At 61.4% G+C, this 115,343-nt stretch carries 104 protein-coding genes (2 of these 104 cut by a window edge); 42 read left to right on the top strand and 62 right to left on the bottom strand.

Annotated elements, in window-relative coordinates; genetic code table 11:
• The 6 genes from denD to PQQ52_RS14480 all read right to left on the bottom strand — a co-directional run.
• A protein-coding gene (gene denD, locus PQQ52_RS14505; RefSeq protein ID WP_408212156.1) for a D-erythronate dehydrogenase crosses the window boundary here: on the bottom strand, nt 1–839 show its 5' portion. The gene continues 142 nt to the left of window position 1, outside the view; 839 of the gene's 981 nt are visible here — the first part of the coding sequence; it begins with the start codon at nt 837–839; the stop codon falls past the left edge of the window.
• 28 nt (nt 840–867) lie between these two features.
• Complete coding sequence (otnI, locus tag PQQ52_RS14500; protein ID WP_408212153.1) at nt 868–1,656, bottom strand: 2-oxo-tetronate isomerase; 789 nt, start codon at nt 1,654–1,656, stop codon at nt 868–870.
• A gap of 197 nt (nt 1,657–1,853) precedes the next feature.
• A complete protein-coding gene (otnC, locus tag PQQ52_RS14495; RefSeq protein ID WP_408212151.1) occupies nt 1,854–2,516 on the bottom strand; it encodes a 3-oxo-tetronate 4-phosphate decarboxylase in 663 nt (220 codons plus the stop codon).
• Nucleotides 2,513–3,823, bottom strand: a complete 1,311-nt coding sequence (gene otnK / locus PQQ52_RS14490) for a 3-oxo-tetronate kinase (RefSeq protein ID WP_408212148.1) — start codon at nt 3,821–3,823, stop codon at nt 2,513–2,515. Before otnK ends, otnC begins: the two co-directional genes overlap by 4 nt.
• A gap of 14 nt (nt 3,824–3,837) precedes the next feature.
• The gene (gene ltnD / locus PQQ52_RS14485) at nt 3,838–4,728 is read right to left on the bottom strand and encodes an L-threonate dehydrogenase (RefSeq protein WP_408212145.1); all 891 of its coding nucleotides are present in this window, start codon (nt 4,726–4,728) and stop codon (nt 3,838–3,840) included.
• Between the two features lie 76 nt (nt 4,729–4,804).
• Nucleotides 4,805–5,509 (bottom strand): FadR/GntR family transcriptional regulator, encoded by a 705-nt coding sequence (locus PQQ52_RS14480; protein WP_408212142.1) that lies wholly within the window; start codon nt 5,507–5,509, stop codon nt 4,805–4,807.
• A 254-nt stretch (nt 5,510–5,763) separates the two neighbouring features.
• Here PQQ52_RS14480 and PQQ52_RS14475 point away from each other — a divergent pair, with 254 nt between their 5' ends.
• Nucleotides 5,764–5,910, top strand: a complete 147-nt coding sequence (locus PQQ52_RS14475) for a hypothetical protein (RefSeq protein WP_408212139.1) — start codon at nt 5,764–5,766, stop codon at nt 5,908–5,910.
• A gap of 7 nt (nt 5,911–5,917) precedes the next feature.
• On the opposite strand, the gene PQQ52_RS14470 is transcribed toward PQQ52_RS14475, so the two are convergent.
• The 3 genes from PQQ52_RS14470 to PQQ52_RS14460 all read right to left on the bottom strand — a co-directional run bounded on the left by PQQ52_RS14470 (nt 5,918) and on the right by PQQ52_RS14460 (nt 9,892).
• Nucleotides 5,918–7,060, bottom strand: a complete 1,143-nt coding sequence (locus tag PQQ52_RS14470) for a porin (RefSeq protein WP_408212136.1) — start codon at nt 7,058–7,060, stop codon at nt 5,918–5,920.
• Nucleotides 7,061–7,189: 129 nt separating this feature from the next.
• On the bottom strand, nt 7,190–8,608 hold the full coding sequence (locus tag PQQ52_RS14465) for a purine-cytosine permease family protein (RefSeq protein ID WP_408212134.1): 1,419 nt from the start codon (nt 8,606–8,608) through the stop codon (nt 7,190–7,192).
• A gap of 102 nt (nt 8,609–8,710) precedes the next feature.
• Nucleotides 8,711–9,892, bottom strand: a complete 1,182-nt coding sequence (locus PQQ52_RS14460; protein WP_408212275.1) for an amidohydrolase — start codon at nt 9,890–9,892, stop codon at nt 8,711–8,713.
• A gap of 561 nt (nt 9,893–10,453) precedes the next feature.
• Here PQQ52_RS14460 and PQQ52_RS14455 point away from each other — a divergent pair.
• Entirely contained in the window at nt 10,454–11,380 is a 927-nt protein-coding gene (locus tag PQQ52_RS14455) for a LysR family transcriptional regulator (protein ID WP_408212131.1), read from the top strand.
• Nucleotides 11,381–11,440: 60 nt separating this feature from the next.
• Here PQQ52_RS14455 and betA read toward each other — a convergent pair whose 3' ends face one another.
• The 3 genes from betA to PQQ52_RS14440 form a co-directional block, all read right to left on the bottom strand.
• On the bottom strand, nt 11,441–13,132 hold the full coding sequence (gene betA, locus PQQ52_RS14450; protein WP_408212128.1) for a choline dehydrogenase: 1,692 nt from the start codon (nt 13,130–13,132) through the stop codon (nt 11,441–11,443).
• Nucleotides 13,133–13,175: 43 nt separating this feature from the next.
• Entirely contained in the window at nt 13,176–14,702 is a 1,527-nt protein-coding gene (locus PQQ52_RS14445) for a purine-cytosine permease family protein (protein ID WP_408212125.1), read from the bottom strand.
• Between the two features lie 131 nt (nt 14,703–14,833).
• Nucleotides 14,834–16,342 carry an aldehyde dehydrogenase family protein gene (locus PQQ52_RS14440; RefSeq protein ID WP_408212272.1) on the bottom strand — a complete coding sequence of 503 codons (1,509 nt, stop codon included), beginning with the start codon at nt 16,340–16,342 and terminating at the stop codon, nt 14,834–14,836.
• A 279-nt stretch (nt 16,343–16,621) separates the two neighbouring features.
• Here PQQ52_RS14440 and PQQ52_RS14435 point away from each other — a divergent pair, with 279 nt between their 5' ends.
• Nucleotides 16,622–17,554 (top strand): LysR family transcriptional regulator, encoded by a 933-nt coding sequence (locus PQQ52_RS14435; RefSeq protein WP_408212123.1) that lies wholly within the window; start codon nt 16,622–16,624, stop codon nt 17,552–17,554.
• Here PQQ52_RS14435 and PQQ52_RS14430 read toward each other — a convergent pair.
• A complete protein-coding gene (locus PQQ52_RS14430) occupies nt 17,551–18,693 on the bottom strand; it encodes a branched-chain amino acid ABC transporter substrate-binding protein (RefSeq protein ID WP_408212269.1) in 1,143 nt (380 codons plus the stop codon). The genes PQQ52_RS14435 and PQQ52_RS14430 overlap by 4 nt on opposite strands.
• A gap of 224 nt (nt 18,694–18,917) precedes the next feature.
• On the opposite strand from PQQ52_RS14430, the gene PQQ52_RS14425 reads away from it, so the two are divergent.
• A complete protein-coding gene (locus PQQ52_RS14425; protein ID WP_408212120.1) occupies nt 18,918–19,841 on the top strand; it encodes a LysR family transcriptional regulator in 924 nt (307 codons plus the stop codon).
• A 67-nt stretch (nt 19,842–19,908) separates the two neighbouring features.
• Here the strand turns inward: PQQ52_RS14425 and speB are convergent, their stop codons facing one another.
• Nucleotides 19,909–20,886: an agmatinase gene (speB, locus tag PQQ52_RS14420; protein ID WP_408212117.1), complete on the bottom strand. Its 978-nt coding sequence runs from the start codon at nt 20,884–20,886 to the stop codon at nt 19,909–19,911.
• A gap of 467 nt (nt 20,887–21,353) precedes the next feature.
• On the opposite strand from speB, the gene PQQ52_RS14415 reads away from it, so the two are divergent.
• Nucleotides 21,354–22,178, top strand: coding sequence for an IclR family transcriptional regulator (locus tag PQQ52_RS14415; protein ID WP_408212115.1), 825 nt, complete (start codon nt 21,354–21,356; stop codon nt 22,176–22,178).
• A gap of 4 nt (nt 22,179–22,182) precedes the next feature.
• Here the strand turns inward: PQQ52_RS14415 and PQQ52_RS14410 are convergent, their stop codons facing one another.
• Nucleotides 22,183–23,484 carry an MFS transporter gene (locus tag PQQ52_RS14410; protein ID WP_408212112.1) on the bottom strand — a complete coding sequence of 434 codons (1,302 nt, stop codon included), beginning with the start codon at nt 23,482–23,484 and terminating at the stop codon, nt 22,183–22,185.
• Between the two features lie 99 nt (nt 23,485–23,583).
• Nucleotides 23,584–24,774, bottom strand: a complete 1,191-nt coding sequence (locus tag PQQ52_RS14405) for a M20 aminoacylase family protein (protein ID WP_408212109.1) — start codon at nt 24,772–24,774, stop codon at nt 23,584–23,586.
• Nucleotides 24,775–24,903: 129 nt separating this feature from the next.
• On the opposite strand from PQQ52_RS14405, the gene PQQ52_RS14400 reads away from it, so the two are divergent.
• Nucleotides 24,904–25,812, top strand: a complete 909-nt coding sequence (locus tag PQQ52_RS14400) for a LysR family transcriptional regulator (protein ID WP_408212107.1) — start codon at nt 24,904–24,906, stop codon at nt 25,810–25,812.
• A gap of 6 nt (nt 25,813–25,818) precedes the next feature.
• Here PQQ52_RS14400 and phnN read toward each other — a convergent pair whose 3' ends face one another.
• Genes phnN through phnF form a run of 3 tightly spaced genes read right to left on the bottom strand, consistent with a single transcriptional unit; the run spans nt 25,819 to nt 27,853 of the window.
• Nucleotides 25,819–26,373 (bottom strand): phosphonate metabolism protein/1,5-bisphosphokinase (PRPP-forming) PhnN, encoded by a 555-nt coding sequence (gene phnN, locus PQQ52_RS14395; protein ID WP_408212106.1) that lies wholly within the window; start codon nt 26,371–26,373, stop codon nt 25,819–25,821.
• 2 nt (nt 26,374–26,375) lie between these two features.
• A complete protein-coding gene (locus tag PQQ52_RS14390; RefSeq protein WP_408212103.1) occupies nt 26,376–27,098 on the bottom strand; it encodes a DUF1045 domain-containing protein in 723 nt (240 codons plus the stop codon).
• Nucleotides 27,095–27,853, bottom strand: a complete 759-nt coding sequence (phnF, locus tag PQQ52_RS14385) for a phosphonate metabolism transcriptional regulator PhnF (protein ID WP_408212100.1) — start codon at nt 27,851–27,853, stop codon at nt 27,095–27,097. The genes PQQ52_RS14390 and phnF overlap by 4 nt, the downstream gene beginning before the upstream one ends.
• A gap of 181 nt (nt 27,854–28,034) precedes the next feature.
• On the opposite strand from phnF, the gene phnG reads away from it, so the two are divergent.
• The 7 genes from phnG to PQQ52_RS14350 all read left to right on the top strand — a co-directional run bounded on the left by phnG (nt 28,035) and on the right by PQQ52_RS14350 (nt 33,967).
• Nucleotides 28,035–28,520 carry a phosphonate C-P lyase system protein PhnG gene (phnG, locus tag PQQ52_RS14380; protein WP_408212097.1) on the top strand — a complete coding sequence of 162 codons (486 nt, stop codon included), beginning with the start codon at nt 28,035–28,037 and terminating at the stop codon, nt 28,518–28,520.
• Nucleotides 28,520–29,131 carry a phosphonate C-P lyase system protein PhnH gene (gene phnH / locus PQQ52_RS14375; protein ID WP_408212094.1) on the top strand — a complete coding sequence of 204 codons (612 nt, stop codon included), beginning with the start codon at nt 28,520–28,522 and terminating at the stop codon, nt 29,129–29,131. Before phnG ends, phnH begins: the two co-directional genes overlap by 1 nt.
• Nucleotides 29,131–30,276 (top strand): carbon-phosphorus lyase complex subunit, encoded by a 1,146-nt coding sequence (locus PQQ52_RS14370; RefSeq protein WP_408212091.1) that lies wholly within the window; start codon nt 29,131–29,133, stop codon nt 30,274–30,276. The genes phnH and PQQ52_RS14370 overlap by 1 nt, the downstream gene beginning before the upstream one ends.
• Complete coding sequence (locus PQQ52_RS14365) at nt 30,273–31,196, top strand: alpha-D-ribose 1-methylphosphonate 5-phosphate C-P-lyase PhnJ (RefSeq protein WP_408212088.1); 924 nt, start codon at nt 30,273–30,275, stop codon at nt 31,194–31,196. Before PQQ52_RS14370 ends, PQQ52_RS14365 begins: the two co-directional genes overlap by 4 nt.
• Nucleotides 31,193–31,963, top strand: a complete 771-nt coding sequence (phnK, locus tag PQQ52_RS14360) for a phosphonate C-P lyase system protein PhnK (RefSeq protein WP_325046740.1) — start codon at nt 31,193–31,195, stop codon at nt 31,961–31,963. The genes PQQ52_RS14365 and phnK overlap by 4 nt, the downstream gene beginning before the upstream one ends.
• Nucleotides 31,964–31,971: 8 nt before the next feature.
• Entirely contained in the window at nt 31,972–32,739 is a 768-nt protein-coding gene (gene phnL, locus PQQ52_RS14355) for a phosphonate C-P lyase system protein PhnL (RefSeq protein WP_408212085.1), read from the top strand.
• A 94-nt stretch (nt 32,740–32,833) separates the two neighbouring features.
• Nucleotides 32,834–33,967, top strand: coding sequence for an alpha-D-ribose 1-methylphosphonate 5-triphosphate diphosphatase (locus PQQ52_RS14350; protein ID WP_408212082.1), 1,134 nt, complete (start codon nt 32,834–32,836; stop codon nt 33,965–33,967).
• Nucleotides 33,968–33,981: 14 nt separating this feature from the next.
• Here PQQ52_RS14350 and PQQ52_RS14345 read toward each other — a convergent pair whose 3' ends face one another.
• Nucleotides 33,982–34,272 (bottom strand): hypothetical protein, encoded by a 291-nt coding sequence (locus PQQ52_RS14345; RefSeq protein ID WP_408212079.1) that lies wholly within the window; start codon nt 34,270–34,272, stop codon nt 33,982–33,984.
• 96 nt (nt 34,273–34,368) lie between these two features.
• Here PQQ52_RS14345 and PQQ52_RS14340 point away from each other — a divergent pair, with 96 nt between their 5' ends.
• On the top strand, nt 34,369–35,130 hold the full coding sequence (locus PQQ52_RS14340) for a glycosyltransferase family 2 protein (protein WP_408212076.1): 762 nt from the start codon (nt 34,369–34,371) through the stop codon (nt 35,128–35,130).
• 83 nt (nt 35,131–35,213) lie between these two features.
• Here PQQ52_RS14340 and PQQ52_RS14335 read toward each other — a convergent pair whose 3' ends face one another.
• The 6 genes from PQQ52_RS14335 to manD all read right to left on the bottom strand — a co-directional run bounded on the left by PQQ52_RS14335 (nt 35,214) and on the right by manD (nt 42,460).
• Nucleotides 35,214–36,221, bottom strand: a complete 1,008-nt coding sequence (locus PQQ52_RS14335) for a lysylphosphatidylglycerol synthase transmembrane domain-containing protein (protein ID WP_408212074.1) — start codon at nt 36,219–36,221, stop codon at nt 35,214–35,216.
• A gap of 180 nt (nt 36,222–36,401) precedes the next feature.
• Nucleotides 36,402–37,235, bottom strand: a complete 834-nt coding sequence (locus PQQ52_RS14330) for a GntR family transcriptional regulator (protein WP_408212071.1) — start codon at nt 37,233–37,235, stop codon at nt 36,402–36,404.
• Between the two features lie 85 nt (nt 37,236–37,320).
• Complete coding sequence (locus PQQ52_RS14325; protein ID WP_408212068.1) at nt 37,321–38,613, bottom strand: MFS transporter; 1,293 nt, start codon at nt 38,611–38,613, stop codon at nt 37,321–37,323.
• 111 nt (nt 38,614–38,724) lie between these two features.
• On the bottom strand, nt 38,725–39,771 hold the full coding sequence (locus PQQ52_RS14320) for an L-idonate 5-dehydrogenase (protein ID WP_408212066.1): 1,047 nt from the start codon (nt 39,769–39,771) through the stop codon (nt 38,725–38,727).
• 31 nt (nt 39,772–39,802) lie between these two features.
• Nucleotides 39,803–41,206, bottom strand: coding sequence for an MFS transporter (locus PQQ52_RS14315; RefSeq protein WP_408212063.1), 1,404 nt, complete (start codon nt 41,204–41,206; stop codon nt 39,803–39,805).
• 45 nt (nt 41,207–41,251) lie between these two features.
• The gene (gene manD / locus PQQ52_RS14310; protein WP_408212060.1) at nt 41,252–42,460 is read right to left on the bottom strand and encodes a D-mannonate dehydratase ManD; all 1,209 of its coding nucleotides are present in this window, start codon (nt 42,458–42,460) and stop codon (nt 41,252–41,254) included.
• A gap of 251 nt (nt 42,461–42,711) precedes the next feature.
• Here manD and PQQ52_RS14305 point away from each other — a divergent pair, with 251 nt between their 5' ends.
• Nucleotides 42,712–44,202 (top strand): mannitol dehydrogenase family protein, encoded by a 1,491-nt coding sequence (locus PQQ52_RS14305; RefSeq protein ID WP_408212057.1) that lies wholly within the window; start codon nt 42,712–42,714, stop codon nt 44,200–44,202.
• A 144-nt stretch (nt 44,203–44,346) separates the two neighbouring features.
• Here PQQ52_RS14305 and PQQ52_RS14300 read toward each other — a convergent pair whose 3' ends face one another.
• Both PQQ52_RS14300 and PQQ52_RS14295 read right to left on the bottom strand, forming a co-directional pair.
• Nucleotides 44,347–46,158, bottom strand: coding sequence for a diguanylate cyclase domain-containing protein (locus tag PQQ52_RS14300; RefSeq protein ID WP_408212054.1), 1,812 nt, complete (start codon nt 46,156–46,158; stop codon nt 44,347–44,349).
• Nucleotides 46,158–47,306 carry an ABC transporter substrate-binding protein gene (locus PQQ52_RS14295; protein ID WP_408212051.1) on the bottom strand — a complete coding sequence of 383 codons (1,149 nt, stop codon included), beginning with the start codon at nt 47,304–47,306 and terminating at the stop codon, nt 46,158–46,160. Before PQQ52_RS14295 ends, PQQ52_RS14300 begins: the two co-directional genes overlap by 1 nt.
• A 703-nt stretch (nt 47,307–48,009) precedes the next feature.
• Between PQQ52_RS14295 and PQQ52_RS14290 the strand changes: the two genes are divergently transcribed.
• Nucleotides 48,010–48,792, top strand: coding sequence for an ABC transporter substrate-binding protein (locus PQQ52_RS14290; protein ID WP_408212048.1), 783 nt, complete (start codon nt 48,010–48,012; stop codon nt 48,790–48,792).
• Between the two features lie 305 nt (nt 48,793–49,097).
• Nucleotides 49,098–50,213, top strand: coding sequence for a succinylglutamate desuccinylase/aspartoacylase family protein (locus PQQ52_RS14285; protein WP_408212045.1), 1,116 nt, complete (start codon nt 49,098–49,100; stop codon nt 50,211–50,213).
• Nucleotides 50,214–50,371: 158 nt separating this feature from the next.
• Here PQQ52_RS14285 and PQQ52_RS14280 read toward each other — a convergent pair whose 3' ends face one another.
• Complete coding sequence (locus tag PQQ52_RS14280) at nt 50,372–51,178, bottom strand: MetQ/NlpA family ABC transporter substrate-binding protein (protein ID WP_408212042.1); 807 nt, start codon at nt 51,176–51,178, stop codon at nt 50,372–50,374.
• Between the two features lie 297 nt (nt 51,179–51,475).
• Here PQQ52_RS14280 and PQQ52_RS14275 point away from each other — a divergent pair, with 297 nt between their 5' ends.
• The 4 genes from PQQ52_RS14275 to PQQ52_RS14260 all read left to right on the top strand — a co-directional run bounded on the left by PQQ52_RS14275 (nt 51,476) and on the right by PQQ52_RS14260 (nt 55,082).
• Nucleotides 51,476–52,639, top strand: a complete 1,164-nt coding sequence (locus PQQ52_RS14275; protein WP_408212039.1) for a porin — start codon at nt 51,476–51,478, stop codon at nt 52,637–52,639.
• A 206-nt stretch (nt 52,640–52,845) separates the two neighbouring features.
• Nucleotides 52,846–53,235, top strand: a complete 390-nt coding sequence (locus PQQ52_RS14270; RefSeq protein ID WP_408212036.1) for a DUF6232 family protein — start codon at nt 52,846–52,848, stop codon at nt 53,233–53,235.
• Nucleotides 53,236–53,444: 209 nt separating this feature from the next.
• Nucleotides 53,445–53,726, top strand: a complete 282-nt coding sequence (locus PQQ52_RS14265; protein ID WP_408212033.1) for a hypothetical protein — start codon at nt 53,445–53,447, stop codon at nt 53,724–53,726.
• Between the two features lie 264 nt (nt 53,727–53,990).
• On the top strand, nt 53,991–55,082 hold the full coding sequence (locus PQQ52_RS14260) for a hypothetical protein (protein ID WP_408212031.1): 1,092 nt from the start codon (nt 53,991–53,993) through the stop codon (nt 55,080–55,082).
• A gap of 138 nt (nt 55,083–55,220) precedes the next feature.
• Here PQQ52_RS14260 and PQQ52_RS14255 read toward each other — a convergent pair whose 3' ends face one another.
• On the bottom strand, nt 55,221–57,674 hold the full coding sequence (locus PQQ52_RS14255) for a glycogen/starch/alpha-glucan phosphorylase (RefSeq protein WP_408212028.1): 2,454 nt from the start codon (nt 57,672–57,674) through the stop codon (nt 55,221–55,223).
• 739 nt (nt 57,675–58,413) lie between these two features.
• Here PQQ52_RS14255 and PQQ52_RS14250 point away from each other — a divergent pair.
• On the top strand, nt 58,414–59,781 hold the full coding sequence (locus PQQ52_RS14250; protein ID WP_408212267.1) for an MFS transporter: 1,368 nt from the start codon (nt 58,414–58,416) through the stop codon (nt 59,779–59,781).
• 151 nt (nt 59,782–59,932) lie between these two features.
• On the opposite strand, the gene ltaE is transcribed toward PQQ52_RS14250, so the two are convergent.
• The 3 genes from ltaE to PQQ52_RS14235 form a co-directional block, all read right to left on the bottom strand.
• Complete coding sequence (gene ltaE, locus PQQ52_RS14245) at nt 59,933–60,961, bottom strand: low-specificity L-threonine aldolase (RefSeq protein ID WP_408212025.1); 1,029 nt, start codon at nt 60,959–60,961, stop codon at nt 59,933–59,935.
• 59 nt (nt 60,962–61,020) lie between these two features.
• Nucleotides 61,021–61,794, bottom strand: a complete 774-nt coding sequence (locus PQQ52_RS14240; protein ID WP_408212022.1) for a peptidoglycan DD-metalloendopeptidase family protein — start codon at nt 61,792–61,794, stop codon at nt 61,021–61,023.
• Nucleotides 61,795–61,939: 145 nt separating this feature from the next.
• Nucleotides 61,940–62,251 carry a cupin domain-containing protein gene (locus PQQ52_RS14235; RefSeq protein ID WP_408212019.1) on the bottom strand — a complete coding sequence of 104 codons (312 nt, stop codon included), beginning with the start codon at nt 62,249–62,251 and terminating at the stop codon, nt 61,940–61,942.
• A 249-nt stretch (nt 62,252–62,500) separates the two neighbouring features.
• Between PQQ52_RS14235 and PQQ52_RS14230 the strand changes: the two genes are divergently transcribed.
• Entirely contained in the window at nt 62,501–62,821 is a 321-nt protein-coding gene (locus PQQ52_RS14230; protein WP_408212016.1) for a hypothetical protein, read from the top strand.
• Nucleotides 62,822–62,989: 168 nt separating this feature from the next.
• Nucleotides 62,990–63,748 (top strand): DUF2968 domain-containing protein, encoded by a 759-nt coding sequence (locus PQQ52_RS14225; protein ID WP_408212013.1) that lies wholly within the window; start codon nt 62,990–62,992, stop codon nt 63,746–63,748.
• 140 nt (nt 63,749–63,888) lie between these two features.
• Here PQQ52_RS14225 and PQQ52_RS14220 read toward each other — a convergent pair whose 3' ends face one another.
• The 10 genes from PQQ52_RS14220 to PQQ52_RS14175 form a co-directional block, all read right to left on the bottom strand.
• Nucleotides 63,889–64,206: a DUF4148 domain-containing protein gene (locus PQQ52_RS14220; protein ID WP_408212010.1), complete on the bottom strand. Its 318-nt coding sequence runs from the start codon at nt 64,204–64,206 to the stop codon at nt 63,889–63,891.
• A gap of 265 nt (nt 64,207–64,471) precedes the next feature.
• Nucleotides 64,472–65,881, bottom strand: a complete 1,410-nt coding sequence (gene gnd / locus PQQ52_RS14215) for an NADP-dependent phosphogluconate dehydrogenase (protein WP_408212007.1) — start codon at nt 65,879–65,881, stop codon at nt 64,472–64,474.
• A gap of 163 nt (nt 65,882–66,044) precedes the next feature.
• Entirely contained in the window at nt 66,045–66,695 is a 651-nt protein-coding gene (locus PQQ52_RS14210; protein ID WP_408212004.1) for a DUF938 domain-containing protein, read from the bottom strand.
• A gap of 12 nt (nt 66,696–66,707) precedes the next feature.
• Entirely contained in the window at nt 66,708–67,313 is a 606-nt protein-coding gene (locus tag PQQ52_RS14205; RefSeq protein ID WP_408212002.1) for a pyridoxamine 5'-phosphate oxidase family protein, read from the bottom strand.
• 147 nt (nt 67,314–67,460) lie between these two features.
• The gene (locus PQQ52_RS14200; protein WP_408211999.1) at nt 67,461–68,330 is read right to left on the bottom strand and encodes an NAD-dependent protein deacetylase; all 870 of its coding nucleotides are present in this window, start codon (nt 68,328–68,330) and stop codon (nt 67,461–67,463) included.
• Nucleotides 68,331–68,380: 50 nt separating this feature from the next.
• Nucleotides 68,381–68,566 carry an oxidoreductase-like domain-containing protein gene (locus PQQ52_RS14195; protein ID WP_408211997.1) on the bottom strand — a complete coding sequence of 62 codons (186 nt, stop codon included), beginning with the start codon at nt 68,564–68,566 and terminating at the stop codon, nt 68,381–68,383.
• A gap of 157 nt (nt 68,567–68,723) precedes the next feature.
• Entirely contained in the window at nt 68,724–69,488 is a 765-nt protein-coding gene (locus tag PQQ52_RS14190; RefSeq protein ID WP_408211994.1) for an SDR family oxidoreductase, read from the bottom strand.
• Between the two features lie 83 nt (nt 69,489–69,571).
• Nucleotides 69,572–70,468, bottom strand: a complete 897-nt coding sequence (locus PQQ52_RS14185; protein WP_408211991.1) for a glutamate/aspartate ABC transporter substrate-binding protein — start codon at nt 70,466–70,468, stop codon at nt 69,572–69,574.
• A 107-nt stretch (nt 70,469–70,575) separates the two neighbouring features.
• Entirely contained in the window at nt 70,576–71,829 is a 1,254-nt protein-coding gene (locus PQQ52_RS14180) for a D-amino acid dehydrogenase (RefSeq protein WP_408212265.1), read from the bottom strand.
• 114 nt (nt 71,830–71,943) lie between these two features.
• Nucleotides 71,944–72,819: a LysR family transcriptional regulator gene (locus PQQ52_RS14175; protein WP_408212263.1), complete on the bottom strand. Its 876-nt coding sequence runs from the start codon at nt 72,817–72,819 to the stop codon at nt 71,944–71,946.
• A gap of 254 nt (nt 72,820–73,073) precedes the next feature.
• Here PQQ52_RS14175 and PQQ52_RS14170 point away from each other — a divergent pair, with 254 nt between their 5' ends.
• On the top strand, nt 73,074–73,931 hold the full coding sequence (locus PQQ52_RS14170; protein ID WP_408211988.1) for a polysaccharide deacetylase family protein: 858 nt from the start codon (nt 73,074–73,076) through the stop codon (nt 73,929–73,931).
• A gap of 60 nt (nt 73,932–73,991) precedes the next feature.
• Here PQQ52_RS14170 and PQQ52_RS14165 read toward each other — a convergent pair whose 3' ends face one another.
• Both PQQ52_RS14165 and PQQ52_RS14160 read right to left on the bottom strand, forming a co-directional pair.
• Nucleotides 73,992–75,404 (bottom strand): DUF2252 domain-containing protein, encoded by a 1,413-nt coding sequence (locus tag PQQ52_RS14165; RefSeq protein ID WP_408211985.1) that lies wholly within the window; start codon nt 75,402–75,404, stop codon nt 73,992–73,994.
• A 157-nt stretch (nt 75,405–75,561) separates the two neighbouring features.
• Entirely contained in the window at nt 75,562–76,575 is a 1,014-nt protein-coding gene (locus PQQ52_RS14160; protein ID WP_408211982.1) for a hypothetical protein, read from the bottom strand.
• A gap of 430 nt (nt 76,576–77,005) precedes the next feature.
• Here PQQ52_RS14160 and motA point away from each other — a divergent pair, with 430 nt between their 5' ends.
• Nucleotides 77,006–77,875, top strand: coding sequence for a flagellar motor stator protein MotA (motA, locus tag PQQ52_RS14155; RefSeq protein ID WP_408211980.1), 870 nt, complete (start codon nt 77,006–77,008; stop codon nt 77,873–77,875).
• Nucleotides 77,876–77,889: 14 nt separating this feature from the next.
• Entirely contained in the window at nt 77,890–78,879 is a 990-nt protein-coding gene (motB, locus tag PQQ52_RS14150) for a flagellar motor protein MotB (protein ID WP_408211977.1), read from the top strand.
• Between the two features lie 824 nt (nt 78,880–79,703).
• Here the strand turns inward: motB and mctP are convergent.
• On the bottom strand, nt 79,704–81,185 hold the full coding sequence (gene mctP, locus PQQ52_RS14145) for a monocarboxylate uptake permease MctP (protein WP_408211976.1): 1,482 nt from the start codon (nt 81,183–81,185) through the stop codon (nt 79,704–79,706).
• On the bottom strand, nt 81,182–81,379 hold the full coding sequence (locus tag PQQ52_RS14140) for a DUF3311 domain-containing protein (protein ID WP_093634922.1): 198 nt from the start codon (nt 81,377–81,379) through the stop codon (nt 81,182–81,184). The genes mctP and PQQ52_RS14140 overlap by 4 nt, the downstream gene beginning before the upstream one ends.
• A gap of 454 nt (nt 81,380–81,833) precedes the next feature.
• On the opposite strand from PQQ52_RS14140, the gene PQQ52_RS14135 reads away from it, so the two are divergent.
• The 7 genes from PQQ52_RS14135 to PQQ52_RS14105 all read left to right on the top strand — a co-directional run bounded on the left by PQQ52_RS14135 (nt 81,834) and on the right by PQQ52_RS14105 (nt 89,475).
• Nucleotides 81,834–83,243 (top strand): cache domain-containing protein, encoded by a 1,410-nt coding sequence (locus PQQ52_RS14135; protein WP_408211973.1) that lies wholly within the window; start codon nt 81,834–81,836, stop codon nt 83,241–83,243.
• A gap of 2 nt (nt 83,244–83,245) precedes the next feature.
• The gene (locus tag PQQ52_RS14130) at nt 83,246–83,893 is read left to right on the top strand and encodes a response regulator (protein ID WP_408211970.1); all 648 of its coding nucleotides are present in this window, start codon (nt 83,246–83,248) and stop codon (nt 83,891–83,893) included.
• Between the two features lie 95 nt (nt 83,894–83,988).
• On the top strand, nt 83,989–84,531 hold the full coding sequence (locus tag PQQ52_RS14125) for a hypothetical protein (RefSeq protein ID WP_408211967.1): 543 nt from the start codon (nt 83,989–83,991) through the stop codon (nt 84,529–84,531).
• A 160-nt stretch (nt 84,532–84,691) separates the two neighbouring features.
• On the top strand, nt 84,692–86,647 hold the full coding sequence (locus PQQ52_RS14120) for an arylsulfatase (protein ID WP_408211964.1): 1,956 nt from the start codon (nt 84,692–84,694) through the stop codon (nt 86,645–86,647).
• A 7-nt stretch (nt 86,648–86,654) separates the two neighbouring features.
• The gene (locus PQQ52_RS14115) at nt 86,655–87,737 is read left to right on the top strand and encodes a formylglycine-generating enzyme family protein (RefSeq protein ID WP_408211961.1); all 1,083 of its coding nucleotides are present in this window, start codon (nt 86,655–86,657) and stop codon (nt 87,735–87,737) included.
• Complete coding sequence (locus tag PQQ52_RS14110; protein ID WP_408211958.1) at nt 87,734–88,528, top strand: MetQ/NlpA family lipoprotein; 795 nt, start codon at nt 87,734–87,736, stop codon at nt 88,526–88,528. The genes PQQ52_RS14115 and PQQ52_RS14110 overlap by 4 nt, the downstream gene beginning before the upstream one ends.
• Before the next feature lie 56 nt (nt 88,529–88,584).
• Nucleotides 88,585–89,475, top strand: coding sequence for a hypothetical protein (locus PQQ52_RS14105; RefSeq protein WP_408211955.1), 891 nt, complete (start codon nt 88,585–88,587; stop codon nt 89,473–89,475).
• On the opposite strand, the gene PQQ52_RS14100 is transcribed toward PQQ52_RS14105, so the two are convergent.
• The 10 genes from PQQ52_RS14100 to PQQ52_RS14055 all read right to left on the bottom strand — a co-directional run bounded on the left by PQQ52_RS14100 (nt 89,472) and on the right by PQQ52_RS14055 (nt 100,188).
• Nucleotides 89,472–90,710 carry an HlyD family secretion protein gene (locus tag PQQ52_RS14100; RefSeq protein WP_408211952.1) on the bottom strand — a complete coding sequence of 413 codons (1,239 nt, stop codon included), beginning with the start codon at nt 90,708–90,710 and terminating at the stop codon, nt 89,472–89,474. The genes PQQ52_RS14105 and PQQ52_RS14100 overlap by 4 nt on opposite strands.
• Nucleotides 90,711–92,255: an efflux transporter outer membrane subunit gene (locus PQQ52_RS14095; protein WP_408211949.1), complete on the bottom strand. Its 1,545-nt coding sequence runs from the start codon at nt 92,253–92,255 to the stop codon at nt 90,711–90,713.
• Nucleotides 92,252–93,256 (bottom strand): glycosyltransferase family 2 protein, encoded by a 1,005-nt coding sequence (locus tag PQQ52_RS14090; RefSeq protein ID WP_408211946.1) that lies wholly within the window; start codon nt 93,254–93,256, stop codon nt 92,252–92,254. Before PQQ52_RS14090 ends, PQQ52_RS14095 begins: the two co-directional genes overlap by 4 nt.
• A 10-nt stretch (nt 93,257–93,266) precedes the next feature.
• Nucleotides 93,267–94,880 (bottom strand): DHA2 family efflux MFS transporter permease subunit, encoded by a 1,614-nt coding sequence (locus tag PQQ52_RS14085; protein ID WP_408211943.1) that lies wholly within the window; start codon nt 94,878–94,880, stop codon nt 93,267–93,269.
• A complete protein-coding gene (locus tag PQQ52_RS14080) occupies nt 94,877–96,220 on the bottom strand; it encodes a glycosyltransferase (RefSeq protein WP_408211941.1) in 1,344 nt (447 codons plus the stop codon). The genes PQQ52_RS14085 and PQQ52_RS14080 overlap by 4 nt, the downstream gene beginning before the upstream one ends.
• A 9-nt stretch (nt 96,221–96,229) precedes the next feature.
• Nucleotides 96,230–96,799: a methyltransferase family protein gene (locus tag PQQ52_RS14075; RefSeq protein WP_408211938.1), complete on the bottom strand. Its 570-nt coding sequence runs from the start codon at nt 96,797–96,799 to the stop codon at nt 96,230–96,232.
• A complete protein-coding gene (locus tag PQQ52_RS14070) occupies nt 96,796–97,767 on the bottom strand; it encodes an alpha/beta fold hydrolase (RefSeq protein ID WP_408211936.1) in 972 nt (323 codons plus the stop codon). Before PQQ52_RS14070 ends, PQQ52_RS14075 begins: the two co-directional genes overlap by 4 nt.
• Nucleotides 97,768–98,352: 585 nt before the next feature.
• Nucleotides 98,353–98,838: a hypothetical protein gene (locus PQQ52_RS14065; RefSeq protein ID WP_408211933.1), complete on the bottom strand. Its 486-nt coding sequence runs from the start codon at nt 98,836–98,838 to the stop codon at nt 98,353–98,355.
• A 22-nt stretch (nt 98,839–98,860) separates the two neighbouring features.
• Complete coding sequence (locus PQQ52_RS14060; RefSeq protein WP_408211931.1) at nt 98,861–99,670, bottom strand: H-NS family nucleoid-associated regulatory protein; 810 nt, start codon at nt 99,668–99,670, stop codon at nt 98,861–98,863.
• 179 nt (nt 99,671–99,849) lie between these two features.
• The gene (locus PQQ52_RS14055; protein ID WP_408211929.1) at nt 99,850–100,188 is read right to left on the bottom strand and encodes a hypothetical protein; all 339 of its coding nucleotides are present in this window, start codon (nt 100,186–100,188) and stop codon (nt 99,850–99,852) included.
• 360 nt (nt 100,189–100,548) lie between these two features.
• Here PQQ52_RS14055 and PQQ52_RS14050 point away from each other — a divergent pair, with 360 nt between their 5' ends.
• Nucleotides 100,549–100,785: a hypothetical protein gene (locus PQQ52_RS14050; protein WP_408211926.1), complete on the top strand. Its 237-nt coding sequence runs from the start codon at nt 100,549–100,551 to the stop codon at nt 100,783–100,785.
• Between the two features lie 10 nt (nt 100,786–100,795).
• Here PQQ52_RS14050 and PQQ52_RS14045 read toward each other — a convergent pair whose 3' ends face one another.
• Entirely contained in the window at nt 100,796–101,869 is a 1,074-nt protein-coding gene (locus tag PQQ52_RS14045) for a DUF6765 family protein (protein WP_408211924.1), read from the bottom strand.
• Nucleotides 101,870–102,131: 262 nt separating this feature from the next.
• Nucleotides 102,132–102,479, bottom strand: coding sequence for an FKBP-type peptidyl-prolyl cis-trans isomerase (locus PQQ52_RS14040; protein WP_408212261.1), 348 nt, complete (start codon nt 102,477–102,479; stop codon nt 102,132–102,134).
• A 273-nt stretch (nt 102,480–102,752) separates the two neighbouring features.
• On the opposite strand from PQQ52_RS14040, the gene PQQ52_RS14035 reads away from it, so the two are divergent.
• Nucleotides 102,753–104,042, top strand: a complete 1,290-nt coding sequence (locus PQQ52_RS14035) for an NRAMP family divalent metal transporter (RefSeq protein ID WP_408211921.1) — start codon at nt 102,753–102,755, stop codon at nt 104,040–104,042.
• Nucleotides 104,043–104,056: 14 nt separating this feature from the next.
• Here PQQ52_RS14035 and PQQ52_RS14030 read toward each other — a convergent pair whose 3' ends face one another.
• Nucleotides 104,057–104,626, bottom strand: coding sequence for a MarR family winged helix-turn-helix transcriptional regulator (locus PQQ52_RS14030; RefSeq protein WP_408211918.1), 570 nt, complete (start codon nt 104,624–104,626; stop codon nt 104,057–104,059).
• A 148-nt stretch (nt 104,627–104,774) separates the two neighbouring features.
• On the opposite strand from PQQ52_RS14030, the gene PQQ52_RS14025 reads away from it, so the two are divergent.
• Together PQQ52_RS14025 and PQQ52_RS14020 are read left to right on the top strand one after the other, a co-directional pair.
• Nucleotides 104,775–106,346 (top strand): sulfatase-like hydrolase/transferase, encoded by a 1,572-nt coding sequence (locus tag PQQ52_RS14025; RefSeq protein ID WP_408211915.1) that lies wholly within the window; start codon nt 104,775–104,777, stop codon nt 106,344–106,346.
• A 136-nt stretch (nt 106,347–106,482) separates the two neighbouring features.
• Nucleotides 106,483–107,817 (top strand): MFS transporter, encoded by a 1,335-nt coding sequence (locus PQQ52_RS14020; protein ID WP_408211912.1) that lies wholly within the window; start codon nt 106,483–106,485, stop codon nt 107,815–107,817.
• A gap of 365 nt (nt 107,818–108,182) precedes the next feature.
• Here the strand turns inward: PQQ52_RS14020 and PQQ52_RS14015 are convergent, their stop codons facing one another.
• Nucleotides 108,183–109,430 carry a hypothetical protein gene (locus tag PQQ52_RS14015; protein ID WP_408211910.1) on the bottom strand — a complete coding sequence of 416 codons (1,248 nt, stop codon included), beginning with the start codon at nt 109,428–109,430 and terminating at the stop codon, nt 108,183–108,185.
• Between the two features lie 1,158 nt (nt 109,431–110,588).
• On the opposite strand from PQQ52_RS14015, the gene PQQ52_RS14010 reads away from it, so the two are divergent.
• Complete coding sequence (locus PQQ52_RS14010; protein ID WP_408211907.1) at nt 110,589–111,350, top strand: 3-oxoacyl-ACP reductase; 762 nt, start codon at nt 110,589–110,591, stop codon at nt 111,348–111,350.
• A gap of 43 nt (nt 111,351–111,393) precedes the next feature.
• On the opposite strand, the gene PQQ52_RS14005 is transcribed toward PQQ52_RS14010, so the two are convergent.
• Entirely contained in the window at nt 111,394–111,780 is a 387-nt protein-coding gene (locus PQQ52_RS14005; RefSeq protein ID WP_408211904.1) for a hypothetical protein, read from the bottom strand.
• 200 nt (nt 111,781–111,980) lie between these two features.
• On the opposite strand from PQQ52_RS14005, the gene PQQ52_RS14000 reads away from it, so the two are divergent.
• The 3 genes from PQQ52_RS14000 to PQQ52_RS13990 form a co-directional block, all read left to right on the top strand.
• Nucleotides 111,981–113,369, top strand: a complete 1,389-nt coding sequence (locus PQQ52_RS14000; protein WP_408211901.1) for an FAD-binding oxidoreductase — start codon at nt 111,981–111,983, stop codon at nt 113,367–113,369.
• A gap of 234 nt (nt 113,370–113,603) precedes the next feature.
• On the top strand, nt 113,604–114,194 hold the full coding sequence (locus PQQ52_RS13995) for a BPSL1445 family SYLF domain-containing lipoprotein (protein ID WP_408211899.1): 591 nt from the start codon (nt 113,604–113,606) through the stop codon (nt 114,192–114,194).
• A gap of 381 nt (nt 114,195–114,575) precedes the next feature.
• Nucleotides 114,576–115,343: the 5' portion of a SulP family inorganic anion transporter gene (locus tag PQQ52_RS13990; protein ID WP_408211897.1), read on the top strand. The gene runs 756 nt beyond the window's last position; only the first 768 of its 1,524 coding nucleotides appear in the window; the start codon lies at nt 114,576–114,578; the stop codon falls past the right edge of the window.

Genomic DNA, 115,343 nt, shown 5'->3' with positions numbered 1-115,343 from the left:
TCCGGCTGCCACACGACCCGCTTCGCGGTCTCTTCGCCCGCCACCTCGCGCAGCGCCGCCACCATCTCGTCGACGCTGACCGAAATCCCCGGCAGATTCAGCACGCGCTGGTTGCCGAGCGCAGCGGCATCGAGTTCGAGTCCGGCGATCAGGCTTTCGATCGCCTTGCGCGGCGACAGCAGCCACACGCGCGTCGTGCCCGCTACCGGGCATACCGCCGTTTCGCCGTTCAACGGTTCGCGAATGATGCCGCTCGCAAACGACGACGCCGCCGCATTCGGTTTGCCCGGCCGCACGCTAATGGTAGGCAGCCGCAACACCCGGCCGTCGACGAAACCCCGCCGCGTGTAATCGTTGAGCAACAATTCCGCGATCGCCTTCTGCGCGCCATACGACGATTGCGGATTCAACGCGGTGTCGTTCTGCACAACCTCAGGCAGATCGCCGCCGTACACGGCCACAGAACTCGTGAATACCACACGCGGCTTGTGCCCGCGCTGCCGGCAGGTTTCCAGTAGCAGGCGCGAAGCGTCCAGATTGATGCGCATGCCGAGATCGAAATCCGCCTCGGCCTGCCCGCTCACGATCGCGGCAAGATGGAAGATTGCTGCGGTCCTGTCGTCGATCACGCTGTCGAGCACGCTTCGTTCGGCGATGTCGCCCACTTCCGTACGCACGTGGCTGTCGCCGAAATCGCTTCCGTGCACCATGTCGAGCAGCACCAGTTCGGTGATCGCTTGCGAGTTGCCGTGCTCATCCTTCACCGACCCGCGCGCCAATAGCTCACGCGCGAGACGCTGACCGAGAAAACCCGCGCCGCCGGTAATCAATACTTTCATGATGTGCTGTGTCCCTGCTTCGTCTGTATTAGCGAGCGGCGTTCAGATACGGCTTGAGCCAATCGAGCCCTGCCGCCGTGCCGGCTCGCGGCCGGTATTCGCAACCGATGTAGCCGTCATAGCCCAGCGTATCGATCAGATCGAACAGATACGGATAATTCAGTTCGCCGATATCGGGCTCATGGCGCTCCGGCACACCGGCAATCTGAATGTGGCCAATGCCTGCCATATCGCGTTTGAGCTTCACTGCAAGGTCGCCTTCGACGATCTGGCAGTGATAGCAATCGAACTGCACTTTGAGATTTGGCGCGCCCACTTCCGCACAAATTGCCTGGGCATCGTCCTGACGGTTCAGAAAGAACCCCGGTATATCGCGCGTATTGATCGGCTCGATCACCAGAGTAATACCTTCCGCTTGCGCGGCCTTGGCGGCATAGGCGAGATTCTTCAGATACACCTCGCGATGCTTCGCCCGCGACTGATCCGCGCCGATCAAGCCGGCCATCACATGCAGTTTGCGATTGCCGAGCACGCGTGTGTAGTCGAGCGCGGTTTCAACGCTGCGGCGAAATTCGTCCTCGCGGCCCGGCAGTGAAGCGATACCGCGTTCGCCCGCGGCCCAGTCGCCGGGTGGCGCATTGAAGAGCGCCTGCGTCAGGCCGTTCGCTTCGAGCCGCGCCTTGATTTCACCGGCACGGAAATCGTAGGGGAACAGAAACTCCACGGCCTTGAAGCCGTCTTTTGCCGCAGCGGCGAAACGGTCGAGGAACGCGTGCTCGTTGTACATCATGGTCAGGTTGGCGGCGAAGTGAGGCATGGCAACAACTCCTTGAAAACGATTTGATTCAGTGCGCGCAAGCCGCAATGAATGAATGCATGCTGCGCGGGCAAGATTTCGATCCCGCCATGGATGGGTCCGCCTCCTTGGGCCAAACCGCCATCGCGTCGATCGCCTGCATGTCAGTACCTGTCTGTCAGCATGGCAGCGCCACCTGGTCCTACTTTTCCCGGCGCCTACCAGCGCGCGCCAAACATCGTCCGGAGTTCTTCGAGCGCCGCATCGTCGAGCGGCGCGGGTCGCGGGTTCGTCATCAGCCACAGGCGCGCGGTCTCTTCGAGTTCTTCAAGCGCATACGACGCATGCGCCACTGAACGCTCCCACACCACCGGGCCGAGGCGCTCGAGCAAAACCGCGCGAACGGTGTCCGCGAGTGCCGCGATCTGGTCGGCCACGTGCGGGTCGCCGGGACGCCTGTAACGAATCAGGGGGACGTGGCCCACTTTCATCACGTAGTACGGCGTGATCGGCGGCAGAACATCGTCGTCGCGCCATACGCCGGCGAGCGTCAATGCGACCAGATGCGTCGAATGCGTATGGACGATGCCGCGCGCTTCGCCGTTGCGTGCATAGATGCCCCGATGCAGCGCCAACGTTTTCGACGGCTTGCCGCCGGACACCGCATTGCCGTCGACATCGACCTTGGCGATATCAGCCGGATCGAGCCGGCCGAGGCAGGCATCGGTCGGCGTGATCAGCCAGCCGTCGTCGAGGCGCGCGCTGATATTGCCCGCGCTGCCCACCGTGTAGCCGCGTTGATAGAGACTCGCACCGGTCACGCAGATTTCCTCGCGGACTCGTGCTTCGTTCGTCGTGTGAAGTGCAGGCGTGCCGGTCATTGCGCGGCTCCATCCAGGTGACGCAGTGCTTTTTCGAAAAAGTCGATCGCGCCGAAGTTGCCGGACTTCAATGCGAGCGCAAGCGGCTCGGCGTCCGTTGTCGCGGTAGCGGGCACGCCCGGATCAATCTGCGCGCCGATCCGCAACGTGCGCACGTCGAGCGCCTGCACCACGGCGCCCGAGGTTTCACCGCCCGCCACCACGAACTGGCGCACGCCACGCTCACGCAAAGCGCGTGCGATCGACGCCAGCGTGGATTCGACCAGATGTCCCGCTTCGTTGACACCGAGCGCGTGTTGCACCGCTTTGACTTCGTCGGGCGTGGCGGTGGCGTAGATCAGCACAGGCTCGCCCGTATCCAGGTACGGCTGTGCAAAGGCTAGCGCCTGCTCGACCACCGGCTCGCCGCGCGCCGCCGCCAGCGGATCGATGCGGAACGCGGGACGTGTTGCGCGCCAGGCCGCCACTTGCGCGTTGGTCGCTTTCGACGCGCTGCCGGCCAGCACCGCCGACAATCCTCCGGCGCGCGGTAACTGCGCGGCATTGTTGCCTTCCGCGAGCAAACCGGCGCGACGGAAATTGCCCGGCAGGCCCAGCGCGACACCGGAGCCGCCCGTGATCAGCGTGAGGTCGGCACATGCCTCGCCGAGTACATACAGATCCGCGTCCGATACCGCATCGGCAATCGCCATTCGCACGTCGTCGCCGCGCAATGCATCGAAGGCGTCGCGTACGGTCGACACGCCTTTCGCGACTGCGTCGTAACGCACGAGGCCGACTTTCGATCCGGTTTGCCGCTGAAGCACGCGCACGAGGTTCGCATCGCGCATCGGTGTCAGCGGATGGTTTTCCATGCCCGATTCGTTCAACAAGGTATCGCCCACGAAGAGATAGCCGCGATAGACCGTGCGGCCGTTCTCAGGAAACGCCGGGCAGGCGATCGTGAAAGCCCCTGCGCCAGCGTCGGCGGACAATGCGTCGAGCAAGGCGTCCGTGATCGGACCGATGTTACCGGCGTCGGTCGAATCGAACGTCGAACAGTATTTGAAAAAGAACTGGCGGCATCCTTGCGCACGCAACCAGTCGAGCGCGGCGAGCGATTGCGCGACCGCGTCGGCGGCGGGAATCGTGCGCGATTTCAGCGCGACAACCAATGCATCGGCTTCAACGACATCGTTCGACGCAGGCACGCCAATGGTCTGCACCGTACGCATACCGCCGCGCACCAGCATGTTGGCGAGATCGGTGGCACCGGTGAAATCGTCGGCGATGCAGCCGAGCAACGCACCTCTGGACGGAGTGGTCATGGCAGGCTCCGCGCTTACTTCGCCGCCGGCAAATCGATGCCGGGGAAAATCCTGATCACCGCGGAATCGTCTTCGCCGCCATACCCCGCCGTCGACGCCATCATGAACATCTGATGCGCCGCCGCGGACAAGGGCAACGGAAATTTCGAGCGACGCGCGGTATCAAGCACCAAGCCGAGATCCTTCACGAAAATATCGACCGCCGAGAGCGGCGTGTAATCGCCACTCAGAATATGCGGCACGCGGTTCTCGAACATCCACGAATTGCCCGCGCTATGCGTGATGACCTCGTACAGCGCATCAGGATCGACGCCTTCGCGCAAACCGAGCGCCATCGCCTCGGCGGCCACGGCGATATGCACGCCGGCCAGCAACTGATTGATGATCTTCACTTTCGAACCCGCGCCGAGCGCCGGGCCCAGCCGATAGACCTTGCCCGCCATCGCGGCCAGCACGTCCTCGCACGCGGCGTAAGCGGCGTCCGGGCCGGAGGTCATCATCGTCATTTCGCCGGTCGCGGCGCGCGCCGCGCCACCGGACACCGGCGCATCGAGCATCTGCAAGCCGGCCGCTTCGACGCGTTTGCCGAGTTCGATCGCGAAGTCCGGCGCCACGGTTGCGCTCGCAATCACCACGCTGCCCGGCTTCATCGCGGCGACCGCGCCCTGCGCGCCGAACAGCACGGCTTCGGTTTGAGCTGCGTTGACGACCAGCGTGACGACCACTTCGCATTGCGCGCCAAGCTCGGCGGGCGACGCACAGCCCACACCGCCGGCATCGACGAATGCTTGCAAAATCTCGCTGCGCAGGTCGCATGCGTGGACCTGAAAGCCCTCGCGCAGCAGCGAGCGCGCGACGCCCATGCCCATTGCCCCGAGACCGATGACACCGACATTTCTGGACATGCGTGACCTCTCCGTTAGTGAGCCGCAAGCGCCGGGGAGAACCCAACCCGGCGGGACCGGCTCTGTTCAGTTCAGTTCAGCAAATGCCCGCTTCCGCGAGCCGCCGTGCCGCGTTGTACATATGCGCGCTTGCCGCATTGCGCGCCGCCATTGGATCGCCTGCCCGGATCGCCGCGACGATCGCCGCATGCTCCTCACGCACCTGACGCGAAAAATCATCGCGCAGCGCTTCGTTACCCCGCGTGACCACGGTGCCGGCTTCGAGGTACTGATTCAGAAAGGTGAGCGTCTTGAGGAAATACGGATTGCCGGTGGCCGCCGCGATTGCGCGGTGGAAAGCGACGTCTTCGGCGACGCCGTTCTCGCCTTCGGCCACCGCTGCGTCGATTCTGGCGAGGGCGGCGTCGATCGACATCATGTCCGTATCGCTGCGGCGCATGGCCGCTTCCGAGGCAACTTCCGCCTCGATCGCCCGCCGCAGCGCGAGAATTTGCAGCACCGAGCCCGCTTCAACCGCTTCCGCGTAGTCGATGCGCAGCGGCCGGATCGCGCCGTGCGCCGCGATGAACACGCCGCTGCCCTGACGCGGCACGACCACGCCCTCATTCTTCAGCCGCGAAATCGCTTCACGGATCACCGTGCGGCTCACGCCGAACTCCTGCGCCAGCACCGCCTCGGTCGGCAGCTTGCCGCCGTGCGCGAAGGTGCCTTTGTCGATCTGCTTGAGCAACTGCTGCGCGACGGTATCGCTCAGCGCGCGGGCAGGAATCTTGTCGAACATGGATGTCCCGATGGATCATGTTGTCGGGTCATCATACAAATTTGAGGCTTGGGCTGCATCCATGCAAACCCTGAGATTTTGAGTGATGCTTCGCGCGACATGACCAACCAGTCACAAATCCGGTAGGCGTCTCGGGCATCGGCCTACCGCCGAGCCGTTACGCGAGTTGCCGTATGGCGAAGCGCTGCTCAGGCGTGTGCGCACCGTCGTTACTGAGATCGCGCGGGCCGAGCAGGAACAGCGAGGCCGGGGTGGTGAGCGTCTGGCCAGACTTTCAGCTAAACGAGGAAATCGAGCGCGGCACGCTGGAGCGCGTTGCACTCGATATCGCGCTACCTCGCCTCGCGCTCAGCCTGATCCATCGTAAGGATCGCGTGCTGGGGCGCGCGTCGAGCTACTAGATGGTCTTTAGAATCGATGCTTCACGCCCACGCCGAGCAATGCCTGCGAGTCGCCCGAGGCTGAGGAAAGACTATTGATCTGGGCATACGAAAACTGCGACCCGTCCCCGTGAACCCGTTGATAGACACCATCTGCATACAGACTTGTTCGTTTAGACAGGGCATATTCAGCAAGCAGGCCGAGCTGATTCCAGTGCGGCGATCTCCCGCTAACATTGGCAGTGGTGTAGGTATATGCACCTTTTAGATCCAGCAACGCCGTCGCATGGTAGACCGCATTGATTTCGTAGTTGTTGAAGCTCATTGAATTTGCCCCTGCGAACTGGGTGTTCTGCCATTCGCCGGTGGGTGAGGAAAGAACGGTTCGCGTGACGTTGGCGCTCAGATCGATGTGATCGAACGCATAGCTGGCCCCTACCCCGTAGATCCGTTGCCTTGCAGCGGTAAAGTTTGCATCAGCGACATCTACCGCGCCATACGAGCCAGGCACATCGTCGCCTGAATTATCGAGTTGCTCGTATACCACCGCGAGGCTCGTCGGCCCGGCCGAATACCTCACACCGGCTGCCCACAATCGGTTATCCGTAAATCCAGATCCTGAGCCTGAAGTCGAAGCCGGCTTATTGCTAAACGCGTACATGCCGCCGAACTCCAGACCTGCCAGACTGATACTCTGGTACTTGATGGCGTTGTTCGCCATATAGGTTCCCCAGAGGTTATCGTTATCCAGTGGGTGTGCGTAAAGGACGCCGCCCCAATTTCCTCCCGCCGCGAAATCTCCCAGATAGTCCCCAACGGAATCCAGCATGCGCCCCATCTTCAACGTGCCGGCTGTGTTGTTGCTGAGACCCACCCACGCGTAGTCCCCAAAAAGCCGGCCACTCGGCCACGTTGTCCCGTTGGCTGTCGAGAAGGCAGATCCCAGTTTGAAAATGACCTTGTTTCCACCACCGAGGTCCTCCGCGCCGCGTAAGCCCCATACGCTCGTTTCGGTAGGTGAGGCAACAAATTGAACCGCATGATTGCCGCCCTGATTCGTTGAATAGAAAATGCCGTTGTCAATCTGACCATAGAGCGTAATGCTCGATTGCGCATGTCCCGTGAGCGCAAATGCACCTATAAAGCCACCTAGCAATACATGGCGTTTCATTTCTTATTCCGGTTCAAAGAAGGAACTTCAAGGAAGACGATCGACGTGCTGACTCCGTCGGATTGCCTCATCGCATGAATGCGCATGAGGCAGCTTCCGACAGCGACGCACCTAAATGGAGACTTCGGCTTAGAGACTGTCCACGCGTATGGTTTGCCCGGCTTGGCCTACACGGTGGGTTCGAGTAACACAGTAGTAAATCGATCCGGGTATCACGATGCCGACAATCCACGAGATGTCGACGCCACCGAGCAGATTGAAGAGAGGGCCGGTGTAAAACTCAGTTGACAGGAATGGAATCTGCACCACCACACCGATTACGTAGATCGCAATGCCTTGAACATTCCACTTCCCGTAGCGACCATTCACATCGGACAATGCAGGAATGTCAACGTACTCTCTGGAAACACAGTAGTAATCGACGAGATTGATAGCGCTCCACGGCGTGAAAAACGCCAAAAGGAACAAAATAAATTCGGTGAATGTTCTAAGAAAACTGTGATTCGCCGCAAGCGCGAGGCCTGTATATATCGTGACGACCGCAAGTATCATAACGAGGCGCGACCCTCTTCCAATGACCTGCTTGCCGTTTAGTGCGGTTGTAATTGTGGCGACTGACATGACGCTTCCATACACGCAAAGCGTTGACGCAATGAGCTTCCCGAGCGTGATCGCCAGGTAAAGCACCGCAGCAATAGCACCGGCCGAACCGAGCCCCACCATGAAGGTAACTTCGTGACCAGCGAATTGCGCCCCAGCAATTGCTGCGGCGAATACGCCAAAAGTCATCGCGAACTGGGATCCCAGCACTGAGCCAATGCCAACCGCAAGGAAGGTTACCAATGGGGAGGTTGATTTTGGCAGGTAACGGGAGTAGTCCGCCACGTACGGACCGTACGAGATCTGCCATGAGGCCGATAACGACACGGCAAAGAGAAATGTTGGCCACGTGAAGTGCCGGGTGCTCAACAACATCGAAACATCGTGTCCGTGCAGGAGGCTAACGAACAGATAAACGAAGGTTAGGCCGCCCACCACGCTGTAGACGCGCCCTAATGCGTGAATGGTCTTATAGCCAAACAACGCTAGCATCGTTACAAGCGCTCCGAGAATCAGGATCGCGTGGGTGGTACTCACATGTAGCAATTGACCAACGGCCTGCCCCGTCAGAACCGTCCCGCCCGTCAGAAAGCCAATGTACATGATGCAGACCAGTACCAGCGGGATGATCGCGCCGTACACGCCGAACTGGACACGGCTCAATATCATCTGCGGAAGGCCAATCCGCGGGCCCTGGGCGCCGTGAAGCGCCATCACCACACCGCCTATCAACTGGCCAATGAACAGACCCACCAGCGACCAGAACACATCGCCGCCCAGCACGACAGTCAGTGCACCCGTGACCGCACACGTAACGGTCAGGTTAGCGCTTATCCAAAGGGTAAATTGGCTTAGCGGGTTACCGTGCCGTTCGTTGTCCGGGATATAGTCAATTGAGCGCCGCTCTATCAACACCCCTTTTCTGGAAGGGGAATCTGAAGTCGCCATGCTTGTCTCCATGTAATGCGTATTGTCGGAACTTATTTCGAAACGAAGCGGACGATCAGAAGACGAGACCCGAGCCCTTGTCAACCGCCCAGCTCCTACTCTTCAAAAACCGGTTGTTTCGCGCGCGCCTTCGTTGACCGATTCTGCTGTGACCTGATCCTCGATCTCTACACCGAGCCTTGAGCGAAGTACGGCCACGAACACGGCAACACCTATCGGCGCCACATCGTCGTTGAAGTCGTATTCCGGGTGGTGACACATGCGCCCACCTTGCCCGAGCAGGAAGTGGCATCCAGGTCGGGCCTCGAGGAAATTCGCTACATCGTCGCCCGCCATGAGCGGTGCAATGCTCTCGATGACATTATGTTTTCCGACCACTTCGTGGGCTGCTGAGATCACACATGCCACGGGGCCTTCGCTATTGATGATCGGCGGTGTTCTATTCGAGTATTCAATATCGATCTGCGTACGATTAGCTAACTCGAGCCCCTTGCAGATAGCGTGAATACGCTCAATGGCGAGTTCCCTCGATGCGGCAGACAACGCTCGGACCGTTCCATCCAGCACGGCCTCATGGGGGATCACGTTGGGAGCATCGCCTGCGTGAAAGCGCGCGATGGTAATCACTACGCTTTCCAACGGGTTGACGGACCGGCTGACGATTGTCTGCAGCGAAGAGACCAGGGCCGCGCCAATCGTAATAGGATCCACGCCGAGGTGCGGCATACCTGCATGCGTCCCTACGCCCTTGACGCGGATCGTGAAGAAGTCCGAGGAGGCCTGTTGCGCTCCCGCGCGCACACCGATCTTGTGCGGCGGCAACATCGGATCGTTGTGAAGGCTATATATTTCATCAAACGGGAATCGCTCCAGCAGACCATCGTCCAGCATCGCCTGACTACCGCGAACGATCTCTTCCGCCGGTTGGAATATCAACAGGACCTTTCCACGAAACGATGGATTCGCGGCGAGATAGCGGGCCGTTCCCAGGAGAATGGACACATGCCCGTCGTGACCACAGCCGTGAAACACGCCTTCAAAAACGGAGCGATAAGCAGGCCGCCCCTGCTCGTTCATTGGCAGCGCGTCCATGTCGGCACGGAGCGCGATAGTCGGCCCATCGCCGAGTCTGCCGCGGATAATGCCCACAACGCCGGTCTGTCCAATTCCCGTATGGACCTCGACACCAAAACCGCGTAAAAGCGCAGCAACAAACTCGGCTGTGCCGTGCTCCCGGAATGCGATCTCCGGCTTACTGTGAATCATGTGCCGCCATGCTCTCATGTCGGAAGCTAGTGTTTGAATTCGCGAGCTGATATGCATGCTTCGTTCTCTCTATCTGAGGAATGCCCGGCGCGGCAGGTCGTGGTGTTAGCCAGCGTCCGCGCGAACCGGGCGTGAATGTCGTCCTTTCTGGTGAAACATGCTATGTGGAGAAATTGGGCGTGGCCAATGCGAATATCCAGACAGCCTATGCACAGTGCGCATAGCCTTGCCCAACGGGCCTCAGCTCATCGCGCGGGGTACGTCGCCTTCCCGTAGGGAGTTACCCTTGGGGTGGCCGGCGTCGAACCAGCATTGCTCCTACGGGTGCAGTCCTCCGCTGGCGGGATTCCCCAGTAGTCAACCTACCTACACACGTGTTCGTGTGTTACGCGGATTCGTGGTTCGCCGGTATCGTGCTATACATGTCCACCGTGGTCCATCCTGGGATAGGGGTCTGCAAGACTGTGTGGCACGCGCCCATTTCCCACAGTCAGATCTACAGAAAAGTATGATGTCCCGGTCGCCAATTGCACGGAAGTGCCCCGGTTCACACCTTTCGTTATTTAGTCAAAGACACTCGTGGATATCCGGAAACTTCGTCATGTGTTGAGCCTGGCGCAACATCTGACATTCAGTCGCGCCAGCATCGACGTGAACCTGAGTCAGCCCGCGTTGTCTCGTAGCATTCAGTCGATTGAGGCCGAACTGGGCCTTACGCTTTTCGAGCGCAGCCCAAGCGGCGTGTCGTTGACGCCGTTCGGCAAGGTCTTTACGGAAAGAGCGCGCCGAATCGTTCTGGAAGCAAACGAACTGCAACGAGATCTTGCTCTCATGCAACTCGGCGAATATGGCGAGTTGTCGATCGGCCTGGGCGCAACGCCTGCGATCCTGCTGACGCAGCCGCTCATTGACTATTTCTTGATGCATGCACCCCAGTTGCAGGTGAGCATAAAGAGAGGTGGCCGGGATGCCTTGTTGCGCCTGCTTCTCGACGAGCAGGTTGACATATTTTTCGGAGACATAGCGCTGCTGGAGGACCGAAGCGATCTGCATCTCAGTCCGCTGCCTCGCTGGCCCAGTGGATTTTTCTGCGCCCCCGACCACCCGCTCGCAAAGCGATCGGTCGTGCCTCGTGACGAACTCCTGAGTCACCGAATAGGTTCCATCGAGTTGTCACCGTGGGCGATGGCTGACCTTTGCGAGTATTTCGAACGGTCCATCGCCTCTGTCATTTCATTCCGGAGCGATGATTTCCGCGATGTTGAAGCTGCGGCCACCGGCGCAAGAGTGGTCGTATTTGGCAACCGGTCTGTATTCCGAAGCGCGATTCAGCGCGGTGTATTGGTCGAAGTGCCGCTGGATCCGCCTCTCGAACGTGCTGCCCGGTTGGGTTCGGTCACCCTCGCAGCGCGAACGCTTTCGCCCGCTGTGTCGCGGGCGAAAGCGCTAGCTGAGTCTATCTTTGCGGATTATGCTGCGACGGAAGTCGATGCGAAGCCTGGTTAAAATCCCTGATCAGCGCTACTGCTGAGAAAGAAATCTCCGTTCCTGGCACCGGTCTCCACCCTACCCCACATGCAAATTTCGCGTCGGCGCATGCGTGCGTTGCCGCGTCTCCCACCCCTCGGCCAGGCCCACGTCCGCGTCGGACGCGGGCAGCATGGACACCGCCCGGACCAGGTCGGACGCACGTTCGGCGAGCATGATCGTCGGCGCATTCAGATTGCCATTGGGTTCGGTCGGGAATACCGACGAATCGATCACCCGTAAGCCCTCGATACCGTGAACCCGCAACTCGGAGTCGACCACAGCCATAGCGTCCTCTCCCATGCGACACGAACCGCACGGATGCATCGTGCTTTCCAGGTTCGCCCTGACGAAGGCGTCGATCTGCTCATCTGTTTGCACGTCCGGACCGGGAGCGAGTTCGGCATCGCGGAAGCGATCCATCGCCGGCTGACCGATGATTTCCCGGGTCAACCGGACGCAGCGTCGAAATCCTTCGCGGTCCTCTTCGCGATCCAGGTAATTGAAGCGGATCTCCGGGTGCGTATAGGGATCGGCTGACGTCGATCGCACATAGCCTCGGCTCTTCGGCTTGTTCGGCCCGGTCAGCACCATGAACCCGTGGCCCTTGAACGGCTTGTCGCCGTCATAGCGCATGGCTGCCGGCAAGAAATGGAATTGAATGTCCGGCCAGCGCAGCCCGGCTTCTGAGCGGATGAATCCACCCGCCTCGAAATGGTTGCTGGCGCCAAGGCCATCCTTGAACAAAAGCCAGCGTAGCCCGATCATGAATTTGCTGAACGGATCCATTTTCGAGTTCAGGGTGACAGGTTCCTTGCAGGCGTACTGGATATAAATTTCCGCGTGATCCTGCAGGTTCTCGCCCACGCCCGGCAGGTCGTGTTTAACCGCGATGCCCGCCTTGCGCAGTACCTCGGCAGGCCCGATGCCGGAGCGTTGCAGCAAGTGGGGCGAGCCGATCGGACCGGAGGCGATCAATACCTCCGCACGGCATCGCGCGGTACGCGTGACCCCGCCCTGATCGTACGCGACCCCGACAGCGCGCTTGCCCTCGAGAATCACGTGGCGTGTCATCGCATTAGTGACCACGGTCAGATTGGGCCGCTTCATCGCGGGACGTAGATAAGCGTTTGCTGTGGACCAGCGCACGCCATCCTTGACGGTCATATGCATCGCGCCGAAGCCTTCCTGCATATGGCCATTACAGTCCTCCGTCTTGATGTAGCCGGCCTCCGCGCCGGCCTCGATCCACGCACCGTACAGCGGATTCGCCATGTTATTGCCGTTATTGGTGGACAGCGGCCCCTCCGCGCCCCGGTACTCGTCGCCACCAAACTTGTAGCTCTCCGCGCGACGAAAATAGGGCAAGCAGTTGCGATAACCCCAGCCTCGCGCGCCAAGCTCCTCCCATTCGTCGAAGTCGCACGCGTGGCCGCGAATATAGACGAGGCCGTTGATCGACGATGACCCTCCCAGCACCTTGCCGCGCGGGCAGTGCAACTGGCGGCCATTCAGATGCGCTTCGGGGGCGGTCTGATAACGCCAGTTGTACTTGGACGTATTCATAGGCATCGAGAACGCGCTCGGCATCTGAATGATGACGCTGCGATCACTGCCGCCGTATTCCAGTACCAGAACACGGACCGCAGGGTCCTCGGTGAGCCGGTTGGCCAATACACATCCGGCCGATCCGGCGCCCACAATGATGTAATCGAATTGCTCGGTAACCATGATATTTGCCTGCTTTCAGGATCTTGACGAGTTCGTCTGTGGATCAGTAGCGACTCTTGTCGCCGGTGGTGTATTGCGGTGACGTCTTCTCGATCTGGGCGATGACCTTTGCTTCGTACTTCAGATCGAGCGAGCGCGACAAGACGTAGTAGGCAATGCCCGAGACGAACAGACCGACCAGCCAGGCCAGATCGACGCTGCCCATCGCACGGGCAAACGGGCCGACATACACTTCGTTCGAGCCGTCGAGGACGCAGAAGAACGGGATCATCGAGACAAAGCCGATCGCGTAGGCCAGCAAACCGCGCGCGCCCCATTTGCCGTACAGGTTGTTGTCAGGCATGAAGAAGTGCGGAATCGCATAGCGGCCCTTGCGGACGAAAAAGTAATCCGTCAGATTGACCGCGGTCCAGGGCACCAGGAAATACAGCATCACGACGAGGTAAATATTCAGGACGGAGAGTCCTTTACCCGAGGTATAGATGCTCAGCGCCACGCCGAGTTGAAGGATCACGACGAAGATAATCGCCAGAATGCGAGTCCTGGGAGTCGGCTGGATTTTTCGGAACGAATCAACTGCCGTGATAGCCGTCAATTTGGCGCTATAGATGTTCATCGCGATCACCGGCAGAAACGCCAGGATCGTGACGGCAACCACAATGCTTCCCATACCTGGTGCCAGGTCGTTACCCACCTGATCCAACGCCACCAGCACATCGGTTGCGTGAAGATGGTCCGCGAGCCAGCCCCCAATCGCGATCATCCACGCTCCCGACAGCGATGCGCCCAGGAACACCGCCGCGATCAGCTTACCGCTCGGCGTGTTTTTCGGCAGATAGCGCGAATAGTCGGATACATAGGGTGCGTAAGCGATGTTGTAGCTGGCGGCAGCTGCGAATTGCGCAATGAATGCAATCCAGTTGAAGCCCAGCGGTGGCGTCGGCGCCGCGCCCGGTGCGACGGAGGCGAGCGGCACGTCATGTACCCAGTGCATCAGCACGGCCACGGTGACCAGGCCGTAAAGGGGAAGCGACAGATACAACGCCCACTTGAAACTGCGGTGCATCCAGTCATGGCCGAGAATGGCCAGAATCGAAGCCGGCAGCGTGACTGCCAACGCCACCTTGACTGGGTCCCAGTTGAACAGTGCTTTGAGACCCTGCATCATCAACACCAGGTTGACGATGTTGAATCCCGCAAACACGAATAGCGTTGCCAGCAAGACAACAATGACCCCGCGATAGCCGAACTGCGCTCTCGACTGAATCATCTGCGGCAAACCAAGATGAGGACCTTGCGATCCGTGAAAGGCCATGAACAACGTGCCGAACATGATGCCCAGCGTGCCGGCTATCGTCGTCCACAGCGCGCTCAGTCCAATGCTGGGACCGACAAAACCGATAGTCATGGTGAAGAACGTGAAATTACCTAGAAACCAGAACGGTCCCTGTCTGGATAGTCTGTCGGTTCTTTCGCTACCCGGAATGAAGTCGATTGAATGACCCTCGATGGCCCTCGACTCGCCCCCAACTACGGCACGTTTAACTGTTTCGTCTGTTGCTTGCATCATGTACCCCTGGCTGCAATGAGAGGTTGATGGAATAGAGATAGGTCCGGCATGCGTGCTGGCCGCAACTTCCGCTCGTCACGTGGCGCTAGGCTCACGTTTATTCGAGGCGGCGTCGTCAGCGTATTTGCGCTTCAGTGCAGCGTGATCCAGACCGCCTTGCTCTCCATCAGATGATCCAGTTGTTCGGGGCCAAGGTCCTTGCCGAAGCCGGACTCTTTGAATCCGCCGAACGGCATTGACGGATCAATGGTGCTATGTGCATTGACATAGACCGTGCCCGCGCGCAATTGCGGAATCAGCTTGTGCACGCGGTTCAGGTCATTGGAGTAAATCGCGGCGGCAAGACCGTACGGCGAATCGTTTGCCAGCGACAACGCATCGCCCAGGTCGTCAAAGGGAGCGGTCACCAGCACCGGGCCGAAGATCTCTTCGCGGACTATCTTCATGTCGCTGCGGCAATGCGCAAAGATGGTCGGTTCGACGAAATAGCCTGGCCGGTCCAGTACATGGCCACCCTGCACAACTTCCGCGCCTTCGCGCCGCCCAGCTTCGATATAGGAAGCGACGCGATCCTTCTGAAGCGCGGAAACGAGCGGGCTGATGAAGCAATCCCGATCCAGACCGGGTGCGATCTTCAGCTTGCGGGTGTGTTCGATCAGCGCGCCAATGAACTTGTCGTGAATGCCCCGCTGGATGTAGACCCGTGTCCCCGCATCGCAGACCTGTCCGGAATTGAAGAAGATGCCGTTTGCGACAGCCTGGGCCGCCGCCTCGACGTCGGCGTCCTCCAGCACCAGCACCGGCGACTTGCCGCCCAGTTCGAGCGTGAGGCGTTTGATGCCTCCCACGGCCGCGTGTCCGACGGTACGGCCCACCTCGGTGGAACCGGTGAACGTGATTTTGTCGATGCCCGGATGGGCGGCCATAGCCGCGCCAATTTCGCGCCCAAGTCCCGTTATGACGTTCACGACGCCGTCAGGAATTCCGGCCTCCTGCACCAACTCCGCGAAGCGAAGGGTCGATAGAGAAGTCAGCTCGGCAGGCTTGATCACTGTGGTGCAACCGGCGGCAAGCGCTGCGGCCACCTTCCACGCCATGGTTTGAAGCGGGAAGTTCCACGGCACGATCACGCCGATCACACCAATGGGTTCCTTGCGCGTATAGGCAACGTATTCACCCGGCAGAGAGGGTTCAACCGTGCGGCCGTGGAGCTTTGACGCCCAGCCGGCAAAATAGCGGAACGTGTCGATCGTGCCTTGAACGTCGACGTCACGCGCATTGGCGACGGACTTGCCTACGTCGATCGATTCGATCTCGGCCAGTTCAGTTGCGTTCGCTTCAATCAGATCGGCGAGTCGATGAAGCAGCCGTTCTCGCTCAAGCGGCTTGAGTCTTCGCCATGGTCCGCCATCGAATTGTTTGCGGGCAGCTTCGACCGCGCGATCCAGATCCGCGGTGGTGCCCAAAGGAATGTGCGTGATCACGCCCGTGGTGGACGGCTCGATCACGGCGCAGGATTCACGGTCGCCTTGCGGCACCCACGCGCCGCCAATCAACATTTTCCGCGGCTTGATGAGAAAGCGTTGCGTCTCTTCAAGGACGCCAAACTTCTTCAGGTAATTTTGTACGACGGTATCCATCATTGTCTCCTGTCTTACGGATTGACTGCAATTCGACCTCTAATGGGCCAGTTTCATGCGCGTGAGTCCGCGTGTTCCTGCAACGCTTGACGAGGACCTCGCGGGATCGCCGGAAGGGTCAGCCGCTCACAAACGACCGGGGTCCATCGATATAAACGTGGCTTGTGGCAGCGCGGCGTTCTGAGAGACTATGGACGACATGCCCGAGGGTAAAAATCACGTGAATCAGATGTTCATATCGGGAATATCGAAGCAAGCGGTGCAATAGGAGCGACGACAGTGATCCAGTTGCAGGACGTGGACCTCAAACTACTGAGGGTTTTCATGACAGTGGTACGGTGCGGGGGGTTTTCCGCCGCGCAGGCGACCCTGAACGTCAGCCAGTCGACGATCAGCGAGCAGATGACGACGCTCGAAACGCGGTTGGGACTCAAGCTTTGCGAGCGCGGGCGGAGCGGATTTCGCCTCACCGAACACGGCGTGGCGACTTACGAGGCGGCGCAGCGGCTGCAGGTGGCGGTCGAAAGCTTCTGTGTGGATACCGATGCACTAAAAAAACACATCTCGGGAAAGCTGTACCTCGGCATCATCGACAACACCGTAACCGACTCGGCCTCGCCGCTGCCGCAGGCGCTGCAAACGTTCGTGTCGCGGGGACACGACGTGCATCTGGATGTCTACGTGGGCACGCCTGCCGAACTGGAGGAACGTGTGCTGGATGGCAGGCTGCATATTGCCGTCGGGCATTTTCCCCTTCATGTGCCGGGGCTGACCTACACGGATCTCTATTGCGAACCGGACGGCCTATATTGCGGACAGAGTCACTCGCTTGCCGGTCGCTCGCAGGCCGATATCGCACTCGAACAGGCCATTGCGTCGAGCCGCGTTGTTGCACGGGGTTATCTGCAACAACACGACCTCCAGATGCTCAAGGTAAGTAAAGCCGCGGCAACCGTCGACAATATCGAGGCGCAGGCGATGCTTATTCTATCGGGGGCATACATTGGATTTTTACCGATCCACTACGCTGCCCGATGGATCGCACGCGGCGAGATGCATCGGATATGCCCGGACCAGTTCGGCACCCAGTGGCCATTTTGCGCGATCATACGGCGGGCCGCCGTGCCCCCGACCATCCTGCAGGTATTCATGGTCGACTTGATGGAAAGCTACCGTACGGTCGGGCAGAAGGCGCACATGGGGCAGGCTTAGGGTTGTGCAGACGCGAGCGGCGTCGGCTCGCCGTTCCGATAGTTGTAGATGGTGATCGGAGAATCCGTCAGATCGCGATTCTTGTCGAACTGGTAGTGGCCGGAAACACCGCGAGAATCGATGTTCGCCAGCGCGGCACGGTATTGGGCCGGCTCGATCGAATTGGCCTTCGTCATCGCTTGCGCGACGATGTTCATGCCGTCGTACAAGGCAGCGCTGTAGGTTAGCGGATCGGTATGAAAGCGTTGCTTGTAGTCCGTCTTGAACCGGCGGCCTTCCGGTGTTTGATCGAGAACGCGGCCACCTTGCGGGCAATACACGCGCGTATCGACCGCGTCGCCGCCAAGTTTCGCCAGTTCGGCGTTGCACATTGCGTCGCCGCCCAGCAGGTAGCCATTCATCGCGAGGCGCTTCATCTGCTTGCGCAGCGCGCCAGCCTGAGCGTAGTAACCACCGTAGAAAATCCCTTCGGCGTTTGAGCCCTTGACGTGCGTAAGGATCGAGACAAAGTCGGTCGCCTTATCGGTTGTATATTCACGATCGACGATCTCGATGCCGTTCGCTTTGGCCGCGTTGATGAACTCGTCGGCGAGGCCCTGGCCGTACGCAGTGCGATCGTCGATCACAGCGATACGCTTGACCTTCAGTTCCTTTGCTGCGAACTCCCCCATCCGGCTGCCAAGTTGCGTATCGCTGGCGGAGATGCGAAACACGAACGGATAGTTGTGCTGCGTGATCGACGGATTCGACGCGACGGTCGCCATCACAATGCCCGACACGTTCACGAGGTTCGAGATCGGAATCGCGACGCCGGAATTGAAAGGCCCGAAAATGACCTTGACGTTGGCGTCCACCAGGCTTTGCGCGACCGTCATACCGGTACGCGGATCGCCCGCGTCATCTTGTGAGACCAACTCGAAGCGGGTTTTCTGACCACCGATCACGAGACCCTCGGAATTCAGACGCTCGATCGCCATTCTCACGCCGTTCTCGTCGTCCTTGCCGATGGCGGCTTGCGGGCCGGTCAATGGCCCCGTCAGACCGATCTTGACAACCTGCTCACCCGCTGTCGCGCTCAGGGAGATCATGCTCAAAGCGACTGCTGTCAACCAGCTTGCACCTGCGTATGGCTTCTTCATCATGCTCTCCTCACCTCGATTGTGTGCCAAACCGTGTCGCCGACGAGCGGCGAATCTCACCGGCATGGCACAGATAACAGCGCTTGACCCCGTCCGCCGCGACACCTCTTCCGATGGTCGGACAGTTCGGTTGATGGCAATTCTGTGTAGCCAAATTCCCCAATAAAATGCACCATTGATGAAATACATTTCGGAAACTCCCGAAGTAATCGAGGGGCGCCACCATGCAGGTTCAGGATACGGATCTCAAGCTATTGCGAATTTTTGAAACCATCGTGCGATGCGGTGGCTTCGCCGCTGCGCAGCCCATTCTCAACATCGGCGCATCGAGCATCAGCGAATATATGTCGCAACTGGAGACGCGACTCGGACTGCGACTATGTGAACGCGGACGCGCCGGTTTCCGCCTCACCGAGGAAGGCGCGGAACTGCACGCCGCCGCGCAACGCCTGCTCGGCGCGGTCGACACGTTTCAAATGGAAGCCGGCGCACTGCGCAATCAGCTTTCCGGCGTGTTGCGCTTCGGCATGATCGAAGCGACGTTGACCGACAAGTACTCGCCTCTACCCATCGCGATTCGCGAGTTCGGTCAAATGGCGCCGGAAGTCCGCCTGCATGTGCAGATCGAAACGCCGGGAAGCATGGAGCAGCACGTGCTGGATGGTCGTCTGCATCTCGCCGTGGGGCCGTTTCCCGTGCACATTCCTGGCCTCGATTACCTGCCGCTCTATCGTGAGGAACAGGGGCTCTACTGTGCGTCGACTCATCCATTGTACGAACGGGCGAACGGCAGGGTTCCTGTTTCGGTGCTCAGTAAGCAGCGACTGGCGGCCCGCGCGTATCTCGGCAACCAGGAGTTGAAGTTGCTGCACATGCAGGAAGCCGCGGCCTCCGTCGATAACGTTGAAGGCCGGGCCATGCTGATTCTGTCCGGCAACTACATCGGCTTTCTGCCGCCTCACTACGCGCTGCCTTGGGTGGACAACGGCTTATTGACCCGCATCGATCCCGAGCACTACGTGACGCATCTGGACTTTCAGATAATCACGCGCAAAGGCGGCGAATCGGCACGGGTCGTACAGGCCTTTTGCAACCAGTTGCGGGCTGCGGCCAAAGAAGTGAGCCGCGCCTCGCGAAGTGGCAAGTAGCACCGTGGTCGATAAATCGGCCATAGGTGGCCGGGTATCACGTTCAACGCGCCGAATAGCGCGCGAATTAACGAGAAAGGTTTCGTTTGACTTTGCGTTGATGCATGACACGGCCGATGGTGTTCAGCAGCAACTGGGCCGCAAGAATTGAAGTCGAGCCCGAATGGTCGTAATCAGGTGCAACTTCCACGAGATCGATGCCGATCACGTCGCCTTGCTCTGCGAGGCCCGCGAACAGTTCGAGTCCTTCGTAGTACAGCAGGCCGCCGTGGCTCGGTGTGCCAGTGCCAGGCGCGATCGAAGGATCGAAACCGTCGATGTCGATCGTCAGGTAATAACGCACGCCCTTCGGGATGCGGTCCAGCACACCCTGGATGCCGAGGCGCCGGAGATCGCGCACCGAGATAATGTCCGAGCCCATCTCACGCGCTTGTGCATAGCCCTCGCGCGCAGTCGACGACACGTTGCGAATGCCGATTTGCGTCATGCCCGAGACCACGCTTTTCTCTGCCGCGCGCCGCAGTGGATTGCCATGGCCGTACCGTACACCATGACGCTCGTCGACGAAATCGAGGTGTGCGTCGATATGAACGATATGAAACGGCTCCTGACCTTCGAACGCGTTGATGCACGGAATGTTGATCGAGTGATCGCCGCCCATCACCACCGGCAACGCGCCTGCCGCCAATATCTTGCGCACGCCGTATTCGATGTTTGAGTGGCTCTTTTCAGTGTTGGTGTGGACCATGTCCGCATCGCCGATATCGACGATACGAACTTCGTCGCTAGGCAGATAGACGACATCGTCTTCGAAGTCGTATGCGCCGCCGTGGCCGAACGAGAACAGCGTCGACGCATCGCGAATCGAACGTGGGCCGAAGCGCGCCCCGGCACGCCACTGGGTGCCGCAGTCGAAGGGCGCGCCCATTACCGCGACATCCGCATCGATCTTGTCCCAGTCGAGACACAATGGGGATTTCGCGAACGTGCAGATTCCCACAAACGGCAAATTGAGCCGGCCCGTTTCGTAGCTGTTTTCAGACATGATTGCCTCGGTCCTGTTTTATTCGTCCAGATATGGGTGACGCAGAGGCGCCGCCCTCTCCATTGCTGCAGCAACGCTCTTTGTCAGAAGCGAGTGGTGCATCTGAAACGGAGTCTAGGCAAACAAATTCAACGGAGAAATGCCTAAAACAAGAAATACACTTCGGAATAGTCCGAAGCAATGTTTAAACATAGTGGGACCATCGGCCTCATCAAGGGCACGGTGCGCAGGCATCCAGCCGCAACTTTGCTTGCAGCATGGACAACCGCGTATGGCACACAAGTCTATTTGAATCAATAACTTAGCCCGCCACCTCAGATCAGATTCCGTTTAGACGGACCTGGAGCAAAACGGTCAACGTTGGCGAAACAGAAGGCTTAAGCTATCGTCACGCCTTTGCGCAGCGTCGCGCCGGCTGAATCGCGCGATCGCTCCGCGCACTTCTTCAAACGCACTGTCCAAGGTCCATGAGCAAAGCCCTGCCGCCGTCTTCTGCCGTTCCTGTCAGCGCCGAACCGGCCCCCGATAAACCGGGCGACTCGTATGTGCAGTCGTTCGCGCGAGGCCTCTCGGTGATCCGCGCGTTCAATGCCGCCCGCCCCGAACAGACGCTCACCGACGTCGCTGCCGCCACCGGCCTGACGCGCGCCGGCGCACGCCGCATCCTGCTGACGCTGCAGACGCTCGGCTATGTGGAGGCTGAAGGCCGCCTGTTCCGCCTCACGCCAAAGATTCTCGACCTCGGTTTCGCGTATCTGACCTCGATGCCGTTCTGGAATCTCGCTGAACCGGTCATGGAAACGCTGTCGGCGCAGGTTCACGAGAGTTGCTCAGCGGCCGTGCTCGACCGCACCGAGATCGTCTACGTGCTGCGCGTGCCGACTCACAAGATCATGACCATCAACCTGTCGATCGGCAGCCGCCTGCCGGCGTATTGCACGTCGATGGGCCGAGTCCTGCTGTCCGCGCTCGACGACGAAGCGCTCGAGGCGACGCTAAGCTCGGCGCCGCTCTACGCTCACACGCCGCGCACGGTGACCGATAAGGAAGAGCTGAAAAAGCTGATCGCGCAAGTGCGCCACCAGGGATGGGCGATCGTCGACCAGGAGCTGGAGGGCGGCCTGATTTCACTGTCCGCGCCGATTCGCAACCGCCAGGGGCGCGTGATCGCGGCGATGAATATCAGCGGCAACGCTCAGCGCAATTCGGCCAGGCAGATGGTGAAGGCGTTCCTCGAGCCGCTGCAGCAGGCTGCACAGACGGTCTCGGAGATGGTGGCGCGGCGCGGTTGATCGATCAATCGATCGGCTTATCCGCCGTTTCCTTCAGCATCGACACCGCGATCAACGACACCACCACGCACGCCGCCACATAACCGGCCGGCGCCAGCTTGCTGCCGGTCAATTTGATCAGCCACGTAGCGACCAGTTGCGCGGTGCCGCCGAATACGCACACGCTCAACGCATACGCGATCGAAATGCCGGTGGCACGCACACGCCGCGGAAACGACTCGCACATCAACGCAAATTCCGACGCCGATCCCATCGAGTAGAACAGCAGCATCAGCGCGGTCGCCGACATGATGACGGGCAACTGCGGAAAGCGGTTGATCAGCATGAAGGCCGGAAACAGCAGCAGCACCAGCACGCCACGCCCGAACAGAATCGGCCGCTTACGGCTGCCGATACGATCCGACAGCATGCCGAACACCGGACACATGACGAGCATGACGAAACCCGACGCGACGCCGACCAGCATCGACAGCGACATCGGCAGGCCGAGCGTGTGAATCGCATAGGTCGGCATGTAGAAGGTCAGGATGTAGGTCGAGACCGTGCCGCCCATGACGGTGAGCGTAATCAGCACCAGCGGACGCAGATGCTCCGTAAAAAGTTCGTGCAGCACACCGCGCTCGATAGCGTGGCTGTGCGCCCCTGCCGGCTCGTCCGCGAGGCGGCGGCGCAGGTAGATGCCGACCGGCGCGATCAGCACGCCGATCAGAAACGGAATGCGCCAGCCCCAGCTTTCCAGCGACTCTTTCGGCAACGCGCCCGAGAGCGCCGCCGCAATACCCGAACCCATCAGCGCCGCGCCGCCTTGCGTCGCCAGTTGCCAACTGGCGCGAAAACCACGCCGCGTGCCGCCACCCTGTTCCAGCAACGTGGTGGTCGCCGCGCCGAACTCACCACCCTGTGAGAAGCCTTGCACGAGACGCGCCAGCACGATCAGCAGCGGCGCGGCGAGGCCGATCTGCGCATAGGTCGGCGCAATCGCGATCAGGCCGGTGCTCGCGGCCATCAGCATGATGGTCAGGTTGAGCGCCGACTTGCGGCCTTTGCGGTCCGCATACACGCCGAGCATCACGCTGCCGAGCGGCCGCGTGATGAAACCCGCGGCGAAGGTCGCCACGGATAAGAGCAACGAGGTCGTCGGATCCACCGACGGGAAAAATAGCTTACCGATGATCACGGCAAAAAAACCGTACACGGTGAAGTCGAAAAACTCGAGCCAGTTGCCGATCACCGCTGCCGCGACCGCGCCGCGGCTGGTGGTTCGGGTGGCGTCGACAGCGTGGCTCGCATCCGTTGTGACGTTCATCGCGGGTCTTCCTCGTCGTTATGATTGTGTGGCTGACGGTGCGAACTCAACGCCCGCTCATCGGCAGCTCATGTGCGCCTGAGTCACCTCATTGACCCCTCATTGACCAAGATACCGCTCCACCAGCCGCGTCCAGAATGCCGCGCCGACCGGCAGATTGCGGTCGTTGAAGTCGTAATGCGGGTTGTGCACCATGCAGCCGTCTTCGCCCGCGCCGTTACCGATCCGCAGAAACGTGCCAGGCCGTTTCTGCAGCATGAAGGCGAAATCCTCGCTACCCATCAGGATGTCGGTCTGTTCGACCACTTTGTCGTCGCCGACCAGTTCGCGTGCCACCTGCACCGCAAAATCCGTTTCGGCATCCGAATTGATCACCACCGGATAGCCTTCGATGTACTCCACCACCGCCTTGCCGCCATAGCTCGCGGCCTGGCTTTCGGCCAACTCCGTAATGCGCTTCTTCAGCAACGTGCGCACTTCAGGGCTGAACGAACGTACGCTCAACTCCAGTTTCGCGCTGCTCGAAATCACGTTGTTCGCGGTGCCCGCATGCATCGAGCCGACCGTCACCACCGCCGGCTGCGACGGATCGACGTTACGCGCCACGATCGTCTGCAACGCCATCACAATGCTCGCCGCCACCACCACCGGATCGACCGTCAGATGCGGACGCGCCGCATGACCGCCGACGCCTTCGATCGTGATGATCGCCTTGTCGCCCGCCGACATGAACGGCCCCTTGCGGAACAGCATCACGCCGGGCTCTTCGCCCGGATGATTGTGCAGACCGAACACGGCGTCGCATGGGAAACGCTCAAACAGGCCGTCGTTGATCATCTTCATCGCGCCGCTGTCGACGCCGCTTTCCTCGGCCGGCTGGAAATACAGATGCACGGTGCCCGAGAAATTGCGCGTGGCGGCGAGGTGCTGCGCGGCGCCGAGCAGCATCGTCGTGTGGCCGTCGTGGCCGCACGCGTGCATCTTGCCGTGGGTGCCGCTCGCATACGGCAGACCGGTTTGTTCGATGATCGGCAGCGCGTCCATGTCGGCGCGAATGCCGATGCTGCGCGTGCCGCTGCCCACCTTCAGCGTTCCGACCACGCCGGTTTGACCGACCCCTCGCGTGACCTGCCAGCCCCATTGCTCGAGCTTCTCAGCTACCAGGGCGCCGGTTTGCACTTCCTCGTAGGCGAGTTCTGGATGGTGATGGATGTGATGGCGGATCTCGCGCAGGCTCTCTGTTGCAGGCGCCAGGTCGGACACTTCGGTAAAACGCGCGGCTTCGCTCATCTATCGCTCCATGGGATTCACGCCGCATAGCGCGGCAAACAGGCGAGCACTATAGCCACGCCATTTTGTTCGAATAAGATGCTGTTTTTTTCACCCCGATTAACAAGCTTTATATCCGGGATTACCCTCATGAAGCTGCAACAACTGCAAGCGTTCGTCGCTGCCGCCCATCATCGCAGTCTGCGCGCTGCCGCGCGCGAGCTTGGCGTGACGCAACCGGCGGTCACGCATACGATCCGTGAGCTGGAAAACGCGTTGAATGCCGAGTTGATGGTGCGCAGCGTGCGCGGCATCGAGTTGACGGCGTGCGGGCTTGCGCTGTTGCCGCGCGCGGAACAGTTGCTGGGCGATATGCGCCGCACCGTCGAGGCGGTTGAACAGGTAAAAGGGGAATTGGCCGGCAAGGTAAGCGTGGGCACGATGCCGTCGATCGCGCTGACTGCCCTGCCGCATGCGGTTTCGAAGTTTCGCCGAGCGATGCCGCTGGTGAATCTGCATCTGGAAGAAGTCACGATTCCGGATGCCGTCGCGCGCTTGCGCAACGGCGCGCTCGATATCGCAGCCATCCATCATGTGCAGGCGCTCGACAGCGATCTGGCGCAAGCGCCGCTCTACTCGACGCAGTTCGTCGTCGCGATGCGAGTGGGGCATCCATTAGCGAACGTCACGAGTTTGCATGAATTGCTCGACGCGGAATGGATCGTGACCGTGGGCGCCGATCACTTTCCGCATAGCGTGATGATGGCAATGTTCAATGCGCACGGCTTGCCGGTGCCAAAACGGCAACTGCGGGCGCCGTCATCATTCGCGGTGACGCTCGGGCTGGTGTCACAAACCGATGTGATCGGCTGCTTTACCAGGCCGCTGGCGCAGATGGTCGCGCCGCTTGGCATACGCATTGCACAGATAGAAGAGGTGCTGCCAAGTTACGATCTCAGCATCATCTCACGGCGTGATCTGTTACCTACGCCGGCGGTATTGCAGTTTGTGTCGTGCTTGCAGGAAGCGACCAGAGAGCGGATGGCCGTGGCCGGGTAGCCAGGCTTATCGAACGTCGGCTTCTGCTTGCAAAAAAGCAATCAGCGCGTGCCCCGCGTCCTCCAGCGTCCCAGAGTTGTCGATCGTCGTGCACCGAATCCCTTCCGGCAGCGAAAACGGTGCCCGTCGTGCAAGCCGGGCCGCGACCTGTTCCGCCGACTCACGCGCCCGTGCGCCGAGCCGTGCCTCGAGAATATGCGGCGCCGCATCCACATGCACGACCTCCGTGTGCGGATAACGCGCCAACGTATGCTGCAAATGCTGGCGCGACCCGTTGACGACGACCGTGCAACCGCGTGCAAGCCATGCGTCGAGTTCGATCCCGATGCCATAACGCAGTGAGTGGCTCGACCATTCGAGCGCGAACAGACCGAGCACCGAACGCGCCGCGAATTCTTCGACGCTCAACGCGATATGCTCTTCACCCTGGCCGCTCGGCCGCGTGATGTAGCGATGCGCAAACAGAATCGGCGCGCCCATCAGGCGGTGGCGCGCAAAACCCAGCAATGCATCCTTGCCCGCACCGGACGGCCCCATGACATAAATCAGACGACCTGCCATGCTTATTTCACCTCGCCGGTATGAAACGGCACCCGTAGCCACAGGACGAACGGCTCGCCGGGCGCAGGTTCGACAAAGAGCGCCGCGTGATCGATAACGAGCGGCCCAAGCGCGGGTGTTTTCGACTGCCACCATGCAACCAGCGTCGCACGCTCATCGGCATCGGCGAGTGAACTGGATAGCGTCATGTGAAAACGGAATTCGTCGAAAACGTACGGATAACCCCATTCGATCAGCAGTGCACGCTGCTGTTCACTCAATGGCGCGGCGAGACGGCGCGCGAGGTCCGCGGCGGGCGGCCTGGCGCGCAATCCGTGGAGCGTTCGCAGCGCACTTGATGCAACGTCACGAATGTTCGCCTCGCCATCCGGTTCAGCAGGACGTAGTGCGACGAAATCGCCGAGCGTCGCGGCGTCGACAGATAGCGCGAATGGGTTTTGCGTAGCGGCCCATTCGCGCGTCGCCTCCAGCAGATCGTGCTGAGTAACGCCTTCAGCAAGACGGAACGGCGCAACCAGCGTGCCGTGCCAACCATAGCGACGGGGTGCCTCAGTCAGATCGGCCAGCGGACGCGTCAAGTTTTCCGGTTGCGGTGACACACATGGCTCGCCGCTTTCCGCATCGCGCCCCAACCACGCCGAACCCGCCTGCCACCACGCCGACTCCCGCGACGGCGCGTAATACACCGCAAAACGTGCCTCGGCACCCCATGCCGCGCCGCTCATACGTCGTGCTCCACCAGCAACTGCACACGGTCCGCCGCGAAATGCGTAAAGCCGTATTTGATCGGCGTGCCTTCCAGATCGACGTCGACGTTTTCAACCCACAACACCGGCTGCTGCCGGTTGATATTCAAACGCCGCGCTATTTCCGGCTCAGGCAGCACACTGCCGATCCGGCTCCACTTGCGCAAATAGTCGCTCACGCCCAGCTCAGCCATCGACCTGGTGATGCTGCTCGTGCGCTCCAACACCGCCGGCAAGTCCGGGAAGCGCGCGGCCGGATACCAGTTGCGCGCGAACGTGAGCGGCACGCCATCCGATTCGTGCAGCGACTCGATGCGGTAGACCGACGCGCCCGCCCGCAGGCTGAGCGCCTTGGCGACATTCGGCTCGGCCTTCACGCGCGCGGCCGACAGCATCGTGCCCGCCGCCGCATGATGCTGCTGGCGCAAGTTTTCTGTAAACCGCGTGCGCCGGCCGATCGTATAGTCGATCGCGCCGGGTTGCACGAACGTGCCACGTCCCTGCTCAACACTCACAAGCCCCAAGGCGGCCAGACCGAGCATGGCCCGGCGCACGGTATGGCGGTTCACGTCGAAGCGTTTGGCCAGTTCACCCTCGCTCGGCAAACGGCCTTCTTCGCCGAAGCCGCTCGCGGCGATTTCCGCCGCCAGAATCTGCTCGATCTGCCGCCAGACGGCAACGCCCGCGCCGCGTTCGAGCAGCGTGCCCGGCGTCGCGTTGTCGTTCAATGTCATGGTGCTGTCATTCCTCTGGGTTCAAATATTCGGTATGCCATGCATTGTAGTGCGCAAGCCGTGATGGAAATGTGAAACGGCAGGCAAGCACATCAACGCCCCGCAAGCATACCCCTAAACGTCTAGACGTTTAGATGAATAGATGGTCAAATGACCACTCGCTGGATCAACAGGAATTTCGATGAGTGCCACTTCTGCCTCGCCTTCCTCCGCCATGCGGCGCACATGGATGGCCGTGCTGGCCCGCACACCGCGCGCCGATCTCGAAGCCGCGCTGGAACGCGCGCTGCAAGGCGTCCCGCCCCCTGCTTACGACTGGCTGCGGCCACCCGAAATCGGCCTCGCCATGGTGCGCGGCCGCGTCGGCGGCAGCGGCGACCCGTTCAATCTCGGCGAGGCCACCGTCACACGCGCCACGTTGCGTTTGCGCGTCACGGGTGACGCAACGGCAACCGTCGGCGTGGCGTGCCATCTGGGCCGCGACCGTCGCCGCGCCGAACTGGCTGCTCTGGCAGATGCGCTACTGCAAATGCCCGAGCATCACGCGGCCTTGCATCGGCAATTGATCGAGCCGTTTGGCGCACAGCAGGTCGCTGAACGCGCGGAGCGCCGGCAGGATGCTGCGGCGACACGCGTCGAATTCTTTACGATGGTCAGAGGCGACTGATGGAAAACTCACAGATTGCATTGTCTACGTTGACACCCGGTTTCGCGGACCCGGTCCACGACACCCAGGCGGTGTTCCGTACGTTGCTCGATGCGCTGTCGCGCCCGGGTACCGTAGGTGTTGTCGAAAACGGTTTGCCGGAAGTACGGGCCACTCGCGCCGAGTTCGCCGCATTCGCCGCACTGCTGACCCTGTGTGACTACGCCACGCCCGTGTGGCTCGCACAAGCAGATACCGCACTGGACTCTGCACTGCGCTTTCATACCGGCGCGCCGCTCGTCGACGAACCTGGACTTGCCGCGTTCGCCTATATCCACGACGCAAGTGCAATGCCGGCACTGGAAAGCTTTGCTCTCGGCGAAGCGGAATCGCCCGAGCATTCGGTGACAGTGCTGATCCGCGTCGAAGCACTGACGGGCGGCACGCCGGTCGTATTAAGTGGCCCCGGCATTCAGCACACCACGACGATCGCGCCGATCGGCTTGCCCGAGCACTTCTGGCGCGAACGCGCGGCCCTCGCACCGCTCTTTCCGTGCGGCATCGATTGTTATCTCGTCTGCGGCAACACGTTGATCGGCCTGCCGCGCACAACTCAAGCGAAGGTGAACTGATGTACGTTGCCGTCAAGGGTGGAGAACGCGCGATCGAAGCGTCGTGGCGTCTGCTCGACAAGAAGCGCCGCGGCGATACGCGGCTGGCCGAACTCAGCGTCGCGCAGATTCGTGAACAATTGCGCCTCGCCGTCGCGCGAGTCATGACCGAGGGCTCGGTGTACGACGAAGAACTCGCCGCGCTCGCGATCAAACAGGCCGCGGGCGATCTGGTCGAGGCGATCTTTCTGCTGCGTGCGTATCGCACTACGTTGCCGCGTTTCGGCTATACGCAGGCGATCGATACCGAAACCATGCAAGTGGAGCGCCGCATTTCGGCGACCTTCAAGGACGTGCCCGGCGGGCAGTTGCTCGGCGCGACTTACGATTACACGCAGCGTCTGCTGGATTTCGCGTTGCTCGCCGAAGGCGATGCCGGGGCTGATGCGGCAACAACGCCCGCTCCCACTCAAGCCGCTCAGTCCGCAATCGAAGCCATGCCGCGCGTGGTCGCGCTGCTCGACAAGGAAGGCCTGATCGAGCAGGAACGCCCCATGCCGGAAGCGCCGGAACCTGGCGACCTCTCGCGTGAACCGCTTGCCTTTCCCGCGAGCCGCGCGACGCGTTTGCAGAACCTCGCGCGCGGCGACGAAGGCTTTCTGCTCGCCATGGGCTACGCCACCCAACGCGGCTATGCGCACACGCATCCGTTTGCCGGCGAAATCCGCTTTGGCACGATCGCCGTTGAAATGGAACTCGATGAACTGGGTGAAGCCGTTGAAATCGGCGATATCGATATCACCGAATGCCAGATGATCAACCAGTTCGCCGGCAGCGGTGAAGTGCCGCCTACTTTCACGCAGGGCTATGGCCTCGCGTTCGGACATTCGGAACGCAAAGCGATGGCGATGGCGCTGGTCGATCGTGCGTTGCGCGCTGAAGAACTCGGCGAAACGCTCGCTTCACCGACGCAGGACATCGAATTCATGCTCTCGCATAGCGATAACGTCGAGGCCTCCGGCTTCGTCCAACATCTGAAATTGCCTCACTACGTCGACTTCCAGTCCGAACTCGAACTCGTGCGCCGTCTGCGCGCGCAACACGGCGCCGCGGGTAAAGATCAGGGCAAGGATCAGGATCACGGTCAGCAGGAGCAAGCCGCATGAACACGCCGGCCACATCTCACGCCACCGCGTCGTACGACAGCGCCGCGGACGGCTACAACTTCGCCTACCTCGACGAACAGACCAAACGCATGCTGCGCCGTGCGTTGCTCAAGGCGGTCGCGGTGCCGGGCTATCAGGTGCCGTTCGGCTCGCGGGAAATGCCTTTGCCGTATGGCTGGGGCACCGGCGGCATTCAGGTGACCGCGGCGATCATCGGCAAGAACGATACGCTGAAGGTCATCGATCAGGGCTCCGACGAAACCACCAACGCGGTCAACATCCGCCGCTTCTTCGCGCGCACCACGGGCGTGGCGACCACGCGCCGCACGACCGAAGCGACGATCATCCAGACACGTCACCGGATTCCCGAAGCGCCGCTCACCGACAAGCAGATTCTGGTTTATCAGGTACCGATGCCCGAACCGTTATTTCGCCTGGAGCCACGCGTCGCCGAATGCAAGAAGCTGCACGCACTCGCCGATTACGGGTTAATCAGTGTGAAGCTGTACGAGGACATCGTTCATCACGGCAGTATCGCCACCACGTACGACTACCCGGTGATCGTCAACAACCGTTATCTGAGCTCGCCCTCGCCGATTCCGAAGTTCGACAACCCGAAGATGCACATGAACCCCGCGCTGCAATTGTTCGGTGCCGGCCGCGAACGGCGCATTCACGCGATACCGCCGCACACGCCGGTGCGCAGTCTCGACTTCGACGATCATCCCTTCGAAGTGCAGAAGTGGCAGCACGCGTGTGCGCTGTGCGGATCGACGGAAAGCTTCCTCGACGAAATGATCGTCGACGACGCCGGCAAGCGGATGTTCGTGTGCTCGGATAGCGACTACTGCCATGAACGTCGCGGCGACCAGGACCTCGAGCTGCCGTCTTACGAAGCGCGTAAAGGAGAAACCGCATGACGCCGCTGTTGAGCGCCCGTTCGCTCACCAAACAATATGGCGGCCGCAACGGCTGCAGGAACGTCAGCTTCGATCTGTATCCGGGCGAAGTGCTGTGCATCGTCGGCGAATCCGGCTCGGGCAAGACCACCTTATTGAATGCACTCGCGCTGAAAACGGAAACCGATAGCGGCTCGCTCCACTACACGGCCACGCATGGCGAGAAGCTCGACCTGCTCGCTTTATCTGAACCGCGCCGGCGTCTGTTGATGCGCACGGAGTGGGGCTTTGTGCAGCAGAATCCGCGCGACGGCCTGCGCAGCGGCGTCTCCGCCGGCGCGAATATCGGCGAGCCTTTGATGGCTGTCGGCGCCCGCCATTACGGCGACATCCGCCACACTGCAACGCAGTGGATGGAACGCGTCGAACTCGATGCCACCCGTATCGACGAATTTCCGGCGGCGTTTTCCGGCGGCATGCAGCAGCGTTTGCAGATCGCGCGTAACCTCGTCACCGGTCCGCGCCTCGTCTTCATGGACGAGCCGACCGCCGGTCTCGACGTCTCCGTGCAAGCACGCCTGCTCGATCTGCTGCGCACGTTGACGTCCACACTGCATCTGTCGGTGCTGATCGTCACGCACGATATCGGCGTGGCGCGGCTGCTAGCGCATCGCCTGATGGTCATGCAAGGCGGTGAAGTGGTCGAGGCCGGCCTGACGGACCAGGTGCTCGACGATCCGCAGCATCCGTACACGCAAACGCTGGTTTCCTCGGTTCTGCCAGTTTGAGGCTCACAATGCGATCCATTGAAACAAGCAAGGAATCACACGCCGCTGAACGCGCGTTCATCGAGAACCGCGCACTGATGCTGCGCGCGGTCGGCATCGGCAAGACCTTTACGCTGCACGGCCAGGGCGGCGTGCAGATCGAAGCGCTCGCGGGTGTGTCGCTCGATGTCGAACGCGGCGAGTGTGTCGTGCTGGTCGGGCCGTCAGGCGCCGGCAAGAGTACGCTGTTGCGCTGTTTATACGGCAACTACCTGGCCAGCGCGGGCGCGATTGCCATTCGCGACGCGGAGACGGATGACGGGCCGCCGGTGTCGATCACCGGCGCCGAGCCGCACGACGTGCTGCGGCTGCGCCGCGGCGTGGTCGGCTACGTCAGCCAGTTTCTGCGCGTGATTCCACGCGTGCCGACGCTTACGCTCGTGGCCGAACCGTTGCTGTCGCGCGGCGTGGCGGAAGACGAAGCCCGTGCGCGTGCTGCCGCCCTGCTGGCGAGGTTGAATGTGCCCGAGCGGCTGTGGTCGCTCGCGCCCGCCACCTTCTCCGGCGGCGAGCAGCAGCGCGTAAATATCGCCCGTGGTTTGATCGCCGGGCATCCGGTGCTGCTGCTCGACGAGCCCACGGCCTCGCTCGACGCGGAGAACCGCGACGTGGTCGCCGATCTGATCGTCGAAGCACGCGAGCGCGGCGCGGCGATTGTCGGTATCTTTCACGACGAAGATACCCGCAACAAGGTCGCCACGCGTCGCCTTGAACTCCAGCCGCCGCTACGTCACTAATTGACACGAAACGGCACTAAACTGAACCGCTGAGCTGAAACACTGAGTCGAAGCACGGCGGCGTCATACTCAAGACAGACTACGGAGCAAGTCGATGTTGATCAGGAACGCTCGCATTGTGACGCGAGACGATGTATTTACCGGCATGCTGCGCGTCGAAGACGGCGTGATTCGCGACGTCGAGCGCGGCACGACCGCGGCGCGCGAAGCGGAAGATTGGGACGGCGACTATCTGTTGCCGGGCCTGATCGAACTGCATACGGACAACCTCGAAAAGCATCTGGCGCCGCGTCCGGGCGTGCAATGGAATACCGACGCCGCCTTTGTGATCCACGACGCGCAAGTGGCGGCGGCCGGCATCACCACGGTGTTCGATTCCCTCGCGATCGGTTCGCGCTCGAACGTCGGCCTGCGCGGCCGCGATCTGCAAACGCAATGCGCCGAATCCCTCACGCGCTTTTCCGAGCGCAAGCTGTTGCGCGCCGAACACTTTCTGCATCTGCGCTGCGAAATTGCCACCGCCGATGTCGTGGAGGTGTTCGATTCGTTGTGCGCGCATCCGTTGCTGCGGCTTGCCTCGGTAATGGACCACACGCCCGGCCAGCGTCAATGGCACGATCGCGAACAATGGCGCCGCTTCCAGGAGCGCAACGGCAAGCTGACTGACGAACACGTGGCGACCGCGCTGGCCGAGCTGTCCCTGGAACAGGAACGTTACGCCGACGTCCACCGCCGCGAGATCGTCGCACGTTGCAAGCGGCTCGGCATTCCGGTGGCAAGCCATGACGACACGCTGATCGAGCACGTCGAACAGGCCAAGGCCGAAGGCATCGTGCTAGCCGAATTCCCGACCACCCGCATTGCCGCCGAAACGGCACGCGCGCACGGTATTTCGACCATCATGGGGGCGCCGAATATCGTGCGCGGCGGCTCGCACTCCGGCAACGTGTCGGCGCTCGAACTGGCTAAAGCTGATTTGCTCGATATCCTGTCGTCGGATTACGTGCCTTCCAGTTTATTGACTGCCGTGTTCGAACTGGTCAGCAAGGCCGGCTGGACGCTGCCGCGCGCAATGGCGACGGTTTCTGCCGAACCGGCCCGCACGGCGGGCTTGCATGATCGCGGGGCGATCGAAGCGGGTTTGCGCGCGGACTTCGTACGCGTCACGATGCTCGACACGCTGCCGGTGCCGCGCGCGACGTATCGCGCCGGGGCGCGGATCGTCTGACGAATCGATCGTGTTCAGGCCTCGCTGGGTGCGGACAGCAGCGGTTCCACCGCGGCCCAGCGCGTCCAGCGGGGTGTCCGGTCGGGCGCTTCGACGCGCAAGGTGCGCGAACCGTCGCCGAACACGAGGGATTCGACCGTGAATGCGCTCCCCTCTTCAATGCCCGCTTCGCGTACGTGCCCGGATTGAAAGGTGAAACTAAGATTGCCTTCGCGCAACAAATCGAAGTAGGCGTCGAAATCAGTAGTTGATGAACGTGCAGCCCAACGATTCAGGAGGGTGGCGGCGATTTCGGCGTCGTACATGCTGTACCTCTCTGGACATAAGCCGTATCCCGACTATAGCTGAAAAGTAAGCCTTGTGCTGCACCGCACCATTACCCGCTCGCTACGCCTCTTTCCATGACAGCTCGCCCGCCGCTCAGACATCCTCCACGAATCTCCTGCGTCATTTGCGCCTATAACGAGGCGCCTCGCATCGGTGCGGTGCTGGCTGTGGCCTGCATCCATCCTTTGCTTGACGAAATCATCGTGGTGGACGACGGTTCGACCGACGGCACCGCAGAAATAGTGGAAGGTTTCGCGTCCGCACAACTGATTCGATGTGCGGAAAACCAGGGCAAAAGCGCCGCAATGGCGGTTGGCATCGCCGCGGCGAAAGGTGAGTGGCTCATGCTGCTCGATGCCGACCTGAAGGGCCTGACCGCCACGGACATCGGCGCGCTCGCCCTGCCCGTTTTGCAAGGCAGCGCGCACGTGAGCCTGAGTCTGCGCCAGAACAGCCTGCTGGCGTTTCGCGCCATCGGTCTCGATTTCGTCTCCGGTGAACGCGTGGTCAAAAAAACGCTGTTGAGCGAAGTCCTGCAGGACGTTCACGGCTTGCCACGCTTCGGGATCGAGGTGTTCATGAACCACCGCATCATCGCGCGCCATCTGCCGATCGCAGTCACTCACTGGCCCCATGTCAAGCAGGCGCGCAAAACAGAGAAACTCGGTTACTGGAAGGGCATACGCGCGGAATGGCGCATGCTCGCGGACCTGTTGAAAGCTGTTTATCCGCTTGCGCTAATTTCACAGACCTTTCAAATGCTTCGCTTGCGTATTGACCACGGCTCGCGGGCGAGTTTTGCGGCACGCATCCGGAAAGTGCCCGATACCCGATAGTCCGCGCTAAAACGCCGACCGAGCCAGCGAGACCTGTGAGCCCGGCGAGCCACGCCGCCCCGTTCGCCCCCGGCCTCGAAGCGTCATTCGACAGCCGAAAGCGGATCGCGTCCTCTCGTTGCCAGCGCAACAAAACCTGCCGCACCCAGCATCAGCGGGCTGTAAAGCGTCGCGCAGCGCCACAGGACCAGCGCCGTCGCGATGCTTGCGCGAGGCACCCAGGTCGCGAATGCCGCAGCGAGAGCGATATCGCCGGTGCCGCCGCCCGCGGGCACACCGGTCCACAACGCGGCATGCAAGGCCACTGCCTGTACGGCCAGCACAAAACCTAAGGGCAGGCGGTAACCGAGTTCGCGCAGGATAAACCAAAGGGCGCCATAGCGAAGCAGCCACTGCAGCGTCGTCAGCAGGCACAACGCGGCAAGCCGCCACTTGGGTACGGCGACCAGTTCCAGCCATTGCCGGCGAACGCTGTGGCAAAACCTGCTCAACCTCGCGCGGCGCTGGTTGAGCCAATGAGCGCGCCGGCCGGCGGTGTCCAATGCCGCCGCCAGGCGCCGACGATTCATCCAGCAGACACCCATCACGCACACGGCGCCGGCCAGCGCGCCGAACAGGAGCGGCACGCTCGCGCGCGGAATCACTTGCGTCAGCGGCCCGAATGCAAACAGCAGGGAAACCGGCACGGCGGTCGTGAAGAACGCGAGATCGAGCGCCTGATCCGCGCTGACTACGGTCGTCGCAAGCGACCAGGATGCCCCGGCGCGTTGCAGCAGGCCGATGTTGACGCCGTAACCCGCGGCACCCAGCGGCGAAGCCAGGAACGCGAAATCGGTCGCCAGCGTGATGGCAAAAGTGCGCAGGAAACTCACCCGGAGTCCGAGCGCGGTCTGCATCAGATGCAGCTTGCCGGCCTTTGCCATCGCGCTGATTGCAGCACTCGCGGCAAGTGCGGCGAACACATAGAGGGAGACGTTACGCAGCCCGGCGAACGCCGCGTGCGAATTGAGAGCGAAAGGCGCGCCGACGGCGAGGCCGATACCGGCAAGCGCCACCAACACTGCCGCTTTACGCGTATGAGATCTGATCAACGAGGGCCTCAGCAAGTGCAAAAGGCCCTGCTTTCTTAGCACGATGCAGCATGCAGACGCTGCGTTGCGCGTGGAATCGGGGCCGTCCGAGGCCTCATGGTAACGACTCGACGCTGCGTTTTCGTGACGCCGTTTGACAAAGCGCGTTGTTGCAACGAGCGAGACCCTGCGCGTCTCGCGTCAGGTCGACAAGGGCACACGCTCCGGTTCGTCCGCATCGAACCACGCCGGATTGCGCTCGGCAATCGGACCGAGCGACATCAGAATCTCACGCAGATGGCTGCGCATCGCTTCTTCAGCGGCGCCTGGGTCATGCGCGCGAAGGCCCGCCAGAATTTTTGCGTGCTGCTTGATCAGCAGATCGAGCGGCGATACGTCAGGCAGGCTCAGATAGCGCACGCGATCCATTTGCGCCTTGATGTCCTGAATCGTTTCCCATGCGGCCGTGCAATCGATCGCCTGGGCAATTGCGTAATGAAACGCCTCGTCGAGCGCGAGGAAAGCAGCGGTGTCGTTCGATTTCGCCGCAAGCTTCTGGTCGCGAAGATTGTCGGCGAGTGCCTGCAACTGCGCGTCGGTAATCGATAAGGCTGCCTTGCGCACCACCGCCGTCTCGATCGCTTCGCGAATGAAGCGCCCCTCGCGCACCTGGCGCGGCGAAATGCGTTTCACGAAGGTGCCACGTTGCGGCAGTACCTGAAGGACGCCCGCTTCGACCAACTTGATGAACGCCTCTCGCACCGGCTGCCGCGACACCTGAAACATGTCGGACACTTCCTTCTCCGAGAGTGGCGTGCCTGGCACCATCTGACCGACAAAAATCGCCTCGCGCAGTGCGCGGAAAATCTGCTTGCCGATGGGCTCGTGCGAGTCGAACGAGACGCTAGCGGTCAGATCCGGCAACTCGACGCGTTCGCCGCCCTGCACGCTCGCACGACGGCGTGTGCGGGGCGCGGTGAGCGTCGCATCGGAGGAGAAAGAAGACGCGCTGGCGTGGAGGTTCTTGGTCGGCATCAGCAAAGCAACGAATGAATAGCGAGGGAGGCGGCACACACCATGAATACCTGCCTGGATATCCACTGAAGTGTGCCGCACCATACTACCATGCACGTTTCATGTTCAACACACTCGGTCGCGGCTCGCGAATCCACACCAGTGAGCACACTGCGCCGAGCACGGCAATCACCCCTGCCAGTACGAACGCGCTAGCGTAATTGCCGTGCGTCGCCTCGACGATAAAGCCGGTCACCGCCGGTCCGATCACGCCGGCCAGGTTCGCGAGCAGGTGCACAAAGCCGCCTACGCCGCCAACGTGTTCACGCGGCACGGTGTCCTGAATCACGGCCCAATACACCGCACCCGTTACATACAGGAAGAAGATCGACACCGACATCAGCGCGACCGCACTTTGAGTACTGGCGACGCGCCCAGCCAACGCAACGCACACCGCCGCCGCGCCCAGACAGCTACTCAGCACGATCTTGCGTGACAGCAGCGGTTTGCCGGTCAAGCGCAAGATAAAGTCCGAGATGAAACCGCCCGCCGCCAGCCCGATGCTGCCGAGCAGCCACGGAATCACCGTGGCGAAACTCATGTCGCGCAGGCTCAGGTGATGCGCTTCGGTCAGGTAAGTCGGGAACCACGACAGGAAGAAAAACAGCACGTAGTTGTATGAGAAGAACGCGAAGGCCGTCGCGAGAATAATCGGCTTCTTCAGGAAGTGCCGCAGGCCGAGCTTCTCGCCATCGGCCGAATGCGCGATCGCATGTTCGTCCGCCTGACCGGCGCGGATGAGTTCGATCTCGTCAGGCGTGACGCGCAAATTTTCATGCGGGTGCTCGGTCGTCGTTGCCGCCCAGAAAACGAGCCACAGGAGTCCCAGCAGCATGATCGCGACAAAGGCCCAGCGCCAGCCGAACTGCACCGCCATAAAGCCGACTACCGGCCCCGCCAGCGCGCCGCCGAGTGGTGTGCCCGAACTGATCACGCCGATTGCGCTCGCGACTTCCTTGCGCGGGAACCAGTTATTGACCATCTTGCTGTTCGACGAACTGAATGGACCTTCGCCCATACCAAACAGCACGCGCAGCACGATCAGCGAGCCGATGCCGCTTGCCAATGCGGTCGCACCGCAGAACACCGACCACACACCCATTGCGGTACCGAACACGCGTTTCGCGCCGACCTTGTCCGACAGCACCCCGCCGACAAAATTGAACAGCGCATAGCCGATGAAAAAACTGCTGAACACGATGCCCATTTGCGCATGCGAGAAGTTCAGGTCTTTCTGGATCAGCGGTGCGGCAATCGACAGCGCGGCTCGATCGAGGTAGTTGATGACGCCGGCCAGAAACAGTAGCGCGACGACAAACCAGCGTTGACTCTTGATCATCAGGTGTCTCCTTCGGGTCGCCTCTTGGTGGGCGTTTGCATAGCTCTAGTAGCTTGATTGGCTTCGCAAGGCGCTGCGGATCGGTGCAACGCCCATGCAACATGGGGATGCTCAGTCGAAGTTCAGATGCACCTTCATCGACTGCGAGCGGTCGAGCGCTACTTCGAACGCGCGGTTTGCTTCGCTCATCGCGAACGCGTGCGTCATCAGCGGCCGCAGATCGACCTTGCCTGAGGCGATTTCATCGGCGGCGATGGCGTATTCGCTGGTGAAACGGAACGAGCCTTGATAGCGGAGTTCTTTCGACATCACGAGGTTCGCCGCCACGGGCGATTGGCCAGCCGGCAGATTGCCCACCTGAATCACCGTGCCGCCCGCGCGCGCCGCACGCAGTGCCGTATCGAGGCCGGCGGGACTGCCCGATGCCTCGATGACCACGTCGAACGTGCCGCGTTGTGCGGACCATTGATCGATCACAGTGCTGTCTGCGGCGTTCACGGTCTGATCCGCGCCGAGTTGCTGCGCGACCTGCAACGCGCGATCCGAAAGATCCAACGCGACCACGCGATGCGCGCCGGCACGACGCGCCACACTCAGCAGAATGCAACCGATCGGCCCGCAACCGACCAGCAGCACGCTTGCACCCACGAGCGAGCCGGCCTGCTTCACCGCATGCAACGCAACGGCGAGCGGCTCGGCCATCGACGCCTGCGCGAAATCGACGCCATCCGGCACAGGCACGCATTGCCGCGCCGCGACGACGATGTACTGACGGAACATGCCTTGTGTGTGCGGGAAGGTCGACGCACTGCCCATGAAGCGCATGTTCAGACAATGATTCGGCATCCCGCCGACGCAAAAGCGGCACGTCCCGCAGGCCAGCCCAGGATTGACGGCAACGCGCTGCCCAGGCGTTAGCCGATGCTCCGCGCTCACGCCCTCGCCGAGCGAATCGATCTCGCCAGCCACTTCATGTCCGAGCACGAACGGCTCGCGCACCGCGAAATCGCCGCTTTTGCCTTTGAAGTAGTACGACAGATCGGAGCCGCAAATGCCGCCGGCGCGCACGCGCACGCGTACCTGGCCAGGACCGGGTTCGGGTGGATCGACTTCGTCGATGCGGATCAGTTTGGGTTCGTGAAGCACGGCTGCGAGCATGATGGACTCCGGTATGGCAAAGGTCGCGCGCTCAGGGCTGCGCGAGGGAAGACGAAGATGACGACGAAGATGCTTGCGCTGCCGTATGCGCCTCGACCGGCTCGCCGCCGCCCCAATCGTGGAGATCGCCACCGCGGCGCAGAGGCGCGGTTTCCGGCAATGCAAAGAGCGATACAGCAGACACGATGCCGAGCACCGCCACGTAAATAATCAACGCGAGCGAATTGCCATGCGTGAGCTGAATCAGTTTGACGGCCAGCAGTCCGAGTACGCCGCTGCCGAGCAAAGAACCGATTTGCCAGATCAGCGCGATACCGCTGCAACGCACGCGCGCCGGAAACAATTCGGGGAACAGCGCGGCTTGCGGTGCATAGCAGAGACTGTGGCCGACGCTGATGGCGAGAATCATCACGAGCTGGATCGCCGCGCGATTACCGCTGTCGATCGCCATGAAGAACGGCACCACCAGCGCAACATGCAATAACGCACCCGCGATGAAGGTCGGCCGCCGCCCGATGCGATCGGACAACGCACCGGCGAGCGGAATCGTCACGAGTTCGAGCGCGACCGCGACGATGACCGTTTCGAGCAGCATGCTTTGCGCGATGCCGTGTGCTTTGCCGTAGGCCAGCACGATCATGGTGTACATCGCAAAAGCGCAGGCCTCGATCAATTTGGCGCCGACACCTTTGACGATCGTCGGACCGAACTGGCGCACCACTTCCACCACCGGGCGCGAAGCCACAGATTTGGTGCGCTGGATCGTGGCAAAGATCGGTGACTCTTCAGTGCGCAAGCGGATATACAGCCCCACGGCGACCAGCAGCGCGCTGGCGAGAAACGGAATGCGCCAGCCCCAGTCGAGCAGTTGCGCCTGCGTCAACGTCGCGGTGAGCAGCGCGAACAGACCCGACGGAATCAGAAAACCGGCTGGCGCGCCCAGTTGCACGAGACTCGCGAAGAAGCCGCGCCGCGCAGGCGGTGCGTATTCCGCGGTGAGCAACACGGCACCCGCCTGCTCGCCGCCCACGCCAAAGCCTTGCAACACGCGAATCACGATTAGCGCGATCGGCGCCCAGATGCCGATCGACTGATAGTCTGGCAGCAGGCCGATCACGAACGTTCCCAGGCCAACGATCAGGATCGTCACGATCAAGGCTTTCTTGCGGCCGACGCGATCGCCGAAATGACCGAACACAATGCCGCCTAGTGGCCGTGCCAGAAAACCGACTGCATAGGTGGCGAAGGCGGCGAGCGTGCCGATCAGCGGGTCGGCGGAAGGAAAGAACTTCTGGCCGAACACCAGCACGGCGGCTGTGCCGTAAACGAAGAAGTCGTAGTACTCGGCCGCGGTGCCGATGGTCGAGGCGAAGGCCACGCGGCGCAGCATGGCGGTGCTGGCTGGCGCGGCGGCTTGCGGGCGTGCTGGATTCACGCGTGTCTCCATCATTATGTAATCAGGTTAGCCGGGCGAATCGACTCACCAGTTCCACAGCGTCCCGTCTTCGAGACGCGCGACCGGCAGATACGCCGGGTCGTAGGGATACCGCGCGGCGGCCGCTTCGTCGATGTCGACGCCGTGGCCCGGCGCTTCGCCGGGATGCATCATGCCGCGCTCGAAGCGCCATGCATGCGGAAATACGTCGAGCGCTTCTTGAGGGAAGCCCATGTATTCCTGCACGCCGAAATTCGGCACCCACAGATCGAAGTGCAGCGCCGCGCCCATGCACACCGGCGACAGATCCGACGGCCCGTGACAACCCGTTCTCACCTGATACAGCGAAGCAAAATCCGCAATGCGCCGCAAATGCGTAATGCCGCCCGCGTGCGTCAAGGTCGCGCGAATGTAGTCGATCAGTTGCTCCTCGATCAGCTGCTTGCAATCCCAGATGCTGTTGAAGACCTCGCCCACCGCGATTGGCGTAACGGTATGCTCGCGAATCAGCCGGAAGCCGGCCTGATTTTCCGCGGGCGTTGGGTCTTCCATCCAGAACAGGCGATACGGCTCGACCGATTTGCCGAGGCGCGCGGCTTCGATCGGCGTCAAACGGTGGTGCACGTCATGCAACAAATGGGTATCGAAGCCGAACTTGTCGCGCACCGCCTCAAAGAGTTCAGGCACGAAATCCAGATACTTCTCCGACGACCAGCTCTGTTCCTCGACTGCGCCCTTGGTGGCCGGCTCGTACTTGCCGCTGCCTTTCGACACGCCGTACACCGAGCGCATATTCGGCACACCGCATTGAATGCGAATGGCCTGATAGCCGGCTTCGATATGTTCCGCGTAACGATCGAGCGCTTCGGGAATGTCGCGGCCGGTGGCATGGCCGTACACCATCACGCCTTCTCGCGAGGCACCGCCGAGCAGCTTGTACAGCGGCATGCCGGTCACTTTGCCGAGAATGTCCCACAGCGCCATGTCCACCGCGGCAATCGCCGTCATCGTGACAGGGCCGCGGCGCCAATACGCGCCTTTGTAGAGGTATTGCCAGGTGTCTTCAATACGGCCAGGATCGCGGCCGATCAGCAACGGGCACACGTGGTCTTTCAGGTACGAAGCAACCGCCAGTTCGCGGCCGTTCAGCGTTGCATCGCCGATACCGTGCACGCCTTCGTCAGTGACGATTTTCAGCGTAACGAAATTGCGGCCGGGGCACGTGACGATCACGTCGGCGCGAACGATCTTCATGACATCTTCCTTGCAGTAGCGGGTCGCGAACCGCGTGAAGCGGCGGCAAACGATCTGCTGTTTTCATGTCGGTTTCGAACAGCGGCTGAGGTGGAAAATGAAATGGGAAGTGAAGCGGAAAATCACCTTCTTCAACCTGTCTCAAGCCGTTTTAACGATGCTACCATACAAGTATAGCGAGACGTCAAATCAGGGTTTTCCCGCTGAACGGCGTCGTTTCGAAGCCTTTTTCGTGATCTGGATTTTTTTACATGAGCTCTGCAGCCACCCTGCCTCGCCTCGTCCGCCACGCACTGCCGGCGTTGCAAACGCACCTGCTGTCGCCGCAATGGCGGGAGCCGCGCATCGGCATCGTTCATCTGGGGATCGGCAATTTCCATCGCGCGCATCAGGCGCTTTATACGGAAGAGGCCATGCTCGCCGCGGGTGGCGACTGGGGCATTTGCGGCGTCACGCTGCAAGGCGATGTCGGCAAGCGCGACGCGCTGATGGCGCAGCAAGGCTTGTATAGCGTGGTCGAACGCGGGCCGCACGGCGCGAAAGTGACGGTCGTGCGTGCATTGCGCGAAGTGCTGGCCATGCCGCACGATCGCACTGCCCTGTTCGCGCGCCTCGCGGATCCGCTGATACGGATCGTCTCGCTAACCGTCACTGAAAAAGGCTACTGCCGTGATCCGAAAACCGGCGAGGTCGCGCTCGACGATCCCGCCGTCGCGCACGATCTGGCCCATCCGCTCGAGCCGCGCACGGTGCCGGGCATTCTCGTCGCAGCATTGCGCGAGCGGCGCGACGGCGCGAACGGCGAACCGTTTACCGTGCTCTCGTGCGACAACCTCGCCCACAACGGCGCCGCGCTGCGCCAGGTGGTCTGTTCGTTCGCGCAGCAAGCCGATCCTGAGCTGGCCGACTGGATCGCCGCCCGGGTTGCGTTTCCATCGACGATGGTCGACCGTATCGTGCCGGCAACCACCGAGGCCGAGCGCACGACCGTGGCCGATACGACCGGTTACCAGGACGCCGCACCGGTACCGTGCGAGCCATTCCGGCAATGGGTCATTGAGGATCGCTTTCCCGGGGGACGTCCCGCGTGGGACGCCGTCGGCGCGCAACTTGTTGTGGACGTCACGCCGTTCGAACTGGCGAAGCTGCGCATGTTGAACGGCACGCATTCGACGCTGGCCTATCTGTCGATGCTCGGTGGGTTCGATACGATCGACGCAGCGGTCTCCCACCCCGCCATGCGCAATCTCATCCACGCGATGATGACGCAGGAAATCGCGCCGACGCTAACCATGCCCGCATCATTTGACGTGCTCGCCTATCGGGACGCGTTGCTCGAGCGTTACGCTAATCCGGCGCTGAAACATCGCTGCGCACAGATCGCGATGGACGGCAGCCAGAAGATTCCACCACGTCTGCTCGCCACGATTGCGGCGCGGATCGACGCGGGCCAAACGTTCACGCGTCTCGCGCTGGCGGTAGCGGCCTGGATGATGTTTTTGCAGGCCCATGCGGACGACGGCATGCGCTATGAAATCAGCGATCCGCTGGCGAGTAGATTGCAGGCGCTCGCGGCATCAGCGCATGGTGAGCCACAGGCGCTGATGGACGCATTACTGTCAGTGCGCGAAGTGTTTCCTGCAAATCTGACCGACCTTCCTGAATTCAGGAAAGCGCTTCAGCACGCATTGCAGTTGCTTCACGAAAAAGGTGCACGGGGAGCCATTGCCGCGTCGCTTTGAATTCGTACCTTTGGGAAGCGAGTGCGACCGGCACGGCGCCGCTTGAAGCGTTGAGTTGAGTTGAGTTGAGTTGAGTTGAGTTGAGGCGACACGTCGGCGTCTCTCATAGGTGTTTCTATAGGCGCTTTTTTAAAGGAAGGCGCGTCAGGCAGTCGGTTCCGCCTCACGACCTTCCGTTGCACCTTCGCTCGCCTGCAACTGCTCTTGCGCCTGTTGTTGCTTCCGTGCCTCGAGTACATCCTGGTAGCGCATATACCCACACCGCCCACCGGACTTGGCCGCATACATCGCCGCATCGGCGTTGAGCAGAAGTTCCTCCACCGTGGTGCTGTCGTCCGGAAACTGGCTGATGCCAATGCTCGCGCCCACTGCCATGCTTTGTCCGTCGATCAGCAGTTCTTCGTTCAACGCGCCCATGATCCGCGAGGCAATCGCCGGGGCCGCCTCCACGGAGCGCGGCCCTTCGATCAACACGATGAACTCATCGCCGCCAAGGCGCGCGGCAACGTCCGCCGTGCAGAGCACCTGCTTCAGCCGGCGCGCCACCGCGGTGAGCACCTTGTCGCCAATCGAATGGCCGAACTGGTCGTTGATCTGCTTGAAGCGGTCGAGGTCCACGAACAGCACGGCGAGCCCTTCCCCACGCCGCGTCGCTTCTTCGATCGCTGTCGCGAGCTTCTGCATGAACAACATACGGTTCGGCAGGCCGGTCAGCCCGTCGTGCGTGGCGAGATGGACGAGCTCACGTTGCTTGTTATGCAGCACATCCATTTGCGACCGGATTTCCCGGCGCAAACGATCGAAGCAGCGCGCCAGCACGCCGATCTCGTCGGTACGTTTGAGCGGCATCGTCTCCATCGCGTGCTCGGCGAACAGGTGCGTCGCCGCGTGCGCGAGGATGTGCAAAGGTTTGGTCAGCGCGCGGGCAAACAGAACCGCGAGGAACAGCGCCAGCACGCTGAAGATCAATACCATGCGAACGATTCTGTTGCCCAGCTGGGTCGCGCCGGACAACACATCTTCGAGCGGCTTGGCGAGGCCGAGCACGATAAAGCGATTACCCTCGGACGCGCCGAACGGCCTGCGTACGAACGCGAGCACCTGACCGGTCGCCTGTTTTGGCCGCACGAGACCGTTCAGCAACACTTCACTTTCTGACTGATCGAAGAGCGGCCTGGTGGCGGGAAAGCTGTCCTGCATCAGAACGCGACGCCCCCTGTCGAAGCCGAACGTTTTCGAGGCATCCGGATGGACCAGAAAATCGCCCCATTCATTGGCGAGATAGACCTGGTAGTCGCTCGGCAAATCGCTCTGCAAACGTTTGAGCAGACCGGCAAGATCGATGTCGATAATGACGACGCCCACCACCGCCCCACTCGCATCCGCCACGGGTGTGCCGAGCCGCAGCGTCGGTTTGCCCTCGGCGGCATGCGTACCGTACTCGTGATTCACCGAGATCGGCGAGGTGTAAATGCGTCCGGCGGAAAACGCGAGCGTGTCGAACACGTACGCGAACTGGCCTTTCTCCTGCAAGCTGTTCCCCGCGACCCGCACCAGGCCGTCCGCATCACGGTCGAAACGGATCAGTTCGAGTCCGTAGTGCTTGCGGGTAATCAGACGGATTTGCAGATACTCGGGGTGGTGAACCATGAAGCTGGCATACGCCTGCGCCAACTGTTCGCGCGGCGCATTCGCGCCAACGCCGTTGTCGGTCCGCACGACGTCCGCTGAGGACGGCAGGCTCGCGAGCACCAGCGCGTCGGCAGCGACATCGTCGATCGACACGGAAAAGCGCTGCCCCAGCAGTTCCGTTGAAGTCAGCAGGCTGCGTTCGGCCTCGTTCACCAGCATCGTCCGGTTCGCGCGATACGCGTAATAACCGGTCGCGCCGGACGCGAGCACGCCGATGCACGCAAGCAGAATCGATAATTTGAATGTCAGGCCGGGACGTATCATCAAAAACGCTCCGACCTGTCGCCGGACACGATTCTCTTCCACAGGTCTTCGCGCCGCTGGATATCTTCCACCGGACCGATCCAGACGATGTGCGCGTTGTCGCTGTTTTCCGCCGGCGCCGTCAACGTATTCGCAAGCCCCTGGCGTTGCGTCAACAACGCACTGACGTCCGGTTCGAGCATGTAATTGATCCATGCAAGCGCGAGCGGGTGATCCTTTGCGGCACGCGTCATCGACCAGCAGTCCAGCCACGCGAGCGCCCCTTCGTCGGGAATCACGTAGCCCACGTCCGCGCCGGCACGACGCAACGATTCAACCTGCTGGGTGCCATAGTTACCGAACATCAAGGCAACGTTGTGCTGGATGAAGAACGCGGTCGCTTCTTCCGGCAGCTTGTAATAGGTCAGCAGGTTGCGGCGCAGATCGACGAGCTTGTGGGCGATCACGCGCATCTGCACGGCATCGAGCTGGAACGGATGGGGATAGCCCAGCGCCAGCGCGGTGAACGAGAAATTATGTTGGGCGCTATTGAAGTCGAGAACCTTGCCGCGGTAGCGCGGGTTCCACAGTTCGCGCATCGAGCGCGGCGCAACGGCGATCTGCTTGCGGTCATAGATCAGCCCCATCGACGAATACGTGAATGGAATGGCGTACACATTGCCCGCTGAGGTCAGCCCTTCGATCGACGACAGCGCCTGAAACCGCGGCAACTGTTTTTTCGTATTCGGCAAACTGGCCAGATCGAGCGGCGCCAGCAGATTCGCGCGTGTATAGCGTTCGATTTCAGCCGTATTGGCAGCGAGCACATCGAACGGCGGCGTGGCCTGGACATGCATCTGCGCCCATAGCGCCTCGTCCGAATCGACCAGGGTCACTTCAACCTTCGCGTGATAGCGTATTTCGAAAGTCTTGACGACGTCGGCGTCCGCGTAACCCGGCCAGGCCAGCACACGCAAAACTTTGTCGGCGGCCACGACCGGCGCCGGCGACAAAAGGCTACAGCAGAAAGCGGCATTTATCAGCAGCGTCAAAAAGCCGGAAAGGCCGCCGCAGCGCCGTGAATGCGCGCATGCCGCCACAACTGCAATCCGGCGCCGTAACGATGGATTGAAACAGCGCATTTCATCTGCCATGGAAATCGTGTGCATATACAACACCGCTTAGCAGAAGGCCTTTACGACGAGCGCAGACAGGCGTGCGGCGTTTAACCGCGGGCGTAGTGCTCGATGACTTTGTTCAGACAGATACCGATACGCGCGCATGCTGCAATGGCGAGCGTGCGGAGCGTTGATAATAGCGCCAAGCAAACCATTTTGGTTCCACCCTCGCCTCAATAGAGAAAAACGAACTATCCGGCGTGATTTAACAAATGTGCTCATCTGCGTTTAACGGTAATTCTTGCGAAATCTTTAACTTATCGTCGGGCAATTGAAACAGGAACGCCTTAATAGACGGCAATATCCGGTAGTAAATAGTGTTACTTTAAATACTGGTTTTGCAGAACAACGCGTTGCGCGAAGTATCCGGGCAGCGCCCCCGCCATCCCGCCGTCCCGTCATTAGACAACTTCATTACGAGGTCTTTACAGGCCAATCCGCAGCGCACGAAATCAATGCAAGACGCATGGCGGCGCCGTTGAATCCCGACCAGATTCCGGCTTTAGAAGCTATTCCCTTTTGCCATCCGGTGTTTCACTAGCTACCCAATCTTTTTGAACTGATAAGCTTGGCGCGCGCTGCTGGCCGCCCCGGCCGGCAGCTTCAACCCAAGCCCGGTCGTAAGTCGCGCCGGGCGTCCCGCAGCGGCACAACCGCATACGGGAGTATTTGAACTACACCGAGGAGTTAAACAGTGAAAAAACTGCTAGCGGCTTTGACGGTTGCTCTGCTTGCTACCGTCTCGATTGGCGCACACGCTAAAGATTGGTCGACTATCCGTTTCGGCGTTGACGCCAGCTACCCTCCGTTTGAGTCGAAGGGCTCGGACGGCAAGCTCGCGGGCTTCGACATCGACCTCGGCAATGAAATCTGCACGCGCCTGAAGGCCAAGTGCGTGTGGATCGAAAACGACTTCGACGGCATGATTCCGGCCCTGAAGGCGAAGAAGTTCGACGGTGTGCTGTCGTCGATGTCCATGACGCCGCAACGCGCTGAACAGATCGCCTTCTCGGCGAAGCTGTTCAACACGCCGACGCGCCTCGTCACGAAGAAGGGTTCGGGCATCCTGCCGACCGCCGATTCGCTGAAGGGCAAAGCGGTTGGCGTCGAGCAAGGCACGATCCAGGAAACCTACGCGAAGACTTACTGGGAACCGAAGGGCGCGAAGGTTGTGCCGTATCAGAACCAGGACCAGGTCTACGCCGACTTGCTGTCGGGTCGTCTTGACGCATCGCTGCAGGACGCGGTTGAAGCTGAAATCGGCTTCCTGAAGACGCCGCGCGGCGCGGGCTATGAGTTCGCAGGCAAGGATATCGTCGACGAGAAGATCCTCGGCAACGGCGCAGGTATCGGCATGCGTAAGGAAGACACCGATCTGAAGGCGAAGGTCGACAAGGCGATCGCCGACATCATCAAGGACGGTACGTACAAGAAGCTCGAGAAGAAGTACTTCGACTTCGACGTGTACGGCAGCTAAGCCAGCCACGCGCGTCTGACGGCACGCTTGCCGGCTTGCCAGGGAACGGGCTCCGCATCACGCGGAGCCCGTTTCGTTTGCGCAACCGCTTTGCCGCGCCGCCCGGACTGCGATTGAACCGGCCATGCCTGCCCGCGTGCCATCCGGATGACGCCGCATAAAACCACGCGTCGCGTCATATCGGCTAAGATCGTGCGATAGAGGCGCCGCGAGCCAGCCCGCCAATGACCGACAGTGAAGCACCCTTTCCCTTGTAATCAACGACATAGCGCGGCATGCCCCACTTGCCCGCGGATTTGAAAACCATGCAAACCCAAACCCATCCGCTGATTGCCCCAACGCTCGGCACCGCCCGTAATCTGACGAGTTTTCACTATGGTCCCGGCGGCGGGCAGAAGATTTACATCCAGTCGTCGCTGCATGCCGACGAATTGCCTGGCATGCTGGTCTCGTGGGCATTGCGCCGCAAGCTTGCCGCGCTGGAATCCGCCGGCAAGGTGCTCGGCGAGGTCGTGATCGTGCCGGTGGCCAATCCGATCGGTCTGAATCAACACTTTCTCGGCCATCTGACGGGCCGCTTCGAGACCAACAGCGCGCAGAACTTCAACCGCAATTTCTACGAGCTGTCGGCGCTGATTCAGCCCGGTATCGAGGCGCGTCTGACCGACAACATCGACGCCAATCGTACGGCGATCCGCGCGGCGATGCATGAAGCGCTCGACGCGCAAAAGCCGGCAACCGAACTCGAATCCCAACGTCTGGCGCTGCAAAAGCTCTCGTATGACGCCGACGTCGTACTCGATCTGCACTGCGACTGGGAAGCCGCGATGCACCTGTACACGAATCCGGACCTGTGGCCGGAAGTCGAGCCGCTCGCCTGCTATCTGGACGCGAAGGCGTCGCTGCTGGCGCTGAATTCGGTGGGCAATCCGTTCGACGAAATTCACAGCTTCTGCTGGTCGGATCTGCGCGGCCGTTACGGCGACCGTTTTCCGATTCCGAATGGCTCGATCTCGGTCACGATCGAACTTCGCGGCCAACGCGAAGTGTCGTACGAGTACGCCGAGCGCGACGCCCAGGCGATCATCGAGTACCTGACCTCACGTGGCGTGATCGACGGCGCGCCGGCGCCGCTGCCGGCACTCGAATTCGCCGCGACTCCTTTGGCCGGCGCCGAGCCGATCGTCGCGCCGATGAGCGGCGTGCTGGTTTACCGCTGCGAAGTCGGCACCTGGGTCGATGTCGGCCATGAGATCGCCGACGTCGTCGATCCGTTAACCGATCGCGTCGTGACGCTGAAAAGCACCGTGGCCGGCGTGCTGTACGCGCGGCATTTGACGCGCTTTGCAACGGCCGGGCTGGAATTCGCGCGCATTGCCGGCGCGAAGGCGTTCAGAAGCGGGTCGTTGTTGAGCAATTAAGGCACCGCAGAGGCCGCGCTTGCCGGTATTTGCCTGCGGCGCAAGGCAATGCCTGCAAAGCAGATCGCCCGCTATTTCAGCGGGCGATCTACGTTTACGTGCCTGTTGCGAAAGAACGGAGTGTTCAAAGACGGCTGGAAAGCCGCTTATGAAGCCATTCAGAAAGCTGGAATGATCGCGCCTTTGAACTGCGTGTCGATGTACTTGCGCACTTCGTCTGACTCATAAGCCGCGACCAGCTTCCTGACCCACGGCTTGTCGCGATCCTGCGCACGCACGGCGATCAGATTCGCGTACGGACCTTTGAGGTCCTCGATCGCGATCGCGTCTTTCGTTGGCTGCAAACCGGCCTTCACCGCGTAGTCCGTATTGATCGACGCCGCATCGAGGTCGTCGAGCGAGCGCGGCAATTGCGCGGCGTCGAGTTCGATCAGCTTGATCTTCTTCGGATTCTCGGCGACGTCGAGCGGCGTTGCGTTGACACCGTTCGTGCCGACGCCCGGCTTCAGCTTGATCACGCCGTACTTCTGCAACAGCAGCAGCGCGCGATTGCCATTCGACGGATCGTTCTGGATGCCGACCTTCGCGCCTTCCGGCAAGTCCTTCAGCGACTTGAACTTCTTCGAATAGAAGCCCATCGGCGAAACGTAGGTCAGACCGACGTTGACGATCTTGTAGCCACGCTGCTTGATCTGGCTATCGAGAAACGGCTGGTGCTGGAAACCGTTGGCGTCGAGGTCGCCGGCGTCGAGTGCCGCGTTCGGCTGCACGTAATCGTTGAATTCGATGACCTTCACATTCAGCCCTTCTCGCGCCGCAACTTTGGTCACAACCGACCAGATCTGCGCATCCGGGCCGCTCATCGTGCCGATCTTGAGTTGTTTGTCGTCAGCATGCGCAAACGTTGCCGTGAGTGAAACGGCGGCGATAGCGAGCAGATTCTGGATGATTTTCCGGCGTTGCATGCGTGTCCCTCGAGCGGTTTTGATTGATAGGCGCGGATCGTCGCATGCGGCCGATGCCCCCGAAAACCAATCGTTTTTCACACGCTTATATGCACGAGCCAGAAAAAGCTTATGAGCCACGTGCCTTGCTTGATTTCAACTAGCGAAGCTAGATGAGTGTCGCGCCGACACGACAGATATCAAAAAAAGCCAAGCTGTCACATACCTTACTCTGCGTTCCCTTAAATTTCGGGCCATCGCACGACCTTACCGAAGAGCACGGCGTCGCGATCGCTTAATTTTTAATCGGAGAAAGTCTTGAACAAGAAAGTATTGACCGCCGCTACTCTCGCCGTCTTCGCCAGTGCCGCCCACGCGCAAAGCAGCGTCACGCTGTATGGCCTGATCGATGCCGGTATCAGCTATGTGAACAACTCGAAGACCGCCACCGGCCACGGCAACCTCTTCAAGTACGACGACGGCGTTGCTCAAGGCAGCCGTTGGGGCCTGCGCGGTACCGAAGACCTCGGTGGCGGCCTGAAGGCGCTGTTCGTGTTGGAAAACGGTTTTAACAGCGGCAACGGCACGCTCGGCCAGGGCGGCGCGATGTTCGGCCGTCAAGCGTATGTCGGTCTGTCGCAGAACGGCGTCGGTTCGCTGACGTTCGGTCGCCAGTACTCGTTTTCGACGGATTATCTGGGCGGCAACTACTCGACGGGTGGCCAAACCGTCGCGGGTAACTACGCTTACCACATCAACGACGTCGACCAGTTGACGTCGAGCCGTATCAACAACGCAGTCAAGTTCAGCAGCGCGAATTTCGCGGGCCTGACTTTCGGCGCGATGTACGGTTTCTCGAACCAGGCTGGCGCATTTGCCGGCTCGCCGGCTGGCGGCACGACCGCAGCACCGGTGGCAGGTTCGTCGCGTGCGTACAGCGTCGGCGTGAACTACGCGAACGGCCCGTTCGGCGTTGGCGCAGCGTACACGGACATCCGTTACCCGAGCCAGGCAACCCCGGCGTTCTCGACCAGCATCGCCAACGTCTCGACGGGTAACGTCCGCGATCTGCGCACGTTCGGTGTCGGCGGCCGTTACTCGATCGGCGCAGCCACGCTGTGGGCGTTGTACACGAACACGCGCTTCGAGCCGATCACAGGCGGTTCGACCACGTTCGCGGCATACGAAGCGGGCGCAAAGTACGCGTTCACGCCGGCACTGACGGCAGGCGCGGGCTACACGTACATGCACCTGAGCAATGCGAATCGCGGCCACTGGAACCAGGCCGACCTGAGCGTCGACTACGCGCTGAGCAAGCGTACGGACGTGTATGCACTGGGTATCTACCAGATCGCAGCGGGTCGCAACGGTACGCAGGATCTGCAAGCGCAGATCGGTTCGAGCACGAGCTACTTCAGCACGTCGGGCACGGGCGCGGACAACCAGTTGGCATTCCGCGTCGGTATCCGTCACAAGTTCTAAACGAGTCTTACTTTTGCCGGCGAGGAGCGTTAGCTCTTTGCCGGCAAAAGGTTATGGAAAACGCCCTGCGGGGCGTTTTTCTTTTGCGCGATCGGTTTTTCAGGCACCTGTGTTGATGTAAAGCGGTCTCGCGACGCCCAGCCACTTCCAGCGCCGCCGCGGCTTCTGGTACGCTGCGCCCTTTGCTACCGCTTGCATTGGACTCGATGGAAACCCCTTTCAACGATCGCGGCGTGTCAGTCACGCGCAACGCACTCTCGTCGGCCGGCCAGGTCTTTCCGCTGCGCGACATCGTGGACGTACAGGTCGTCACCGTGCAGAAGAATAAAGTCTTGCCACGCGCGATCTCGCTGCTTGGACTCGTCGGCGCTATTGTCGGCGGGATATTGCGCTCGCCGGTCGGCATGGTGTGCGGCACGATGCTGGTGGTGGTCGGCTGGCTTACCTGGGCGACTCAGGACGTCACGCATCGTCTGATGGTGCAGACCGCGAATGGCCTGCGTGAGGCGCTCATGAGCACCGATCGCGAATTCGTCGAGCGCGTTGCCGCGGCCGTGCACGAGGCGAAGGCAGCCGCTCCGGCGCCGAAGGCTTGAGCGTTCGCCATCCGTAAAACGCCGGGCGTGGCGCGTTAACACAAAATTGATTCGCCAACGGGCAGCTTTTGCGCGTCGTTGAGGCGCGCGCCGCTAGAGTGGTTGGGTGTCAATAACGCGCGCCGCCTCGTCGAATCGGCGCAACCATGATGCTCACGTCCGTCGCAACGTCTGAAGTCTCCGTCCCGCGCGCACCGCGCGAATCACGCATGCCCCGCCGCACCCATATCGTCGTTCCGCTTGTCATTATCGACGTCACCGTGCCCGGCACTTCGTCGGCAAATGGACGGCGCGCGTTGCATACCGCCCTCGGCGACGATCTGCGTCTCTACATCGTGACCATCGACAAACAACTCGAGCGCGTGACCTTTCGTGTCGAAGTAACCTCGCGCTCGCTCGAGGACGTGATCGGGCTGCTGACAACCGCCCTCGACCGCGCCACGCTCGGTCACGCGCAAACCACCGTGATCCGCCGTCCACGCAACTATTGACATAGATCAATGCTTGCACGGGCAACTGACTAGCCGCCCCCCAAACCTTTACACATCTTTGCAATTGCCCGCGGGTGGCCATGTAGAGTCGGCGCTCCTGTTATCGCGTGTTCCCTCCCGCAGGCCCCCGCAAGCGTCCCGGTTTCTCCGTCCACGCCGCGGCAATCCACTGAGATTGCCGCCAGTGCTGTCCAGGCTGCCCAACTCGCAGCCAACGATGCATCGCCTTCGCCAGGGATCCGCCTTTTTGCAAAGCGTGATCCTATGTTCCTGTCGTCTCTCGATGCCGCGCGCCGGCATTTTGCTCATCATCTTCGTCGTTCAGCTGTAGTGACCCTGATCGCAACAGGCGCGCTTGCCGCGCTGACCGGGTGCTCCACCACCTTCCCTACCCCCACGCCGCCCGCTGCAAACGCCGCGCTGATCAATGGCGGCAATGACGGCCTGCTGATCCCGCTGCACGTGGAACGAGCCGACGAAGATCATGCACGCCTCGGCCTGCCGGTCCAGCTCGACGGCAAGCCGGTGTACATGGTGCTCGACACGGGAACGCAAGGCGCGCGGGTGTTGAAGTCGGTGCTGCCGGCTTCGAACTATTCAAGCGCCGGCAGCGTGACCTCGCTGTCATTCGCGAACGGCGTGGAGATTCTCGGCTCAGGCGTCAAGGTGCCGTTCAGCCTGGCCGGTACTACGCCGACGCCGATCGCCGCGCAAGCGGTGGACGTCGTGCGCTGCCTGCCGAACGCACGGCACTGTGTCGGGATGGACGGCTACACCGGTGAATTCGGCTGGGCGTTTTCCGGCATTGTCGGCGTCGGCGCCGCACAGCCGGACGACAACAGCTACACACAACCGTTGCGCGCGCTGCCCGACAACATCGGCCAACGTTATCTGGTGCATTCGAACTTCGCGAAGCCGTACATGGTGTTGAGCCCCTCAAACACCATGACGAAGGACTACACGATGGTGCCGATGACGGTGTCGAAAGATGGCACGGCACAATGGCCGCGTGGATGCGTGAATGTGGCCGGCAAGATGACTTTTTGCGCGCCGCTGGTGTTCGCAACCGGCAGCACTGGCATGATCCGCATCGAAATGGACACAGCGCCCAACTGGACCGGTGACGGCGATGTCGGCAATGTGCTCGAGCAGGGCAACTATGAAACGGCAATCGGCACCGGCCCATGGGTACACCGTTACGAGAAAGCGCAAGTCACGATCGTCAAGGCGAAACCAAACGCGAATCGCATTGTGGTCGGTTTGATGGCCATGCAGAATATCGACGTATTATTCGATTTCCCGCGCGCGCAGTTCGGTCTGCATGCAACGAACGAGAGCGAACGATTCGCTCCGTGATATTCATCGATCGATAAAAAAGGCCGTGCGGATTTTTTCGCACGGCCTTTTTTTATTTGAGCAAGTGCCTTAGTAAACAGACACAAGCGCAGACTCAAGCGAGACACAAGCGCAAACACAATCACAAATGCGTTCGCATCACTCCATACTGAGTGGATTCACGTGCCAGATATTGCGCGCATATTCGCCAATCGTGCGGTCGGACGAAAACTGCCCCATGCCCGCGACATTTTCGATTGCACTCTCGGCCCACCCGCGTTTGTCGACGAAACGCGCATCCACCTCGTCTTGCGCTTTCGAAAACGCGGCGAAATCGGCGAGCACCATGTAGTGATCGCCCCAATCCACTAGCGTGTGGAAGATGTCCGAGAAGCGTCGTGGATCGTCCGGCGAGAAGTAGCCTGAGCGAATCTGGTCGAGCGCCATGCGCAGATCCGGATTCTCTTCGTAGACTTGCCGCGGCCGGTAGCCAGTGGCGCGCAGGCCGTCCACTTCGTCAGCGGTGTGGCCAAAGATGAAAATATTCTCACGCCCCACTGCGTCGCAGATCTCGATGTTGGCGCCGTCCATTGTGCCGATCGTCAACGCGCCGTTCAACGCGAGCTTCATGTTGCCGGTACCTGACGCTTCGGTGCCGGCCATTGAAATCTGCTCGGACAGATCGGCTGCGGGAATGATCAACTCGGCCACGCTTACACCGTAGTTCGGCACGAACACCACCTTGAGACGATCGCCGATCAATGGATCGTGATTAACCTTCTCGCTGACGTCGCCGATCAGCTTGATGATCGTCTTCGCCATGCGATACGCGGAGGCGGCCTTGCCGGCGAACATCACCACGCGCGGCACCCAATCGCGTTCCGGATTCGCGCGAATCTGGTTGTAGCGCACGATCACATGCAGCACGTTCAGCAACTGCCGCTTGTATTCGTGAATGCGCTTGACCTGAAGATCGAACAGCGCATCGGGATCGAAGTGCAGTTTGGTGTGATGCGCGAGCCGCTGCACGAGCCGCAGTTTGTTCTGCCGCTTCGCTTCACGGAAAGCATCGACGAAGGCGCTGTCGTTGCGCAGATTGCGCAGTTGTTCCAGCTCGAACAGATTGCTGCGCCAATGCTTGCCGATCTGCTGATCGATCAGCGACGACAGCGACGGACTCGCCTGCGCCAGCCAGCGCCGCGGCGTGATGCCGTTGGTGACATTGGTGAAACGATCGGGATAGATGCGCGCGAAGTCGGCGAAGATGTCGCGCGTCATGAGTTGCGAGTGCAGCTTCGATACGCCGTTCACCTTGTGACTCGCGACGATCGCCAGATACGCCATCCTCACACGCCGCTGGCCATATTCGTCGACCAGTGAAATGCGGCGGATCATCTCGCCGTCATGTCCCGATTGTTCGCTGACATGCTTGAGAAAGCCCGCGTTGATCTCGAAGATAATCTCCAGATGCCGCGGCAAAAGGCGCGCGAGCATCTCGACATCCCATGTTTCGAGCGCTTCGGGCATCAAGGTGTGATTCGTGTACGAGAAGATCTTCGTGACGTGCTGCCACGCCTTGTCCCACGGCTGATGATGAACATCCACCAGCAAACGCATCAGTTCCGGAATCGCCAGCACCGGGTGCGTATCGTTCAGATGCACCGCTACCTTTTCGGAGAAACGCCCGAACGTGCTGTGCGTGCGCTGATAGCGGCGAATCAGATCCTGCATCGTCGCTGAAACAAAGAAATACTCCTGACGCAGCCGCAATTCGCGGCCGGCCGGCGTCGAATCGTCCGGATAGAGCAGCCGCGACACGTTCTCAGACATGTTCTTGGTGTCGACCGCGTTGCGGTAGTCACCGCGGTTGAACGCGCCGAGGTCGAGTTCTTCGCTCGCGCGCGCGGACCACAGGCGCAACGTGTTCGTCGCACTGGTCGCGTAACCCGGAATCACCGTGTCGTAGGCCATGGCGTTCACATGCTCAGTGTCGATCCACTCAACATGCTCGCCACGCTGCACCGTGCGCCCACCAAAATGCACCATGTACTTGATCTCGGGCCGCGGAAACTCCCACGGATTTCCCGCGCGCAGCCAGTAGTCCGGCGCTTCGACCTGCTCGCCGTCGACGATCTCCTGACGGAACATGCCGTATTCGTAACGGATACCGTAGCCGAAGCCCGGAATGCCGAGCGTCGCCATCGAATCGAGAAAACAGGCCGCGAGGCGCCCGAGGCCGCCATTGCCGAGCGCCGCGTCCGGCTCGATATTGACCAGCATGTCCATATCGACGCCGAGACCCGCGAGCGCTTCCTTCATCTGATCGTGAATGCCGAGCGCGAGCAACGCGTTCGTAAACGTGCGGCCGATCAGGAATTCCATCGACAGGTAGTAGACGCGTTTAACGTCCTGTTCGTACTGCAGGCGCGTGGTCTTCATCCAGCGCGCGACCAGCCGGTCGCGCACGGCGAGCGCCGCGGCGTGCAGCCAGTCATGCGGGTGAGCGGTGACGGCGTCCTTGCCGACGCCGTACATCATGCGATTGGAAATTGAGCGCCGTAGCGCGTCGACGGTACTGTTGAGCTGGTCGAATTCCAGATCGACGGCTGTCATCGAAGCCTCCGGGAAAAAACGACGCGACATACGCGAACCGCATAGATGACGGACGGGAGGCGCGTGTCGGTCAGGCGGGTTAACGAACAGAGTACGACATTTTACGGCCCACGGACACCGGCGAGCACGAGCGGGGGCTCACGCACATGCCATGCCTGTCGACACGCCACACTTCACGGGTTCTGCGCACGTACGCGGTGCAAGCGGCCTGTACTCGGCACTGCGCACGTGCATCGGCCCGCAAAACAGGCAAACGATGGCGAGCCGCGACAGGCGCTTCCCTGAGAAGAAACAGCACGATTATTTTTTCGACGTGTGACTTGCCGATGAACGCGTTGACCGGTTCGATGCGTGGTCAAATCGGCGCACCTCGTCTGCTGGACTGTTATGCCGAAGTGCTATGCGACAACGCGGCACGATGCGGATTTGAAGACGCGGCGTGAACTTGACCGTTAGTTGCGTTATGAGCTGCTGGTAACACGCCCCCACTCCGCAGGCCTCCCAGCACGATTTCCACGACTCTGTAACAATTGCTCCATTCACCGCGTGAACCGCCCTGACTGCCGGACTCAGGCCACGCGCGCTTCACTCCACGCAACCCAGCCGCTGGCGCGCCGCGCTGTCCCTCCGACATGCATGGCGCCTCGGCATGCATAACCCGACGAGCCACGCCTTGTCCGACAAACCCAGCACCACCGGCGGTGCCACGCTCGACCAGACTTTTCCAGTGGACGGCCCGATGTCCGCGGCCAACCGCCGGGCGATGGCCGCGATCATGCTCGCGGTCGCGCTCGCCACGCTCGATACCGCAATCGCCAACACCGCCCTGCCCGCCATCGCCGCGGATCTGCGTGCGGCGCCTGCGGCGTCGGTGTGGATCATCAACGCCTACCAGCTCGCAATGGTCGCGACACTGCTGCCGCTTGCCGCGCTCGGCGACATCGTCGGGCATCGCAAGATTTATATCGGCGGCATTGCGCTTTTCACGCTGGCGTCGCTGGCCTGCTCGCTCGCTTCGACGCTGCCGATGCTGGCCGCCGCACGCGTGCTACAAGGCCTCGGCGCAAGCGCGATCATGAGCGTCAACACGGCGCTGATCCGCTATCTGTATCCGCCGCATCGGCTCGGACGAGGCCTGGGCACGAATGCGCTGATCGTCGGCGTGTCGTTCGCGGTCGGGCCGACGGTGGCGTCGCTGATTCTGTCCGTTGCCGCGTGGCCGTGGCTGTTCGCGGTCAACGTGCCGCTCGGTCTGCTGGCGCTAGGCTTTGCGTGGCCCGCGCTGCCGCACACCGAGCGCGGCACACACAACTTCGACCCGATTGCAGCGCTTCTCAACGTGGTCACTTTCGCCGCGCTGATCTTCGCGCTCGGCGAGGCGGCCCAGCGCGCGCCTACGCAACTGGTGCTGAGCGCGGCGGTGATCGCCGTGGTGTTCGGCGTGTTACTGATTCGCCGTGAAGCCGGTCACCCCGCACCGATGCTACCCGTCGATCTGTTCAAACGGCCGGTGTTTGCGTTGTCGGCGGTGACCGCGGTGTGCTCGTTCGCCGCGCAAGGGCTGGCGTTCGTGTCGCTGCCTTTCTACTTCGAGGATGTGCTGCATCGCAGCCAGGTCGAGACCGGCTTTCTGATGACGCCCTGGCCGGTGGTGGTCGCGTTGGCCGCGCCGCTGGCGGGCAGTCTGTCCGACCGCTATCCGCCGGGCCTGCTCGGTGCGATCGGCCTTGCAGTGATGTCGGCGGGAATGGCGTCGCTGGCGTTGCTGCCGGCACATCCACATGTGCTCGACATCGGCATCCGCATGGCGATTTGCGGCGCGGGCTTCGGCTTCTTCCAGTCACCCAACCTGAAGGCATTGATGGCGAGCGCGCCGCCCGAGCGCAGCGGCGGCGCCAGCGGCATCGTCGCGACTGCGCGGTTGCTCGGGCAGACCACCGGCGCTGCGCTGGTCGCGCTGAGCTTCGGTATCGCCGGCCGGCATGGCCCGACACTCGCGCTCAGTGCAGGCGCGTTCTTCGCCGGCGCGGCAAGCCTTGCGAGCGGACTGCGGCTGTTCGCGCCGTCGCATCGCGCGGGCGTGCACGCGAAAGCGTCGACGGAATAAACAAAACGGGCGCACTGCTGTGGCAGTGCGCCCGTTTTTCCTTCCCGGCATGTCGACCAGGGCGCTTCGATCTCAAGCTTTCGATTCCGCGCCCCATCAATTTCAGCCTTTCAATCCCGGCCTGCCAACTCGGCTGTTCAATCCGGGATTCTCAGCCTCGTTGCTCCGATCGATCAACGCGCGCGAAATACCCCTTCACTGCGGCGATAAACGTATCGATATCCGCACGCGACACATCTTTATGCGTAACGAATCGCGACGCGTACAACATCTGCGTAAGGATGCCGCGCTCCTTGAGCCACGCTTCGAGCGGCACACAATCCTGCTGCGGAAACTGTGCGAATACCATGTTGGTCGCGATTGACTGCACCTTGACCTGGTCGATCGATTCCAGACCGGCGGCCAGATGCGCGGCGTTCGCGTGATCGTCGGCGAGACGTTCGACGTTGTGATCCAGCGCGTACAGGCAAGCCGCCGCCAGCACGCCGGCCTGACGCATGCCGCCGCCCAGCACCTTGCGCCAGCGATGCGCCACCTCGACCAGCGCCTGGCTGCCGACCAATACCGAGCCGACCGGCGCGCCCAAACCCTTTGAAAAACAGATCGAGACCGAATCGAACGGTCCGCACAGCGCGGCAACCGGCTTGCCCGAGGCAACCGCCGCGTTGTAAACCCGTGCGCCATCGAGGTGAGCCGACAAGCCGCGCTGACGCGCCAACTGCACCGCCTCGTCGACGTAACCCGCCGGCAGCACCTTGCCGCCGATGGTATTTTCCAGCGCCAGCAGCCGCGTGCGGGCGAAGTGGTTGTCGATCGGCTTGATCGCGGCGGCGATCTTCTCGAGCGGGATCGAACCGTCGGCGGCGTTCTCGAGCGGCTGCGGCTGGATGCTGCCGAGTACCGCCGCGCCGCCGCCTTCGTACTTATAGGTGTGCGCCAACTGGCCGACGATGTATTCGTCGCCGCGCGCGCAATGCGCCATCAACGCCGCCAGATTGCTCTGCGTGCCGCTCGGGAAGAAGAGACCCGCTTCCTTGCCGGCGCGCTCCGCGACCGTTGCCTGCAGACGCAGCACGGTTGGGTCGTCGCCCCAGACGTCGTCGCCCACTTCGGCGGCCGACATTGCCGCGAGCATGGCCGGAGTCGGACGGGTTACGGTGTCGCTGCGCAAATCGATCATGATCAAAGCCTTATGTGTCTCTGTTTGTCTACGCTACGTATGGATTCGTGCCGCCCGGCTCAACCGCCAGACTTCGACAGCCACGCAAGCGGATCGACCGGCTGGCCGTTCTGGCGAACTTCGAACTGGATCGACGCCACGCCCCGGCTATCCACGCCGACTTCGCCGATCGTCTGCCCTTGTGCGACCGCGTCGCCTTCCTTGACCAGCAGCGTGCTGTTCTGCCCGTAGGCGGTAATCAGCGAGTCGTCGTGCTTGATGATGATGAGCGGACCGTACGCCTCGATACCCGTGCCCGCGTAAACCACCCGGCCGGTCGCGGCGGCCTTGACCGGATCGCCCGGGTGGCCGCCGATCACAATGCCGTTCGACTTGCCGGGCACAAAGGTTTTCAGCACGGGACCACGCAACGGCCATAGCAGCACGCCTTGTTGCGGAACACCAGCGGCACCGGGCGCGCCAGGCGTCGCGGCCGAACCATTCTGACCGGCAACATTGACCGGCGGTGTCACCACACTACCCGACGCCATGGGCGGCGCCACCCGTAGCACCTGCCCCGGATTGACCGCCGAATTCGACGCGAGGCCGTTCCATGCGGCAATCTCCTGCGGCCTGCGGCCGTACGCCGACGCGATGGCCGCCAGCGTGTCACCCGGATTGGCGCGATAGTAACCGGCTGGCACAGGGACCGTGCCAAGGGTGGTCGGGTGGGACGGCGCGCTGCTGTAGAACGGCGTGCTGTCCCACGGCATCGACGTACAGCCGCTGATCATCACGCCGAATGTGGCTGCGATCAGCAACCGGGTCGCCGTGAATTGCCATTGTCTTGTCATGTGATTTTCCTCGACATTTGATTCAATCGGATTCAACCAGCCCGAAGCATTTGCCGTGCCGCTCGGCGCGCTCGCCGCGACGCCTATCCATTATGCCGCCGTGTGCATCGGCAATGGTCTCGGCACGGCATCGGCCTGCGAATCGTCAAACACTGCCCTCAGCCTCTATCACCAGAATGCGCGCGACACCAATCGGATGCGCGACATGTTCGGTGCCCACCGACGCGTAGAACACATCGCCCGTTTCCAGAATGGCCGACTGTTCGACACCGCCTTCGCGATATCGCATCTCCACGCGGCCGTCGAGCACGGCGAACACTTCCTCGCCGTCGTTGACATGCCATTTGTACGGCTGATCGGTCCAATGCAGGCGCGTCGTGATGCCGCGCATGTTGGCGATATCGAGCGCGCCCCACGGACGCGTGGCGGTGAAACTCTTGCTGCGAATGATCTTCATGGTGAATAGCCGGTTGAGAAGCAGACGCTGCCGGCGCGTTATCCGTGCCGCATACCGAACCTCCCGGCCCGGCAGGATCCCACGTTTCGACTGGCCCCATTATAGGTGCTGCGGCAGGCACGACCGCTGGCACGAGATCGCTCGGGCACATTCGTGTGATTATTGAATCCTTTCAACCCTCGCCTATACTCAGTCATGCTGCCGGGACGCACCGTACGCAAAACGCCTGGATCCTGCGAGGAGTTGGGGATGAACAAAGCCACGTTTCTGGCCGTGCAACTCAACGTCGACGATATCGCGGCGTCGCCCGGTCTGGTCGAGTTGCTGAACACGCACCTGGTTTTCGCGGCAGACGTCGCCGAAGCCGCCGACGCCCTGGTCCAGCTGGCCAGTATCGCGGGATTGGCGAGTGGCGTCGAAGCCAGCGTCGAGATTCCCGCTCTGGCGATCGAACGGCTGCGCGAGGCGCTCGACAATCTCAGCGGTTACGACGAATCCTGGTTGCTTGCCCTGGAACCCAGCCGCGCGTTGTTCGATGAAATAAGCCGCCGGCACCGCACGCTGCATTAAAGCCGCGCTCGCGCAAACGCATCCGCACTGCTGCGCACCCCCGGCGTCCATCCACTGGCGCCGCCGGTCCGCCACTTTTCGCTCACCGCTCGAACCGCCAGATTGTCCGGCATGCTTGACCGTCGGCGCCGTCTGAAGGTTTCGGGCGAGTCAACCGGAGGAACCGCCGTGAAAAGTCTCCTGAACCGCCGCAGCGTGCTGGCAGGCCCATCGCATCTCGTGCAGGTTGCACGAGAGAACGCTGCCAATCCCGTCTCGCCCGACGACAGCGAGGACGCGGCGCTGGCCGCGGCGGCCGACGTCACGCCCGCTGCCACGGCTGCGCCCATCCCAGCCGCTGAGCCGGCGCGGCCGGTGACGACATTGCGGCCGGTGCCAGTGGTGCCCTCCCAGGTCAGCGCGCGCGGCGTGCAGATGGCCGACACCGCGGAAATCGAATGGCTCGCTGAAGAAGAAGCGCTGACGCCGTTCCGCGTGTTCCGCAGCTTCGCCTATTCGGTGAGCCTGCTTTTTCACGCGAAGGAACTGGCGTACTACGTCGCGCTGTATCAGGACGGCTCGCTGTGGCGCGCGCTCAAAGCCGCCGATCTCGAAGCCGCCGAAACGGCCTTCCATCACTTCGAGGAACAGGCGACACGGCTCTCGGACGGCGAAACGCGCCGCGCGCAACTTGAGGCGCAAAACGAACAGCTTGCGCGTATGATCGCGCGCTCCGAGGCGCAGGCCGAGCGGCTGCGCACGGATCTGCAACGGCGCGGCGCGCAGGAACAGACGGTGTCGAACCGTCAACATCAGTTGCACAAGGAGGTGTCGCAACTGGAAGCGCAACGCGTGGCCGCGCAGGCGCATCTGAACAAGGCGCATCGGCAGATTCATCAGCTAAACCTGACTAGCAACGAAGGGATTCCGCATTTGCCGAATCGTTGATTCGTTGAATCGCAGCCTGAAATCGAACTGACGGCTGATCTGCGCCTAAACGACAAAACGCCGCCCGGCAATCCGGTCGGCGTTTTTTTATTACCCGCTACCTGTCAGCCAGGCGGCGTTTGCATCAGCTTCAGCGTGAATTAGTTGCCGAAGTAAACCGAGTTACGGTCGTTACCGCTCACCGGACGGCCGGCTTGCGAGGTGCCGGCGATCGGCGAACCGTAGCCGCTGTTCACAGCTTGAGCGGTGCCGTTCTGTGCATCGACACGTGCTTGTGCGGCCTGAATGTTAGCCGGGTAGTTGATCTGGTCGCCGATCGGGTTGTAGCCGGCCTTTTCGAGTTGCACGAGTTGGGCGCGGACTTCAGCGCGCGTAACCGGCTGGTTCGATTGAGCAAACGAAGCAACAGGAGCGACCAGAGCGGCGGCGACGACAACTGCAGAGATAAGAGTCTTCATGATGTAAACCTCCAGAACTTGTTTTTAATTCGCTTTGGGCTTGTTATCCCGTAGCGCTTAAGTACAAGTTTAGGAGCGTCGACACCTAGGGGAAACCCCTAAGACGACGAAACTCTATTTCGATTTTCGCAACAGTAAGCGGCTTGGCGCCCCGCCATGCTATTTGCCTGATAGCTTTGAGCAATAATTACCCGTCTCGATTTCAATCGGATCTGCAGCCCGGTGCGCCTTATGCCAAGGGCGCGCTGGGCCGCAGTTCAAACGCCTAGTTCCAGTTCGCGTGGAAGCTACCCGGCTTGTCGATACGCTCGAACGTATGCGCGCCGAAGAAATCGCGCTGTGCCTGCACGAGATTCGCCGGCAGGCGTTCCGAACGATACGCGTCGAAATACGCCACGGCCGACGCGAATGCCGGCACCGGCACGCCCGCATTGATCGCGGCAATCACGACCTCGCGCAACGCCGACTGATAGTTCTTCGCAATGTCGCGGAAGTACGGATCGAGCAGCAGATTGGCGATCGCCTTGTCTTTCGTATAGGCGTCCGTGATCTTCTGCAGGAAGCGGGCGCGGATGATACAGCCGGCGCGGAAAATCTTCGCGATCGTGCCGTAGTCCAGATCCCACTTATATTCTTCCGACGCCGCCCGCAGTTGCGCGAAGCCTTGCGCGTACGAAATCACCTTGCTGAAGTACAGGGCGCGGCGCACCGACTCGATGAACGCGTCGCGCTCCGCGCCGAGCGGCTTGGCCGCCGGCCCTTCCAGCACCTTGCTTGCCGCCACGCGCTGCGTCTTCAGCGACGACAGCACGCGGGCGAACACGGCTTCCGTAATTAGCGGCAGCGGCGCGCCGAGGTCGAGCGCGTTCTGGCTGGTCCACTTGCCCGTGCCCTTCTGCGCCGCGCGATCCAGGATCACGTCGACCAGGTCCTTGCCGGTTTCCTCGTCTTTCTTGCCGAAAATCTTCGAGGTGATTTCGATCAGATAGCTGTCGAGTTCGCCCTGATTCCATTCGGTATAGACCTTGCCCAGCTCTTCGTTCGACAGACCGACGACCTGCTTGAGCACCGCGTAGCTCTCGGCGATCAGCTGCATATCGCCGTATTCGATGCCGTTGTGCACCATCTTCACGAAGTGGCCTGCGCCGTCCGGCCCCATGTACGCAACGCACGGTTCGCCATCTGGCGCCTTGGCGGCGATTTCGGTGAGGATCGGAGCGACCAGGTCATAGGCGTCGCGCTGACCGCCCGGCATGATCGACGGACCTTTCAGCGCGCCTTCTTCGCCGCCCGACACGCCCGTGCCGATGAAATGCAGGCCGGCTTTTGCCAGTTCCTGATTGCGGCGGATGGTATCGGTGAAATGCGTATTGCCGCCGTCGATCAGGATGTCGCCTTTGTCCAGCAGCGGCTTGAGCGACGCGATGGTCGCGTCGGTCGGCTCGCCTGCCTTGACCATCAGAAGAATGCGGCGCGGTTTTTCCAGCGACTCCACGAACTCTTCCAGCGTGAAGGCCGGCACCAGCTTCTTGTCCGGATATTCGGCGATGAGTTCGTCGGTTTTCTCGCGGCTACGATTGAATACCGACACCGCGTGGCCGCGGCTTTCGATGTTGAGCGCCAGATTGCGGCCCATGACCGCCAGCCCCACCACGCCGATTGCCTGTTTGCCCATGTGAATTCTCCAGAGTCCAAAAAATGTCGAGACGCCGCGCCGGAAGAAACGTCGGCGGGACGTCGAGGGTGAAAGGATAAAAGAAATGACGGCTTGGCGCTCGTTGGCGGGCAAGCAGCGGGACTTTCCGCCGCGCGCGGCGCCTCACGCAACCGAACCTCTGTCAGACCCGCGCCACGTCCAGGTGTTTCCTGAAAACCAGACTGAAATTATTCGCCGGCATCGCGATCGGTTCGTCGCACACGAGTCCGACCGATGCGCCTAACGCTACCACGGCCTCCATGTCGCGCACGCCCCACGCAGGGTCGCGGCTGCGCAATTGTTGATCGAACGCGTCGTTGCTCGGTGAAGTTTGCGCGCCGTCCCGTTTGTAAGGACCGTACAGATACAGTACACCGCCATCCACAAGACGGCGGCTCGCGCCGGCGAACAGCGCCTGCGTCGCGCTCCACGGCGAGATGTGAATCATGTTGATACAGACTACGGCGTCGAGCTTATCGAGCGTATCCAGCGTTTGCACGCCCCACTGCGCCTGATGCACGTCGATGGCGAGCGGTGCGCGCACGTTCGCGAGCCCTTCGTGCGCGATCCACCCGGCAATCGACGCACGCGCATTGGCATCGAGATCGCTCGGTTGCCAGTCGAGCCCAGGCATCGCGCCGGCAAAGCAGATGGCGTGCTGGCCCGTGCCGCTCGCGATTTCCAGCACGCGGCCGGTGGCCGGCAGCACCTCGCGCAATACAGCAAGGATCGGTTCGCGATTGCGTTCTGCGGACGGCGAGCGTTGCCGCAACGCCGGATGGGAATCAGTCATGTTCACTTTGTTTCAGTACAGGGCCGTGCGCACGCGTTCGGCAAGTTCACGGTCGTAGGTCGCGGCGTCGAAACTCGCGCCGTTGATGCGCCGATGAATCTCGCCCGCACTCGGCAGGCGCGAACGTTCGACATGATGCGCCGGATCCCACAGTTTCGAGCGCACCAGCGCCTTCGAGCAATGAAAGTACACCGCGTCGACGTCGATCAGCAGCACGGTGCGCGGTAGCTTACCTTCGACGGCGAAACTGTCCAGCAATTGCGGATCGTTGGAAATGCGGCCGCGGCCATTCACACGCAAACTTTCGCCGACGCCCGGAATGATGAACAGCAGCGCCAGATGCGGCTCGGCGATGATATTGCGCAGACTGTCGATGCGATTGTTGCCGATGCGGTCCGGCAGCGCGAGCGTGCGTTCGTCGATCACACGCACGAAGCCCGGTGCGTCGCCGCGCGGTGAACAGTCGAGACCTTCGGGACCGGCGGTGGCGAGCACGACGAAGGGCGCGACTTCGATGAAGGCCCGATAGTCTTCGTTGACGTAGGGAATTTCTTTGCGCACTGCGCGCTCGTGGGGCTGACCGTAGATTGCTTCGAGCTGTTCCGTCGTCGTCAACATCGGCTTACCTTTGTGTGGCGGCTGCTTTAAGTGAGAGCAGTGCCGCGTGGAGCGAGATTCGGACTGGCATTATCGGCGATTTGCACCGGCCGCGCGCGCCTTGGACGACTCGGGCGACCGGCTGGGCGACGGCTCACGCGGCCCTGCTCAGTCCAGCGCAAGTCGGCCCGCCAGCGCGGTCAGCGTGTCGGAACAGGGTGCGATGATTTTCAGCGACAGCAGCGCATCGGCGCGCGTGCGCCCCAGATTGATCGCGACGATCGGCTTACCGAGTTTCTGTGCCCACACGCAGAAGCGGTAGCCCGAATAGACCATCAGCGAGGAACCGACCACCAGCACTGCGTCGGCCGCGTCGAGCGCATGCGAAGCCGCTTCGACATGCTCGCGCGGCACGCTTTCGCCGAAGAACACCACTGCGGGCTTGAGCAAACCGCCACAGTTCGTGCACGCCGGGATGCGAAAAGATTCGAGATCGTGCCACTCCAGATGCGCGTCGCCGTCGGCAGCGGTTTCGGCGGTGGCGTTCAGCAACGCGGGATTGTCGGCTTCGAGCGTCTGCTGGATCGAGGCGCGCGAATGCTGCATTCCACAGTCCAGACACGTCACACCATCAATGCCGCCATGCAGTTCGATCACCTCGCGGCTGCCCGCCCGTTGATGCAAACCGTCGACGTTCTGCGTGACGAGCGTCGGCACATGACCCGCTGCCTCGAGCCGCGCCAGTGCGGTATGCGCGGCATTCGGCTGGGCATCGGCCACCACCGGCCAGCCGACCATGCTGCGGGCCCAATAGCGCTGGCGCATCGCCACCGTGCCGAGAAATTCCTGCAGCGTGATCGGCGGCGAACGCTTCCATTCACCGTTGTCGTCGCGATAGCCTGGAATGCCGGAGTCGGTGCTGATGCCCGCACCGGTCAGCACGAACAGACGCGGATAGCGCTGCACGAAGGTATGCAGGTCGTCCAGCGTGTGCGATTCGTTGAAAGGTTCGATGTGCGCGGGCGGAAGGTCGGTCATGACGGAGACGTGGTATGGCTGTGGCCTAGGCATAAAACCGGAAACGCCGTTCAGCGGCGCGTGCGTGGTTTGCTCTGCCGCGCATGCCACTCGGCGAGCGCTGACTGATAGCGCTCGAGCGCTTCATCGTAGAGATCGAAGACACACGGATTGCAGCCGCTATGACAACAATCGTCGAGGTCGGGCTGCACGGGCGGCACCGGCTGCGGGTCGTCCCTGCGTGTGGCTCGGGGCACGGCGAATGGCTTTTTCGAAGGCGGGAAAGCCTCAGTATAAGTTGATCTCCCGCGATACGCGCGGCGGCGGCGGCGCTCGACCTGAGCTCGCGCCTTCCACCCCCGCCTGGGCCCTTTGCTACAACCCGCTCACGCCCCGAACGCCGTGGCGCCGCGCTCAGCCCCTGCCGACGAACGGCATCTTGCTCGCCATGATGGTCATGAACTGCACATTCGCCGACAGCGGCAATTCCGCCATATGCAGCACCGCGTCGGCGACGTGCTGCACATCCATCAACGGCTCGACCGCGATCTCGCCGTTCGCCTGCGGCACGCCGCGCGCCATCCGCTCGGCCATTTCCGTCGCGGCATTGCCGATGTCGATCTGCCCGCAGACGATGTCGTATTTGCGGCCGTCGAGCGAAACCGCTTTCGTGATGCCGGTAATCGCGTGCTTGGTCGCCGTGTAAGCGATGCTGTTCGGCCGCGGCGCATGCGCGGAAATCGAGCCATTGTTGATGATGCGGCCGCCCCGCGGCGTCTGCGTTTTCATCAGACCGAAGGCGGCACGTGTGCAGAGAAATACGCCGGTGAGATTGGTGTCGACCACCGAGCGCCATTCGTCGATAGCGAGTTCGTCGATATCGACAGGCGAGCTGTTGCGGCCCGCGTTATTGAACAGCACGTCGAGCCGGCCTAGCCGCGCGCGGATCGTGTCGAACAGCGCGGCGACGCTGTCGGCATCTGTCACGTCGCAGGCCACGGCGAGCGCGTCGCCGCCGAGTTGCCGTGCTTCTTCGGCCACGGCATCGAGCGGTGCCTGCCGACGGCCCGCGAGTACGACGCTATAGCCATGTTCCAGCAGCTTGAGCGCACAGGCCCGGCCGATACCACTGCCCGCGCCCGTCACCAGCGCCACTTTCCTGGTTCCCGTTCCTGTCACAGTACGTCTCCTTGTTTCGCAGACTGGCTGCGCGCGACGCACCTGACAGGGCCACACGATCGATCAGATTCGATTGAATTCGATCAATCCAGCGCGCGGTCGTTCGGGTTCGCGAACAGCGACTTCATATCCGCCGAAAGCGGATAGTTCAGGTTGATGCCCTTCGGCGGAATCGGTTGCGTGAACCACTTCTGATACAGGGTGGCCGCCTCGCCCGAGGTTTGCAGCCGCGCGATCACGCCGTCGGCGAGTTTCTTGAAGCCCGGGTCTTCCTTGCGGAACATGCAACCATACACTTCGGACATCGGCGACGTGCCGGTGATCAGATAGTCGTTCGCATCCGCCTCTTTGGCTTTAGCACCATACAACAGCGGATCGTCCATCACAAATGCGACGGCGCGGCCGGTCTTCACGTTGAGGAACGATTCAGCGTGATCTTTCGCGCTGATCAGTCGCATGTTCATGCCCTTCTCATTGTTCATCTGCCGCAGCAGGCGTTCCTCGGACGTGCCCGCGGTCGTCACCACCGTCTTGCCGGCGAGATCGGAAAAGTCCTTCACGCCCGAGCTCTTCTTCACGATCATGCGCACGCCATACTGGAAGAAGCTGTTCGAAAACGCCGCCTGATTATCGCGATCTCTGGTGTGGGTGGTCGAACCGCATTCGATATCGATCGTGCCGTTCTGCACCAGCGGAATCCGGTTTTGCGACGTGATCGGCACTTCCTTCACTTTCAGATTCGGCAGGTTCAGCTCCTTTTTCACCTCGTCGACAATCTTCAAGGCGATCGCCTGCGAGTAGCCGATCACCTGCTGCTGTTCGTCATAGTAGGAGAACGGCACCGACGATTCACGCACGCCAAGCGAAATCACACCGGTTTCGCGGATCTTTTTAAGCGTCGCGCTGGGCTCTTCGGCATGTGCCGTGCCGGTCAGCGTCGAGGCAATAGCGATCGAAGTCAGTGCTGCTACGAGTTTCATGACGTCTCCTTGATTCAGATGTGCCGAAGCGGCGTGTGGTGGTTGAGTGCTTTTGCTTTCTAGTGCGGTGAGTGAATTGCGTTGTGCCTCGCCGTGCAGTGTCGCCTTCACGCCTCACGCTGCCATGCGTAAGCGCCGAGCTCGAGCGGCGGCGTACGGCCCGCGATCGCATCCGCGATCACGCGCGCACTGCCACAAGCCAGCGTAAAGCCCAGTGCGCCGTGCCCGGTGTTGAGCCAAAGGTTGCGATACGGCGTAGCGCCGAGCAGCGGTTTGCTGTCCGGCGTGGCCGGACGATGCCCGCACCATGTCTCGGCAACGGCATAGTCGCCGGCGTCCGGAAAGATTTCCTGCGCGTGGCGCTTGAGCAGGGCAATGCGTCTTTCGCGTTGCGCGACATGCATGCCGGCGATTTCGACCATGCCCGCAATCCGCAGGCGTTCGCCAAGCGGCGCGTACACAACCTTACGATGCAGATCGGTCACGCTGACACGCGGCGCGTGGCCGGGCGCGACCGGGATGGTCAGGCTGTAGCCGGTGAGCGGGTACATCGGCAACCGCACGCCAAGCGTACGCAGCAAAGGCGCGCTGCCGTTACCCAACGCCACCACGAAGGCATCCGCGCGGATTTCGCCTTGCGGCGTGCGTGCCGCCACGGCTTGCCCGCCTTCAATAACGATCGACTCGACCGGCGTCGCGTAGTGAATTGCCACGCCATAGCGCGCCTGCAGCAATCTGGCGAGCGCCACGCCGAAGGTGTAGCAATCGCCCGCTTCTTCAGACGGCGTATGGATGCCTCCGGCCAGCAGCGGCTGCGCGCGCTCGAGCGCGGGCTCCAGCGCGACGCACGCAGCGGCATCGAGCGCGCGCTGGCCGGAACCGGCCGCTGCGAGATACGCCATCTTGCGGCGCGCCGCGTCGAACGCCTGCGCATCGCGATACACAACGAGCTTACCGTTGCGCACGTAATTGAAGTCGATGGCTTCGCGTTGCACCAGATCGTGCAATGCGGTGCGGCTCAACGCACCCAACTGCAGCATTTCAATCGCCGTTTGTCGCGCGCGGCTGCCGCGACATGCGAGCAAAAACGACAGACACCAGCGCCATTGCTGCACATCGAGGCGTGGCACGAAGCGCAAGGCGGAATCGCTTTGCAGCAGCCACGCGGGCAATTGCGGCAAGACCGCAGGATCCGCAAGCGGCGCGACATAGCTGTAGCTCAACTGGCCGCCATTCGCGAAGCTCGTTTCGAGCGCCGCGCCGTCACGGCTTTCGAGAATCGTCACGTCATGGCCGTCGCGCGCCAATTGATAAGCGCTCGTCAATCCCACCACGCCTGCGCCGAGTACACACACCCGCATAGCAATCCACACCCCAGAAGAATCATTGCCCATGAGTGTGGCGCGACGAAATACGCACATCAAATGAGCAGATGCACGGCTCCATAACCCAAGGTTAAGACCTCGAACGGCGGCTTACGCGAACGGCCCGCGCAACACGTTGAGAAACGCGTTGCCAGCTTGCGAGTCCATCCCGCCGTCGCGCCAGAGCGCGAAGACGCCGACCGAGAGCGCGGGCGTCACCGGACGGATCGCAACCGGTTCCGCGCCGCTTTGTGCGGTCAGTTCGTCGAGCAGCACATAGCCGATGCCGCGCGCGGCCAGGGCGCGCGCCACGTACCAGGTCTGCGCTTCGACCGCGGCCACACTTTCGTCGAGCCCCTGTGCTTCCAGCGCATTGCCGATCAGTTCACCAAGCGGATCGCTATTGCCGATGCTGATCCAGTCGCGGGCGAGAAAGGCCGGCAGATCGATCGGCTGCTGTGCGTCGGGATCGTCCGGCGGACCGACGCAAACAATCGCCGTGCGGCCCAGCTCGACCGCGGTAATACCCGGGCGCGCCGGCGGATTCAGCGCGACCGCGAGATCGAGATCGCGCCTGAGCAAGGCGTCGAGCAGCTCTTCGGTATGACGCGTCTGGATTTTCAGCGACACACGCGGATAAGCACGGCGAAAGGCCTGCACCGCCGGCGGAATCAGACTCAAGCCAAGGCTCGGCAAGCAGCCGATGCGCAAATGGCCCTCCGGCTGCAACGCCAGGTTGCGCGCCAGATGGCGAATGCCGTCGAGATTCGCCTGCAGCTTCTGCGATTCCGAGAACAGCAGCTCCGCTTCGCGCGTCGCTTGCAGGCGGCCATGCACACGGTTGAACAGCGCAAAGCCAAGACTGCGCTCGGCTTGTGCGAGCGCCTTGCTGACGGCGGGTTGGGAGACGCAGAGCAGTTCCGCCGCTTTCGAGAGCGACCCCGTGCGCATGATGGCGTGAAAAATTTCGATGTGACGCAAACGCATGGATGCATGGCCGGCAAAACCGGCGAAATAAGCATAGATGGACAGGCGAGCGGCCCTCAGCGCCCGGCGCTCGACGCTCGGCCGGAAAGCAGGGCCATCGCGAAGCATAACGTCTTTCAGCGTGCTTTCATTACTTATGGTTACCTTCCGCAACAGCGTCGAACGATGCATCAATGGTATCGTTTGCTGTTGCGCGTCACGCGCGATTCGAGGCCTTCCCAGGACGGAGGCAGGAAGACAGGAAGCACGCTTTTATGAACGAACTCTCCACGCCGCCGCAGGGCGCCGAGTCCGCGCCGCAGCGCCGCTGGCCGCGCACCGGCTACCCCGCGATGCTCACAGCCACCGCCGCCTGGCACATCTTCGTGCTGGCCGGATGGCTGCTGACGCCCGCCGCGTGGCCGTGGTGGCTGGCCGCGATCTTCGCGAATCACGCTATTTTCACGGTGGCCGGCCTGTTGCCGCGCACCTCGCTGCTGGGGCCGAACTGGACCCGCCTGCCCGCCGGCACGCGCAACGCAGACGCGATCGCACTGACGATCGACGACGGTCCCGACCCGGTCGTCACGCCGCAAGTGCTCGATCTGCTCGACGCATTCAACGTGCGCGCCACCTTTTTCTGTATTGGCGCGAAAGCGCAGCGCTATCCGGATCTCACACGTGAAATCGTCGCGCGCGGCCATACGCTCGAAAACCATTCGCAGGTTCACGTGCACACGTTTTCGATCACGTTTCCAGGCGCACTCACACGCGAGATCGACGCCGCGCAGCGCACCTTCGAGTCATTGAGTGGTGAGCGGCCCATGTTCTTCCGCGCGCCAGCGGGGCTGCGCAACATCTTTCTCGAGCCCGTGCTGCGCAAACTCGATTTGCGACTCGCGGCATGGACGCGGCGCGGCTACGACACACGCGAGCGCGATCCGCAGATGGTGACGCATCGGCTGCTCAACGGCCTTGCGCCGCGCGACATTCTGCTGCTGCACGACGGCAATGCCGCGCTCACCGTCGAGGGCAAACCGTTGATACTCGCCGTGCTGCCACGCGTGATCGACGCGGCCCGCCAGCAGCATTTGCGCTTCGTCACACTGCGTGAAGCACGTATCGACGACTGAACCCGCCACACCTTTCGCGCGGCTCGCTGACATCTTCAGCAAGCCGCGCAAACACTGCCGTTACACGCGGAAATCCGCTGCCATGTCTTCGTCCGTGCGCGCCTCGAGCTCGCCGCTGCGGCAAGCCTTCAGGAATACGTCGTAGTCGCGTTCCACCTGGTTCGCGTAGGTGGCGGCGTAGCCGGCCAGCGATTCCGCGAACTGATCGCCACGGCCGATATACGCGCTGATCTCAATTGCCTGGCCACTCGCCTTGGCATGCGCGCGCGCCATGATCCAGCCGCAGAGTTTCGCGTAACCTTCCAGCAGGTCGGTGTCGAACAACTCGATGTTCGCCGACAGTTTCATATCGCGCAGTTGACGGAAGTAGAAATGGCGCCCTTGCGGGCCGGTAGCCCAGCCAAGGAAGATGTCGCTCGCGGCCTGCAACATACGCTGCCCCTGCACGACGCGTTCGCCTTCGTGCTTGATGGCCGGCGACTTGTAGTGCTGCGCGATCACCGACGGCCGCGCCTCCTTGATTTGCAGGAACAGCGGCTTATCCATGTGATCGACGCTCAACACCACCATGCAGCGCGTGCCCACGCTGCCGACGCCCACCACTTTGAACACAATGTCCTGCACGGTGAAATGGCTCAGCAGTTCACGCCGGTCGTGCGACAGGGTCTTCAGGTACTCGCCCCACATGCGCTCGAGCATCTTGCGCCAGTTGGCCGCCCTGAACGCGTCAGCTTCTTCCGGCGTGAATAGCGTATTCGCACCCAGCACATGGAAGAGTGCCGGCGGCGCATCGCGGATTGTCCAGTGGTCGCCGTCGCGTTCCGCCATTTTCTCCAGCAGATTTTCGTGCGTACGACTCGCAGCCTTTTCCATGCCGCGGCGCACGGTGCGACGACGCTCGGGGGTCAGGGCGGTTTCCGCCATCCGGTCAAAGGTAATACGGTCGTACCATAGTTCGAGTGCGCCGCATTGCGCATATTGCGCCATGCGATCACGGTATTCGCTAACGGCTGTCATCACCAGGTTTTCTGCCGCACCACTGCTCAACCGCATATGCCGCGCAGCGACTACAAGGCTTGCCGTCAAACGTTTCAGGTCCCATTCAAAAGGACCGATCGCGACTTCGTCGAAGTCGTTCAGATCAAATACGAGTTGACGCTCCGGCGTCGCGAATCCGCCGAAATTCATCAGATGGCCGTCGCCGCAAATCGGCATGATGAGGCCGGTGTCGGGAACCTGGCTTAGATCGTGGGCCTGAATGATCGCGGTGCCGCGAAAAAAAGTAAAAGGCGATACGGCCATGCGCCCATAGCGCAGCGGCACCAGATTCGTAATGCGTCCCTCGCTGCTTTGCTTGAGCAACTCGATGGGGTTGCGGTGCAATTCCCCTACCGTACGATGGCTCGAACGTTTCGAATGTTCGCGGGCGGCGCGGCCACGGGCTTCCCGCTCGGCGATGGTGCTGGCTTTCATGCTCTTCTCCGGTTTCTGTGCGAATCCTGACTATCGGTTCTAGAAGACTGCTTCTGCTGGCACGGTACAACGGGACGTCTTATGAAGCGGCTTGCCGGCATTCAGCATCGAATTGCCACGCCGCCACATACGTCGAACTACACAACTGCGTGAGCCTTTACCAACGGTAACCCACACCGCCGAAAATCACATCTGAATCGCGATCATAGCGTGTCACGACGCGATTCCATTCGAGCCGCGCGTCCCAGTGATCGGTCAGGCGATACGAGCCCGCGATCGTGACGAGACCGGAAAACTTCCCGGCGCCCGGGCCCGGCGTCAGGCTGTTTTCGTACTCGTTGATCGCATAGTAAGCGCCCACGCCGAGCCCCAGCGTGACTTTGTCGTTAAGGAACGCACGGGTTGCCCACAACTGGCTGGTGATACCGTCGCGACGCGACGCCTTGCTGCTGCCTTCGTGAAGATAGCCCAGCGTCACATCGAGGTATTTCGCAAGGCCGCGGCGGTATTCAATCGCGCCACCCAGCGCGCTCGGCGAGTGAGTCGAATTAACGACGGTCTGGCCAAGGTACACCGCCACTTCGTTATTGGTGACCTTGTGCGTGCTGCCGCGCGCCCAGTCGCGTGGACCGGGGCTGCCTGGGGCATCGAGCTGATAGCCGACGCCGAACATCACGCTTGTCGCATCCGGCCCGCGTTGCACGTGCACGCGATTCAACTGCAGTTGCGTGATCCACCGGCTCGACGCGTAGTAGGCCGCGCGCACGCTATACACGACACCCCAGCCGTGAGTGTCGGCATAACTTCCGCCTTGCACGGCGGTGGTGGTGTCGAAATAACGGTATGGGCCGACCCCTGCCTGCAGGACGAACTGTGGATTCCCCACGGGAATGCGGCCCCACAACTGGACCATCTGGCCGTCGCGATGATGATCGGGAATGTGTCCTTCATTGAGCCACGTGAAGCTCGCGGCGAAGTATGGCCCGAGCCCCTCCTGGTAGTTGAACGCCCACGTGTAAGTGTTCGTGCTGCCCGCGCGCGAGCCGCCGCCGAATAGCGAAAACTCCTGAGCGTGGATAACGTTGGATGTGAACAGAAGAGAGAAGCCGGCAATACAGGAAGCCGTCGTGACAACGAGCCTACGGCTAACAGCCGAATTCAGATTCCGCATGCAGTTCGCATCTCCGGATGGGCCGCTGTCGCTGCCGGGATTCATGAGGCGACAAGAATCCGGATGGCGGCTTTGAGCGCCGGGATCGGCCGTCGTTACAAATTGTTCGCCATGCTAGCAGAGCGTCCAATGACATGCATTTTGAATAGACCGGCCGCGCATCGACGCCCTCAATAAGCTAGCCCGGAAATATCCCTAACTGGTTGCAGCCGCAACGATCAGCCGCGACGCGGGCAAAATTACCGGAAGCCAATTCGAAGGATTAACCAGTTGGTGAATATTTTCATTTCTACGGGTTGCCGACACTTCAGACATCGCGAATCCAGCCGTTTACCAGTACATACGAAACTTTTGTGGCGCGCGCAAAAAAACTCCTGAAATGGGGCCTGTTCTATCGAACGTTCGTCGCGCTAGGGTAATCGGAGAAAGCATGTTTGTCGTAATTGGCTGGGTGTTGGTAATCGGGTCTGTCATCGGTAGTTTTCTCGGTGTGGGTGGGCATCTGCCCGCGCTCGTTCAGCCGTTTGAATTACTCTGTATTTTCGGCGCGGCGATCGGCGCGTTTGTCGTGAGCAATCCGACTGCCACGCTGAAGAAAACCATCAAGGCGATTCCTTCGTGCTTCAAAAGCGGTGGCTACACGAAAGAGAAATATCTCGAACTCATCGCCCTGCTCTACGAGTTGCTTCAGAAGGCGCGCAAGGAAGGCATGATGTCGCTCGAAACCGACGTCGCGGCACCACAAGAAAGCGTGCTGTTCCAGAAGTATTCGCACGTCCTGGAGGACCATCATCTGCTCGACTTTATCGTCGACTATCTGCGCATGATGTCCGGCGGCAACGTGAACGTGCTCGAAGTGCAGGACCTGATGGACGAAGAGCTGGCCACGCATCACGCGGAAGCATCGGTCGCGGCCAATGCGATTCAGAAAATGGCCGACGGCTTGCCTGCATTCGGCATTGTGGCCGCCGTGATGGGTGTGGTTCATACGATGGGCTCGGTCGGCGCGCCGCCCGCCGTGCTCGGTGAAATGATCGCCGGTGCGCTGGTCGGCACATTCCTCGGCATTCTTCTCGCCTACGGCTTTATTGGCCCTGTCGCCGATCTGCTCAATGCCAAAGGCCGCGCCGAAGCCAAACCTTATCAATGCGTGAAGGCCGTGCTGCTCGCCTCGCTGTCCGGCTATGCACCGCCGATTGCCGTCGAATTCGGCCGCAAGGTATTGTTCACCGCCGACCGTCCGAGTTTTCAGGAACTCGACGACGCCGTGCGCGCCACCAAGATGCCGAAATCGGCCTGAAGCGGAGCGGCATCATGAGTGAAAGAAAGTCGAGTTCGCCGCAGCAAGGCGAAATACCCGCGGCCGTGATCGTGCGCCGCTCGAGAAAGGGCGAGGATCATGGCGGTCATCACGGCGGTGCATGGAAGATCGCTTACGCCGATTTCGTCACCGCGATGATGGCGTTTTTCCTGCTGATGTGGCTGCTCGGTTCGACGTCGAAGTACGACAAGCAGGGCATCGAGGACTATTTCAACACCCCGCTGTCGAGCCTGCTCGGCGGCAGCGAAGGCACGGCTGCCGCGCGTCCGAGCGTCGTGCAGGGCGGCGGCCGCGACATCTCCGACTCCCGGCCCGGTGTCGGCAAGAAGAGCCAGACCGAGCCGACGCCGCCGTCCGTGGCCCCAACGGCCATCGCCCCCTCGGATGCGGCGCGGCTCCAGCAACTGAAAGAAAAGCTCACCGCGTTGATCGAACAGAGCCCGGCGTTAAAGGCCTTCAAGGACCAGATTCGTATTTCGATCACCAATGAAGGCTTGCGCATCGAGATCGTCGACTCGCAGAACCGGCCGATGTTTTCGTCCGGCAGTCCGAAGCTGCAGCCTTACGCCGTGACGATCCTGACGCAAATCGGCGCCGCGCTTAATGACGTGGAGAACCGCATTTCGATTGCCGGCCATACCGATGCGGTGCCCTACACGGCGGGACCGGAAGGCTACTCGAACTGGGAATTGTCGTCAGAGCGAGCTAATGCCGCGCGCCGCGCGTTAGTGGCCGGCGGCATGCACGGCGAGAAGTTGCTGCAGGTGCGCGGACTCGCCGACGTGTTGCCCCTGAACAGCAATGTCGCCGACGAACCGACCAATCGGCGCATCAGTATCCTCGTGCTGAATAAGGCAGCGGAACTCGCGTTCTTTCACGACGGTGGTCGTACCGCGATCGATGAAACTTCGCCTGCGAGTTCGGCTATTCCCGAGGTTATTGGGCGTTTGCAGCCGGTTAGTGTTTCGCGCAGCACGCCGTAGTGTTTTTTGTCTGTCTGGATTGGTTTTGGTGTCGGCTGTTTACCTGCGGTTTTGGCTTTTTCTTGATCTGGCTTTCCTGGTCTTTGGTCTTTGGTCTTTGGTCTTTGGCCTCTGGTCTTTGGCCTTTCCTTGAATTGTTATTGGTTTATTAGCGTCGCCCCTGTGCGGGGCAGGCACCTACTTTTCTTTGCCTGCTGCAAAGAAAAGTAGGCAAAAGAAAGCAGCTCAAACCGCTAATTCTTAAGCGGGTCCCCTGGCTCGGAAGGGGTAGTGGCACATCTGGAATCCGTGCTCTCGCAAATTCTGCCTCGGTGACAAAGCCGTCATGCTTCCAGCGACGCTGCGCGCGCCGAAGAGCACTTCTCAGAACCAATCGCGGCGTTTCACGTTCACGTTCCATTCTGCATTTCGCCGAGGCGAAGCCGATGGCCCCCACCCCGCCCAAACGAAGCTATCGGTTTGAATAATGAACCCTTCCGGCGAGCACGTAGTGCGAGGCGGGAAGCATGACTGCATTGTCACAAGCGTTGAATGTGCGGGGGCACAGATTCCAGATGCACCACTACCGTGGCTGCGCGGGGGATCCGCTTAAGAATTAGCGGTTTGAGCCGCTTTCTCTTGCTTACTTCTCTTTGCGGCAGGCAAAGAGAAGTAAGTGCCTGCCCCGCACAGGGGCGACGCTAATAAACCACTAAGAATTCAAGGAAAGGCCAACGCCATAGGCAATCCGACAAGAAGGCAAAGAAAGGCGGAGAAAGGCAAAGAAAAAGGCCAACACCGCAGGCACCCAATCCCCCACAGCGCCAGCCATTCAACCAAAGACCTCAAACAGCCGCGACACCCCTCTGCGGCGACAAAACCGACACAACAAAACTAACCAAAACATTGGCGGCCAACGCAATCAACCCAATATAAAGCGGATACGTGGCATCGCCAATATGCAGAGCAAACACCGGCTTAAGCCCCTGCGAAATAGCCAACCCGGTCCCCAACACAATCCCGACCAGCCATCCAAGAAACAACCCCGGCGTGTTCAACCGCCGCGTATACAAAGAAAACACAATAGCCGGGAAAATCTGCAAAATCCAAACCCCACCCAGCAACTGCAAATCAATCGCATACTGCGTCGGCAAAAACACAATGAACAACAGCGCGCCGAACTTCACAACCAGTGAAGCGATCTTCGCAGTCGTTGCCTCCGCCTCAGGCGTGATATTCGGCGAAACGAGCGGACGCCACAAATTCCGCGTGAACAGATTGGCCGCCCCAATCGACATGATCGCAGCAGGTACCAACGCGCTAATCGCAATTGCCGCAGCCGCAAAGCCGACGAACCACGACGGGAACAGCGTATTGAACAGCGCCGGCACCATGTCCGACGCCGACTTCACATGCACACCCGCTGCAATCGCCATATAGCCGAGCAACGCAATCAGCCCCAGCAACAGCGTATACGCCGGCAGAAAAATCGCATTCTTGCGCACCGTGTTCGCCGACGAGGACGACAAGACCGCGGTCATCGTATGCGGATACATGAAGGCCGCCAGCGCCGAACCCAAAGCAAGCGATGCATACGCGGTGAACTGCGTCGGCTTCAGGATGATCCCGGTTGCACCGCCCTTGGCCTTGAAATACGTGTCAGCCGCATCGAACACATGCGCATAGCCGCCGAGCTTCGCAGGAATCAACCACACAGCCGCGATCACGACGATGTAGATCATGATGTCCTTCACGAACGCAATCATCGCCGGCGCCCGCAAGCCGCTTGCATAGGTGTACAACGCAAGAATCACGAAGGCGACAATCAGCGGCATTTCGCCGGTCACGCCGAGCCCCTTGATCACCACCTGCATGCCAACCAGCTGCAGCGCGATATACGGCATCGTCGCGACAATACCGGTGATCGCAACCGCAGCAGGAAACCACTTGCCGCCGTATTCACCCTGCACGTAGTCCGCCGCCGTGATGTGGTTCTTCGCATGAGCGATCTTCCACAGCTTCGGCATCACCGCGAACACGAACGGATAGACAATGATCGTGTACGGCAACGCAAAGAAGCCATACGCGCCCACCGAATACACCAGCGCGGGCACAGCGATCACGGTATAGGCGGTATAGAAGTCGCCGCCCACGAGGAACCACGAAATCACCGTGCCGAACTGGCGGCCACCCAGGCCCCACTCGTGCAATTGCGTCAGGTCGCCCCGCTTCCAGCGCGCGGCAAAAAACCCGATCACGGTGACGAGAACAAAGAACGCGATAAAGACGGTCATCGCGACCGGGTTCACAGGATTGACGTCGCTCATTTGACACCTCGGTACACGACGTAAATCAGTAGCGAGGTCAACGGAACCCACAAGAACTGATACCAGTAAAAGAACGGGAAGCCAGCGAACGAGGGACGTGTGTCGTTATAAAACGGCAACCACAGCAACGCGATGTACGGGATCAGCAAGATAAGCCATAGCCATGAACGGCCGGCAGATTGGGAGGTCTCCACAAACTTCTCCTAAGTCTATTATTGAAACCGCGCGCCATGACTTGTGGTCGGGCATGCGGAAAACCGGTTACCTGATATTAGACGGCAAAACCGGAGTTTGCTTTTTGCACGGCGCGAGAGTGCGGCCACCCATACAACCCGGCGAATCGAACGTTCATACGAATGAGCAACGGTCTCGGCGCACGTCATGCACGGGTCGTGCAGATGCCCGCGCGTAGCGAAGACAAGCGCCCTCACCTTGCGACAGTACGCACGCTGGCATTGGAACCGGGTTCATATGTCTCCTGCCTGCTTATAAAAATGCCGGGGCGGCCCGGACACCGCGACGTCGCACGCCGGAGCGCGCGATACCTCGCGGGGATGTAGTATTCGCCTTCGTGAGCGTCCTCACAAGCGCGCAACTACGTAAGCCGGCTACGTACTACCACGTAGCCCATCGGTCGTCCTTTCAACGATGAAACTCAAAGCAAAGATTGTCCTGCTGGCGATCGTGCCCTTCCTGGTGGCCATCGCCAGCATTGAAATCGGCGTACGCCAGGAAGCCACGGCGCTCGCCGAAACGCAGCACGCGACCACTCAGGCCGCGTATATGGCCAGCAAGGAAATCGAGCTCAAACACTACGTCGAGCTTGCGACCACGGCGATCGCGCCGCTCTACAATGCCGGCCACGACAACGCACGCGACGATGCGATGCTGCGTACCCGCGCGCTCGATATCCTCGGAAAAATGGATTTCGGCAAGGACGGCTATTTCTTCGTCTACGACATGCACGGCCGTTCGCTGATGCATCCGCGTGAGCCCGACCTCGTGGGACGCGACCTATGGGCGCTGCGCGATCCGCAGGGCATCCTGACGATCCAGCAACTGCTCGCCGCAGCCTCGCGCGGCGGTGGTTACGTGCGTTACGTGTGGCATCGTCCGTCGACGGGCAAGCTCGCATCGAAACTCGGCTACGTAGTGCCGCTCGAACGCTGGGGCTGGATGATCGGCACCGGCATCTATCTCGACGATGTCGACGCGACGCTCGCGCACATCGATCAGGGCGCGGCGGCCAACATCGATCGGACGATGCAATGGATCGACGGCATCGCCGTGGCCGGACTCGCCGTGATCGCATTGTGCGCACTGGTTCTCAACGTCACCGAATATCGCAGCGCTGACGTAAAACTGAAGCGGCTCGCGCAGCAGGTAGTCGACTCTCAGGAAAGTGAGCGGGCTCGCCTGTCGCGTGAATTGCACGACGGTATCAGCCAGATGATGGTTTCCGTGAAGTTGCTGCTCGAATCAGCGTTGGCGCGTTTCGAACGCAGCGACGTGCGTGTACCCGCTGCGGAAGCCGCGCTAACAACCAGCGTCGCACGCATCGGCGATACCTTGCGTGAAGTACGCCGCATTTCTCACGCGCTGCGTCCGTCAATGCTCGATGACCTCGGGGTAGCCGCCGCACTGGAGCAACTCACGCGCGAGTTGAGCGACGAGTCGGGTATCCAGATCGGCTTCACGCAGATCGCACACACCAATGCGGTGTCTTTGCCGGAGGCGGTCAACACCGTGCTGTTCCGTATTGCTCAGGAGGCGCTGACGAATATCGTGCGGCACGCACACGCGTCCAGCGCGGCGCTATCGCTGGAGGTGTCGAACGACGCCGTCACGCTGACGATCTCTGACAACGGGCGCGGTTTCGACGTGGCGCACGCGCTCGTCAATCCACGCGCGGGCGTGGGCCTGCGCAATATGCGCGAGCGGCTGGAGGCACTGGGCGGCAAGCTGTCGCTTAGCTCGCAAGCCGGTCACACGATCGTGACGGCGCGCGTGCCCGTTGTTGCATCTGCGAATCAATCGTCGGCCTTGCAGGAAATCTGACCATGAACGACCTATCACTCGCCACCGCACGTTTGATTCTGATCGACGACCACCCGCTTGTACGCGACGGTTTGCGCGCCCGTCTCGAAGCCGTGCGCAACATCGAAATCGTCGGCGAAGCGGGCAATGCCCAGGAAGCACTCGCGCTCGCGGCCAGCCAGGAACCTCATCTCGTGCTGATGGACGTCGGCATGAACGGGATGAACGGCATCGCGCTGGCCGGCCTGTTTCATGAGCGCTTCCCCGCGATACGTGTGCTGATGCTGTCCATGCACGACAACCTCGAGTACGTGACCCAGGCGGTGCGCGCAGGCGCCAGCGGCTATGTGCTCAAGGACTCGCCCGCCACGGAAATCATTCAGGCAATCGGCGCGGTGCTGGAAGGCAAGACGTTTTTCAGCGCGGGGCTGGGCGCGCGATTGATCCAGGCATCGGCGACACAATCGCCCATTGAACGGCTCACACCGCGCGAGCGCGATATTCTCGAGGCGCTTGCGGAAGGCCTCTCGAGTAAGCAGATCGCGCAACGCAACGACCTGTCGGTGCGCACAGTCGAAACGCATCGGCTGAATCTGAAACGCAAGCTTGATATCGAAGGTCAGGCCGAGTTGATCAAGTTCGCCGTCGAGAACCGGCGTAAAGGCCAGTGAGGTCCTGCGCCACCGCTGCATAATCTCAACTGTGTAGTCGAGCGTCAAACCGTCGACCCGTCTATCCCATGCTCAAAATCCCGGAGCCCAAGACGATGAAACGCCTGATCCAACCGCCTCTGTTCAGTCTGCTGCTCTGCCTCGCCGCAACTCACGCCCACGCAGAGGCGCAACGCGTCAACCGTGGCCACGACCCGTTCTTTCAGATATCCAAAGCGATCCGCGAATGTCCGCTGCCCCTGGGTCCACTCGAGACCGAGCAGGAATGGCTCGATGATAGCCATTACCGGATCGAGCGCGGCAATAGTTGCTGGGTGGAAGGCCGTTGCCGTCTGTCGAACGCGTACCTCTACGACACGGAAATCGCCGAGGCCGTCCAACGCCGTCTCACCAACATCAATTACGCTACCCACTGGCGCGAACAGTCGACGCTGTGGCTCACACTGCAACGCCGCTTCATTTACGTGCAAGGCTGCGTTGCGCCGGGTTTCGACAAACAGACATTCCTCGCTGAACTCGCTAAAACCGCGGACGTCGATCGCGTGATTGACGACACCACAACCAATCCGCATGCTGCGTCGCTCCCCTATAAGACGCTCGCCGATCCGGACAAACCCGTGATCGATCCGGGTAACTAGCCGCGCACATAAAACGCACCAGATTGCGCCACGCGTTATATCCCCTATCACGCTCCAGCGCCTATATCGACAATCGAACATAGCAACGCAGAAATCGATCTTTGGCCGTCCTGACGTCATTGCTAACATCGGCGACCCGACATATCCGGTCAGCACAACAATGACAACACAACGATCGCAACGCCCCACCCTTCGTCTCGGCATCATCGGCGCGGCCGTCGCCGGCCTCGTCGTGCTAGCTTCCTGCGGCAACGATAATCTGCCCGGACCGGCGGCGGCTGCGCCCACGCCCGTGGTCGCGCAGAAGCGCCCCAACATTCTGTACATCATGGCCGACGATCTCGGCTATTCCGACATCCATGCCTTTGGCGGTGAAATCGACACGCCCAACCTCGACGCATTGGTCCAGTCGGGCCGCATCCTGACGAACCACCATACCGGCACCGTCTGCGCCATCACGCGCTCAATGCTGATCTCCGGCACCGATCACCATCTGGTCGGCGAAGGCACGATGGGGGTGCCCACCGACGAACGCAAAGGCCTGCCCGGCTATGAAGGGTATCTGAACGACCGCGCGCTGTCGGTCGCGCAATTGCTGAAAGACGGCGGTTATCACACGTACATGGCCGGCAAGTGGCACATTGGCTCGGGTATCGTCGGCAGCACGACGGGCGGCGGGCAAACGCCGGATCAATGGGGCTTCGAGCACAGCTACGCGCTGCTCGGCGGCGCCGCGACCAATCACTTTGCTCACGAACTGGCGAACTCGCAGAACTACACCGAAGACGGCCATTACGTGCAACCCGGCCAGCCTGGACAGCCGGGCGGCGCAGGCGGCAGCCCCGCCGTGTTCTACTCGACCGACTTCTACACGCAACGCCTGATCTCGTACATCGATTCGAACAAGGGCGACGGTAAGCCGTTCTTCGCCTACGCGGCCTACACGTCACCGCACTGGCCGCTGCAAGTCCCCGATCCGTATCTGCACAATTACGCCGGCAAATACAACGCCGGCTACGACGTGATCCGCAACGCGCGCATTGCGCGGCAAAAGGCGCTCGGCATCATTCCGAACGACTTCGTGCCGTACGGCGGCGCATCGGAAACGCTTGTAGCGACAGCGGCCACCGCAAACAACGGCACCACCAACGCGAAGTATGTCAGCGCCGTGCATAGCGCCGCGCAGGGCTATACCGACTACGGCCCAGGCACTGTGAACAAGACGTGGGCAAGCCTCTCGCCCGCCGAGAAGAAAGCCCAGGCGCGTTACATGGAAATCTACGCGGGCATGGTCGAAAATCTCGACCACAACATCGGCCTGCTGATCCAGCACCTGAAAGACATCGGCGAATACGACAACACCTTCATCATGTTTCAGTCGGACAATGGCGCCGAGGGCTGGCCAATCGACTCCGGCGCGGACCCAACCGCCACCGACACAGCCAACGCCGCGGACCCGGTCTATTCGACACTCGGCACCGACAATGGCAAGCAGAACGCTCAGCGCCTGCAATACGGTTTGCGCTGGGCCGAAGTGAGCGCCACGCCGTTCCGTTTGACGAAGGGCTATTCGGGTGAAGGTGGTGTATCCACGCCGTTGATCGTCCATCTGCCGGGTCAGACCGCCCAGAAGCCCACGCTGCGCGACTTCACACACGTAACCGATAACACCGCCACGTTCCTCGCTGTCGCGCAGATCCCGCCGCCCACACAAGCCGCGCCGGCGCTGATCAATACGCTCACCGGCGTCGATCAGAACAAGGGCAAGGTGGTCTACAACAATCGCTACGTTTATCCGATCACCGGGCAGTCTTTGTTGCCTTTGCTGAACGATCAGACCACCGATGCCGTACACACCGCGTCGTTCGGCGACGAAGCCTACGGCCGCGGCTATCTACGCAGCGCCGACGGCCGCTGGAAAGCCTTGTGGACCGAGCCGCCTTTGGGCCCGGTGGATGGTCACTGGCAACTGTTCGACATGAGCGCCGACCGCGGCGAAACGCAGGACGTGTCGACGCAGAATCCGTCGGTAATCGACGGCCTCGTGCAACAGTGGAACAACTATATGAGCAGCGTCGGCGGTGTCGAACCGTTGCGTCCGCGCGGTTACTACTGAGCACGCCATGTCCGTCCGATTCAAGCTGAAAAGCACCGCGGCGTTGTACGGCGCCTATGCCGCGGTCGCCACGGTCGCGTTCGCGGCCGCCTTTACCGCCGCAATGGCCGCCTCGGCGGCATTAAGCGGTGGCAAGCAAAGCGCGTTCGACGATCTGAACCGCTCACGCACATTAGTGGCGCTAGGCTCCGAACAGCAATGCGAGCGCTATGCCGGCCTGCCTTCGCGTTGGCGCGACGATCCGAAAGCCGGCATGGTGCATCTGCATGGCGGCAACTTCGTATTCGGCAGCACGCTCGGCTACGAAGACGAGCGCCCGGCGGGCGACGGCCAAACCCACGTCGTCGGTTTCTGGATCGATCAGACCGACGTGACGAATGCGCAGTTCGCGGCATTCGTGAAGGCCACGGGCTATATCAGCGATTCGGAGCGCCAGGGTGGCGCCGTGGTCTTTCACACGCCGACGCGCGAAGAAATGAACGCGCGCGATCTGGCGTGGTGGACGTGGGTCAAAGGCGCCGCGTGGAATCATCCAACAGGCCCCGGCAGCAATCTCGACGGACGCATGAGCCAACCGGTGACCATGGTCACGCAGGCCGACGCGCTCGCCTACGCGCATTGGCTCGGCCGCGATCTGCCCACCGAAGCCGAGTGGGAATACGCGGGCAAAGCCGGCCATGAGGGCGCGGATCTCGACACCGCGCCACGCGACGAACACGGCAAGCCGAGTGCGAATTACTGGCAGGGCGTGTTTCCCGTGCTGAACACCAATGAGGACGGTCACGTCGGCCTCGCCCCGGTCGGCTGTTATGCCGCGAATGATTTCAAGCTCTACGACATGATCGGCAATGCGTGGGAATGGACCAGAGACGTCTACAGCGGTCCGCATCAGTCGCACACCAATGGCGACACCGCAGCAGTCGCACCGCTCAGCCGCAAGCACGATACGCCGATGGTTATCAAGGGTGGCTCGTTTCTCTGTTCACGCGATTATTGCGTACGCTATCGCGCGGCGTCCCGCGAGCAGCAGGAAGCAGACTTGCCGGCCTCGCATATCGGCTTTCGCACGGTGTTGAGGGATGCATCATGAAGCCACGCGCGTTCATCGCGGCAGCGCTGCTGATTGCGGCTCCATGGGTCCAACCTGGGCAGGCCACCGCATCGCAGGTCGTGAAAATCGGCGTCACGGCCGGCGCCCACGCGCAGATCATGGACGAAGTGCGGCGTGTCGCCGCCACGCAAGGGCTCACGCTCGATGTGGTCGTTTTCGACAAGCCCGACGGTATCGATGCCGCGCTCGCCGCGAAACAGATCGACGCCGCGAGCTTCGAAGACGAGCCAGGTTTCGAGGCGCAGCGCAAACAGCATGGCTACGCCTTAAAGAGCGTCGCCACCACCGTCACGTTTCCGATCGCGCTGTACTCGCGCAAACTGACGAACCTCGGCCAATTGCAGCGCGGCGCAACGATAGAGATTCCCGACGACCGCGCCGGCACCGCGCGCGCCTTGATCCTCCTGCAAAACTTCACGTTGCTGACGTTCAGGGACAGCGCCGGCTTGCATGCCACGCTCGCCGACATCACGAGCAACCGGTTGAAGCTGAAGATCCGCCAGGTGCCGCGTGCTCGCCTGTTCGACAGCCTGAACAGCGTCGCCTTCGCCGTAATCGATAGCGACGACGCGGCACGCGCAGGCCTTTATCCTGCCCGTGACAGCCTCGGTCTCGAAGACGCACGCTCGCCCTACGCCAACGTGCTGACCGTGCGCGACGATGACCGCGCGCAGCCGTGGGTCGCTCAACTGGTTGGCGCCTATCACTCCGCCGACGTCGCGCATTTCATCCTGACGCACTATCAGGACTCGGTACGCCGGCCATGGTGAACGCGTTTTCATTCGCGTGCTCAGCGTGCGGAAAATGCTGTAATAGCCCGCCGGCGATGTCGTTGCCGGAGCTGTTCCGGCATCGCGATCTGTTCGTCGGCTGTATTGCGATTGGGCGCGTGCCTCGCAAGCGATTGCACGAAAAGCTTCGCGTCGGCAAACACGAAACCATACTGAACGACGCGGAGATTGCCGCCTTCGATACGATCGCGGATACGCTGCTGCATCGCGCCGGCGACACATTTAGCATCACGACACAGGGCTACGACTACCCTTCCCTCGCACGCTGCCCGGCGCTCGAAGATGATGGACGCTGCGCGATTCACTTCGCCGGCAAGCCCGTCACGTGCGAAGCGGTCCCGCTCGATCCGCTCGTGCCGGATGCGTTGCAACACCTGGTATTGGCCGGACGCAATCAGAGCGCCGCTTATCTCGACACCGATTGCATTCAGGAAGGCGAACACGCCGACGCTACGTTGATGCTCGCAGACGGCCGCATTGAAGACGCGAGCGCAAAAGACGCACTCGCACGCCGCCGTGCGTCACTCGCGGCCGAGCGTGAAGTATGGGGGGAAACCGTATTCGAATCGCTGCGCAGAGATCTGTTCGAGTCGCCCGCTGCGTTGGCACGCATTCCCGCAGGCGGCTTTCTGACGATTTCAATTGTGCCCGCGTTGTTAGCGGTAGCGGGTATTTCAGCGCGTTGCCGCGAATTGTCGCTCGCCTATATCGATAGCCAGCTCGCGCTGATCGAGCGTTGCATTGCGCAAGCGCTACTACGCCGACGACTTGATGACCGGCCGTTTACGCAGGAATTGCGGGGATTCGCCAGCGCTTATCAACGCGCAAAAGCCATTCTTGCCGTGCCTGTCTCCGCTGGCGACTTCAGTAATAAAACGTCTCGCGTACCCGACGTCGAAGCGTATCTCAGCGGCGCGCATCACTAATCCGCAGCACCGCCGCGATCACTGTTCTCCCGAATGATTTGTGCGATCAACGCGTCGGCGTCGCGCGAGACGTTATCGTGGACGCGGGTACTTTGCGCGGCCGCCGGCGTATCGTTGCCGATCAGGTGACCGCTGCGCACATGCGTATCCACCGACACCTGCATCGACAGGCCCAGACGCAACGGATGCGCCGCGAGTTCGGCTGGTTCGAGCGAAATCACAATCGGCACGCGCTGCACGACCTTGATCCAGTTGCCGGCCGCGTTCTGCGAGGGCAGCATCGAAAACGCACTGCCCGTGCCCGCCGAAAAACCTTCCACGCGGCCCCGATACACCACTTGCGAGCCGTACACATCCGACACGATGCGCACCGGCTGCCCCACGCGCATGCTGCGAATCTGGCCTTCCTTGAAATTCGCCTCGACCCACAGACGCTCAAGCGGGATGATCGACATGAGTGCGAGCCCCGGCCCGACCTGCTGGCCGATCTGCACCGAACGCTGCCCGACCGTGCCGTCGACGGGAGAGATAACGGTGGTGCGCTGCAGATTCCGATAGGCAAGCCGCAATTGCGCGGCAGCCTGCAGAACGGGCGGACTGGCTTCGACCGGAAATTTTCCGCCGAGCGCGCGCGCGGCGTCGAGCTGGACTTGCGCCGAGGCGAGGTTCGCTTGCGCAACGGCCACTGTTTCGCGGGCGCGCGCCAACTCTTCCGGCGACACGACTTCCACCGATGCATGATCGCGCGCCGCCAGCGCACGTTGCGCCAACGCGAGTTCGGCGCGGCGCGCGTCGATCGACTGGACGTACAGCTTGCGTGAGATCGTCGCATTCGCCACCTGGCGCACGGCGAGCGTCAATTGCGCTTTGGCTTGCGCGAACGCGGCGGCCGCTTCAGCATCGTCAAGCTTGACGAGCGGCTGACCCGCGCGTACCTGCCGCGTGTTGTCCACCAGAATATCGGTGACCGTACCGGGTATTTGCGCGGCGATCTGCACAATGTTGCCCGCTACGTAGGCATCGTCGGTCTCTTCGTAGAAGCGCGCGCCTAGAACCCAGCAGGTCAGCCACGCCGCACCGGCGAGCGCCACCACGCCGAAGAAAACGGCAAAACGGCGCCGGCGTACCGTCCGTTTCGGATCGTGGGCGTCGCTCGCTATGCCTGCCGTGTTTGCCGGGTTGTCCTGCCCCTGAGTCCAGCCGGCGGCATGCTGTGCCTGTTTATCGTTGTGCATTCAATCGAAGTGCGTATCCGTGATGCGTGCGTGGGAGGGAAAGGTCGGCTGATAGTGAGAGATCGGTGCGCCGGCCACCTTGTGTACGTCGAAGCCGCCACCGAGCGCGCCGACCAGCGCGACCTGCAGCAGTCTGCGGCGCCCCTGCAAATCCACTTGCTGCGCGCGTTCGTCGAGTAAAGACAGGTCGGCCAGCGTTACGTCCTTCTGCATGCCGATCCCGCGCCGATGCCGCTCCTCGGCAATCGCGACGATGCGTGACGCTGCGTCCACTGCGCGAGTCTGCTCGGTAGCAAGCGTGTCGACCGTACGCAAGGACGTCAGCTGGCGCGCGACCTCGCCGAGGGCCTCGTCGACGGTCTTGTTGTAGAGGCTTACAGCGGCGTCGACATTGGCGTAGTCGCCGCCTAGTTGCGCGCGCAACCGGGTCCGGTCGAAAATCGGCAAGGAGATCGCCGGTCCCACTGAGCCGGTCAACGCCGCGCGCGAGAAAAGCGCGGCGGGCGTCAGCGCTGTCAGCCCGGCAAAGGCCACCAGGTTCACATCGGGATAGAACTGCGCCCGGGTGGCGTCGATGTTGGCGAGTGCCGCTTCGGCCCGCAAACGCGCCGCCACGATGTCGGGCCGGCGCCCCAGCAGATCGACCGGTAGTTGCGCGGGCATCGGCGCGTCAACCGCCGCAGCCAGTTGCGGACGATGCAGCGACAAACCGCGCTCCGCGCCGCGCCCGCTCAGCACGCCGATCTGCAACTCGGTCAGCTTGATGCGCTCGTCGTTCAGCGCCTGTTGCGAGGCGAGACGGCTCCGCTTGAGTGTGGCGTCGGCTGCGTCGTACGCGTTATCGAGGCCACGCGCACCTCGCTCGCGCAACACCGCATCGACGCTATCCGCGGCCTGTTGCTTTTGTAGCAGAATGTCCTGCATCGCAAAGGCGCGGTCGAGCTCACAGTAAAGCGTCACGAGCGCGACCGTCAACGTGAGCCGCGCCTGCTCCGCATCGATTCGTGCCGCGTCACGCGCGGACAGCAGGCTGCCGGTCAGCGCGGCATTCTTGCCCCACAAGTCGAGCTGGTAGCTCAAGCCTGCGAACACAGCGGCCGGCGACACATTCGGATCGCTGAACAACTGCACCGGAATCTGCTGGCCGCCGACAGATACGTTGGCCACATCATTCGACTGCGGCAAACGGGTTTTACTCACCGTCGCGCCCGCGGTGCCGGTGAGGCCCGTGAGCGAAGCGAACTGTTCGAGTTGCGCCTGCGCGGCGCCCACCCTCGCCTTGGCAATCTGCAGGTCGGGGTTGTTCCGCAACGCTTCGGCGCTCAGTTCATCCAGTTGCGGATCGCGATAGCGCTTGACCCAATCGGGCGCGGGCCATGCGCCGTTCGCGCCCGGCCCAATGGTCTGCGCAAGTGCATCAGCGGATGGTTTGAGCGGCTTGACCTGTGTATGCAGACCCGAATCGCTCACGCAACCGGTCAGCGCCACAGCAATCAGCAGCAGCGGCCAGGCGCGTGGCATGGAAAATTGCATAGGCCGCCTCATGAGTGCCGGGTACGCTGCATGGCACGCTCTCCTGCCGCCGGCGTGTTCATCTCGCCAAGCCTCGCCGCGCGGGCCGGTTTAGCCGCCTTGGCGGCGAGTCGCGGGCGCGTCCGCTCAAGCGGCCCCATTCGCCCGAAGAGTCCATCGAAAAGGCCCAGTGCAATCGCGTTGAGCTTCGCCAGCTTGTCTTTCTCAAGTAGCACAATCTGCACGATTTGCCAGAGCGTCAGGACGTTCGGCACGATCGCCACCGGCAACCGTGGTCCGTATTGCAGCGCCAGTTGCATTGCGTTTCGCGCGCTGTAATAGCGGCGGAAACCCGGGTGATTCATTGTCGTCAATTCAAAATAACCCAGTTTGTGACGGCGCCGCGAACCGATCCGATGCAGCAGGACAAGTGACGGCACCACGTACACGGGCACATTGCTCAGTAGCGCACGCAAGCAGTACTCGGTATCGACATGGTCGATAAAAAGCGCTTCGTCGAAGCGGCCGAGCCGCGCGAACGCCTCGCGCGAAACGACACAGCCGGACGAAATCAGAAACGCGCAGCGCTGCAAGGCCGCGTCGGCGCGTATGGACAGCCTCTCCACCGCCAGGCCGCTTGTCGCGAGTTCGGGCAGGAAGCGTTGATCGTTTTCGTCGAAGATACGTGGGCCGGCTAGAAATGCCTGACCACTCATCGACGCGCACCGGTCGCGCATCACATCGAAGTAGGCGTCTGGCGCCTCGGAATCCTGGTCGAACAGCGCGACCGCCTCCGCGCCCGCCTCGAAGAGCGCACTCAGACCGCAATTGAAAGCGCCGGCAATGCCGTTGCGATTACCGTGATGCAGCAACGCAACGCCCGCCTCGCCCAGCATCGTCGCGGCGCGCGCATCCGGCAATGGCGAGTTGTCGACGACCAGCAAGCGCTCACACGCCGAACGCATCGCCACCGCGCGCGCGAGCTGCTCCTCACTCGGATGAAACAGAATGATCAATGCGCCCAGGATCGTCATCGGAAGTCCCTCAGTGACCTAAAGCCATCGCCGCACCGCGCTTCGGACGCGTGAGCCACATCATCGCGGCGAGCACGAGGCAGGTGATGCTTGCCATGTAGAACATGTCGCCGGTCGCCATCATGTAAGCCTGTTGCTGCACGACGTGATGCAAGGTGGTGAGTTCGCGCGCGCCGTCGATGCCCATGCCGCGCAGACTCTGAACAAAGCGCTGCGTGTTTCCCGACGATTTCGTCACGGACTGCGCGACGACGTCGTAGTGATACAGCGCGCGGTTATCCCATAGCGTGACGCTCATCGCCGTGCCGAATGCCGCCGAGAGCGTGCGCAGGAAATTCGACAGGCTGGAAGCTGCGGCAAGCTTGTCGTCGGAGACACGCGACAGCGTCGCCGCGGTCAACGGAATGAAGAAGCACGGCAAGCCGATGCCCTGAATCAGACCCGGCGTAATGATTTGCCTGAAGGTCATCGTCAGCGTGAAATGCGCATCCCACCACAGCACGGCGGCAAACACGAGAAAGCCGAACGTCGCAAGCAAACGTGCATCGAAACGCCCCGCGTAAATACCGACCAGAATCGAGAACACCAGCGCGAGCACACCGAGCGGCGCGGTGGCGAGGCCGGCCTGGTACGCGGTATAGCCCATCACGGCCTGCAGCCAGAGCGGGAAAATCACACCGACCACTGAGAAGGCCATCATGCCGAGCGAAATGATCAGCACACAAAACGAAAACGTGCGGTCGCGGAACAGGCTCAGATCGATCACCGGATGCCGTTCACCCGCCTCCCAGATCAGCAGCGACACGATCGCCAGCCCGGCGACGATCGCCAACGTCAGGATCAAAGGCGAATCGAACCAGCCACGGTCGTGACCGAGATCGAGCACCGTCTGCAGCGAGCCGACGCCTACGACCAGCAAAATGATGCCGGGCAGATCGATCGGCGCCGCTTTGGCGGCGGCTGCCTTTGCGTCCGGGCGCAGCAGCGTCATGCAGACCGCGAACGAGAAGATGCCGATCGGCAGATTGATCAGGAAGATCCACGGCCACGAAAAATTGTCGATGATCCAGCCGCCAACCACTGGACCGAAGATCGGCGCGAGCAGCACCGTCATTGCCCACAACGCCAGCGCCACGACGCGCTTGTCCGGCGGAAAGGTGCGCAGCAGGATAGTCTGGGAAAGCGGCACCATCGGCCCGGAAAAGAGTCCCTGCAACGCCCGGCATACCACCAGAAGGTGAAAGTCGCCGGCCACGCCGCAGAGCAGCGACGTCAACGTGAAAAGGATCACTGCGCCGAGGAACAGCCGCGTTTCGCCAAGCCGCCGCGAGAGCCAGCCCGTCAAGGGCACGGCGATCGCGGCGGCCACGGAGTACGAGCTGATCACCCACGTGCCCTGACTGTTGGACACGCCGAGGCTGCCGGAAATAGCCGGCACCGCGACGTTGGTTACCGTCGAATCCAGCACTTCGATGAACGTGGCCAGCGACAAGGCGAACGTCAGCAAGGCGAGCTGCGCGCCGCGCATGCGAGGCACGCTGCGCTCGCCGGCGGGTTCGTCGCCGACGTCATGCGTCTCGTGGGCCGATGCGCCGTGCTTCGACGATGGCGTGGCGGCGCTCATACGCTATGCCCGCTGTCTACCAATGCCGGCAAAGACACGTCACCGGCCATTTGCGTGCGCGCGCCGGTTGGCATGAAACCTTCGATATAGCCCGCGGCCGCCTCACAACCCTGCGGCGACGACGCGAGCCGGTCCTGCATGCGCCCGCACTGCGTCGCGACCGACGGGCTGCCCAGCACATGCTTCAGTGCACGCGCGAGAGCCTGCGGCTGCAGGGGATTGTCGAGCCGAACACCGCAACCGCTCGCGGCCACGCGCTGCGCGTTATCGAACTGATCGTGCGCGAATGGCGTCAAGACCTGCGGAATGCCGGCGGCGTACGCAAGCGCGGCCGTGCCGATGCCGCCGTGATGCACCATCGCCCGGCAGCGTGGCAACAGCTTTTGAAGCGGCACGTAACGCCGCTTGAGCAGTACGCGCTGGACGTCGGCCGGCACACCCGCCGTCTGAGCGGCGCTCCCGTCGGACTGAGGCGCATCCGGCGTCAAAAGAATGCCGCGCACTCCGCTTTCCATCAGCGCCGTACTCACCGCATTCGTATAGCGATCGTGATCGATCAAGGTCGAGCCCGCCGTGAAAACCACGGGCCGCTCACCTGCGGCGAGAAAGGCGTCGAGTTGCGGATCGGACGCCTCAACGCCCGTGTCGTTGAACAGCGGAAAACCGCTGAGGCGGTGCGGCGCCGGCCAATCCGGCTGAGGTTGCGCGAACCACTCCGGAAAGAGACACAGCACGCCATCGGTCGAATGCAGCCACTCGCCAAAAATGCGGCGCGCCGGTGCGAGCGCCAGTTCCGCACGCAACGCATTCAATGCGGGACCACAGACCTTATCGAGCGCATACCGCTCGATAAGCCGCATCAGCGCCGCTTTCACAGCCAGCGGCAAGCCTCGCGGAATCGTCAGCCGCGGGTGTGTCGGCGGAGCATGCGCCGAGAGCAGGGTCGACGGCGACACCTGCACCGATACGAACGGCACGCGATACACCTCCTGCATCAAGCGTGCGGAAAATGCCCACAACGTGCCGACCAGTACCGTGTTGTTATCGGTCAACGCAGCCAGCGTGTCGAAATGCGGTCGCAGCGTCGGTGCAATCACCGCCCACAGCGTACGGAACGAGGTACGCGGATGCCACAGCGCCGGATTCGCCATCGCCGCTTCATATTCGGCGGCGGTGCCGATCGGCACGAATGCGAAACCCTGACGCGTGGCGGCCTGGGCGAACGGCGGATGCGTGCAGAAGACGATCTCGTGACCGCGCGCAGCCAACGCCGCGCCGATGCCCAGCAAAGGGTGCACGTCGCCCGCCGAGCCGATCGCGGTGATGATGACTCTCGCCATGCCTGGGGCTCAGAAGAGACCAGGAATCAGCGCGGCGACGTCGCGACGATACTGGGAATACGCACGGCCGAAATGGCCGGTCAGCCAGCTCTCTTCGACCCGTACCTTGTAAGCCAGCGACGCGAAAACCAGTAATAGCCCCGCCACGCAACGCCATTGCGCGCCGATCAGCACGGCCCCAAGGAGCGCCAGCAGGCAGCCGGTATAGATCGGATGACGAACCAGTCCATACGGTCCGCTGCGCACCAGTTCATGCCCTTCCTTCAGCGTGACCGATACGCTCCAGTTGGTGCCGAGATGCAGCCGCGCCCATACGGAAAACGCGAGGCCAGCCAGCAGCACGGCAAAGCCGGCAAGCTGCAGCGGCCCGATCGCATGCGCATCGAGAGACAACGCCGCTGTGTTGAAGTCCGGCAGCACGATCAGCGCGCCGCCACCAATCAACGGAATTGACTGCAAGGTGCGCGATAGAGACGCCTCTTTGCGCGCGGTCTCCTTGACACGGTTCGACGTCGCGACCCAATACAGCAGCCACAGCCCCCACGGTACGACAATGGCGATGCTCTGAACGATATTCACGGTAGTTCGACCTGTTGGAACGAGTGATCGGCGGTGGCCTGCAACGCGACGTTCGCGATAGCGGGTTGCGGCACCGGCATGATGGGCGAGCGTGCAGCGAACGTGTCGAAGCAGTCAGGCCCACGGCCTGCCGCCTGCGCCGGCGCGGCGCCGAAGTAATCGAAAATCGCCGTCCGGACCTGGCGCAGCGCGGGCCGTCCTTCGAGATCGAGAAAATGCCCGGCCTGCTCGATCGTGAGAAACTCGGCGCGCTTCAGATGCGTGCTGAGCGAGCGGGCGTCTTCAGGTGTGGTGTACTCGTCGAGCTCGCCGTTGAGGAATTTCAATCCACACTCGATGTTGCGGAACTCGTGCAGATAGTCCTCAGGACGAATGGCCAGAATCTGGTCGACGTGAAACGCTACCTGATCCTGCTCGTCACGTGGCAGCGAAGAGAGGTAGCGGTAGTTGTAGAGCTTCATGATGCGCGGCAGATGCTGGCCAACGGTATCGTTGAGCAGTTGCGCGGCCTTCAGATTTTCGCTGGCGGCGATATGGTCGCGTGCCGCGGTCACGTACGCGGTCATCGCCTCGTTGAGCCGCGGCGAGAACGACGCAATCACCGCGCGCCTCACGCTGGTGCGTGCCCGCGAGAGCGCAAGCAGCGACGCCACGCCGCCCCAGGATACTGACAACAGAAAGCTCGGCTCGAATAAGCTTATTAGATGCAGCAGAATGCCGACTTCATCGTCTTTTGTAAGGACGAAGTCGCACACATTATGCGTTTTCGATTGACCCGCATAAGGTAAATCGAAACAAATTGGGTTATAGCGTTCGCCGAGGTATTTGATTGTCTGTCCGAACGACGCTGTGGTGGCCAGCGCGCCGTTGATCAGAATGACACTCTCGAAGGCCGGATCGAATACGTGACGTTCAACGTAGACTTTCAGGCCCGCCGGTAGCGGAACAAGGAGTTTTTCGATGGGCATGGCGTATTCGCATGCACTTGCGCAAAGCAAATGCGTACCGATACCGCGCCCGCGCTCGCGGACGCATTGCGGCCGTACTACCGCGGATCAGGCCCATGCGACTTGCCTTTGTGCCGGCAAATCCGATCCGCGACGACCACTGCTGCATCGAAAACATGCATCACCTGAGGTGATGTCTGCCTGCTCGCTGGGACACGCGCCTGAACACAGGGTGCGCTTCAATCGAGCGTTCGATGCCTCGTAATATATTTATATGTAATTTCGAAAACGGTGCCTCAATCTCTGCGGCACGCCATTCGTTGACGCCAGTCTGGCCTCACCGCATGAAGACTTGATGTCAATATACGATGAAGGAAGGCTTTTTAACATATTTCAAAAATAAAAGCTAAAAAAGTCATTGTGCATATGTTCGAAATGACCAAAAAAATCTAATTGAAAGGAAACGGCATTGTGTCGTACAGCCTTCAACGAGGCGTGCACGGATAGCCCGAAACGCTACGCGAGCAAGCGAGCGTTTGGGCAGCAGAAAAGAATTGGAAAGAAGCGGCTACACCCAACAGCACGAACCACCATCCACGAACCCCGCTAGCGGACCAGCGAGTATGCTTCCCGGCTGGCGATCTCACCCGCGCCATACACGCCGACCACCGTATAGTCCGACGCCACGCATTCGAACGTCGTGTCCTGAAACGTGATGACAAAATGGCGCTGCATTGGGCCGGGCGACGTGACGGCCGAAATCTCGGCGGCCAGCGACGAATTCATGACTTCGTGCACCGAGTACCCACTGAGCCCTTGCGAAGCAAGAGGATGGATCTCGAGATCCACATCGCCGGGTGGCCCCAGCCGATGAAACACGGCGTCTGGAAAGAGCACCGTGCAAAATGGATCGTCGTCGGAATCGAATGGTCCGAACCGTTCAAAGTCGGATTCGGCAATCGGATAAGCCAGGATCACCCGGCGACCACTGACGACGATGAATGGCTCGGCGGCGTCAGCGGCCGGATGAGGAACAGCGTCCAGCAGGACGACGTGGTCTTCCTGCTGGGATGTTGCGAGCGTACTAGTCATCTACTTCGCGACTCCGTTGTGCTCACGCAGCGGCTTGCACCGTCGAAGTTTGCGGCGCTGCCGCCGCGCTCGTTGCGCCAGCCTTGGCTTTACTACCCGCCTTGCGGCCTGGTGCTTTCTTTGCCGCAGCGGTTTTCTTCACAGCAGTCTTCTTTACCGCCGCTTTCTTCGCCGCGGGCCTCGCGCCCTTCTTTGCCGCAACTTTTTTAGTCGCAGCACGGCCCTTCTTCGCAGCCGCTTTGGACGCTACAGCCTTTTCCGCCGTGACGATTTTTTTGGCGGCAACGTTCTGGGTAGCCGCGGCGCCATCGATCAGAAATTTGGTGCGGTCTCTGACCGTTGCGAGCCATGCCGGTGCCGGACCGCGTCCACTCCAGGTGGCGCCGGTTTTCGGATTGAGGTACTTCGGCGGTTGTGCGCCTTTAGGCTGACCTTTGCTTCCGGCTTTGGCATGAGTAACCACTGCTTTGGCCGCTGACTTCAGTTCGCTTGCGCCTTCGATCAGGAATTGAGTCCGGTCTTTCACGGCGGCAATCCACGCAGGTGCACGCCCGTGACCCGTCCAGGTCGCGCCGGTTTTATGGTCGCGATACTTCGGAAGCGACTTGCCTGCGCCGGTGGCTTTTGTCTTGCCACTTGCGGCATGACCATTCAAGCCGCGCGCGGCGCGTCTCGCCTTTGCCTTTGCTTCGATATCCGCAGTGGTCAGGCCGTGCTTGAGCATCAGGTCGCGAATCTGGTTGACCGCGACTTGTGCTTTCCTGGCAATAAGGACGTCAGCTTGTGCCTGGAGCTTCTTAAGCTTTGCTTGAATTTGCTCTAACGTGGGCATTTGATTGCTCCTTATGTGGTAATCGATCGAACTATGCCATGAATGGCGCGAGAAAGGCAGATCTACGCCTCTATAAAGACATCAGGTTCACACGGGAACGCATCCAGTGGAGTACGAACCTTTCGAGTCCACTACTCAATCGTCTCATTCTTTAACCTTTCTAATTGCCGGGCAACCGCTTAAGTCGGCGTAAAAACGACAACCTGGCGATCGGCGATGTACCGCACGCTGCGCATGAACCGGTACTGTTGTTCGTCCGCGGTTATCCGGTTGAGTCCCAACTGCGTCAATGCCAGCATCTCATCGGCCTGAAAAGCGGCCACTACGCCGTGATCCGTCAAATCCTCCAGGGTGCCGGACGGATTGCCGACATAAACACTGCGTACCTGCGTACCGATCCGCATCAGCACCACGCTTTCTCCTTCGTCGAGCGCCAGTTCGAGATAGCCGGCAAGCGTTCGTAATGAATCCGGCGTGCAGGCCTGGGCCTGGTAGATCGCAGCGTTCGATGGCGTCATTTCTGTTTCTCCGTCACCCATCAAGAGAAGCCGGCCGCTGTGCAATGCGGCAATAGTCGCTTCTACTATAGGCAAGCATCCTGAGATTCAAAGGGCGGTAGTTCTTTTTTTTGGCCGTAACCGCGCGTTACCAATCTCGCAGCGCTGTTTCACCTGTGTCCGAACCACCCTTCTACACTCCGAACCGCGCTCAGAAGCAAAGCAGTGGCAGCCGGTAGCAATCGGTAGCAATCGGATGCCTCGCACCAGGATGCACGAGGGAAAGGAGCAGGAATGGCATGAATGCCGCCGTTGAGGCGGCTATTGAAATGGCACATAAAAGCACCACTTTAGAAAAACTCAATAACGGGGTACTCCCAGATGAAAGCTGGCTTTATCAAGGCCGCCCTTGCGGCCATTGCATTGACGTCGGCAGCAGTCGGCACGGCGAACGCGGCGGGCTGCATGAAAGGCGCGGTTGTCGGCGGCGTCGCTGGCCATTATGCCGGGCATCACGCGGTAGTGGGCGCGGTGGGCGGCTGCCTGGTGGGAAGGCACCTGGCAAAGAAACAGGCAGAAGAACGGGCCACGCAACGTCAGCAAGCGCGACTGGAATAGTCTGACCTGTTCACGCGATCCGCAGTCCGCAAGCCGGCAGAATTTCCTGTGTCGTGACGAAACGGTGCTCTTTAACTGCATCGTGAAAGCGCCGGTAATCGCTTTTCTCAAAGACTTCGCTCCACCGGGGGCGGTCCCCCGAATCATCGTCGGACCGCAAACCAGTGGCTTTGTATTTCCAGGAGCCGAGTCCCTTGGGCACATAGTCCGGAATCGACTCTGAGAGGCCCGGAATGGCGCCGGCTTCCACCGCTTCGCAAAGGGTCTGCAGGCGCTTGTTGTCGTCCGGGTTCCGATTGGTGTCGAGAAGCGTTGTAAGCGCGGCTTTTACAGCTTCCGGCAATCCGGGCTGGTCTTCAAAATCTTCCCGTCCCGCAACGTAGGCGCGCACCGCTCGGCAAGTCATCTCGGCCGCCTGCATGAATTCGGGCAGATTGTGCCTTTCGACGCGCACGTTTCTGCCGTCGACGTAATGCCATTTCGCCCACGGCTGATCGGGATAGTGCAAGGCGGCACCGTGACCGACGGGCAGTGCAAGCGTCAGTACATCTTCCTCGATGCGTTGGACCAGATGCCGCGTGGCCCGGGTAAGGTGGACAAACCAGCCTTCCTGCGTGCAGTCTTCCGCCTCCAGCATACGAACGCGGTTCGTCGGGCTTTCGATACCCGCGAAACCCTGGTGGGCCCACGTATCGACGTACGTGTGAAGTGTCACGCCCAGACGGTGCAGTGCTGTATCCGTGTTCCGCTGCCGGATCGCCCGGCGAACCACTTCGCGCGCAACAGCGCTATCCGCCCGGCACACCGCCTTATCTTCGAGCGTCTCTCCCACACCCGCAGGCAGAAAATGAAATGGCGTCCACACCAGCCGGTTCTGGTCGTTTTCCGTGTTGGTGTAGTCAAATAACTTGTGTGCAGTGGCGAAGCGCTCGAAAGTCTCGCCGCCCGAGAACCGCAGTATTCCTGAAGTGGTCGCGTCATCGACATACTGGCAGGCATGCGCCACGGTGAGCGCATCACTGGCCGTCATTCCGCCAGTGCGGGCGACGATATAGACCACACCGTAGTGAAAATCGATGTTCATGACAGGCGCTCCCAACACACAACGAATGACGAATGACGGCCAGATCTTCAGGAATGCACAAAGCGACCGTTACAACGACGGCGCAAGCGCAGAGGGTAAACGACCGAGCGCAACGGAACTTTAAAAAAGACTCCGCCCCCGCTCAGCGGGATGCGTATTGAAACTTGAATAGATTTCAGGGAATACATGCAGTGCCCTGAAAAAGAAAAACCCCGCTTCGATCTCCGGAGCGGGGTTCTGTCTCAGCGCGCTTCGCGCCGTATTACTTGACGATACCAACCAGTTCGACTTCAAACGTCAGGTCACTATTCGGCGGAATCGTACCGACGCCGCGATCACCATAGGCAGTGGCCGCCGGACAGGTCAGCTTGGCCTTGCCGCCGACTTTCATTTTTTGCACGCCTTGCGTCCAGCACGGAATCACGCGATTGAGCGGAAAGGTTGCCGGGCCGCCATGCTTCGCCGAGCTATCGAACTCGGTGCCGTTGGCGAGCGTGCCGCGATAGTTGACCTTCACGACGTCGTCAGCCGCCGGCTGGGCACCCGTGCCCTGCGTAAGATGTTCAACGATTACGCCGGAAGGCAGCTTTTCAGTAGTGGAAGCGGCCATCGCCGTGGAAGACAGAACAGCAGCGGCGACCAAAGCAACGATAGATTTCAAAGCGAGTCTCCAGGTGGGTAGTGCGCGTCATTGTAGCGGATGAGTTGTTGCAGGCCGCCGCTCAGCGATGCAAATAGTCGCAGACGCAATGGCGATTGAGCGGCGGAGCCAGTGGCACGGAGAATGCTACTTCCTGACGAGCGACGTGTACCGCCGCCATCCGGCGCGCACGCGCGCTATATATAACCGACTCAGTACGGCTTCCCTTGCAGGCGGATAACAATGACCACGGAAAATCTGGAACCGGAACTTGTCGTTGAAGACCCCGCCGAACGCTCCTGGATGAAGCGGCTAGGCCCTGGCCTGATCACCGGCGCCGCGGACGACGACCCGAGCGGTATCGCCACCTATTCACAAGCCGGTGCGCAATTCGGCTTCGGACTGCTATGGACGCTGCTGATCACCTACCCACTCATGGTGTCAATCCAGTTGGTCAGCGCGCGCATGGGACGGGTGACGGGCAGCGGGCTCGCCACCAATCTGCGCCGCCACTTCCCGGCTCCGTTTTTGTATCTCGCGGTGCTCGTGCTGCTCGCGGCCAACATCATCAATATCGCGGCCGATCTCGCCGCCATGGGCGCCGCCGCCAAACTGGTGATCGGCGGCCCGGTCCAGCTCTACGTCGCGTTGTTCGGCACAGTGTCCCTGCTGATGCAGGTATTCATTCCATACGAACGCTACGCGAGCGTTCTGAAATGGCTGACGCTGGCATTGTTCGCTTACGTCGCCATCCTCTTCGTGATTCCGATCGATTGGAAAGCAGTTGGTCTGAGCATCGTGAAGCCGCCGATCCAATTTTCTGGCGACTATCTGACCACCGTGGTCGCGGTGCTCGGGACAACGATCAGCCCATATCTCTTCTTCTGGCAATCGTCGCAGGAAGTCGAAGAAATCCGCTCGGAACCCGTGCAGAAAGCGCTATTGCGCGCGCCGCTCCAGGCGTCCGTGCAACTGAAGCGGATCAACATCGACACGTGGGTCGGTATGGCCGTGTCGAACGGCGTGGCGTTCTTCATCATGCTCACCGCCGCGGCCACGTTGCACACGCATCACATCGAAGTCAAAACCACCGCCGATGCCGCCAGTGCGCTCAAGCCAATTGCCGGCAATCTGGCGTTTGCGCTGTTCAGTCTGGGGATCATCGGCACGGGTCTGCTGGCGTTGCCGGTGCTGGCGGGCTCGGCCGCCTACGCCGCGGCGGGCACGATGAAATGGCGCAACAGCCTGGCGTTGCAGGTCAATCTGGCAAAGCAGTTCTATGGCGTGATCGCCGTAGCGATCGTTGGCGGCATTGCGCTCACCTTCATGCGGCTCGACCCGATCAAAGCGCTGTATTGGAGCGCGGTGATCAACGGCGTCGCGGCCGTGCCGATCATGGCGCTCGTGATGATCATGGCGGCCAGTCCCAAAGTGATGCGCCAGTTCGCCGTGACCGGCTGGTTGCTCTGGCTCGGCTGGATCGCCACTGCCGCAATGGGGCTCGCAGCAATCGGTATGTTCTGGCCGACATGAGTGCGCGTGTGGGCTTATTCAGCGTCTTCGCTGAGTAATGGTAACGGCATGGGCCCGCTTCTGGCGATCTCGCGTTGCGTCAGTTGCGCGGCTTGCTGCTCCATCCGCTTGAGCAAGCCGTCGAGTAAAAGCGCTTCGTCATCGCTCAGGCAAGCCGCGAACTCCGTGTTATAGCGTTGCCCACTCACGCGCGCCTGTTCATAAGCGATACGGCCGGCTTCGGTAAGCGCGAGCACGGTCACGCGCTTGTTCTCCGGCAGGCGCGTTTTCGCAATCAACCCCTTCTTCACCATATTGGCGACGCAGCGGCTCGCCACCACCATGTCGAGCGCGGCCGATTCGGCGAGCTGCGTCAGGTTCGCGTCCGGGTACTGGCCGACGAACGCGAGAATGCGCCAGTCGCGCCGGCTAATACCAAGTTCGCGCCGGAACATCAGACCGACGCCCCGGGTCGCCAGGCGAGCCAGGTTATGCAGCCTGTAGAGCAGAAATTCGTCGATGTGCTCCGGATGCTTCAGCACGGGTATCGATTGAGGGTCGGTCGCGGGCACGGTAAGCACGTCCAATAAGGGTTTGGCGGCCATTATGACGCGCTTTGGCAGCGCCCGTCCCGGCGCATTGTGCAATCGCACATATATTTGATTAGGTCAATCATCAGGTTCGTTTTTAGCATCGGAACATCTCCCCGGTTTCTCCCACTTCAGGCCGCAAGGCCGCAGACGGTGCTTATAGATGGCGGACACCCGCAACGTTCTCTTCATCATGTGCGATCAGCTTCGCCGCGATCACCTCGGCTGCTACGGCCATCCCTACCTCCAAACCCGTCATATCGACGCGCTGGCCGCGCGCGGCGTGCGTTTCGACAATGCCTTCGTCAGCTCCGGCGTGTGCGGTCCGTCGCGCATGTCGTATTACACCGGCCGCACGATGAGCAGTCACGGCGCCAACTGGAACCGCGTGCCGCTCTCGATCGGCGAAATGACGCTCGGCGAATACCTGCGCCTGAATGACCGCTCGCTCGCGCTGGCCGGCAAGACGCACGTGATGGCCGACGGCAACGGCATGCAGCGCCTCGAGATCGCGCGCCAAAGTCCACTCGGGCAGCGTCTCTTGACCGGTTCGTTCGACGAACTCGACCGCTATGACGGCCACCACGAACCCGGCAAGGAGAGCGGCTATCCCGCCTTTTTACGCAAACACGGCTACGTCAGCGACAAACCGTGGAGCGACTTTGCGATCAGCGTGGAAGACGACAACGGTGCGGTGCATTCCGGCTGGAAAATGCGCAATGTGCGCTGGCCAGCGCGGGTGGCCGAGCCGCATTCCGAAACCGCCTATATGACGAATCAGGCGATCCGCTACATCGAGGCGCAAGGTGACACGCCGTGGGCGTTGCATTTGTCGTACGTAAAACCCCATTGGCCCTACGTCGCGCCGCGCCCTTATCACAACCTGTATTCGCTCGATCAATGCCTGCCGCTCGCGCGCAAGCCCGCCGAACTCGACAATGCACATCCGGTTGTTGCCGCGTACCGCACTCAGGAAGAATGCGTTAATTTCGCGCGTGAAGAAGTGTCGAACACCGTGCGGCCGGTTTATCAAGGCTTGATCCATCAGATCGACGACCATCTCGGCCAACTGTGGGACACACTCGAACGACTTGGCCGCTGGCAAGATACCCTGATCGTGTTCACCGCCGACCACGGCGACTTCCTCGGCGATCATTGGCTCGGCGAGAAGGAACTGTTCTATGACACCGTGCAGCGCGTGCCGATGATCGTCTACGACCCGTCAACGCGGGCCGACGCCACGCGCGGCAGTGTCGAAGCGCGCTTCGTGTCGGGCATCGACGTGGTGCCGACCGTGCTCGACGCACTCGGCCTGCCGGCCTATGAAGAGCGTATCGAAGGAAGCTCGGTGCTCGCGCTCACGCGCGGCGAAGCGGACCGTGCCGAAGGTTGGCGCGATTACGTGGTCTCCGAACTCGACTACAGTTTCCGCGGCGCGCGTCTGGCACTGGAACGCAAGCCCGACGAATGCCGCGGCTGGATGGTGCGCGACACGCGCTGGAAATACATACACTGGCTGGGCTATCGTCCTCAACTTTTCGATCTGGCGAACGATCCGGACGAATACGTCGATCTCGGCGCTGACGCGGGTTACGCCGTCATCCACGCGCAAATGCATGCAAAGCTCGCGGACTGGTACGGCGCGTTGAAACAGCGGGTCACGATCGACAATCCAACGGTGGAAAGCAAGACCGACACACACAAGGACTGGGGCGTCTTTTTCGGCGAGTGGTAGTACAGGGCAGTTAGCGATAAAGGTGCGGATGCGGCTTCAACAGACCTCAGCCAGAGGTTTGCGCAAAGCACGCCCCGGCGCCTCACAAAATCATCATATGCGCCCGGCGCAACGTGCCGGGCCGCCAGGAGACACCATGCAGCGCTCGCCAGCCCTTACGCCCGACGACGCGATTTATCGGAAGATCGCGCGGCGTATTGTGCCGTTTCTGTTCATCTGTTACGTGGTCAATTTCATCGACCGGGTCAACATCGGCTTTGCAAAGCTGCAGTTCCTGCAAGATCTGAAACTCGACGACACTGTGTTCGGTCTCGCGGCAGGGATGTTCTTCGTCGGCTATCTGGTGTTCGAGTTGCCGAGCAATCTGCTGCTGGAGCGCATCGGTGTACGCAAGACGCTTTTGCGGATCATGGTGTTGTGGGGTGGTTTGACGGTGCTGCTGATGTTCGTCAGGAGCGCGGGCATGCTGTATCTGCTGCGCTTTCTGCTGGGCGCTGCCGAAGCCGGTTTTTTTCCCGGCATCATTCTGTACCTCACCTACTGGTTTCCCGATCGGCAACGCGGACGCATCACCAGTCTGTTCATTATGGCCGTGCCGTTGGCGGGCATCATCGGCGGCCCGCTGTCGGGCTGGATCATGGTGCATTTCCACGACATGCTCGGCTTGCACGGCTGGCAGTGGCTGTTCCTGATCGAAGGCGTGCCGGCCATCGCGCTCGGCATCATGGCGATGCTCTATCTTGACGATCGTCCGCTGCATGCAAAATGGCTGAGCGACGCGGAGAAGGCTCACATCACCGCCGCGCTCGAAGCGGATCGAAAACAGCGCGGCGCTCAGCACGCGCCGCCCGCCCGCCTCGCCGATGTGTTGCGCAACCCACGAATCTATTTGCTGTCGGCGATCTATTTTTGCGTGTTCATGGGACTCAATGCCGTCGGCTTCTGGATTCCGACGCTGTTGCGGCACGTCGGCGTGCAGCAGATCGGCAATATCGGCTGGCTTAGCGGTGCGATTTCGGTTTGCACAGCAATAGGTATTGTGGTGATCGGGCGCAGCTCGGATCGTCACGCCGAACGGCGCTGGCATGTGGCGGGCTGCGGCTTCGCGGTGGCCGGCAGTTTTCTGCTGCTGCCGCTCGCCGCGCATAGCGTGGCCTTCACCGTCGCCCTGCTGGTCGTCGCGTCGATCTGCATCTACGCGACCCTGAGCATCTTCTGGACGATCCCCACTGCCTATCTGGACGGCGGCGCCGCTGCGGCCGGTATCGCGACGATTACAGCAATCGGCGCGATTGGCGGCGCGGTGAGCCCGTCGTTGGTCGGCATGCTGAAGGCCGAAACCGGCAGCGTCTACGCAGGTTTCGCGGTTGTCGCCATGCTTCTGATCGTCGGCATGGTCGCGCTGCTGTGGGCCGTGCCGGCGCCAGCACGCAAAGGGATGGGCACGGTGCAGCCGGCTGCGTTGAAGTAAGCAGTCGTACGTGCCTTGTCGTGTCGTGAGTGCGTGAGTGCGTGCGTGCGAAGGTAGGTTTGTGAAACACCTTCGGTTATTCACGGCGCCGACACGTAGCGGCAAGTGACGCGGAAGGAGTTTGACTGAGGGCCTGGTTCCGTCGAAGACGGCACGGCATTGCTACATGTACTCCGGCTATCTTTTCGACGGACGGTTACGGCTTCGGGTTGTTGTCCGCGCAACCATTCGACTGGACTGCGGTATTCGAGAGCGCGCTATTCCCGTTCGGGGAACTCGATGCCCCAACCCACTCGCCTCGCGCTCAAGGGGATGAGCGTGAGCCGCGAGGTCGAAATAGGCGTGATGTGATTCCGGCCGGGACCTCAGCGCGGGCGGCCGTTTTCAGGCCGCCACACGCTGGGAGAACTTGCTGCATCAGTGGCCGTGGCCACCGCCGCAACCGCCACCATGGCCACCGCTGCTGCCGAAGCCGCCACCGAAGCCACCGCCGTGGCCCTGGCCGCTGCTGCCTTTGCCGCCGTCACCGTGGCCACCGTCACCGTGGCCACCGTTGCTGTGGCCGCCGTCGCCGTGACCGCCGTCACCATGGCCACCATCGCCATGACCGCTATCGCCGTGGCCGCCGTTGCCATGACCGCTATCGCCGTGACCGCCGTTGCTGTGGCCGCCGTCGCCATGACCACCGTCACCATGGCCGCCGTCGCCGTGGCCACCATCGCCGTGGCCACCATCGCCGTGGCCACCATCGCCGTGGCCGCCGTCACCATGACCGCCGTCACCATGGCCACCATCGCCATGACCACCGTCACCATGACCGCCGTCGCCATGACCACCGTCACCATGACCGCCGTCGCCGTGGCCACCATCGCCATGACCGCCGTCACCATGACCGCCGTCACCATGACCGCCGTCGCCGTGGCCACCGTCACCATGGCCACCGTCACCATGGCCGCCGTCGCCGTGGCCACCATCGCCGTGGCCGCCGTCACCATGACCACCATCGCCATGACCACCGTCACCATGGCCACCATCTCCATGACCGCCGTCACCATGGCCGCCATCTCCATGACCACCATCTCCATGGCCACCATCTCCATGACCGCCGTCACCATGGCCGCCATCGCCGTGGCCACCATCGCCATGACCGCCATCTCCATGACCACCATCGCCGTGGCCGCCGTCGCCATGACCGCCGTCACCATGGCCACCATCGCCATGACCGCCATCTCCATGACCACCATCGCCGTGGCCGCCATCTCCATGGCCACCATCGCCATGACCGCCATCTCCATGACCACCATCGCCGTGGCCGCCATCTCCATGACCACCATCGCCGTGGCCGCCATCTCCATGACCACCATCGCCGTGGCCGCCATCTCCATGACCACCATCGCCGTGGCCGCCGTGATGCCCACCGTTACCGCCGCCATCACCGTTGCCGCCGGTACCGCCACTTCCGGTTCCACCGCTGCCTGTTCCGCCGCTACCAGTCCCGCCACTACCTGTCCCACCACCACCTGTTCCGCCACTACCTGTCCCACCACCACCTGTTCCGCCACTACCTGTCCCACCGCCACCTGTTCCGCCACCACCAGTCCCACCACTTCCATTCCCACCACTGCCACTCCCCGCACTCCCCGCACCGGGTCCAGCTGCGCCGGACGTCGACCCGCCTCCGTTACCATTAACTCCCGATCCAGTCGACGAAGTTCCGCTTCCATTACTACTCTGCGAACCCGAAGCCGATGTCGACCCCGAACCCGATCCCAGACCCACAGCCGCTGCCACACCAACCCCACCCGACGCCCGCAATCCACCGTCTTCCTGCTTGCAGCCAAGCGTGTCGAATAGCGGACAGTCGACCGGCAATACTTGCGCAATCATCAACTTCGTCGAATTTGCCGACGGCGCTGCAGATGCGGCCGGACTCGTTTGAGCACCCGCCATCGCCGCATAGAGACTCACTGCAACCGCCAGTACCGCTTTGCCCGTTCCCAATGCCCGCGTGTCCCCATTTTGCTTTTTCATTTCATTCTCCTAACCATTCATTTCGAAAAACAGATCCAGATAACGAGTGAATCTTTGTTCGCTGTTAAAAATGAAAACTTCGAAGCCCGGTCGACATTGCCGAATCCGCACGAAAACCGCACGACGTCCGACTTTTCTCTCGCAGATAATCCCGGTCCGATTTGACGTGATCTGGGAGAGACGACTAGCTGTGCGCGAACAAAGCCTTGAAAAGAGCACAGCAGGACTTGATGGCTGAAGTTATGCGGAGCGCCGTCCAGGGACCGTGCGCTAGCCCACGCAATGCGATATTGCCGGCCGGTTTCCGATTAATTGCGTCGCACGACTGTCAAATATCGTTAATTACCGATTTCTCAAAAACGGAAATTTCTTTCCCTAGATATGTAGTCCAAATTATTTATTCAATTTTTCCACCTGAACACCTTCTCCATATGAAACTAAAAGTCACGGCCGAGTCTTCTATTTGAAGCAGACCACTCTCCACGGAGAAAAGCGGACCACGACACGTGCAAACGTTTCGTATGAGTGTCTGTCCAGACACAAAGAGGAATTTACAAAGTCCGGAGTGAGGGCAACCACACAGACGGTTCACCTCAGACAAGAGGCGCACTCCGTCATGCATCTCGATAGCTCTCCTTCACGAGCGCCATCGCGATCCATGCGCCGCCCCACGTAGCGAGAAAAAAACTGAATCAGGCGACAATAGGAAAATCGAAACCTCATCAACAACAGGAACAGAGATGCTTTTATCTGACCAATGGGTACTGGTAACGGGGGGCGCCCGCGGACTCGGCGCCGCGATCACGCGCGCACTGGTCCGCGAAGGCGCGGGCGTCGTGGTGAATTACCACAAGAGCGAAACGCTGGCTCACGCACTCAGAGACGAACTCGGCAGCCGTGTGGTGCCGATCCAGGCGGACGTGACCGATGCGGTCGCCGTCGCGCGTCTGTTCGAAACGGCGCTGGCGCAAACCGGGCAACCTATCGTGTCGGTGGTCAACAACGCGCTGGCCGACTTCCAGTTCGACGGCGACGCTCGCCCGAAAATCGACTCAATCGACTGGGCGCGTTTCCAGCAGCAGTTGGACGGTTCGCTCAAGGGCGCGCTCAATACGATGCAAGCGGCCGCTGCGGGCATGCGTTCGCGCGGGTTCGGCCGCATCGTCAACGTCGGCACCAATCTGTTTCAGAACCCCGTGGTCCCCTATCATGACTACACGGCGGCCAAGGCGGCGCTGTTGTCGCTAACGCGCACCGCTGCTCACGATCTCGGCCCGGACGGCATCACGGTGAACATGGTATCGGGTGGCCTGCTACGCACCACCGATGCAAGCGCAGCCACGCCGGAATTCGTTTTCGACCTGATCGCCAGTTCAACGCCGGTGCGGCGCGTCACGACCCCTGAAGAATTCGCCGACGCCGTGCTGTTCTTCCTGTCGCCATGGGCGCGCGCGATCACCGGTCAGAACCTGATTGTGGACGGCGGCCTCGTGAAGGGTTAATCCAAAGGCGCGCAGCAACGCAGCGTTCAACGTTCCGCTCAGCTCACCTCGACCACAACTTTGCCTCGCGCGCTACCGTCGGACAATGCGTCATAAACAAGCTGCGCGGAACGCAGATCAAAGCGCCGTGCGTCGAGGCGGGGCGCGGCAATTCGGTCAGCTCGAGCGGGCCGTTGTGCCGCATGAGAACGAGAGCTTGCATGGACATGACGCTTCCCCTGCGATTGATTGTGAACGAGTCGATACGGGCACAATCCTCCCTGCGAAACAGGGTGTAAATCGGCACTTCCGCAAGGCATGCAAACGAAAATGCCACTGTTCGTCCGCAAAAGTGTCGCCGCGCAACCACCACCGCGGCGCGTAACCAACACTTCTTATCGCGGTCTTTTCCCGAAGCATTTCCATCATAGGCAGCAGCGACGACGGCCATGACCCGCGCCGCAACGCGCGGACACTTGCCGCACGCGCTTTCGCGCGGCGTCGATCATGGACGCGGGTTTACCTTCGTTTGACTTAAGGAAGCAGGGCCGTTTACTGGACGCAGTTTGAACCTGCCCGGACGCTTTCAATTTACTTTGCCCAGCTGAATTGTGTGCTGAGAGCGTCTCCCATTACGTGTGGAGGTGTGTCATGGTTAGCGTGTCCAGCAGCGCCACCGAAGAACTCAAAACCACGATTCGCGGCGAACTGTTACTGCCCGGCGACGCGGGTTTCGATGAAGCTCGCAGCATCTGGAATGCAATGATCGACCGGCATCCGGCAATGATCCTGCGCTGCGCCGGCGTGGCCGACGTGCGCCGCGGCGTAGCATTCGCGCGCGACAACAATCTGCCGCTGGCGGTGCACAGCGGCGGCCATAACATCGCTGGCACCGCGCTGTGCGACGACGGCCTCGTGATCGACCTGTCGCCGATGAAATCGGTAACGATCGATCCGGTAGCGCGGCGGGCGTATGTCGAGCCTGGCGCGACGCTCGGCGATTTCGACCACGAGGCGCAAGCGTTCGGGCTCGCCACACCGCTCGGCATCAACTCGACCACCGGCGTAGCAGGTCTGACGCTCGGTGGCGGGTTCGGCTGGCTAAGCCGCAGATACGGCATGACCGTCGACAATCTGATTTCAGCGGACGTGGTGACCGCCGACGGCGAGCTGCTCCACGCGAGCGCCGACTCGCATGACGATCTGTTCTGGGCGATTCGCGGTGGCGGCGGCAATTTCGGCGTCGTGACACGCTTCGAGTTCGCCCTGCATCCGGTCGGGCCGCTCGTGTACGGCGGCCTCGTCGTGCTGCCACTCGATCAGGCGAAAAATGCCCTGCTCCAGTACCGCACGGTTGCAGAACAGATGCCGGAGGAATTGAGCGTATGGGCCGTTTTGCGGCTTGCGCCACCGCTGCCGTTCCTGCCGCCCGAAGTGCACGGCAAGCCGGTCATTGTATTTGCCATGTGCTACTCGGGCCCCGTCGAAAAAGGACCGTCCGTGGTGGAGCCCGTACGCGGCTTCGGCACGCCGGTCGGCGAACATCTTGGGCCGATGCCGTACGCCATGTGGCAACAGGCGTTCGATCCGCTGCTGACGCCTGGTGCTCGTAACTATTGGAAGTCGCACAACCTCGACACAATATCGGACGGTCTCATCGATGCACTGCTCGATGCGATTGGCACGCTGCCGTCGCCGCAGTGCGAAATCTTCTTCGGGCAGATCGGCGCACAGACGAGCCGGGTGCCGGTCGAAGCCACGGCCTATTCGAGCCGCGACACGCATTACGCGATGAACGTGCACGGCCGTTGGGACGACGCGAGCGATGACGAACGCTGCATTGCCTGGGCCCGCGCTTTCTTCGACGCCGCTGCTCCGTTCGCGCTAGGCAGCGTGTACGTCAACTTCATGACGCAGGAGGAAGGCGGCCGGGTGGCTGACGCGTATGGGCCGAACTACGCGCGCCTCGTCGCCGTGAAGAACCGCTACGACCCGCGCAACCTGTTCCGCCACAATCAGAATATCCGCCCGGCGGTGTAGGGATCGAGGGGGAAGCGGTGTTGAACGGCGCGAATCACCGTGAACGTCAGCGCACTACGGTTGTCTGAACCACCAGCCGTGGCATCAGGCACGCTAAATGCTGGTTAGCAGGCGTACCGGCTGCGGCATATAGATAGCCGGCATACGGGCACCCGGCGTACGGATATGCCGGCGTCACGGCACTCACTGTCACATAAGAAAACGCAACCTTCACCACGCAAAAGGAAAATAATCATGCGCAGACGACAATTCATCATGACCACGAGCGCTGCTTTGGCTACGGCAGGTTTTAGCCTCGCCGGTTGCACGACCACGTCGCCGTCCTCCAGCGCATCGCCTTCGGCAAACGCCGGCAAGCGCGACACGATCAACGCCGGTGTCGACTCCACGCTGTCGCGTCTGTACGCGAACGTTACTGGCTCGCGTGAACTGGTCGCTAAAGCGCGCGGCGTGCTCATCTTCCCGTCGGTGATTTCGGCGGGCTTCTGGGTGGGCGGGCAGTACGGCGAAGGCGCGTTGCGCGTGGCCGGACGCACAACGGGCTACTACAGCACCGTTGCGGGCTCGTTCGGTTTGCAGATCGGCGCGCAGTCCAAGGCGCTCGTGTTTCTGTTCATGACGCAAGAGGCGCTGGATAAATTCCTCGGCAGCCAGGGATGGGCAGCCGGTGCCGATGCAACGGTCGCCGTGCTGAAGGTCGGCGCGAATGGCGCGGTCGATACCTCGACCGCCACCAGCCCGGTCGAAGCGTTTGTGCTGACGAACGGCGGCCTGATGGCCGGTGTTTCGCTCGAAGGCACCAAGGTCTCACGCCTGATCATCTGAGCAAGCGCCGCTCGCTAAAGACAGTCAGGCGCAGTCGCGCAGCCGTGCAAGCGGCTGCGCGCCGCCTCCATCTGGCGGCATCATCCGCGCCACGGTCACTGCGTTGTCCGCCTCGCCAGGTCACATTGACCGTACTGCTGTAAAATTCACCCGTTTTGCAATCCTGGCTGGCCACTGCTCTCTCTTAGCCACGACATTTATTCTGTCTGGCGCCTCGTGTATCGCCACGCTGTTTGCCCCCGCTCTCCACTTCGCCGACCGCTCGCGGATGGCTTCTCGCGTATTTTTCGCATAAGGAGGCGGCGGCATGCCACCTTTACACGTTGATCGCGCACCCGCCCAGCCAACGCGCTCGTAACCCGCAATTAAAGCTCCCTTCAGATGAACACCGCTAGTCCCACTCTCGGTTGGCTCGCCAATCTTCCCGGTATCAAGAGCAATGTCCTCGCGGGTCTCACTTCGTCGTTCGCGTTGGTGCCGGAATGTATCGCCTTCGCGCTGGTCGCCCACCTCAATCCGTTGATGGGTCTGTACGGCGCCTTCTTCATCTGCACGATTACGGCGCTATTCGGCGGGCGGCCCGGCATGATCTCCGGCGCGGCCGGTTCGATGGCCGTGGTGATCGTGGCGCTGGTCGTGCAGCACGGCGCGCAGTATCTGCTCGCCACGGTGATGCTCAGCGGAATACTGATGGTGCTATTCGGCACGTTGCGGCTGGGCAAGCTGATTCGCATGGTGCCGCACCCCGTGATGCTCGGTTTCGTCAACGGGCTCGCGATCATCATCGCGATGGCGCAACTGGCGCACTTCAGGCAGAGCACGCCGCAAGGCGAACAATGGCTGCACGGCAGCGCGTTGCTGATGATGTGCGGTCTCGTCGCGCTGACAATGCTGATCGTCTATCTGCTGCCGCGGCTCACACGCGCCGCACCGCCCGCGCTGGTGGCGATCGTCGGTGTGGGGCTCTTCAGTCAGCTTTTGCACCTGCCTACGCGTACGCTTGGCGACATGGCCCACATTGCAGGCGGCCTGCCGAGCCTGCATTTTCCCAGCGTGCCGATGAATCTCGACACCCTGCACGTGGTGCTGCCCTACGCGTTGCTGATGGCGATCGTCGGTCTGCTGGAAACGCTGCTGACTTTCAACCTG

It is taken from the genome of Paraburkholderia sediminicola (genome assembly GCF_046030555.1).
Taxonomy (GTDB): Bacteria; Pseudomonadota; Gammaproteobacteria; order Burkholderiales; family Burkholderiaceae; genus Paraburkholderia; species Paraburkholderia sediminicola_E.
Note: the sequence above shows the minus strand (reverse complement) of the source record. Positions and strands in the feature narration are given on the sequence as shown.

Excerpts from the sequence above, each read along its gene's own strand:
- PQQ52_RS14305 (WP_408212057.1), top strand. The coding sequence starts at position 42,712 with ATGAGCTCTGCAGCCACCCTGCCTCGCCTCGTCCGCCACGCACTGCCG.
- PQQ52_RS14445 (WP_408212125.1), bottom strand. The coding sequence starts at position 14,702 with ATGATGCAAGCAACAGACGAAACAGTTAAACGTGCCGTAGTTGGGGGC.
- PQQ52_RS14185 (WP_408211991.1), bottom strand. The coding sequence starts at position 70,468 with ATGAAACTCGTAGCAGCACTGACTTCGATCGCTATTGCCTCGACGCTG.
- PQQ52_RS14330 (WP_408212071.1), bottom strand. The coding sequence starts at position 37,235 with ATGCCGACCAAGAACCTCCACGCCAGCGCGTCTTCTTTCTCCTCCGAT.
- betA (WP_408212128.1), bottom strand. The coding sequence starts at position 13,132 with ATGGTTACCGAGCAATTCGATTACATCATTGTGGGCGCCGGATCGGCC.
- otnK (WP_408212148.1), bottom strand. The coding sequence starts at position 3,823 with ATGACCACTCCGTCCAGAGGTGCGTTGCTCGGCTGCATCGCCGACGAT.
- PQQ52_RS14135 (WP_408211973.1), top strand. The coding sequence starts at position 81,834 with ATGAAACTCAAAGCAAAGATTGTCCTGCTGGCGATCGTGCCCTTCCTG.
- PQQ52_RS14345 (WP_408212079.1), bottom strand. The coding sequence starts at position 34,272 with ATGTACGACGCCGAAATCGCCGCCACCCTCCTGAATCGTTGGGCTGCA.
- PQQ52_RS14080 (WP_408211941.1), bottom strand. The coding sequence starts at position 96,220 with ATGGCGAGAGTCATCATCACCGCGATCGGCTCGGCGGGCGACGTGCAC.
- motB (WP_408211977.1), top strand. The coding sequence starts at position 77,890 with ATGAGTGAAAGAAAGTCGAGTTCGCCGCAGCAAGGCGAAATACCCGCG.
- PQQ52_RS14165 (WP_408211985.1), bottom strand. The coding sequence starts at position 75,404 with ATGAAAGCCAGCACCATCGCCGAGCGGGAAGCCCGTGGCCGCGCCGCC.
- PQQ52_RS14115 (WP_408211961.1), top strand. The coding sequence starts at position 86,655 with ATGTCCGTCCGATTCAAGCTGAAAAGCACCGCGGCGTTGTACGGCGCC.
- phnG (WP_408212097.1), top strand. The coding sequence starts at position 28,035 with ATGAGTGCCACTTCTGCCTCGCCTTCCTCCGCCATGCGGCGCACATGG.
- PQQ52_RS14250 (WP_408212267.1), top strand. The coding sequence starts at position 58,414 with ATGTCCGCGGCCAACCGCCGGGCGATGGCCGCGATCATGCTCGCGGTC.
- phnL (WP_408212085.1), top strand. The coding sequence starts at position 31,972 with ATGCGATCCATTGAAACAAGCAAGGAATCACACGCCGCTGAACGCGCG.
- PQQ52_RS14200 (WP_408211999.1), bottom strand. The coding sequence starts at position 68,330 with ATGACCGACCTTCCGCCCGCGCACATCGAACCTTTCAACGAATCGCAC.
- PQQ52_RS14470 (WP_408212136.1), bottom strand. The coding sequence starts at position 7,060 with ATGAAACGCCATGTATTGCTAGGTGGCTTTATAGGTGCATTTGCGCTC.
- PQQ52_RS14300 (WP_408212054.1), bottom strand. The coding sequence starts at position 46,158 with ATGATACGTCCCGGCCTGACATTCAAATTATCGATTCTGCTTGCGTGC.
- PQQ52_RS14480 (WP_408212142.1), bottom strand. The coding sequence starts at position 5,509 with ATGTTCGACAAGATTCCTGCCCGCGCGCTGAGCGATACCGTCGCGCAG.
- PQQ52_RS14325 (WP_408212068.1), bottom strand. The coding sequence starts at position 38,613 with ATGATCAAGAGTCAACGCTGGTTTGTCGTCGCGCTACTGTTTCTGGCC.
- PQQ52_RS14405 (WP_408212109.1), bottom strand. The coding sequence starts at position 24,774 with ATGAGCGAAGCCGCGCGTTTTACCGAAGTGTCCGACCTGGCGCCTGCA.
- PQQ52_RS14120 (WP_408211964.1), top strand. The coding sequence starts at position 84,692 with ATGACAACACAACGATCGCAACGCCCCACCCTTCGTCTCGGCATCATC.
- PQQ52_RS14460 (WP_408212275.1), bottom strand. The coding sequence starts at position 9,892 with ATGAGAGCATGGCGGCACATGATTCACAGTAAGCCGGAGATCGCATTC.
- PQQ52_RS14270 (WP_408212036.1), top strand. The coding sequence starts at position 52,846 with ATGGAAACCCCTTTCAACGATCGCGGCGTGTCAGTCACGCGCAACGCA.
- manD (WP_408212060.1), bottom strand. The coding sequence starts at position 42,460 with ATGAAGATCGTTCGCGCCGACGTGATCGTCACGTGCCCCGGCCGCAAT.
- speB (WP_408212117.1), bottom strand. The coding sequence starts at position 20,886 with ATGTCTGAAAACAGCTACGAAACGGGCCGGCTCAATTTGCCGTTTGTG.
- PQQ52_RS14430 (WP_408212269.1), bottom strand. The coding sequence starts at position 18,693 with ATGAAGAAGCCATACGCAGGTGCAAGCTGGTTGACAGCAGTCGCTTTG.
- PQQ52_RS14085 (WP_408211943.1), bottom strand. The coding sequence starts at position 94,880 with ATGAGCGCCGCCACGCCATCGTCGAAGCACGGCGCATCGGCCCACGAG.
- motA (WP_408211980.1), top strand. The coding sequence starts at position 77,006 with ATGTTTGTCGTAATTGGCTGGGTGTTGGTAATCGGGTCTGTCATCGGT.
- phnN (WP_408212106.1), bottom strand. The coding sequence starts at position 26,373 with ATGGCAGGTCGTCTGATTTATGTCATGGGGCCGTCCGGTGCGGGCAAG.
- PQQ52_RS14025 (WP_408211915.1), top strand. The coding sequence starts at position 104,775 with ATGGCGGACACCCGCAACGTTCTCTTCATCATGTGCGATCAGCTTCGC.
- PQQ52_RS14050 (WP_408211926.1), top strand. The coding sequence starts at position 100,549 with ATGAAAGCTGGCTTTATCAAGGCCGCCCTTGCGGCCATTGCATTGACG.
- PQQ52_RS14255 (WP_408212028.1), bottom strand. The coding sequence starts at position 57,674 with ATGACAGCCGTCGATCTGGAATTCGACCAGCTCAACAGTACCGTCGAC.
- PQQ52_RS14210 (WP_408212004.1), bottom strand. The coding sequence starts at position 66,695 with ATGACTGATTCCCATCCGGCGTTGCGGCAACGCTCGCCGTCCGCAGAA.
- PQQ52_RS14010 (WP_408211907.1), top strand. The coding sequence starts at position 110,589 with ATGCTTTTATCTGACCAATGGGTACTGGTAACGGGGGGCGCCCGCGGA.
- PQQ52_RS14040 (WP_408212261.1), bottom strand. The coding sequence starts at position 102,479 with ATGGCCGCTTCCACTACTGAAAAGCTGCCTTCCGGCGTAATCGTTGAA.
- PQQ52_RS14265 (WP_408212033.1), top strand. The coding sequence starts at position 53,445 with ATGCCCCGCCGCACCCATATCGTCGTTCCGCTTGTCATTATCGACGTC.
- PQQ52_RS14035 (WP_408211921.1), top strand. The coding sequence starts at position 102,753 with ATGACCACGGAAAATCTGGAACCGGAACTTGTCGTTGAAGACCCCGCC.
- PQQ52_RS14320 (WP_408212066.1), bottom strand. The coding sequence starts at position 39,771 with ATGCTCGCAGCCGTGCTTCACGAACCCAAACTGATCCGCATCGACGAA.
- PQQ52_RS14030 (WP_408211918.1), bottom strand. The coding sequence starts at position 104,626 with ATGGCCGCCAAACCCTTATTGGACGTGCTTACCGTGCCCGCGACCGAC.
- PQQ52_RS14240 (WP_408212022.1), bottom strand. The coding sequence starts at position 61,794 with ATGACAAGACAATGGCAATTCACGGCGACCCGGTTGCTGATCGCAGCC.
- PQQ52_RS14175 (WP_408212263.1), bottom strand. The coding sequence starts at position 72,819 with ATGCGTTTGCGTCACATCGAAATTTTTCACGCCATCATGCGCACGGGG.
- PQQ52_RS14295 (WP_408212051.1), bottom strand. The coding sequence starts at position 47,306 with ATGCACACGATTTCCATGGCAGATGAAATGCGCTGTTTCAATCCATCG.
- phnH (WP_408212094.1), top strand. The coding sequence starts at position 28,520 with ATGGAAAACTCACAGATTGCATTGTCTACGTTGACACCCGGTTTCGCG.
- PQQ52_RS14400 (WP_408212107.1), top strand. The coding sequence starts at position 24,904 with ATGAAGCTGCAACAACTGCAAGCGTTCGTCGCTGCCGCCCATCATCGC.
- PQQ52_RS14100 (WP_408211952.1), bottom strand. The coding sequence starts at position 90,710 with ATGCACAACGATAAACAGGCACAGCATGCCGCCGGCTGGACTCAGGGG.
- PQQ52_RS14235 (WP_408212019.1), bottom strand. The coding sequence starts at position 62,251 with ATGAAGATCATTCGCAGCAAGAGTTTCACCGCCACGCGTCCGTGGGGC.
- PQQ52_RS13995 (WP_408211899.1), top strand. The coding sequence starts at position 113,604 with ATGCGCAGACGACAATTCATCATGACCACGAGCGCTGCTTTGGCTACG.
- PQQ52_RS14060 (WP_408211931.1), bottom strand. The coding sequence starts at position 99,670 with ATGCCCACGTTAGAGCAAATTCAAGCAAAGCTTAAGAAGCTCCAGGCA.
- PQQ52_RS14350 (WP_408212082.1), top strand. The coding sequence starts at position 32,834 with ATGTTGATCAGGAACGCTCGCATTGTGACGCGAGACGATGTATTTACC.
- PQQ52_RS14065 (WP_408211933.1), bottom strand. The coding sequence starts at position 98,838 with ATGACTAGTACGCTCGCAACATCCCAGCAGGAAGACCACGTCGTCCTG.
- PQQ52_RS14125 (WP_408211967.1), top strand. The coding sequence starts at position 83,989 with ATGAAACGCCTGATCCAACCGCCTCTGTTCAGTCTGCTGCTCTGCCTC.
- PQQ52_RS14390 (WP_408212103.1), bottom strand. The coding sequence starts at position 27,098 with ATGAGCGGCGCGGCATGGGGTGCCGAGGCACGTTTTGCGGTGTATTAC.
- PQQ52_RS14055 (WP_408211929.1), bottom strand. The coding sequence starts at position 100,188 with ATGACGCCATCGAACGCTGCGATCTACCAGGCCCAGGCCTGCACGCCG.
- PQQ52_RS14230 (WP_408212016.1), top strand. The coding sequence starts at position 62,501 with ATGAACAAAGCCACGTTTCTGGCCGTGCAACTCAACGTCGACGATATC.
- PQQ52_RS14070 (WP_408211936.1), bottom strand. The coding sequence starts at position 97,767 with ATGCCCATCGAAAAACTCCTTGTTCCGCTACCGGCGGGCCTGAAAGTC.
- PQQ52_RS14020 (WP_408211912.1), top strand. The coding sequence starts at position 106,483 with ATGCAGCGCTCGCCAGCCCTTACGCCCGACGACGCGATTTATCGGAAG.
- phnK (WP_325046740.1), top strand. The coding sequence starts at position 31,193 with ATGACGCCGCTGTTGAGCGCCCGTTCGCTCACCAAACAATATGGCGGC.
- PQQ52_RS14110 (WP_408211958.1), top strand. The coding sequence starts at position 87,734 with ATGAAGCCACGCGCGTTCATCGCGGCAGCGCTGCTGATTGCGGCTCCA.
- PQQ52_RS14425 (WP_408212120.1), top strand. The coding sequence starts at position 18,918 with ATGCAGGTTCAGGATACGGATCTCAAGCTATTGCGAATTTTTGAAACC.
- PQQ52_RS14415 (WP_408212115.1), top strand. The coding sequence starts at position 21,354 with ATGAGCAAAGCCCTGCCGCCGTCTTCTGCCGTTCCTGTCAGCGCCGAA.
- PQQ52_RS14285 (WP_408212045.1), top strand. The coding sequence starts at position 49,098 with ATGCAAACCCAAACCCATCCGCTGATTGCCCCAACGCTCGGCACCGCC.
- PQQ52_RS14105 (WP_408211955.1), top strand. The coding sequence starts at position 88,585 with ATGTCGTTGCCGGAGCTGTTCCGGCATCGCGATCTGTTCGTCGGCTGT.
- otnC (WP_408212151.1), bottom strand. The coding sequence starts at position 2,516 with ATGACCGGCACGCCTGCACTTCACACGACGAACGAAGCACGAGTCCGC.
- PQQ52_RS14440 (WP_408212272.1), bottom strand. The coding sequence starts at position 16,342 with ATGGATACCGTCGTACAAAATTACCTGAAGAAGTTTGGCGTCCTTGAA.
- mctP (WP_408211976.1), bottom strand. The coding sequence starts at position 81,185 with ATGAGCGACGTCAATCCTGTGAACCCGGTCGCGATGACCGTCTTTATC.
- PQQ52_RS14045 (WP_408211924.1), bottom strand. The coding sequence starts at position 101,869 with ATGAACATCGATTTTCACTACGGTGTGGTCTATATCGTCGCCCGCACT.
- PQQ52_RS14090 (WP_408211946.1), bottom strand. The coding sequence starts at position 93,256 with ATGACGATCCTGGGCGCATTGATCATTCTGTTTCATCCGAGTGAGGAG.
- ltnD (WP_408212145.1), bottom strand. The coding sequence starts at position 4,728 with ATGTCCAGAAATGTCGGTGTCATCGGTCTCGGGGCAATGGGCATGGGC.
- PQQ52_RS14130 (WP_408211970.1), top strand. The coding sequence starts at position 83,246 with ATGAACGACCTATCACTCGCCACCGCACGTTTGATTCTGATCGACGAC.
- PQQ52_RS14365 (WP_408212088.1), top strand. The coding sequence starts at position 30,273 with ATGAACACGCCGGCCACATCTCACGCCACCGCGTCGTACGACAGCGCC.
- PQQ52_RS14160 (WP_408211982.1), bottom strand. The coding sequence starts at position 76,575 with ATGCGGAATCTGAATTCGGCTGTTAGCCGTAGGCTCGTTGTCACGACG.
- PQQ52_RS14370 (WP_408212091.1), top strand. The coding sequence starts at position 29,131 with ATGTACGTTGCCGTCAAGGGTGGAGAACGCGCGATCGAAGCGTCGTGG.
- PQQ52_RS14260 (WP_408212031.1), top strand. The coding sequence starts at position 53,991 with ATGTTCCTGTCGTCTCTCGATGCCGCGCGCCGGCATTTTGCTCATCAT.
- PQQ52_RS14410 (WP_408212112.1), bottom strand. The coding sequence starts at position 23,484 with ATGAACGTCACAACGGATGCGAGCCACGCTGTCGACGCCACCCGAACC.
- PQQ52_RS14170 (WP_408211988.1), top strand. The coding sequence starts at position 73,074 with ATGAACGAACTCTCCACGCCGCCGCAGGGCGCCGAGTCCGCGCCGCAG.
- PQQ52_RS14340 (WP_408212076.1), top strand. The coding sequence starts at position 34,369 with ATGACAGCTCGCCCGCCGCTCAGACATCCTCCACGAATCTCCTGCGTC.
- PQQ52_RS14180 (WP_408212265.1), bottom strand. The coding sequence starts at position 71,829 with ATGCGGGTGTGTGTACTCGGCGCAGGCGTGGTGGGATTGACGAGCGCT.
- PQQ52_RS14205 (WP_408212002.1), bottom strand. The coding sequence starts at position 67,313 with ATGTTGACGACGACGGAACAGCTCGAAGCAATCTACGGTCAGCCCCAC.
- PQQ52_RS14280 (WP_408212042.1), bottom strand. The coding sequence starts at position 51,178 with ATGCAACGCCGGAAAATCATCCAGAATCTGCTCGCTATCGCCGCCGTT.
- otnI (WP_408212153.1), bottom strand. The coding sequence starts at position 1,656 with ATGCCTCACTTCGCCGCCAACCTGACCATGATGTACAACGAGCACGCG.
- PQQ52_RS14220 (WP_408212010.1), bottom strand. The coding sequence starts at position 64,206 with ATGAAGACTCTTATCTCTGCAGTTGTCGTCGCCGCCGCTCTGGTCGCT.
- PQQ52_RS14005 (WP_408211904.1), bottom strand. The coding sequence starts at position 111,780 with ATGGCCGTCGTCGCTGCTGCCTATGATGGAAATGCTTCGGGAAAAGAC.
- PQQ52_RS14465 (WP_408212134.1), bottom strand. The coding sequence starts at position 8,608 with ATGGCGACTTCAGATTCCCCTTCCAGAAAAGGGGTGTTGATAGAGCGG.
- gnd (WP_408212007.1), bottom strand. The coding sequence starts at position 65,881 with ATGGGCAAACAGGCAATCGGCGTGGTGGGGCTGGCGGTCATGGGCCGC.
- PQQ52_RS14095 (WP_408211949.1), bottom strand. The coding sequence starts at position 92,255 with ATGAGGCGGCCTATGCAATTTTCCATGCCACGCGCCTGGCCGCTGCTG.
- phnF (WP_408212100.1), bottom strand. The coding sequence starts at position 27,853 with ATGACATTGAACGACAACGCGACGCCGGGCACGCTGCTCGAACGCGGC.
- ltaE (WP_408212025.1), bottom strand. The coding sequence starts at position 60,961 with ATGATCGATTTGCGCAGCGACACCGTAACCCGTCCGACTCCGGCCATG.
- PQQ52_RS14000 (WP_408211901.1), top strand. The coding sequence starts at position 111,981 with ATGGTTAGCGTGTCCAGCAGCGCCACCGAAGAACTCAAAACCACGATT.
- PQQ52_RS14015 (WP_408211910.1), bottom strand. The coding sequence starts at position 109,430 with ATGGAAGTGGTGGGACTGGTGGTGGCGGAACAGGTGGCGGTGGGACAG.